This window comes from Providencia sp. 2024EL-00732, assembly GCF_044006275.1.
In the GTDB taxonomy this organism is placed as follows: Bacteria; Pseudomonadota; Gammaproteobacteria; order Enterobacterales; family Enterobacteriaceae; genus Providencia; species Providencia huashanensis.
In genome coordinates, this window is sequence record NZ_JBIPDG010000009.1 from 1 (window position 1) to 115,343 (window position 115,343).

Genomic DNA, 115,343 nt, shown 5'->3' on the forward strand with positions numbered 1-115,343 from the left:
CGTTTATTTTCAACTTTTTCTTTCTCACCTCTGTTATCACAAGGCTTCGAGGTTTTCTTCGAGCCGGTTTATCGTGACAACGGATGCGCATTATAGGGAGCCCAGAAAATCTAGCAAGTGTTTTTTTGTTTTTTTATTTTGTTCGCGTTTTTTTTAGCCAAAACAGGCTTTATAAGTTAAATAAGGTCTGTATATTGACTATTTCAGCAGCAATTATTCATTTACTCGCGTAATATAAGTATCTAAGAAATGCGTATTGAGATGAATTATGGAATTAAGTAAGCAACAAACTGCCTCACAGAAGAACCGCTCTTATATTATTGCAGAGAATCTTGGACAGTTAATTTTAAGCAGTACCTATTTACCTGACTCCATTTTACCCAATGAATTAGATTTATCAGAACAATTCCAAGCAAGCAGAACAGCAATAAGAGAAGCAATAAAAATACTCGCGGCAAAAGGAATGGTATTAGCCCGCCCTAAAATTGGCACTCGTGTGATGCCTTCTTCAAATTGGAATTTTTTGGACCAAGACCTTTTAAAGTGGTGGTCGAATAGCGAAGAACAGTCCGTTGTTATTAAACATTTTAAAGTTGTTCGTCTCGCAATTGAGCCCCAAGCTTGTTATCTTGCTGCATTACATGCAACACAAGAACAAAAACAATCTTTACAACTTTTAGCGAGTGAAATGCAATTACTAGCAAAAGAATTTGATAGAGAACGATGGATAAAAATTGACTACCATTTTCATTTAACTATCTATAAAGCTTGCGCTAACCCTTTTTTGATCTCTTTTGCTAATCTGTTTCGCTCTATCTATCAGCGTTATTTTGATGTAATCACTGATAATGAAGTAATTGAAGTTGATACACATCAACAGCTCGCGAATGCAATTATTGAAGGCAAAAGTGCAGATGCCCTTAATTTTTGCTATAGCTTATTAACGAATACTCAGAAATAAAACTAACGAGATAACTCACCGATTTTGGAATTCAATTTTTTAGATAGGTAACTGATGTTCAAGACAGCCAAAAATATGTCTGGTCTTCCATGGATTGCGGCCATGGCCTTTTTCATGCAAGCACTTGATGCCACTATTTTGAATACGGCTTTACCTGATATTGCCAAGAGCCTTCATCACTCCCCCCTTGCTATGCAATCAGCAGTAGTCAGTTACACATTAACTGTTGCCTTATTGATCCCTGTAAGTGGGTGGTTTGCTGATAGATTTGGGACACGGCGTGTTTTTATTTTAGCAGTTTCATTATTTTCTTTAGGTTCTTTATTGTGTGCACTTTCACCCTCCCTAGATTTTTTAGTAACGTCAAGGGTTATTCAAGGGGTTGGTGGGGCAATGATGATGCCAGTTGCACGTTTAGCGCTAATTAGAGCTTATCCACGTAGTGAATTATTGCCAATATTAAACTTTGTCACAATACCGGGGTTAGTTGGGCCAATATTAGGGCCTCTGCTAGGTGGTATATTAGTGACCTACGCCACATGGCATTGGATATTTATTATTAATATTCCTATTGGCGTTTTAGGTATTTTTTATGCGTTAAAACATATGCCTGATTTTAAAATGCCGAAGCGAAAATTTGATACCCTCGGTTTCTTATTGTTTGGATTCGGTTTAGTAATGCTATCTGTCAGCCTCGATTTCTTTGGTGATAAATCGCTACCTACATCTATACCAGTATCTCTTGTTGCAATTGGGTTTCTTTTCCTATTTCTTTATATTTTCCATGCAAGGCGAATTAAGCACGCCATTATTCCTTTAAATTTATTTAAAACTCGCACTTTTTCTATTGGTATCAGTGGGAATGTTGCAACTCGACTAGGTACTGGCAGTATTCCATTTCTAATGCCATTAATGCTACAAGTTGGTTTTGGCTATGAAGCTGTTGTTGCTGGTATGATGATGGCACCATTAGCGATTGGTTCAATCACAGCAAAATCCGCTGTTACAAAAATACTCACTAAATATGGGTACCGTAATACATTATTTGTTATCACCATCATTATTGGATTAATGATTGCTCAATTTTCCTTGCAGTCACCAAGTATGTCGATTTATCTGTTAATAGTCCCTTTATTCATTTTAGGTATGGTAATGTCTGTACAATTTACCGCAATGAATACGATATGTTTGGCTGACCTAACAGATAATAATGCAAGTGCGGGGAACAGTATGTTAGCCGTGACTCAACAGCTATCGATAAGTTTCGGTATTGCAGTGAGCGCAGCAATATTGAACTTCTATGGTGGACAGCCTAACAGCAATACCGTCGATAATTTCCATTATACCTTTATTACTGTCGGTGCTATCACCTTAATATCCGCTTTTGTCTTTTTATTATTAAGTAAGACTGATGGGGATAACTTAATAAAAAATAAAGCAAAAAAGGCTAAAAATTAGCATTTCCTGACCGATTGACGCTCAATAAGTTCAGGTGTTAATACTAAAACACTGGCATCTGCTTCAGGGTTATCCATACGATAAATAAGTTGGTCAACAGCCTGTTTGCCTAGTTTATCTTTTGGTTGATGGATCGTCGTCAATGGTGGGATCATATAAGGTGAAAGGTCGATATCATCATAACCAATGATTGAAATATCATCAGGCACTTTGATTCCTTTTTGGAATATAGCCTGATAAGCCCCAACAGCCATGGCATCATTCCCTGCAAAAATAGCTTGTGGAGGCGTTGATAACTCAAGCAGTTTATTCATTGATTCAAAACCACCAGCAAATTCGAAGTCACTGAAAATAATATAATCTTCATTAACTTCAATTTTAGCCTGTTCCATCGCTTGAATAAAACCTTGATAACGAGCCCTTGCTGGAGACTTATCTTGAGGCCCCGCAATACAGGCTATTCGGGTAAAACCCGAATCAATAAGATAACGGGTAGCAATTTCCCCCCCAAGAAATGAGTTATCTTGAATCACATCTCCTACTGAATCAAATGGTGACCAATCCATCATAACGGTCGGAACGCTAGGGTAGCGAGTAAACACATCCTTCGATGGGCCTTGAACTTCTGTACACATAATTAATAGCCCATCAACACGTTTTTGTAATAACGTTTCTAAGCTATGGTTCATACGTTGAAGGTCACCTTCAGTATTACATAAGATCAAACTATAACCGCGCTCGTAGCAACTACGTTCAACACCACGTACTACTTCTGCATAAAATGGGTTATTACTTGTTGTTAGTAACATCCCTATTGTATTAGTGCGATTCATTTTTAAGCTTCTAGCTAATGCTGAAGGGGCATAGTTTAGCTCTTCTATCGCATTTTTGACGCGCAGAGTTATACTTTCGCTAACATAGCGATTTTGATTAATCACGTGAGAGACTGTGGATGTCGACACCCCCGCTAAACGTGCCACATCTTTCATTGTTGCCACAAGCTAATCCTGTTGAGTCAAAAATTGTTCAATTTCTTTACGCCAAGGTACCGATGGCTGCGCGCCAGGACGAGTTACAGCAATTGCTGCGGCAGCATGAGCAAAAATAATTGCGTCTTCATCTGCCTTACCTTCCAATAATGCAGTGACATAAGCCCCATTGAATGTATCACCTGCCGCAATAGTATCTACTGCTTTTACGTTAAATGCAGGAATTATTTTCCCTTGTGAGCCTTGTTCACTATACCAAACCCCTCGGGACCCTAGCGTTATCATCACTTTGCTGATCCCTTTTTCGTGCAATACCTGTGCAGCTGCTTGTGCTCCTTTATTATCATTAACAGCAATCCCTGTTAGATGCTCAGCTTCGGTTTCATTTGGTGTAATGATATCGACTAGTGTTAATAATGAATCTGGCAATGACTGGGCTGGTGCTGGATTTAAAATTACCTGTGTATTATTTTTATTGGCAATTTCAGCAGCCATTTGTACCGTATCAAGAGGTGACTCTAATTGCATTAAAACAGCATCAGCTTCGATAATTTTTTGTTGATAGCTAGCAAGCCTTTCTGTCGTCAATTGTGCATTTGCGCCTGCACTGATACCAATAATGTTTTCACCTTGTTGGTTCACATAAATCAATGCCACACCAGTAGTTTCATCTTGAATGGCATCAATACACTCAGTTTTAATATTATCCAAACTAAGCTGTTTTTTAATACTAGAACCAATGCCATCATCACCAACACAAGCAATAAAAGTTATGTCAGCACCGCTTCTACCCGCGGCGACAGCTTGATTTGCGCCTTTACCACCAAATGCAACTTGATAGTGATCACCCCTCACCGTTTCACCCGGCTGCGGAAATTGCTTAACATTTAATATATGATCAGCATTGATACTACCGAGAACCACTAGCTTTGCTGTAGCCATAACGTTTATTTCCTTTTTATTGTGACGTAATAACCCACAAACTAAATGAACCGCCGTTATAATAGTAAACGGCGGTTTTTATTTTTTATTGTTTTACCACTAATTCCAATTCAACTGGAACCGTAGATTCAACTTTTTCACCTTTTAAGACTTTATCCGCTATCTGTACTCCAACGATACCGATTTGGTCTGGGCGCTGTGCTATGGTTGCCCCTAATTTACCGCTTTCTACTGCTTTGATGCCATCATTAGTGCCATCAAACCCAACAACAAGAACATCAGAGTAACCAGCAGTTTGTAAAGCTCTTAAAGCACCTAGAGCCATTTCATCATTCTGAGCAAATACCGCTTGGACAGTAGGATGTGCCGTTAACAAGTTTTGCATGACGTTCAAGCCTTTTGTTCTATCAAAATCAGCAGGTTGGCTCGCCAGTAAATTAAATTTATGCTCTTTTGCTCCAGTATTAAAACCTTCACCACGCTCACGCGCTGCTGAAGTACCGGAAATCCCTTCTAATTGAATGACTTTTGCTTCATTACCCGCTTTTTTTGCGATATAGTCAGCCGCCATTTTCCCCCCCATGCGGTTATCTGATGCCACATGGCTGACAACTTCACCTTTATTTGCTGCTCTATCTAATGTAATCACAGGAATGTTAGCTTTGTTAGCCATTAAAATAGAATTCCCGACCGCGTCTGAATCAGTTGGATTGATTAACATAAGTTTTGTGCCACGCACAGTTAGATCTTGTACGTTTGCCAACTCTTTAGCTGGGTTATCTTGAGAATCTAAGACGATCAATTCATACCCCAGTTTATCAGCTTCTTTTTGTGCGCTGTCTTTCATCGTCACAAAGAATGGATTGTTAAGTGTAGAAATAACTAATGCAATGCTATCTTTCGCCATCGCATTAACACTGACCGTTGCACTCAGTGCAACCGCAGATAATAGTGTTGCTAATTTATTCATCTTCATAATAATTTTCCTGTAGGGTTATTTTTTATTATCAACAAGTACCGCAAGTAAGATGACGACAGCTTTTACAATCATCTGATAGTTTGACGAAATACCTAATAAGTTTAAGCCATTATTTAGAAAACCAAGGATCAAGGCACCAATCAAGGTTCCGACAATGCGGCCTTTACCACCAGCAAGGCTGGTACCACCAAGAACAACCGCAGCAATGGCATCCAATTCATATCCATTACCCGCCATTGGTTGTGCTGATGATAAACGCGCAACTTCGATTACACTCGCCAATGCAGCTAACAAGCCACATAAGGCATAAACGATAATTTTAATGCGGTCGACGTTAATACCAGATAGGCGAGTTGCTGATTCATTCCCCCCTAATGCATAGATATAACGACCTAGACGTGTGTGATGCAACATGTACCATGCAGCCGCAAAAACAATGATCATTAACCAAACAGGGGTCGGAATGCCAAATGGACGCCCAATACCAAACCAACCAAATAAATCTGCGTTATCACTAAACCCTGTATTAATAGGGCTTCCGTCGGTGTACACGCGAGTAACCCCACGTAGTAATAACATCATGACTAGAGTTGCAATAAAAGCTTGAACTTTACCTTTTGCGACAATAACACCGGTACATGCGCCAATTGCAGCCCCCAATGCTAATGCACCAGCAACAGCGACTAAAGCATTTACATCAGTACTCACCATAGAAGCTGCCACAGCCCCAGTTAATGCTAATAATGAGCCGACAGACAGGTCAATTCCTGAGGTTAAAATGACCAATGTCATTCCAACAGCCATAATGGCATTCACAGAGGTTTGTTGTAAGATATTGAAAAAGTTATTAACCGTAAAAAAATTAGGGCTTAATGTCGATACGATCGCAATTAAAATTAATAGTGCTATTAATGATTTTTGCTCCATCAGCCATGCTTTGCTGAACCAGCGTTTTGATGATGCGGTAGTTGAACTCATGCTGATAACTCCTGAACTGAGCCATAATGTTTACCCACTGCAGCAGCCATTAAGGCTTCCTGAGTTGCGTCTTTGGCGGAAAACTCCCCACTGATATGACCTTCATGCATAACCAAAATACGGTCACTCATTCCAATCACTTCTGGCATTTCTGAAGAAACTAAAATGATACTCAGTCCTTCTTTCTTAAATTGGTTAATTAATTGATAAATTTCTTTTTTGGCTCCAACATCAACCCCGCGAGTTGGTTCATCAAGGATCAGGACTTTAGGTCGCGTCATTAACCCCCGAGCAATTGCCACTTTTTGCTGATTACCACCAGAAAGGTTGCCAATAATTTGGTTCATTGATGGCGTTTTAATATTGAATAATCGAATGAAATCACTGACAGTTTGTTGTTCTTCTTTATGTTTTAAACTACCACCTACGCGGCTAAAATAACGTAGTGCCGTCAATGACATATTTTCTTTCACTGACATGCCAAGTACTAAACCATCACGTTTGCGGTCTTCAGAAATATAGACAATGCCGTTATTTAGGCCATCTTGAGGAGTTCTTAATGTGACTTCCTTACCTTCAAGAGTAATAGTCCCTGTTTTCTTCGCTGCCGCGCCATAAATAATTTTCATCAATTCCGTGCGACCTGCCCCCATCAACCCTGAAACCCCTAAAATTTCACCACTTTTTAGACTAAAACTGGCATTAGTGACTCCGGGACCGGATATATTTTGCAACTGTAAGCGCACACTACCAGTAGGAACATCAACTCTCGGATACTGATCTTCTAGTTTTCGTCCTACCATCATTTCAATTAGCTTTTCTTCTTCTAATTCGCTAACAGGTTTTTCACCTATAAATTGGCCGTCACGAAAAACAGTTACATCATCGCAAATTTCAAAAATTTCTTTTAGCCGATGAGAAATGTACACAATGCCACAGCCTTGCGCTTTTAAGTCTTCAATAACTCTAAATAAAGAAGCTGTTTCTGTATCAGTTAAAGCATCGGTTGGCTCATCCATGATGATAACTTGGGATTGATAACTTAGAACCTTAGCTATTTCGACCATTTGCTGCTCACCAATAGAGAGCTCAGCAATAGTTTGGTGGCTGTTATAATCAAGATTAAGACGTTGAAGAAGTTTGTCTGATTCACTAAACATCTTTTTCCAGTCGATTTTGCCAAATACATTAACAAATTCTCGACCAAGAAAAATATTCTCCGCGATAGTTAATTCAGGAATAAGATTTAGCTCTTGGTGAATAATACCAATGCCTGCTTCTTGGGAGTTTTTAGGGCCATTAAATTTTACTTCTTTGCCTAGATAGCGGATTTTACCTGCATCTTTGCTATAGATACCGGTTAGTACTTTCATCATGGTTGATTTGCCAGCCCCATTTTCCCCCACCAGCGCCATGACTTTTCCAGGATAGACATTTAATGTCGCCCCATTAAGGGCTTTTACCCCTGGAAATGATTTATCGATTCCGATAAGTTCTAATAAAGGTTGCATAATCACCTCAGAAAGTCACACCAGAACAAAGAATAATGTTAGCGAACGGTGAACATTCTCCGGTGCGGATCACCGCTTTACTGTCATGAGTCAGTTGTTTAAAACGTTCATGGCTGCAATAGATAATTTCAATCGTATTATTTTGAGTGACTTCTAGCTGTTGTAAGTGAGCTAAAATAGCATCTTCCATTTGTGGGTTATTGGTACTAATTTCCTCAGCTAGAATGGCTTTTTCGACTTGCATCTCTTGAGTAATAACACTTAAAACTGACATGAAATCGGGTAAGCCTTGAGTAATGGCTAAATCAATACGCTCAGTTCCTTGAGAAATAGGCAAACCAGCATCAGCAAGCGTTATTTGGTCCGTATGACCTAACTTGGCAATTACAGAGGTCACGTTGGCATTAAGTAAAACACCCTTTTTCATTTTTCACCGCCATTCTAGTAAGCGAAACGTTTCGCTCATGTAATCATAGTAAAGATGAGTCACAACTCAATATTGATGGTTAATATTTGTGATCAACATCGAAACGTTTCGTTAGCGTTAAAAAAATAAAAAATGATAACTAATTGAATAGCTTAAGCTGAATCGTTTCTATTGATTCATAAATAAACATAAAAAAAAACATTCAAAAACAATTAAAATTTGTTTACACGAATTTTTTGATGAAAAATGCCATTTAAATTCATTTTAAGCTCATTTTATGGTGACATATCAAATGTAATTTAAGATAGGTTAAATTATTTATCTTTAACCGTTGCGATAAGGAATAAAAAATGAATATGACATCATCAATAAAATCAGTTAATCCAGCAACAAATAAAGTAGAAAAGATTTATCAAGAAATGAGTGCGGAGGAAGTCGATACAATACTCAGCAAAGCAGATAACGCCTACCTGACTTGGAAAAAAAGCTCATTTACAGAGCGAGCAGTAATTTTACATAACATAGCAAAAACTATGCGAGATAAAAAAGAGCTTCTCGGAAAAATCTGTACAACAGAAATGGGAAAACTATTAAGTGAATCGATAAGCGAAGTCGAATTATGCGCAAATATTTTTGACTACTATGCGAATGAAGGAAGCCGTTTATTAGCGGATAAAGAAATTGATGTTAAACACGGAAAAGCCTTCTTAACTTATGAACCTATCGGAGTACTCCTGACTGTTCAACCATGGAATTTTCCATTTTATCAAATAACTCGAACAGCTGCTGCTAATCTAATGGCAGGGAATACCATTGTTTTAAAGCATGCTTCAAATATTCCCCAATGCGCTGAAATAATGGAAAAAATATTTATTGAAGCAGGCCTACCGGATGGCGTTTACAACAATTTATTCATTCCTGGCTCAAAAGTTTCAGCTCTTGTTTCAGATGAACGAGTCAAAGCCGTATCTTTAACAGGAAGTAAACCTGCTGGTTCCAATTTTGCCTCTGAAGCAAGCAAAGTAATAAAAAAATCAACACTTGAGCTAGGAGGGAGTGATGCTTTTATTGTGCTAGCTGATGCAGATATTGATAGTGCGGTTGCGACAGCGACTGCTGGCCGTCTATGGAATGCAGGGCAAGTTTGTGTTTCACCAAAACGTATTATTGTATTAGAAAACGTTGCGAAAGAATTTATCGCAAAAGCAAAAGCAATCTATGAAAAAATTATTGTGGGTGACCCAATGGACCCAGCTACGCAACTCGCCCCATTAAGTAGCGAAGGAGCAGTAAACGACGTTATTAATCAAGTTGAAGTGGCTGTAAAAGAGGGAGCAACACTGGTATTTGGCGGTAAGCGATTAGATCGTGAAGGGGCGTTTATGCAACCCACAATATTGACAGATATAAAACCGAATATGAAAGCTTATCATGAAGAAATATTCGGCCCAGTACTTTGTATTTATGCTGTAAAAAATATAGATGAAGCCATTCAATTAGCTAACGCGACTGAATTCGGTTTAGGTGGAACTGTCTTTGGTAAGAATGAAGCGGAAGCAATAAAAGTGGCTCGCCAAATAGTCACAGGGATGGTTTATATCAATCATACCACAGGAATTGCCCCTGAGCTCCCCTTCGGTGGAACTAAGCTTTCTGGTTATGGTCGAGAACAATCACTTGCGGGCATTCGTGAGTTTGTGAATGAAAAATTAATTCGAGTTACCACGCCAGATGCACCTTATTAATAATTATTAATCCTCAGCGCGGGCTCATAGTTTTATACTCATGAGCCCACCCAGTTCAAATCAGCTCTCTTTCGATTAAGATTTTCTCGCCTTAATACAGCTACACACGATTTAAATCAAATAACACAAAAGAAAAATGACAAATTTGATTGCACTGTTTATAAAAGGACGGATAACCTAATAATTAAGCGTAACTACAACATTATTGAATTTTGTTATTCAATGAAAGGAATATCGATGCAATTATCTGAACGGATAGCTCAACTTAGCAATTACCTTGAAAGCGGTTTATATGAACGCCAGCAGGCTATTCGTTTATGTTTATTAGCCACATTAAGTGGGGAAAGTGTTTTTCTCTTAGGCCCTCCTGGTATTGCAAAAAGCTTGATAGCGAGACGAATGAAATTTGCTTTTCGCCATGCAAATGCGTTTGAATACTTAATGACACGTTTTTCGACTCCCGAAGAAATATTTGGCCCACTATCAATACAGGCACTAAAAGATGAAGGGCGCTACCAACGGCTAACTAAAGGCTATTTACCTGATGCTGAAGTTGTCTTTCTTGATGAGATTTGGAAAGCCGGCCCTGCTATTTTAAATACTTTGCTAACGGCAGTAAATGAACGCAAGTTTCGTAATGGTGACGAAGAAAAACGTATTCCGATGCGGCTATTAGTTACCGCTTCTAATGAACTTCCTGATGCAGATAGTAGCCTAGAAGCACTATTTGACCGTATGTTAGTGCGTATTTGGTTAGATAAACTACAAGAAAAACAAAATTTCCGCGCACTTCTAACTGGAAAATCATCCTTAGATGAAGCACAAGTACCTGAACATTTAAAAATCAGTGATGAAGAATACCAACAGTGGCAACAAGAAATACCGAAAATTACGCTACCCGATCACTGTTTTGAGCTTATTTATCAACTACGTCAACAATTAGATGCAACAGATAAGCAAGTTTATGTTTCTGACAGGCGATGGAAAAAAGCGGTTTATCTACTGCAAGCAAGTGCATTTTTCAATGGTAGAAGTAGTGTATCCCCCCTTGATATTGTGCTACTAAAAGATTGCCTATGGCACGATATGCAATCCATGAACACCTTGCCTAAATTATTGCAATCTCTACTGCAAGAGGATGGCTGGCAACAACGTAAATTAATGCACGAAATAGAGCTAACTTACCAACAATGGATGTCATCAACCCAAGATCAAAACAACCAAGACGCATTTAAAGTAAATAAAAACAATGCAATGTTTGCTCGCAAAGCCTCATATGTACTCCCAGAGAATATTGCTGAAGGGCGTATTACGCTATTTTTACATCGCCCATTGCAGTTACATAATATGAAAGTCACCTTTGTGACAACGGATAAAAAATCCCTGATAAACTTTTTAAATAAAGGAACAACGTTATCAGCTCACCTCAACGGAATTGGTTTTGCCCAAGAATTGGCCGCAGAGATTAATAATTTAAACCAAATTCAATTATTAGATGTGAGTCACCAATCATCGACTTTATATCTACAGGATAAAACAGCAAGTAACATACCTACGATAAATAACCAAGAATGGTTAGATAAGTTGGATAAAATTCAAAATGATATCCAAACAGCTCGCTATCAATTTGAAAAACAGCAACCAAATTTATTTATCGAGCCCCATTGGATAGCAGATATAGAACAAAGCTTTATTAACGTATCCGAGAGACTCATCCAACTACGCAACCAAATCACGGGTAAAGTGGCTGAATAATTATGATGAGTTTAGCCACACTCGAAATGCTACTTTCGGTTAATGAAGGTCAATTAATTGAAGAGATCATTATTTCTCTTCTCGCTACCCCACAATTGGCCGTATTTTTCGAAAAACACCCACGTTTGAAAAAAGCCTTACTAAAAGATTTATCCAGTTGGAAAAAAGATCTCAAACAAAGGATGAAAGATGCACTCGTCCCTTTACAGCTTTCTGAAGAGTTTGAGTTGTATCGCCAGTCATTAGGAATTTCCACTGATGCTTTTTTTACCCAACTCCCTACTGTAATTGAAAAGCTTCATCAACTTGATTCCCCTTTTTATCGTGAAGCTTATCAGTTACAGAGTGGCAAAATAGAAAACCGTGGTGCAAGACAATCACTGTTTGTCCAAAGATGGCGTATTAGCTTAATTTTTCAAGTTACGACTCTTCATAAAGAACTGTTGGAGCAAGAAAAAGAACAGTTGCTGGCGGAATTACAGCGTCGGCTAGCGTTAAGTGGAAATTTAGAAGATATACTCGGTGAAAATGAGCGTGCAGCAGGCCGCTTATGGGATCTAAGCAAAGGGGCCAATATGACCTCAGCTTATAATGACCAATTGTTAAATCGTTATAGTGAGTTTTTACGCCAACAACCTGAACTGGAAAAAATAGCCCAATTGTTAGGACGCAGCCAAACAGCCCAAGCCATTCCAGATGATAGCGTCATACTTGAACCAATGACTATCATGGAAAAAGTCCCTGAAACTGTCCCCGAACAAGTTAATGGTTTAAATCAAAGCGATGATATTTTACGGTTATTACCCGCGGAATTAGCCATGTTAGGACTTGAAGATATAGAGTTTGAGTTTTATCGCAAATTGCTTGAAAAACAACTTTTGACTTATCGTTTACAAGGTGAGAGTTGGCAAGAAAGAAAAATACTTCGGCCAATCACACATCATCATAACGAAGAGCAACCAAGAGGACCATTCGTTGTATGTATCGATACCTCTGGTTCAATGGGGGGGTTAAATGAACGATGTGCCAAAGCCTTTTGCCTTGCCCTGATGAAAATTGCGCTGGCAGATAACCGGTCATGCCATGTCATGTTATTCTCCACTGAAATAGTGCACTACGATTTATTATCTGCCGATGGCTTAGATCAATGTATTCGTTTTTTACATCAGACCTTTAAAGGTGGGACCGATCTCGCCGCTTGTTTGCAAGAAACAGCAATAAAATTGGAGTCAAAACAGTGGGCTGATGCAGATGCAGTGGTAATTTCTGATTTTGTGGCTCAACGTTTGCCCGATGAATTAATTCAGAAGATTAAATCAATGCAGAAGATGGGGAAATACCGCTTCCATGCGGTATCCGTATCAAATTATGGGAAACCCAGCATCATGAAAATTTTTGACCATATTTGGCGCTTTGATACTGGGTTAAAAAGCAGGCTACTACGCCGCTTTAATCGCTAATTACAGCATACCTTCAACTGACTCTTGCATTTCTTCGCCCCACACGCCACATTGTACTTGGCCAATGTGTTGACGTTGCAGAAGCAACATCACTAAACGTGATTGACCAATGCCACCCCCAATAGTTTGCGGCATTTCACCTTTCACTAACGCTTGATGCCACTCTAATTCCATACGCTTTTCATCATTTGTCAGGCCTAATTGGTATGTCAAGCACTCAGGACTTACACGAATACCCATAGAGGACAGCTCAAAAGCATCTTGTAATACTGGGTTCCATACAATGATGTCACCGTTTAAACCACAAAAACCATCTTCATTTTTTGTCGTCCAGTCATCATAGTCTGGTGCACGTACATCATGTGATTCACCGCTCGATAACTTACCGCCGATACCAATCAAGAATACAGCACCCAGTTCTTTCGCGATAGCGCGCTCACGACCTTTAGCGTCTAAGTCAGGGTAACGCTGTAGTAACTCTTCACTGTGGATAAAGTGAATTTGGTCTGGCAGGAACGGTGCCAAACCAAATTCTTTACTTACGGCAGCTTCTGTTTCTTTTATTGCCTTATAGATTTTACCCACTGTCTGTTTCAGATAAGGAAGAGTACGCTCCTCATCTGCCATCACTTTTTCCCAATCCCACTGATCAACATAGACAGAGTGGATAGGGGTTAAGCGATCCTCGTCCGGACGCAACGCTTTCATATGTGTATATAAACCTTGGCCTTTACTAAAACCAAAACGACCGAGCGTTTTACGTTTCCATTTAGCCAATGAGTGAACGACTTCGAAGGTTGCACCTGGAATTGATTTCACTTTTACTTGAACGGCTTTTTCACTACCGGATAAGTTATCTTGTGTACCATCACCTAAACGGCTCAGGATTGGGCCTTGAACCTCAATTAAGCCTAATTCCTTTTCAAGTAAACGTGAGAAATATGATTTAACAAAACTAATTTGTTGCTGATGTTCGATGAATGACTTGTCCATAATTTTGTACCCATAATTTGATTGCTGTATTAGCTGATGTATAGATTAAGCAACAAAATGAGGTATAAATTCAATATACTTCATTAAAAAAAGCCATTGGCGTTTATTTTAATCAAAAAAAAGGGTATAAAAATGAATAATCGTTAAAATGGAGGTGAAATAATGCCTGAAAATTATCAAATCGATAATCTCGATCGTGACATACTTCACGAATTAATGGGAAATGCACGTACACCATATGCGGAATTAGCAAAAAAATTCTCTGTTAGCCCAGGTACAATTCATGTTCGCGTAGAGAAAATGAAGCAAGCTGGAATCATTCAAGGAACTCGTATCGATATCAGCCCAAAACGGTTAGGTTTTGATGTCTGCTGTTTTATTGGCATCATTTTAAAAAGTGCTAAAGATTACCCAACAGCACTAAAAAAACTGGATGCCTTAGAAGAAGTGGTTGAGGTTTATTACACAACTGGGCAATACAGCATTTTTATCAAAGTCATGTGCAAGTCAATTGATGCGTTACAAGACGTACTTATCAACAAAATTCAAACGATTGATGAAATACAATCCACCGAAACGTTGATCTCCTTACAGAACCCAATCTTGCGAACAATTAGCCCTTAGAAAAAAAAATTATATAACCACATTATCCACAGGTAGATCCCAGCTCATTCACAGCGTACAATAGCCAGCAATTATCGTGAAAGAGAATCACCATGACAAAAGTAACCTTAATAAGTGGCAGTACAATGGGCAGTGCGGAATATGTTGCAGAGCATATGGCTGAGATTTTGGACGAATTAGGTTATGAAACAGAAATTCAACATGGTCCTAGTCTTGATGACTTAACACTTGAAGGGTTATGGCTGGTGGTTAGCTCTACACATGGTGCAGGTGATTTACCAGAAAACATTCAGCCTTTATTTGAAAGCATACAAAAAGAATCCCCAGATCTAAGTAAAGTTAAATTTGGTGCAGTCGGGATCGGTAGTTCCGAGTATGACATTTTTTGTGGTGCGATCCACAAACTTGATTCGTTATTAAGCGAAAAAGGGGCAAAAAGGATCGGTGAATGTTTTGAAATTGATGTCCAGCAACACGAAATACCTGAAGATCCCGCGGGGGAATGGGTTAAAATTTGGGCAAACGAACTATGATTTGGTTATTAAACCAGCAGTCAGCTGTGGATAACTCAGGGAAGATCACGGTATTAACCGGTAGTTATCCATAGTATAAGTTTTAGGTCGACCACTGGCTGTGTATAAGTCACCTTTTTGATCCCAGCTTATACGCAATAGGATCACGGATCATTCACAGTATATGATCCTTTACACTTTTATGATCTTTAAAGTGAAAATCCACTTATCCACAGAAACGAGCGATCCTAATAATAGATCTAATAAAGAGATCTTTAAATAAAAAGATCTTAATACTATATAAGGGAGATACCTAAAACTTGGTGTCTTCCTAAAACTTGAGTAGAATCCTCTCCTCAAATGCACAGTCAGCATTTTCTAACGTTTAAGGTTCACACATGTTTTATCCAGAGCAATTTGACGTCATCGTAATTGGTGGTGGTCATGCCGGTACTGAAGCAGCAATGGCAGCTGCACGTATGGGGCGTCAAACCCTATTACTGACTCACAATATTGATACATTGGGCCAGATGTCTTGCAACCCAGCCATTGGTGGGATCGGTAAGGGACATCTGGTTAGAGAAATTGATGCCCTTGGTGGTTTAATGGCAACTGCAACTGACAAAGCTGGCATTCAATTTAGAACATTAAATGCCAGTAAAGGGCCGGCAGTACGTGCAACTCGTGCACAAGCAGACCGCGTTCTTTATCGACAAGCAGTTAGAACCGCTTTAGAAAATCAACCAAACTTAATGATTTTCCAACAACCTGTTGAAGACTTAATTGTTGAAAATAATCAAGTCACAGGCGCTGTTACCCGCATGGGCTTAAAATTTAAAGCAAAAGCAGTGGTATTAACGGTAGGGACTTTTCTTGATGGAAAAATTCATATAGGTTTAGAAAACTACAGTGGTGGTCGTGCTGGTGACCCCCCATCAGTTTCCCTTTCTCAACGTTTAAGGGAATTGCCATTACGAGTTAACCGCTTAAAAACGGGAACTCCACCACGTATTGATGCAAGAACCATCGATTTCACCCAGTTAGCACAACAACTAGGTGATAATCCTATGCCTGTTTTTTCATTCCTAGGCTCACAGGATCAACATCCACAACAGATGCCTTGTTACATCACTTACACCAATGAAAAAACCCATGATGTGATCAGAAATAACCTTGATCGTAGCCCAATGTACGCAGGGATCATCGAAGGTATAGGCCCGCGTTATTGCCCATCGATCGAAGATAAAGTGATGCGCTTTGCAGACAAAGACTCACATCAGATCTTCTTAGAACCCGAAGGCTTAACCAGTAACGAAATCTATCCAAATGGTATATCCACCAGCTTACCATTTGATGTCCAAATGCAAATAGTTCATTCCATGAAAGGAATGGAAAATGCAAGGATCATTCGCCCTGGTTATGCTATTGAGTATGATTTCTTTGACCCTAGAGATCTCAAACAAACTCTAGAAAGTAAATTTATTAATGGCCTGTTCTTTGCTGGTCAAATTAATGGCACAACAGGTTATGAAGAAGCTGGTGCTCAAGGGTTACTAGCAGGCCTTAATGCTGCACAATATGCCTTTGGGTTAGAAGGTTGGTTCCCTCGTCGTGACCAAGCCTATATAGGGGTTTTAGTCGATGACCTGTGTACTTTGGGGACTAAAGAACCTTACCGCATGTTCACTTCACGTGCAGAATACCGTTTGATGCTGCGTGAAGACAATGCAGATTTACGTTTAACTGAAAAAGGGCGTGAACTAGGGTTAGTTGATGACGTTCGCTGGGCTCATTTTAATAACAAAGTTGAATTGATTGAAAAAGAGCGTCAACGCTTAAAAGATATTTGGGTTCATCCAAAATCTGATAACCATGCAGAAATCGACGCAATTTTAACGGTACCAATATCAAAAGAAGCTAACGGGGAAGATTTACTACGTCGCCCTGAAATGACCTATAAAATGTTAACCTCACTTAACCTTTTTGCTCCAGGTATTGATGATCCTCAAGCTGCCGATCAGGTTGAAATACAGGTTAAATATGAAGGTTATATCGCTCGTCAAAAAGAAGAGATCGAAAGACAGCTACGGAATGAAAACACGATATTACCTATTGACCTTGATTACAAACAAGTCAAAGGGTTATCTAACGAAGTAATGGCTAAACTGAACGACCATAAACCAACATCCATAGGCCAAGCTTCACGTATTTCAGGTATTACCCCGGCTGCAATCTCTATTTTACTTGTTTGGCTTAAAAAACAAGGCATGTTACGCCGGAGCGCATAAAAATGGATTTATTATCAAAACTTAACCAATTGTTAGCAAAAGCGGATATCAACCTAACAGATAAACAAAAACAGCAATTAATTGGTTACGTTGAGTTATTAGTTAAATGGAACAAAGCTTATAATCTAACTTCTGTACGTGACCCGCAACAGATGCTGATTCGCCATATTATGGATAGCATAGTGGTGAACGGTCAACTCAACGGGACCACGTTTATCGATGTAGGAACAGGCCCTGGCTTACCAGGGGTTCCTTTAGCTATTGTTCGACCTGAGTCCCACTTTGTTTTATTAGACAGCTTAGGGAAGCGCATACGCTTTTTAAAACAGGTTCAACACGAACTTGGTTTGACGAATATCGAACCTATTCAATCTCGTGTTGAAGAATACCCAGTTGGGTCTGGTTTTGATGGGGTTATCAGTCGAGCTTTCGCGTCATTGGATGATATGTTGAGCTGGTGTCACCATTTACCCTCCCCGACAGGGCATTTTTATGCGCTCAAAGGTATGATCCATAATGACGAAATCACCTCATTACCTGAGCAGTTTAAGGTTGAATCAATCATTGAACTGGAAGTTCCTGAACTTGATGAACAACGCCATTTAGTTAAAATATCTATAAAATAAAGTTGCTTCTCGTCAAAAAAATTTATCATTTAGAGCGATAGCCGAAGGTTTAAAAAACTGACGGCTATTATTATTTTTAACGGGGTAGTTAACACTCGAATTTTACGTACTGTTTACACGGCAATAACGAATAAGTTTCCAAAACAGCGTTTTGAAAGTAAATATGGGGTTAATTGCCAATTTTTACTTAATCGATTTAGCTTGATAGTTAGTTAATATTGAAATATTTGCTTTATAGCGGCAGTTTTTTGTTCAAAAATTGAATTCTTTAATTATTTGATTTACAGATTAATTCTATTTTTTCTTACGAAGAAAATTGAATGAATAAATAAAGCGAATAATACGAAGTGTGATATTGATCACGTTTAACTGTAAGTATGTAGCAAATCATTAACTATTTATTAATTATTACTGCGACAATTCTGCGCTAACTCGAAAAAATTAAATATTTATTCACCTTTTCGCTACTTACTGATTGAATTCATTTCGCCTGCCCGTATAATTTGCTCGTTTTTGTCTCTTGACACATTTAAGCAAAGGCAGTTTTATACAACACTTAGCGTTTCTGAGGCTGAGAAGAGCTGGGAGTATCAAAAAAGTTATGTCTGTATCCCTTTATGACAACAAGCATGCTGCAAAGCAGTTGTCTGTTCAGTTTATAACTTTAGTGATCCTCAGTGGGGCTTTCTGTGCAAATAGTATAGAATGGGGGGCCTCTGCTCTTGCTGGTGGGTTAGCATGCTGGTTACCAAATATCGTATTTATGCTGCTAGCACAATTTCAGAAAGCAAAGGAAGAGGATGAACCTGTCCGCATTGCCTGGTTCTTAGCATTAGGAGCAGGGCTAAAGGTTGTTACAACTATCGTTGTTTTAGTTGTTGCTTTCGGTGTGTTCAAAGCGTCATTAACACCACTGGGTTTGACCTATTTAGCGGTGCTAATTGTTCAGATTGTTGCACCAGCCGTTTTTAAACGGTAAGTATTTTTAAACTACAAAAGGGTAAGAGGCATCATGTCTGCATCAGGAGAAGTGATGACTACAGAGGATTACATAGGCCACCATCTGAGAAACCTTCAGTTGGACCTGAGTACCTTTAAGTTGGTCGATCCCCACGCTAGTCCAACATTTTGGACGTTGAACATTGACTCGCTTTTTTTCTCAGTAGTTCTCGGGGCTTTGTTCCTGTGGCTATTTAGAAAAGTTGCAGCCAATGCGACTAGTGGCGTACCCGGTAAGTTACAGACTGCAATAGAACTGATCATTGGTTTCGTTGATAACTCAGTCCGTGATATGTATCACGGGAAGAGCAAAGTTATTGCTCCTTTAGCATTAACTGTGTTCGTCTGGGTATTCTTAATGAACCTGATGGATTTACTCCCAATTGATTTCCTTCCGTATATTGCTGAGCATTATCTCGGGTTACCTGCATTACGTGCAGTACCAACCGCTGATGTTAGTGTCACCTTATCGATGGCTATTGGTGTGTTTATCCTAATCCTCTTTTACAGTATTAAGATGAAAGGAATTGGCGGATTTACGAAAGAGCTCACTATGCAGCCTTTCAACCATCCTGTTTTTATTCCTGTTAACTTGATTCTTGAAGGGGTAAGCCTGCTGTCAAAACCTGTATCACTCGGTCTGCGACTGTTTGGTAACATGTATGCAGGTGAATTGATCTTTATTCTTATCGCGGCTCTGCTTCCGTGGTGGTCACAGTGGTTGTTAAGCCTACCTTGGGCTATCTTCCACATACTGATTATTACGCTACAAGCCTTTATTTTTATGGTTCTGACTGTTGTCTATCTGTCGATGGCATCTGAAGAGCACTAATTTAATTATCAATAATTGTATTAACTGAAACAAACTGGAGACTGTCATGGAAAACCTGAGTATGGATCTGCTGTACATGGCTGCCGCTGTGATGATGGGCTTAGCGGCGATCGGTGCTGCGATCGGTATCGGCATCCTAGGTGGTAAATTTTTAGAAGGTGCTGCTCGTCAGCCAGATTTAATTCCTCTGCTGCGTACACAGTTCTTTATCGTAATGGGTCTGGTCGATGCTATTCCGATGATTGCTGTTGGTCTGGGCTTGTATGTAATGTTCGCTGTTGCTTAATTAACGTTACGGAACACTTTAAGAACATTAATTCACTAATGAATAAGAGGTATTGTCTGTGAATCTAAATGCAACAATCCTCGGCCAGGCTATCGCGTTTGTCCTGTTTGTTTGGTTCTGTATGAAGTATGTATGGCCACCGATTATGGCGGCCATTGAAAAACGTCAAAAAGAAATTGCTGACGGTTTATCTTCCGCAGAACGTGCTAAAAAGAACCTGGAACTGGCGCAAACCGACGCAACCGACCGACTGAAAAAAGCGAAAGCTGAAGCACAAGTCATCATTGAGCAAGCGAATAAACAACGCACTCAAATGATTGATGAAGCAAAAGCAGAAGCAGAAGCAGAACGTGCAAAAATCGTCGCACAAGCGCAAGCTGAAATTGATGCTGAGCGTAAACGTGCACGTGAAGAGTTACGTAAACAGGTTGCGATGCTTGCTATCGCAGGTGCCGAGAAGATCATTGAACGTTCCGTGGATGAAGCTGCTAACAGCGACATCGTTGATAAACTAGTCGCTGAACTGTAAGGAGGGAGGGGCATGTCTGAAATTGCTACTGTAGCTCGCCCCTACGCCAAAGCAGCTTTTGACTTTGCTGTGGAAAACCAATCTGTTGAAAAATGGCAGAATATGCTGGGCTTCATCTCAATGGTGTCGCGTAATGAACAGGTTGGTGAGCTGCTTTCTGGTTCTATTGCACCAGAAACATTAGCTAAAACGTTTATCTCTGTTTGTGGAGATGAAATTGACGAGCATGTTCAAAACTTGATTCGTGTTATGGCAGATAATGGGCGTTTAACTACGCTACCAGAAGTATTAACGCAATTTATTCAATTACGTGATGCTCTGGAATCAACGATTGAAGTTGATGTACTTTCTGCAAACGAGTTGAGTGAACAGCAGTCAGCTAAAATTTCTGCAGCGATGGAAAAACGTCTGTCACGCAAAGTTAAGCTGAATTGCAAAATTGATAAGTCTGTTATTGCTGGAGTGATCATTCGTGCTGGAGACCTCGTCATTGACGGTAGTATCCGCGGTCGCTTAGAGCGTTTAACTGACGTCTTGCAGTCTTAAGGGGACTGGAGCATATGCAACTGAATTCCACCGAAATCAGCGAACTGATCAAACAGCGTATTGCTCAGTTCGATGTTGTGAGTGAAGCTCACAATGAAGGTACGATTGTATCCGTTAATGACGGTATCATTCGTATTCACGGTTTAGCCGAAGTCATGCAGGGTGAAATGATCGCGCTGCCAGGCAACCGTTACGCCATCGCATTGAACTTAGAGCGTGACTCTGTTGGTGCGGTTGTTATGGGTCCTTATGCCGACTTGGCAGAAGGCATGAAAGTAAAATGTACTGGTCGTATTCTTGAAGTTCCAGTAGGCCGTGGCCTACTTGGACGTGTCGTGAATACACTGGGTCAACCAATTGATGGTAAAGGCCCTGTTGAGAATGATGGCTTCTCTCCAATTGAAGTTATTGCTCCAGGTGTTATCGAACGTCAATCCGTTGATCAGCCTGTACAAACTGGTTATAAATCAGTCGATGCGATGATTCCAATCGGCCGTGGTCAGCGTGAGCTTATCATCGGTGACCGCCAGACAGGTAAAACTGCTCTAGCGATCGACGCAATCATTAACCAGCGTGATTCTGGCATCAAATGTGTTTATGTCGCTATCGGTCAGAAAGCATCTACAATTTCTAACGTAGTACGTAAACTCGAAGAACACGGCGCTCTGGAAAACACCATTGTTGTTGTTGCGACTGCATCTGAATCAGCAGCTCTGCAATACCTTTCCGCATACTCTGGATGCGCAATGGGTGAATACTTCCGTGACCGTGGTGAAGATGCACTGATCGTTTACGATGACCTGTCTAAACAGGCTGTCGCATACCGTCAAATTTCACTGTTGCTGCGTCGTCCACCAGGACGTGAAGCATACCCAGGTGATGTTTTCTATCTGCATTCACGTTTACTTGAGCGTGCAGCTCGTGTTAACGCTGAATACGTTGAAAACTTTACTAAAGGTGAAGTTAAAGGCAAAACAGGTTCATTGACGGCTCTGCCTATCATTGAAACTCAAGGCGGTGACGTTTCTGCATTCGTACCGACTAACGTAATTTCGATTACAGATGGTCAGATCTTCCTGGAATCTAACCTGTTTAACTCTGGTATTCGTCCAGCGGTTAACCCAGGTATTTCAGTATCTCGTGTTGGTGGTGCTGCTCAGACTAAAATTATCAAGAAATTGTCTGGTGGTATTCGTACAGCACTGGCTCAGTATCGTGAACTGGCAGCGTTTGCTCAGTTTGCTTCCGACCTTGATGATGCGACTCGTAAACAGTTAAGTCATGGTCAGAAAGTAACTGAATTGCTGAAACAGAAACAATATGCACCGATGTCAGTAGCAGAGCAGTCATTGTCTCTGTTTGCGGCAGAACGTGGATTCTTGGATGATGTTGAGTTAGCGAAAATTGGTGCATTCGAAACAGCATTAGTTTCATATGCACTGCGTGAGCATGCTGACCTTATGAATGAAATCGGCCAGGCTGGTAACTATAACGATGATATCGAAGGTAAGTTGAAAAAACTGCTCGAATCATTTAAAGCAACTCAGTCCTGGTAATACTATTCGGCCCGTGAGTTTTTATGGGCCGTCTGGTTAATAAGGAGAAGCAGTAATGGCCGGCGCAAAAGAGATACGTTCCAAGATTGCCAGCGTGCAAAACACGCAGAAGATCACTAAAGCGATGGAAATGGTCGCTGCGTCCAAAATGCGTAAATCGCAAGAACGCATGGCGGCTAGCCGTCCTTATGCGGAGACCATGCGCAGTGTTATTGGTCACCTAGCGTTAGGTAATCTGGAATATAAACATCCATATCTCGAAGAGCGTGAAGTTAAGCGCGTAGGGTATTTGGTTGTTTCAACAGACCGTGGTCTGTGTGGTGGTTTGAACATTAACCTGTTCAAAAAACTCCTTGCAGATATGAAATCATGGTCTGAGAAAAATGTTCAGGTTGATTTGGCTTTAATCGGCTCTAAAGCGGTTTCATTCTTTGGTTCTGTTGGCGGCAATGTCGTTACACAAGTAACCGGAATGGGGGATAACCCAACGCTTTCAGATTTGATTGGTCCAGTTAACTCTATGCTACAAGCCTATGATGAAGGGCGTTTGGATAAACTGTATGTGGTGACTAACAAGTTCATCAATACAATGTCTCAGGAGCCAACTATTCTTCAATTATTGCCATTGCCTGCAAGCAATGATGAAACATTGAAGAAGAAATCTTGGGATTATATATACGAACCCGATCCTAAGGCGTTGCTGGATACCCTGCTACGTCGTTATATCGAGTCGCAGGTTTATCAGGGCGTCGTTGAAAACCTGGCTAGTGAGCAGGCCGCACGAATGGTAGCGATGAAAGCCGCTACTGATAATGGTGGTAACCTGATCAAAGAGTTGCAGTTGGTTTACAACAAAGCTCGTCAGGCCAGCATTACTCAGGAGCTTACCGAAATTGTTTCGGGTGCTTCCGCGGTTTAACAGCTAGGTTTACGAATTACGTAGAGGATTCAAGATGGCTACTGGAAAGATTATCCAGGTAATCGGCGCCGTTGTGGACGTCGAGTTCCCTCAAGATAGCGTACCAAAAGTGTATGACGCTCTTGAGGTTATGAACGGTAAAGAAAAACTGGTGCTGGAAGTTCAGCAACAGTTAGGCGGTGGTGTTGTCCGTTGTATCGCAATGGGGACATCAGATGGCCTAAGCCGTGGTTTAAGTGTTGTTAACTTAGATCACCCAATCGAAGTACCAGTAGGTAAAGCAACTCTAGGACGTATCATGAACGTTCTGGGTGAGCCTATTGATATGAAAGGTGATATTGGCGAAGAAGAACGCTGGTCAATTCACCGTGCAGCACCTAGCTATGAAGAGTTATCAAACTCAACAGAACTACTGGAAACCGGTATCAAAGTAATGGACTTAATCTGTCCATTCGCGAAAGGTGGTAAAGTTGGTCTGTTTGGTGGTGCGGGTGTTGGTAAAACAGTAAACATGATGGAACTTATCCGTAACATCGCGATTGAGCACTCAGGTTACTCAGTATTCGCAGGTGTTGGTGAGCGTACTCGTGAAGGGAACGACTTCTATCATGAAATGACCGACTCTAACGTTTTGGATAAAGTATCACTGGTTTATGGCCAGATGAACGAGCCACCAGGAAACCGTCTGCGTGTTGCGCTGACTGGTCTGACTATGGCTGAAAAATTCCGTGACGAAGGTCGTGACGTACTGCTGTTCGTAGATAACATCTATCGTTATACACTGGCGGGTACTGAAGTATCAGCACTGTTAGGTCGTATGCCATCAGCGGTAGGTTATCAGCCAACGCTGGCGGAAGAGATGGGTGTTCTGCAAGAACGTATTACCTCAACTCAAACAGGTTCTATCACTTCCGTTCAAGCGGTTTACGTTCCTGCGGATGACTTGACTGACCCATCACCAGCAACCACCTTTGCTCACTTGGACGCAACGGTAGTACTGAGCCGTCAAATCGCATCTTTGGGTATCTACCCAGCGGTTGACCCTCTCGATTCTACTAGCCGTCAGCTAGACCCACTCGTAGTTGGTCAAGAGCACTATGATGTTGCGCGTGGCGTTCAGTCTATTCTGCAACGTTACCAAGAACTGAAAGATATTATCGCAATTCTGGGTATGGATGAGTTGTCTGAAGAAGACAAACTGGTTGTTGCTCGTGCTCGTAAGATCCAGCGCTTCCTGTCTCAACCATTCTTCGTTGCTGAAGTATTTACCGGTTCACCAGGTAAGTTCGTTTCCCTGAAAGACACTATCCGTGGTTTCAGTGGTATCCTGAACGGTGATTACGACCACCTGCCAGAACAAGCGTTCTATATGGTTGGTACCATTGAAGAAGCTGTGGAAAAAGCTAAAAAGCTTTAATCCAGCTGACAGGAGGTTGATATGGTAGCTGCAATGACATACCACCTGACTGTTGTTAGTGCTGAAAAACAAATGTTTGAAGGCCTAGTACAGAAAATTCAGGTGACAGGTAGTGAAGGTGAGCTGGGGATTTACCCGCAGCATACCCCGCTGCTGACTGCCATAAAACCGGGCATGGTACGTATTACCAAGCAGTTTGGTGAAGAAGAACTAATTTACCTCTCCGGCGGTATTTTAGAAGTACAGCCAAACGGTGTTATCGTACTCGCTGATACAGCGATCCGTGGTAAAGATTTAGACGAAGCTCGTGCAGTGGAATCTAAACGTAAAGCGGAAGAACACGTCCGTAAAGCACACGGTGATGTTGATTATGCTCAGGCATCGGCAGAACTTGCAAAAGCAATAGCCAAACTTCGAGTGATCGAATTGACTAAAAAGCTAATGTAATGATAGCAGTATAGAAAAAAGCCAGTTGGTTAACCCTAACTGGCTTTTTTATTTGAACGAAATATGTAGTAATTTATAAAGGAAATAGGTTTACTTTCATCCCTAAGTTGGAGTTTCAGGAAAAATGACTGTGCAAAGAAAAAGTGTCGTGATTTTAGCTGCCGGTAAAGGCACACGGATGTATTCAAATCTACCTAAAGTTTTGCATTTACTTGCGGGCAAACCGATGGTGCAGCATGTTATAGATACAGCAAAATCCATTGGTGCATCAGATATTCATCTGGTATACGGACATGGCGGTGATTTACTGAAGGAAAAACTGGGTGAGCAAAACCTAAATTGGGTATTGCAGGCCGAACAACTTGGAACGGGCCATGCGATGCAACAAGCTGCACCAAACTTCCAAGATGATGAAGACATTGTCATGTTATATGGTGATGTCCCATTGATTGCCAAAGATACCTTAGATCGCTTAATTGAAGTGAAACCTGAAGGTGGAATTGGTTTACTGACCGTTATCTTAGATAATCCAAGTGGTTATGGACGTATCATTCGTGAAAATAATGAAGTTGTCGGTATTATTGAACAGAAAGATGCGACTGAAGAGCAACGTAAGATCCAAGAAATCAATACTGGTATTATGGTTGCTAGTGGTAAAGATTTTAAACGTTGGTTGGCTCAGCTAAACAACGATAATGCACAAGGCGAATATTACATTACAGATGTCATCGCATTAGCGCATAAAGAAGGGAATAAAATTGCAACTGTTCATCCTAAACATTTAAGTGAAATGGAAGGCGTGAATAACCGTCTGCAATTGGCTGCGTTAGAAAGGGTTTATCAGAAAGAACAAGCTGAAAAACTGTTATTAGCGGGGGTGATGCTAATCGACCCTGCACGTTTTGACCTGCGCGGAACATTGACTCATGGTCGTGACATTATTATTGATACTAATGTGATCATTGAAGGCGATGTGACATTAGGCAATAACGTCCATATTCAATCTGGCTGTATTTTGAAAAACTGTGTAATTGGGGATAACTCTGTTATTAGTCCATATTCAGTAATAGAAAACTCTGATTTATCATCAGAATGCACGGTTGGCCCTTTTGCGCGTTTACGCCCAGGTGCTAAATTAGCGGCCAAAGCGCACGTAGGTAATTTCGTTGAAATGAAAAATGCGTCTTTAGGGTTAGGTTCTAAAGCTGGCCATTTGAGTTACCTCGGTGATGCACAAATTGGTGATAACGTGAATATTGGTGCTGGAACTATCACTTGTAACTATGATGGCGCTAATAAACATAAAACCATTATCGGTGATGATGTATTTGTAGGCTCTGATACCCAATTAGTCGCGCCAGTTTCAGTGGCAAAAGGTGCAACCATTGGTGCTGGTACGACAGTGACTCGTGATGTGAATGAAGATGAGCTTGTTGTTAGCCGTGTAAAGCAAATGCATATAAAAAACTGGCAACGTCCAGTTAAGAAAAAATAAGTAAATATTAAGGAGTGATAGCGATATCTCTCCTATGATAAAAACGCTAATAAATAGCAAAGATTAAAATAGCTACCTAAGGTAGCAATATAAAAATAAATATCCCCATTTTCTACAAGGCTGGGGAACAGTGAAAACTGTACAACAATTAGGTTACGACAAAATAAGGGTCTCTATAGAAAGAGCCTTTTGTCTAGGAATCAATAAAATATGTGTGGAATTGTAGGTGCTGTTGCACAACGTGATATCGCAGAAATTTTGTTAGAAGGTCTTCGTCGTCTTGAATATCGTGGTTACGACTCAGCTGGTATGGCTGTTGTTGATCACGAAGGTCATCTACAACGCTTACGTGAAGTGGGCAAGGTGCAAATGCTGGCGGAAGAAGCGGAAAAGAACCCTGTATCAGGTGGAACGGGGATTGCGCATACTCGTTGGGCGACTCATGGTATTCCAAGTGAACGTAATGCTCACCCGCATACGTCAGGTTATATTGCAGTTGTTCATAATGGTATTATTGAAAACTACTTAGAACTGAAAGAAGAACTGAAAAAACTCGGTTATGTCTTTAGTTCAGAGACTGACACTGAAGTGATTGCTCACCTTGTTCACCATGAACAACAAAAAGGTGGGTCACTGGTGGAAGTGGTTCAACGTGTTATACCACAATTACGCGGTGCTTACGGTACGGTAATTATGGATAGCCGTATTCCTGAATTATTAGTCGCCGCACGCTCTGGTAGCCCATTGGTTATTGGCTTAGGTGTGGGTGAAAACTTCTTAGCATCGGACCAATTAGCACTACTGCCTGTGACTCGTCGTTTTATTTACCTTGAAGAAGGTGATGTCGCGGAAGTTACTCGCCGTACTGTTCGTATTTTTGATAATAACGGTGCCCCTGTTGAACGCGAGCAAATCGAATCAAATGTTCAATATGATGCAGGTGATAAAGGCGTTTATCGTCATTACATGCAAAAAGAAATTTACGAACAGCCAATGGCAATTAAAAACACCCTTGAAGGGCGTTTTGACAAAGACAATGGCATCGATTTGAGCGAATTAGGCCCTAAAGCCGGTGATATTTTATCTCAAGTTGAGCATATTCAAATTGTTGCTTGTGGAACATCTTACAATGCAGGCATGGTTGCGCGCTATTGGTTTGAATCCTTAGCAGGTATTCCATGTGATGTGGAAATCGCTTCAGAGTATCGTTATCGCAATCCAGCACATCGTAAAAATAGTTTAATGATCACGTTGTCTCAGTCAGGTGAAACGGCGGATACATTAGCGGCATTGCGTTTATCTAAAGAATTAGGTTATCTGACTTCTTTAGCTGTTTGTAATGTTGCAGGCTCTTCATTGGTACGTGAATCAGAATTTGCGTTGATGACAAAAGCGGGTGCAGAAATTGGTGTGGCATCAACCAAGGCATTTACTACACAATTAACTGTTTTACTGATGTTAGTGGCGTATATGGGGCGTTTAAAAGGTGCAAACCCTGAGCTGGAAGAAAATATTTCCCATGCATTACATGCGCTCCCTTCCCGTATTGAAAGCATGTTGTCTCAAGATAAAGTCATCGAAGCATTAGCGGAAGATTTTTCTGATAAGCACCATGCATTATTCTTAGGTCGTGGTGATCAATTCCCTATAGCAGTTGAAGGGGCATTGAAATTGAAAGAAATTTCATATATTCATGCGGAAGCTTACGCTGCGGGTGAATTGAAACATGGTCCATTAGCGTTAATTGATGCAGATATGCCTGTCATTATTATTGCTCCTAATAATGAGTTACTTGAAAAGCTTAAATCAAATATTGAAGAAGTGCGTGCTCGCGGCGGTTTATTGTATGTGTTTGCTGATAAAGACGCGGGATTTGAAGCCAGTGAAAATATGAAAATCGTTTCTTTACCTCATGTTGAAGAACTGATTGCACCAATTTTTTATACTGTCCCATTACAATTACTGTCTTATCACGTCGCATTAATTAAAGGTACTGATGTAGATCAGCCTCGTAACTTAGCGAAATCTGTTACGGTTGAGTAATTAATAAATTGATTAATAAAGGGCTGTGGGCGGACAATAAAGTCTTAAACTGAACAAAATAGATCTAAACTATGACAATAAAGTCTTAAACTAGACAGAATAGTTGTAAACTGAAATCAGTCCAGTTATGCTGTGAAAAAGCATACTGGACTTTTGTTATGGCTAAAGCAAACTCTTCATTTTCTGAAGTGCAAATTGCCCGTCGTATTAAAGAGGGGCGTGGCCAAGGGCATGGTAAAGACTATATTCCATGGCTAACAGTACAAGAAGTTCCTTCTTCAGGTCGTTCCCACCGTATTTATTCTCATAAGACGGGACGAGTCCATCATTTGCTATCTGACTTAGAGCTTGCTGTTTTTCTCAGTCTTGAGTGGGAGAGCAGCGTGCTAGATATACGCGAGCAGTTCCCCTTATTACCTAGTGATACCAGGCAGATTGCAATAGATAGTGGTATTAAGCATCCTGTTATTCGTGGTGTAGATCAGGTTATGTCTACTGATTTTTTAGTGGACTGCAAAGATGGTCCTTTTGAGCAGTTTGCTATTCAAGTCAAACCTGCAGCAGCCTTACAAGACGAGCGTACCTTAGAAAAACTAGAACTAGAGCGTCGCTATTGGCAGCAAAAGCAAATTCCTTGGTTCATTTTTACTGATAAAGAAATAAATCCCGTAGTAAAAGAAAATATTGAATGGCTTTATTCAGTGAAAACAGAAGAAGTTTCTGCGGAGCTTTTAGCACAACTATCCCCATTGGCCCATATCCTGCAAGAAAAAGGAGATGAAAACATTATCAATGTCTGTAAGCAGGTTGATATTGCTTATGATTTGGAGTTAGGCAAAACATTGAGTGAGATACGAGCCTTAACCGCAAATGGTTTTATTAAGTTCAATATTTATAAGTCTTTCAGGGCAAATAAGTGTGCAGATCTCTGTATTAGCCAAGTAGTGAATATGGAGGAGTTGCGCTATGTGGCAAATTAATGAGGTTGTGCTATTTGATAATGATCCGTATCGCATTTTGGCTATAGAGGATGGCCAAGTTGTCTGGATGCAAATAAGCGCTGATAAAGGAGTTCCACAAGCTAGGGCTGAGTTGTTGCTAATGCAGTATTTAGATGAAGGCCGCTTAGTTAGAACTGATGACCCTTATGTACATCTTGATTTAGAAGAGCCGTCTGTAGATTCTGTCAGCTTCCAGAAGCGCGAGGAGGATTATCGAAAAATTCTTCCTATTATTAATAGTAAGGATCGTTTCGACCCTAAAGTCAGAAGCGAACTCGTTGAGCATGTGGTCCAAGAACATAAGGTTACTAAGGCTACAGTTTATAAGTTGTTACGCCGTTACTGGCAGCGTGGTCAAACGCCTAATGCATTAATTCCTGACTACAAAAACAGCGGTGCACCAGGGGAAAGACGTTCAGCGACAGGAACAGCAAAGATTGGCCGAGCCAGAGAATATGGTAAGGGTGAAGGAACCAAGGTAACGCCCGAGATTGAACGCCTTTTTAGGTTGACCATAGAAAAGCACCTGTTAAATCAAAAAGGTACAAAGACCACCGTTGCCTATAGACGATTTGTGGACTTGTTTGCTCAGTATTTTCCTCGCATTCCCCAAGAGGATTACCCAACACTACGTCAGTTTCGTTATTTTTATGATCGAGAATACCCTAAAGCTCAGCGCTTAAAGTCTAGAGTTAAAGCAGGGGTATATAAAAAAGACGTACGACCCTTAAGTAGTACAGCCACTTCTCAGGCGTTAGGCCCTGGGAGTCGTTATGAGATTGATGCCACGATTGCTGATATTTATTTAGTGGATCATCATGATCGCCAAAAAATCATAGGAAGACCAACGCTTTACATTGTGATTGATGTGTTTAGTCGGATGATCACGGGCTTTTATATCGGCTTTGAAAATCCGTCTTATGTGGTGGCGATGCAGGCTTTTGTAAATGCTTGCTCTGACAAAACGGCCATTTGTGCCCAGCATGATATTGAGATTAGTAGCTCAGACTGGCCGTGTGTAGGTTTGCCAGATGTGTTGCTAGCGGACCGTGGCGAATTAATGAGTCATCAGGTCGAAGCCTTAGTTTCTAGTTTTAATGTGCGAGTGGAAAGTGCTCCACCTAGACGTGGCGATGCTAAAGGCATAGTGGAAAGCACTTTTAGAACACTACAAGCCGAGTTTAAGTCCTTTGCACCTGGCATTGTAGAGGGCAGTCGGATCAAAAGCCATGGTGAAACAGACTATAGGTTAGATGCATCTCTGTCGGTATTTGAGTTCACACAAATTATTTTGCGTACGATCTTATTCAGAAATAACCATCTGGTGATGGATAAATACGATCGAGATGCTGATTTTCCTACAGATTTACCGTCTATTCCTGTCCAGCTATGGCAATGGGGTATGCAGCATCGTACAGGTAGTTTAAGGGCTGTGGAGCAAGAGCAGTTGCGAGTAGCGTTACTGCCTCGCCGAAAGGTCTCTATTTCTTCATTTGGCGTTAATTTGTGGGGTTTGTATTACTCGGGGTCAGAGATTCTGCGTGAGGGTTGGTTGCAGCGGAGCACTGATATAGCTAGACCTCAACATTTAGAAGCGGCTTATGACCCAGTGCTGGTTGATACGATTTATTTGTTTCCGCAAGTTGGCAGCCGTGTATTTTGGCGCTGTAATCTGACGGAACGTAGTCGGCAGTTTAAAGGTCTCTCATTTTGGGAGGTTTGGGATATACAAGCACAAGAAAAACACAATAAAGCCAATGCGAAGCAGGATGAGTTAACTAAACGCAGGGAGCTTGAGGCGTTTATTCAGCAAACCATTCAGAAAGCGAATAAGTTAACGCCCAGTACTACTGAGCCCAAATCAACACGCATTAAGCAGATTAAAACTAATAAAAAAGAAGCCGTGACCTCGGAGCGTAAAAAACGTGCGGAGCATTTGAAGCCAAGCTCTTCAGGTGATGAGGCTAAAGTTATTCCTTTCAACGCAGTGGAAGCGGATGATCAAGAAGATTACAGCCTACCCACATACGTGCCTGAATTATTTCAGGATCCACCAGAAAAGGATGAGTCATGAGTGCTACCCGGATTCAAGCAGTTTATCGTGATACGGGGGTAGAGGCTTATCGTGATAATCCTTTTATCGAGGCCTTACCACCATTACAAGAGTCAGTGAATAGTGCTGCATCACTGAAATCCTCTTTACAGCTTACTTCCTCTGACTTGCAAAAGTCCCGTGTTATCAGAGCTCATACCATTTGTCGTATTCCAGATGACTATTTTCAGCCATTAGGTACGCATTTGCTACTAAGTGAGCGTATTTCGGTCATGATTCGAGGTGGCTACGTAGGCAGAAATCCTAAAACAGGAGATTTACAAAAGCATTTACAAAATGGTTATGAGCGTGTTCAAACGGGAGAGTTGGAGACATTTCGCTTTGAGGAGGCACGATCTACGGCACAAAGCTTATTGTTAATTGGTTGTTCTGGTAGTGGGAAGACGACCTCTCTTCATCGTATTCTAGCCACGTATCCTCAGGTGATTTACCATCGTGAACTCAATGTAGAGCAGGTGGTGTATTTGAAAATAGACTGCTCGCATAATGGTTCGCTAAAAGAAATCTGCTTGAATTTTTTCAGAGCGTTGGATCGAGCCTTGGGCTCGAACTATGAGCGTCGTTATGGCTTAAAACGTCATGGTATAGAAACCATGTTGGCTTTGATGTCGCAAATAGCCAATGCACATGCTTTAGGGTTGTTGGTTATTGATGAAATTCAGCATTTAAGCCGCTCTCGTTCGGGTGGATCTCAAGAGATGCTGAACTTTTTTGTGACGATGGTGAATATTATTGGCGTACCAGTGATGTTGATTGGTACCCCTAAAGCACGAGAGATTTTTGAGGCTGATTTGCGGTCTGCACGTAGAGGGGCAGGGTTTGGAGCTATATTCTGGGATCCTATACAACAAACGCAACGTGGAAAGCCCAATCAAGAGTGGATCGCTTTTACGGATAATCTTTGGCAATTACAGCTTTTACAACGCAAAGATGCGCTGTTATCGGATGAGGTCCGTGATGTGTGGTATGAGCTAAGCCAAGGAGTGATGGACATTGTAGTAAAACTTTTTGTACTCGCTCAGCTCCGTGCGCTAGCTTTAGGCAATGAGCGTATTACCGCTGGTTTATTGCGGCAAGTGTATCAAGATGAGTTAAAGCCTGTGCACCCCATGCTAGAGGCATTACGCTCGGGTATCCCAGAACGCATTGCTCGTTATTCTGATCTAGTCGTTCCCGAGATTGATAAACGGTTAATCCAACTTCAGCTAGATATCGCAGCGATACAAGAACAAACACCAGAAGAAAAAGCCCTTCAAGAGTTAGATACCGAAGATCAGCGTCATTTATATCTGATGCTGAAAGAGGATTACGATTCAAGCCTGTTAATTCCCACTATTAAAAAAGCGTTTAGCCAGAATCCAACGATGACAAGACAAAAGTTACTGCCTCTTGTTTTGCAGTGGTTGATGGAAGGCGAAACGGTAGTGTCAGAACTAGAAAAGCCCTCCAAGAGTAAAAAGGTTTCGGCTATAAAGGTAGTCAAGCCCAGCGACTGGGATAGCTTGCCTGATACGGATTTACGTTATATCTATTCACAACGCCAACCTGAAAAAACCATGCATGAACGGTTAAAAGGGAAAGGGGTAATAGTGGATATGGCGAGCTTATTTAAACAAGCAGGTTAGCCATGAGAAACTTTCCTGTTCCGTACTCGAATGAGCTGATTTATAGCACTATTGCACGGGCAGGCGTTTATCAAGGGATTGTTAGTCCTAAGCAGCTGTTGGATGAGGTGTATGGCAACCGCAAGGTGGTCGCTACCTTAGGTCTGCCCTCGCATTTAGGTGTGATAGCAAGACATCTACATCAAACAGGACGTTACGCTGTTCAGCAGCTTATTTATGAGCATACCTTATTCCCTTTATATGCTCCGTTTGTAGGCAAGGAGCGCCGAGACGAAGCTATTCGGTTAATGGAGTACCAAGCGCAAGGTGCGGTGCATTTAATGCTAGGAGTCGCTGCTTCTAGAGTTAAGAGCGATAACCGCTTTAGATACTGCCCTGATTGCGTTGCTCTTCAGCTAAATAGGTATGGGGAAGCCTTTTGGCAACGAGATTGGTATTTGCCCGCTTTGCCATATTGTCCAAAACACGGTGCTTTAGTCTTCTTTGATAGAGCTGTAGATGATCACCGACATCAATTTTGGGCTTTGGGTCATACTGAGCTGCTTTCAGACTACCCCAAAGACTCCCTATCTCAATTAACAGCACTAGCTGCTTATATAGCCCCTCTGTTAGATGCTCCACGAGCGCAAGAGCTTTCCCCAAGCCTTGAGCAGTGGACGCTGTTTTATCAGCGCTTAGCGCAGGATCTAGGGCTAACCAAAAGCAAGCACATTCGTCATGACTTGGTGGCGGAGAGAGTGAGGCAGACTTTTAGTGATGAGGCACTAGAGAAACTGGATTTAAAGTTGGCAGAGAACAAGGACACGTGTTGGCTGAAAAGTATATTCCGTAAGCATAGAAAAGCCTTTAGTTATTTACAGCATAGTATTGTGTGGCAAGCCTTATTGCCAAAACTAACGGTTATAGAAGCGCTACAGCAGGCAAGTGCTCTTACTGAGCACTCTATAACGACAAGACCTGTTAGCCAGTCTGTGCAACCTAACTCTGAAGATTTATCTGTTAAGCATAAAGACTGGCAGCAACTAGTGCATAAATACCAAGGAATTAAGGCGGCAAGACAGTCTTTAGAGGGTGGGGTGCTATACGCTTGGCTTTACCGACATGACAGGGATTGGCTAGTTCACTGGAATCAACAGCATCAACAAGAGCGTCTGGCACCCGCCCCTAGAGTTGATTGGAACCAAAGAGATCGAATTGCTGTACGACAACTATTAAGAATCATAAAGCGTCTAGATAGTAGCCTTGATCACCCAAGAGCGACATCGAGCTGGCTGTTAAAGCAAACTCCTAACGGAACCTCTCTTGCAAAAAATCTACAGAAACTGCCTTTGGTAGCGCTTTGCTTAAAGCGTTACTCAGAGAGTGTGGAAGATTATCAAATTAGACGGATTAGCCAAGCTTTTATTAAGCTTAAACAGGAAGATGTTGAGCTTAGGCGCTGGCGATTATTAAGAAGTGCAACGTTATCTAAAGAGCGGATAACTGAGGAAGCACAAAGATTCTTGGAAATGGTTTATGGGGAAGAGTGAGTGGTTAGGCTAGCTACATTTAATGACAATGTGCAGGTTGTACATATTGGTCATTTATTCCGTAACTCGGGTCATAAGGAGTGGCGTATTTTTGTTTGGTTTAATCCAATGCAAGAACGGAAATGGACTCGATTTACTCATTTGCCTTTATTAAGTCGAGCTAAGGTGGTTAACAGTACAACAAAGCAAATAAATAAGGCGGATCGTGTGATTGAGTTTGAAGCATCGGATCTTCAACGAGCCAAAATAATCGATTTTCCTAATCTCTCGTCCTTTGCTTCCGTACGCAACAAGGATGGAGCGCAGAGTTCATTTATTTACGAAGCTGAAACACCATATAGCAAGACTCGTTATCACATCCCACAGTTAGAGCTAGCTCGGTCATTATTTTTAATTAACTCCTATTTCTGTCGAAGCTGTTTGAGCAGTACCGCTTTACAGCAAGAGTTCGACGTTCAGTATGAGGTTGAGCGAGATCATTTAGAGATAAGGATCTTACCCAGTTCATCGTTTCCTAAAGGGGCGTTAGAGCAGTCGGCCGTAGTGCAGCTTTTGGTTTGGTTGTTTTCGGATCAAGATGTTATGGATTCGTATGAAAGTATTTTTAGGCACTATCAACAAAATAGAGAAATTAAGAACGGCGTTGAAAGCTGGTGCTTTAGCTTTGACCCTCCGCCCATGCAGGGTTGGAAATTACATGTAAAAGGACGTTCTTCTAACGAGGATAAGGATTATTTAGTTGAGGAAATAGTAGGTTTAGAAATCAACGCTATGCTTCCTAGCACAACAGCTATTAGCCATGCCTCTTTTCAGGAAAAGGAGGCAGGTGATGGTAGTACGCAGCACATAGCGGTTTCAACAGAGTCAGTTGTTGATGATGAGCATCTACAGTTGGACGATGAGGAAACAGCCAATATAGACACAGACACACGAGTCATAGAGGCTGAGCCGACATGGATAAGTTTTAGTAGACCTAGTCGAATTGAAAAATCTCGCAGGGCAAGAAAAAGTAGCCAAACTATTTTAGAAAAAGAAGAAGCAACAACAAGTGAAAATAGTAATTTGGTTAGTACTGATGAGCCACACTTAGGTGGTGTCCTAGCAGCGGCAGATGTGGGTGGGAAGCAGGATGCAACCAATTACAACTCTATTTTTGCTAATCGATTTGCTGCTTTTGATGAGCTACTTTCAATTCTAAAAACTAAATTTGCATGTCGGGTGCTTTTTGAAGAAACCTTGGTTTTGCCAAAAGTTGGGCGTAGCCGATTACATCTGTGTAAAGATGGCTCACCAAGAGTGATTAAAGCCGTTGGGGTGCAACGTAATGGCAGTGAATTTGTATTGCTAGAGGTGGATGCATCGGATGGGGTGAAAATGCTTTCTACCAAAGTGTTGAGTGGCGTTGATAGCGAAACATGGCGGAATGATTTTGAAAAGATACGGCGTGGAGTGGTGAAGAGCTCATTGAATTGGCCAAATAGTTTGTTTGATCAATTATATGGACAAGACGGGCATAGAGGGGTGAATCATCCAAAGGGGTTGGGGGAGCTGCAAGTATCGAGAGAGGATATGGAAGGGTGGGCTGAGAGAGTGGTTAGAGAGCAATTTACGCATTAAAGGAATGACTGAAAGAGCCTGTAAACCCTTTTGTGTAAGTGCTTTTGCCGGTCAGTTAAAGGTGGCCATTTAAACGGTCACCAAATTCGATCATAAAACGGTTCATGGCCGGCTTCCAGTTGCGGATCGGCATCGTCCATTTCTTGGTCGCCGCCTGGATAGCCAGGTACACCACCTTCATCGCTGATTCGTCCGTAGGGAACACCTTGAGTTCATATTAATGGAATTTTCTACAAATAGCCTCCGTGGTTTTGAGGGGGGATTACAGACGATCCATAGTAGTAATCCAATGAGTTCTTGAGCGCGGCGACATGTTTGGACGCCTTGGCAAAAATTAGAGCCTGCTTGAAGTGCAGGCGAGCACGTGCTTGGACGATTGATCCATTCGCGGTCAAAAACTCAATCTTGGATGACAGCGTGTCAGGAAATCCAATATCGAAGTCCCGCCCCGTGTCAAAGTAGGGCATTTCATGATCAAAGGACGAAGCTTCCCAGGCCACTTCCCTAATATTCCAGCCGCTAGAAACAAGATTTCGTACGACTTCATCAACTTTTTTGCTTTCCAACTTGTCACAAAGTGCATAGGCAAGAGCTTTGGCGGCAGACACGTGCGTTTCCTCTTAAACATAGGTCGAACGGATACCCGAGGCAAAGCGGAGCATTAGTCCCAAAGCATCTCCGGTAGATCCGGAGGCTCCATACTGAAGGCATGGCATCTTGGGCATTGATATTTGAAACTTCTCTCTAGATAGCAGGGATTTCTTGGCCTTGCCTCATGCTGATAGCTTGTAAATATCACACGATCCTTAGCCCCACAAAGTGAGCATACTCCGTAGCTTTCATTTATAGAAATCGTCGTTAGATTGTCGCAGCATGTGCACGTTCCGACTATTTGCTCAGGAAGCATCGCCATACCTTGGCCTAGGTAAAGAAGATCAGACTCGTAGCCACATCGGTGGCAACTGAGCTTGTACGCAATGCCCATCTGGTTGTCTCACCTGAATCGTAACGTCAGAGCTATTCATCCATCCATTCGGCATCAATGTATGCCACTAAGCCGACCAGCTGACCGTTTGGACTGAAGTATGTTGCCTGCACCCCACTTGACATCTCATCAATACCACCGCACTGCGCTAGGCGCCGGTCCCACTTGCCCACAGAAGCGTCAGGATCGGCTGAGTTCCCCAAGACCCTTGTGAGCCATGCCTCCTTTAACTCAACCTCTCGAATGATTGCGTCGGCCAGCTCCTCCGCGTTATCTAGTTCGACATAGTCTGGAATTCGGACGTACGTTCTGAACACAGCTGGATACTTACTTGGGCGATTGTCATACATGACATCAACAATGTACCCGTTTGTGTAACCGTCTCTTGGAGGTTCGTATGACACTAGTGGTTCCCCTCAGCTTGCGACTAGATGTTGAGGCCTAACATTTTATTAGAGAGCAGGCTAGTTGCTTAGATACATGATCTTCAGGCCGTTATCTGTCAGGGCAAGCGAAAATTGGCCATTTATGACGACCAATGCCCCGCAGAAGCTCCCATCTTTGCCGCCATAGACGCCGCGCCCCCCTTTTGGGGTGTAGAACATCCTTTTGCCAGATGTGGAAAAGAAGTTCGTTGTCCCATTGTTGGCAATGACGTAGTAGCCGGCGAAAGTGCGAGACCCATTTGCGCTATATATAAGCCTACGATTTCCGTTGCGACTATTGTCGTAATTGGATGAACTATTATCGTAGTTGCTCTCAGAGTTGTCGTAATTTGATGGACTATTGTCGTAATTGCTTATGGAGTTGTCGTAGTTGCTTGGAGAAATGTCGTAGTTGGATGGGGAGTAGTCATAGGGAAGACGAGCTTCATCCACTAAAACAATTGGCAGGTCAGCAAGTGCCTGCCCCGATGCCATCGCAAGTACGAGGCTTAGAACCACCTTCAACAGATCGCGCATAGTCTTCCCCAGCTCTCTAACGCTTGAGTTAAGCCGCGCCGCGAAGCGGCGTCGGCTTGAACGAATTGTTAGACATTATTTGCCGACTACCTTGGTGATCTCGCCTTTCACGTAGTGAACAAATTCTTCCAACTGATCTGCGCGCGAGGCCAAGCGATCTTCTTGTCCAAGATAAGCCTGCCTAGCTTCAAGTATGACGGGCTGATACTGGGCCGGCAGGCGCTCCATTGCCCAGTCGGCAGCGACATCCTTCGGCGCGATTTTGCCGGTTACTGCGCTGTACCAAATGCGGGACAACGTAAGCACTACATTTCGCTCATCGCCAGCCCAGTCGGGCGGCGAGTTCCATAGCGTTAAGGTTTCATTTAGCGCCTCAAATAGATCCTGTTCAGGAACCGGATCAAAGAGTTCCTCCGCCGCTGGACCTACCAAGGCAACGCTATGTTCTCTTGCTTTTGTCAGCAAGATAGCCAGATCAATGTCGATCGTGGCTGGCTCGAAGATACCTGCAAGAATGTCATTGCGCTGCCATTCTCCAAATTGCAGTTCGCGCTTAGCTGGATAACGCCACGGAATGATGTCGTCGTGCACAACAATGGTGACTTCTACAGCGCGGAGAATCTCGCTCTCTCCAGGGGAAGCCGAAGTTTCCAAAAGGTCGTTGATCAAAGCTCGCCGCGTTGTTTCATCAAGCCTTACGGTCACCGTAACCAGCAAATCAATATCACTGTGTGGCTTCAGGCCGCCATCCACTGCGGAGCCGTACAAATGTACGGCCAGCAACGTCGGTTCGAGATGGCGCTCGATGACGCCAACTACCTCTGATAGTTGAGTCGATACTTCGGCGATCACCGCTTCCCTCATGATGTTTAACTCCTGAATTAAGCCGCGCCGCGAAGCGGTGTCGGCTTGAATGAATTGTTAGGCGTCATCCTGTGCTCCCGAGAACCAGTACCAGTACATCGCTGTTTCGTTCGAGACTTGAGGTCTAGTTTTATACGTGAACAGGTCAATGCCGCCGAGAGTAAAGCCACATTTTGCGTACAAATTGCAGGCAGGTACATTGTTCGTTTGTGTCTCTAATCGTATGCCAAGGAGCTGTCTGCTTAGTGCCCACTTTTTCGCAAATTCGATGAGACTGTGCGCGACTCCTTTGCCTCGGTGCGTGTGCGACACAACAATGTGTTCGATAGAGGCTAGATCGTTCCATGTTGAGTTGAGTTCAATCTTCCCGACAAGCTCTTGGTCGATGAATGCGCCATAGCAAGCAGAGTCTTCATCAGAGTCATCATCCGAGATGTAATCCTTCCGGTAGGGGCTCACACTTCTGGTAGATAGTTCAAAGCCTTGGTCGGATAGGTGCACATCGAACACTTCACGAACAATGAAATGGTTCTCAGCATCCAATGTTTCCGCCACCTGCTCAGGGATCACCGAAATCTTCATATGACGCCTAACGCCAGCAGCAAGCGCGCCGTTTTTTTGGCGTCGCCTTGACTGCTTTTGTTAGAAATTTAGTTGCTTGGCTGCAATGTCTTTTTACTTTCTTTAAGTCCTTTAACAGCCTGCTCCCAGGTACGCTTCAAGTGTGTCGCGTCTCCGGTTTCGCTATGACCTGAAACAACCAGCTTTGCTTTACCATATTTTTCCATCAATATTTTGGCGGACTCTGGCCAAGCCTCTAAATTTGCGTCACCCAAATTACCAAGGCCGTGAGGCTTAACAAAGCAACCGCCAAATAATATTTCCTTTTCAGGCAGCCAAACTACTACGTTGTCTTGAGTGTGGCCAGGGCCAGGATAAAACACTTCTATTTTATCTTTCGCCAGCCAATAACTAACCCCGTCAAATGAGTTTTTGGCTTGAACCTTACCGTCTTTTTTCAGAAGTTCATTCGTTAATTCAGACGCATACGTGGGGATAGACTGAGAGTTAAGCCACTCTATTCCCCCCGTACTGTCGCTATGGAAATGTGAGGAAACAGTGCCTTTTATTTTATAGCCGCGCTCCACAAACCAATTGACTAACTTTTCAGTATCTTTAGCAGTAAATGGAGTATCAATCAGATAGGCGTCAGCGCCTATGAGAACCACCAAACCGTGTTTAGTAACAACACCCCAACCTTTAACTTCTTCATACGATGTATGAACATAAACACCTTCTTCAAGCTTTTCAACTCTCAAATTAGGCAAAGTCTCACCTGCGACAGTAATACTACAAAAGACAAAGACACATAAAACAAATAATTTTTTCATATTTACCCTTTTCTAACATTTTATTAGTAAGCATGCTCGTTTTGTCACCCGCTGATGCTTACCGTTAATTAATATAATCACTTGTATTAAATAGACTTTCTTTAAAAATACAAGACACTCTGTTATTACAAATCGTGCATGCCGTCTATCCTGCTTGCACGATGCACATTATCTCACCCAAAGAACTCATAACATTTTAATTTATTTAGCATTAAATTAAAACTCTACCGGTAAACAAGCATCTCTAGGCGTAAAAAACAGGCACTTTTTTAAATCCCAGCTAGAATAGGCTGTATAGGCAGACAGTTGCAAGACAAGGAGCGTTTTATGTCTAACAGTCCATTTTTAAATTCTATACGCACGGATATGCGACAAAAAGGTTATGCGCTGAAAACTGAAAAAACTTACCTGCACTGGATTAAGCGTTTTATTCTGTTTCACAAAAAACGTCATCCTCAGACCATGGGCAGTGAAGAGGTCAGGCTGTTTTTATCCAGCTTAGCAAACAGCAGACATGTAGCCATAAACACGCAGAAAATCGCTTTAAATGCCCTAGCTTTTTTGTACAACAGGTTTTTACAACAGCCGTTGGGCGATATTGATTATATCCCTGCAAGCAAGCCTAGACGGCTACCCTCTGTTATCTCTGCAAATGAAGTGCAACGCATTTTGCAGGTTATGGATACTCGCAACCAAGTTATTTTTACGCTGCTGTATGGTGCAGGTTTGCGCATTAATGAATGCTTGCGTTTGCGGGTTAAAGATTTTGATTTTGATAATGGCTGCATCACTGTGCATGACGGTAAGGGTGGGAAAAGCAGAAACAGCCTACTGCCCACGCGCCTAATCCCAGCAATAAAATAACTCATTGAGCAAGCGCGGCTTATTCAGCAAGACGACAACTTACAAGGCGTAGGGCCATCGCTGCCTTTTGCTTTAGATCACAAATACCCTTCTGCTTATCGACAAGCGGCGTGGATGTTTGTCTTTCCCTCCAGCACGCTCTGCAACCACCCGTATAACGGCAAATTATGCCGCCATCATCTGCATGACTCCGTTGCGCGAAAGGCATTGAAGGCAGCCGTACAAAAAGCAGGCATCGTTAGCAAGCGTGTCACTTGTCATACATTTCGTCACTCGTTTGCTACGCATCTATTACAAGCGGGGCGTGATATTCGCACTGTGCAAGAACTCTTAGGGCATAACGATGTTAAGACCACGCAAATCTATACGCATGTGTTGGGTCAGCATTTTGCCGGCACCACCAGTCCTGCGGATGGACTGATGCTACTTATCAATCAGTAAAAGTAGATAAATATCTTTATGTAGCCCTGAGTAGCCCCTGATACTTTTTATGGTGAAAAAGATAAACAATCATAGAGGGGATAAATATGAGCCAGTTCTACCATTGTTCAGATAAGTTTAAGCAAGATACTGTCAATCACAGTGACCATTCATGGTCATTACACTTCCTCCAGTTGCCAGACAATGCCTAACATAAAAACGCAAAAGCCCAAAAGTCAGAGCTTAGGTGTTCTAGGCGTTTTCTAAGCGCTGAAGAAATACGTCTTACCGTAGATTGCGTGCGTTTCTGAAGCACATTTTCCTTATACATGGCTTTATCCCAGGCAGCTTCATCAAGCTCTTGGAGTAACAAGCCAGTAATAATGCGACACTCTCGGGTTTGTAGCGAGCCGCTGGTGAGATCGGAGTTATAGCGGAAAGGGGTCATTTGTAATTATTTGTGGGTGGAGGATAGTTAACTTATTATTGTAGTTGGAAGAGGCTGCTTTCCAAACATTAGCACCTCGTAATGCTTGTTACTGTATATTAATTTATGCTCTTAGCGCATGTTAATGGGCTATTACAATGCATAATGTCCACATCAAGATAACTGTGGCTTAACACCTGTACAAGCGAAAAAAATCAATCACCTGTCCGGAAATACGGGATCACTGTAAAGTGTTGGTGAGGCAGTCTAGGAGGGGGATTTAATTTGGGATACTGATGAAAGGATTATGATCAGTTGGATATAGGATCGTACTAAGCTGAGCGGCAGGTTAGCTAGATTAGTTAACCAGATAAGTGAAATCTAGTTCCAAACTATTTTGTCATTTTTAATTTTCGTATTAGCTTACGACGCTACACCCAGTTCCCATCTATTTTGTCACTCTTCCCTAAATAATCCTTAAAAACTCCATTTCCACCCCTCCCAGTTCCCAACTATTTTGTCCGCCCACAAGGGCTCATTATTTAACCGTAATGAGCCTTTTTTTTCAAATTTAAGCAATCTTGAACATATTTGTGTTGATTGTATTCGTATAGAAAATGAAAAAGAAAGGCAAGAAAAAGTTGAATATATTGATAACCTTTTCTTTATAAAAAAAGAAAATGCGTTAAGTATCAATGATCTTTCTTTTGAAAATAGTGTTTTTTTACTTGCACTTATACGGTGTTGTGCTGATGAAAACCTAATGTATTTAGATAGCCTTGATAATCGGAGGTATGAAAAATTAACACCGAATTATAATTTTGATCTGTTAATTATAGAACAGCTTTATACCGCTGGTTTAGTCACTCATTTTCCTGCATCAGGGTCATTTTCCTTGTAAGAAAAATGACCCTGTGTTGTGGAATAGTATCGTTAGTAAGGATGTTATTTCACTTTCCTTTCAATTTTGGTAAAAGATCTTCTATTTCAGAATAATAAAAAGGCTTTTTATTATTCGTTTTAAGTGGGTTTATAGTAAATATATCCTTATAAATTTCATGTATTGTTAGGGTTCCTAATGAGGGATATTTTTTTAACCCAGTAGCTTGTGCTACAAAGTCGACATCAATAACATATTTTTTTCCATTATTATCTATTTTAACATTTCCTTCAGAACCATAATCAAATAAAATACGCCCTTTCTCTTTTACAAAGTCAAATGCATTTTTTCCAGTTATAGACTTACCATCGACATATTTGGTAATTAGTACTTGTTTACCATTTTTTAATGTGATTCCTCGAGAAAAATCATTATCCCTATTTATTTCATTTAATACATTTGAACAGCGAGAGTACTCGGTGTTTTTATTACTTTTCTGTATATTGTCATCATTGGGTATTTTGATAACAAAGTTACCTATCCTATAGGCGGCTCCATATACCCCTTTTCCGATGAGATCGCCGGAACATAGGACTATAGTATGATCATTATTCCCTGTTGGAATGAATGTTTTTCGGTGGTTTTTAATTAAATTAATATATTGTGAGGGTAGTATTTTATTTTGTGATTGAGTGTAAATTACATTTTTCTCCCTAATTATTTCAGAAAATAAATCTATATTATCTATACTTTCTATGTTTTTTTTATCGCTTTTTATTTTGTTTGATATAATTTCTTTTTTATAATTTAGTTCTATGTTTTTGTTTGCTATATTTACTATCTTGTTTTTTAGTGTGACCTTGTTGGAAATGTTATATATTTTATTTGGGTTATGTTTATAATCAACATTGATAATAATTGGTCTCATAATAATCTCCATTTAAATATGTTGTATAATGATATTAAAATTAAGAGATTATTTATTTTAAAAAAGGATGTTATGAGTCGTTTTTCAATAAGTTAATCATATCACTAAATATAGATTGCCATTCATTATCATCGATTTCCATTAATCCCATATAGCGCAGCATAAAAGCGCCTTCAGTTGCTAGAAAAATAATTCTTGCCTGTTTGCCTTTTTCTGTGGATGTATTCAGGTTTTCAATACGTTCACGATACCAAATACGTGTACTTTTAAGGTATTCCGGAGTTTGTAATAATGACGCCATTAAGGCCGCACCTTTGGCCATTGAGACTTTATCGTGCTCATGGGTTGCTTGTAGATGGGCTAAAATTTTCCTTTCTGGGCTATTATCTTGCTCAATAACTCGGTTGAATACTTCATCATAGGATCGGCCCCAACGTTCAAACATCGCATCGATAAGGGCCTCTTTATTGCCAAAGCAGTACTGAACTCCACCTTTAGAGATCCCCATTGCTTTTGCAACAGCATCAATAGTCAGGGCTGCGGCCCCTTGTGTAATGACGATTTCTTCAGCGGTATCCAGTACCTTATCGCGATCAATCGTTCGTTGACGTCCCATTTAGAAAAACCTCTTTTCAATACATACGTATGGATTTATATTATAGCACGATCATCAATAAAGCGTGATCAACTAAACTCATTGAGAGAATTTTATGTTAGCCGATTATAAACGCTGGATAGTACTTCTGTTAGTATCAAGTGTATTATTTCTTATAGTTATTGATGTTACTGTGCTTTATACCGCACTGCCCAAGTTGACTCATGATTTAGGTGCGACCGCATCTGAAAAACTATGGATTATGAATGCTTACCCATTAGTGGTTGCAGGTTTATTGCCTGCTGCGGGAATGTTAAGCGATAAAGTGGGTCATAAGCAGATGTTTTTATTGGGGCTACCATTATTTGGCATAGCGTCATTATGTGCGGCTTTTTCGCCAACGGCGATGAGTTTAATTTTATCTCGAGGCTTCCTCGCGGTTGGTGCTGCTGTAAGTATGCCAGCGACATTAGCGATTGTTAGGAATGTTTTTTTGAACCCAAAAGAAAGGGCGCTCGCAATCGGTATTTGGTCTGCTGTGGCATCAGGTGGTGCCGCTATTGGCCCTTTAATTGGCGGTATCTTACTTAACCATTTTTGGTGGGGTTCTGTTTTTTTAATTAATGTTCCTGTTGTGTTATTAGTTTTACCATTTGCTTATTGTTTGGTTCCTAAATGCGGTGGAAATAACAACAAAAAAATCGATGTACTGGGGGCTATTTTAGTTTTGATCGGGCTTATCAGTTCTATTTATACATTAAAAGAAATAGGTAAAGCTTATACAGATTGGACTGCTGTAATGGCTTCTGGGGTTATTGGTGTGGTCTTTTTGGCGGTCTTTAGGCATCGGCAAATCACATCGGAATCGCCAATGATTGATTTTGCCTTATTGAGAAATCCTAAATTTAGTGCTGGTATCTTGATGGCAATTATATCCCTTGTGGTTATTGTTGGGGTCGAACTGCTGCTTAGTCAGCGGTTACAGTTGGTACTAGGTTATACGCCATTTGACGCGGCGCTTTATATCATGCCTATTCCTATTGCCTCGTTGATCTCAGCCCCTTTAGCAGGGGTGTATTTGCATAAGTTAGGTGAAACAAAATTAGCTGTTTTAGGGTTTACATGTACCTTAATTGGTGTTGTTGGTTTAGCGTGGGTATTTAAAACATCAACAGGTTTATTATTACTTTCATTCTTATTTTTGATTGGCTTTGGGCTAGGGGCTATTTTTACTACGGCTTCTACAACGGTAATGTTAAGTGCATCCGAAGAAAAAGCAGGTATGGCAGCTTCTCTTGAAGAGGTTGCTTATGAAATTGGTAGTGTACTTGGCGTGACTTTTATGGGGGGGTTGATGAGTGCTGTTTATACGTTAAAGCTATCCCTTCCAGATGATTTAGCGGTCAGTAATAAGGTCTATGATAGCATTGATGAAGCGTTGCTGGTTTCTGAAAAGCTACCATTAGACAGTGCTAACAGATTAATTAATCAGGCTAATATTGCTTTTGATCATGCCTTTTTAGTGGTCATGATAGCGACGATTGTTGTCTTGCTTGTTAGCATATTGGCTCTACCGTACTTTATGCGTACTAAAAAACACTGAATTGATTAATTAAAAATGGGAGCTAGGTTGCTCCCATTTTAGTTGGATTTAATTATTTCACTTTACGGATCATGATGATAGCCATCAACGGGCTAAGGGAAAATAACGCAAATAGCCAGATAGATGCCTGTTGTGCCCCCAACATTCCGCCGGGGCTGATTAGCCCACTATTGTTAACAACGACACCAACAAGAGCTGCTGATAAGGCCGTGGCATATAGCTGAATAGTAATTATTGAAGAAGATGCAAGGTTTTCTTCCCCTTTTGGCGCATTATTAAATACACGTAGAACGAGGTGAGGCCAACAAATGCCAATACCTAGCCCAACGCCTGCCATAGCAATTAAGTAAATAATAAATAAAGGTAAAGATTCGGTCAGTTTCTGGTTATGCGTCAATACTGCTAGAACAATCAGAGATATAAATATGATGACCGGCCCGACTCTTATAATCTGAATGACTACCTTACCTGTTTTATTTGCACTAAATAGTGCCCCTATTGTCCAGCCAGCAGCCATGATCGCAGTTAAGTACCCTGCATATAATGGTGAAAAGTGATGAATGGTTTGAAGAAAATAAGGTACATAAATTTCTGTTGTCATGCCACCAACAAGTAAGCACATAGTTAAAAAAATCACACCAAGCTGATTTTTTAACGAATAGGAGCCGGTTGGTAATAAACGTTTTCCGTTTTTCCCATCTAACAACACAATAATAATAAGTGTGGCGAGGCCAATGAATAAGCCAATCAGGTTTACTAGTAATTTTTCCGATAAGCTACCAATTGAAATAGCAAGAACTGAGATAACAAGTAATGATATTGCTAAGAAAGGAATTTTAGCCGTTTGAGGTGGCTGGTTTTGCCTTTTTGGTAGTTGTCCGATGACAATTAAGGATAAAAAAACGGCTACAGGGAGTAGGGCCCAAAATGCCCAGCGCCAATGACCACCCTCTGCAAAAATACCACCAATGGCTGGGCCACATAAGGTCGCTATTCCCCACATACCAGAAACGACGCCCATCGCCCGTGACCATAAATTTTCTGTGAAAACAATTCGGATCAAAGCATAACTTAGTGCGAATAAAATCCCCCCACCAAGCCCTTGTAGCGCTCTCCCTCCAAGTAATATCAACATAGATGGGGAAGCCGCACACCAGATAGACCCAAGGGAAAATAATATTAATGCTATTAAATAGGCAAATTTAGGCCCAAAGCTATCTAAAATTTTGCTGGAAAGCGCTGAACCGACAATTGAAGTTGCCACAAACAACGTGGTATTCCATGCATAATATTCAAGACCACCAATATCGTTAACCACACTGGGTAATATGGTTGTTACGATATAAATATTAATAGCGTGTAAGGCAACGCCTCCAGTGAGCGCTATTGTGAGTAATGCATTGGAACCACTGAGTAAATCAGCCCATTTACCCTGTGCTGTTGTTGGTGTTTTATTGCTCATAGAGAGACCCGCTAGACGGAATAGTCAGAAAAGAGGTATTATCCAAGTAATGTATTGGATAATAGAGTCGTATAATGATTAAAGCAAGTAATTACTTTGATAATTTAAATCTCACTCAAGCCGTAGATAAAGTCCTTTTTTGTATTAAAACGAAAGGGCCAATATCTACAGCAGTAATCGCTAAAGATTTAAATCTGACGGGGGAGGCTGCACGGCAACACCTTCAAAAGTTAGTTACTTTAGGGTTAGTGGAAGGTGCTCAGTGTATGTCACAAACCGGAGCGGGAAGGCCTCGGCAAAATTGGGTTCTCACTGAATTAGGGCACCAGCGTTTTCCTGATACCCATGCGCAATTAGCTTTGCAATTAATTGATTCTGTTCGTACTATTTTTGGTGATGAGGGTTTAGAGCGCCTGATAAGCCAAAGAGAAGAGGAAAGCCGAGATAAATATTTTGCACGTTGTAAAGGTTTGGCATTGCCGGAACGTTTAGCAGCATTAGCAGAAGTCCGGAGCGAGGAAGGCTATATGGCGAAAGTTGAGCAAGATAATGACAGTTGGTTATTTATTGAAAATCATTGCCCAATTTGTGCTGCCGCGACGGTTTGCCAAAACTTTTGCCGTTCGGAATTAACTTTATTTAGCGAGGTAGTCGGTGACGAGGGGAGTGTTGTGCGTGAGCAATACTTGCTAAATGGTGCGGCACGTTGTGTATATCGAGTCACAGTTAAAAACTAAATACCAAGAAGTCTTGGTATTTAGTTATCAAAATAAGCTTATTGATAAACAGTGAGTGTTTCCGTTGATTCTATATGTGGCGCCAGTTCTTGTTTATCTAACCATAATGGTTTTTTACCGAACTGGTTGTACAGTGAAAGCTGGTCTTGGTAATGGGGTGAGCGTTTGCCTTGGGGTGAAATAAAACCACTTTGACCAGGAGCAACAACATCCCACGCTTGAACACCATTTTCAGTAAATACCACAAGGTCATTTTCTGTACCTCTATTATGGTATTCATTTTGATGGAAATTTTCTTTTGCTAGAGCCTGTGGAACCCCAAAGAAATTATTTTCACGGAAAGTTAATGCAGTAGCATTGGTTTGCCAGTTTGCAGGGTCGTCGCCGTATTTATCTTTCATTTTTTGGTAGGTGGTATCCAGTGCTTTTCGGATGATAGTATTCTTGGATTGACCTGAAAAAATATCCACTGTTTGAGGAATAGCGGAGTCATTACCCAGTAGTGATTCATAAAGTAACTTGGCACCCGTGCTAATATTTAATGACCCTGTAGGCCCTTCTTGTGTGGTTTCATAGCCACTTGCAAGATACCATTTATCAAATGGGGCTGGGATCGTTTGGCCTAATGTAGCTTTGAGCATTTCTTTTAACCAAATATCAAGGATGGCTGAACCTGGGTGAATATAGTGTTTACCATCACTGGATAATTGGTTTATACCATCCCATTGTTTGAGTATTGAGACTAATTTGGCTGCGTTATCACTAGCTGGTAAGGCTTCAGTAGCTTGGCTTAAATAAGGCATAAATAAACGCCGGTTGAGGTCAACACGGCTAGTCTGTTGTAAAATACTCCACATATCATCTGATGTTAATTTATCATAAGAATCTATGAGGTTATCTATCTCTGTCACTCTATCCGCACTGCCCCAGAGAAAAGCAAAAAGGTCGCTCGCAGGGTAATTTTTTGCGGGGGAATTATTCCAGTTAGCGATATAACCTGATTTAGGGTTATACACTTTAGGGTTGTTTTCGAAGGGTTGCATACCTTTCCAATCCCAATCACCTGTTCCTGGAACAGGTAAACGCGGATCATGGTTAGCTTGGCGATCTGGGTAATGACCGGTGTGAACATAGCCGATGTTTCCGTCTTTATCGGCGTAGTACCAGTTAATTGTGAGGGCTTGGTCCTTTGCTTGGTTTAGCCATTGCTGCCAATTTTGTGCTTGCCCTTGTTTAACCCATGCCATTAATGATGATACTTCTTTCCCATCCCACGCGCGAGATTTACTGTAAGCGGTGTGAGTAGAGTCGTCGCGCTTAATAATATTGCCATGAACTGTACGGTAAACAGCAAAGGTAACCGGTTTTTCGCCTTTTACGTTGATTGTTTCTTGGCGTGTTAGCATTTTTTTCCATTGGCCTTGATGTAAATAATTATTGGGGTTTTCAGGTGAAACTTCTTCAGCAAAGATATCAACACCATCGCCAAACCCTGCCGTTGACCCCCAAGAAATATGGCCATTATGACCGAATAAAATAGCTGGGTAGGCAAAAGGAGTATTTCCAACAATGTTAAACCCTGCACCATGCAAACCAATACCATAGGTATATGCGGGGTTAAACCAACCGAACTGAGGGCCGTTGAGTAAAATAGCGTTTGCGCCAGAAGCTTTATTTTTCCCCACTAACCAAATATTGCTGGTGGTGGGGTAGCCCGCAATCCCATTAGCTCCACCTTGTTCGTACTGTTGGGAAATTAACGCATTGTTTTGTTTAGGGGAAAGAGCAATAAGTTTACCTGAGTTATTTTTAGCGGGTCGATCAAACATGGGAGCCGTTAAACGGTAATCATTAATTTGATTCAATTGTGTTGTTATTTTGTTATTTTTTGAATCTGAATAGGTAAATTCTTGCGGTGAGATGGTTGTTGGTGCATTGGGGTTATTAAGCCAATTAATTTGGTCAAAGACTTTTACTCCCATTTGTTCACCATACTTATCTTTCAGTGCAGTAAGTAATGCAAGGTTATCAATTTCACTGTTCATATCAGAAAAACGATTTGCCATTGTACCAACCATGATCATGGCAACATCAAAGCTATCCCATTGTGAAGGTAAAAAACCATAATCGATAAACTGCTTAGGCATTAATTCATTTGGTTTTTCATTAACTTGTTTTATCCATGCATTCATTCCATCAGCATAACCTTTTAGAATATCTTTCTGTTCTGTCGGTAAATGAGTTATTTGTTGATGAATAGAATCTGGCCAATAGTTAGTTCTAATATCTTTGTCAAAAGCGATGTAATCTTTACCTAACACTTCTGAAACCGTGCCCTGTGTGCTGCGTTTCGCCATTTCCATTTGGAACAGCCTGTCTTGTGCGACAGCATAACCATACCCATAAAAAAGGCTATAAGTATCATCGGCATAAATATGAGGAACACCATAGCTGTCTCGTTCAATTTTCACTTGTGTAGTGTGTGCGGCAAGTGAGGTGAATGACAAGGTGGTTAACCCGAAAACCATTGCGATAGGTATGACTTTTTTTTTCATCGGTTGTGTCTCCATTGTCGTTATTGTTTTTTGAGACTAGCATTATTACATTGTTAATTATTGGTTAATTTTAAGTTAATTATTAATATGTGAATCAAGCTCACAAAAAGGGATACATAAAATGGGAAAAAATATAAAAAATGAGTCAAATGGTGGGGTTATTTGAGCGAAGATCAACGCGTTTTTTTGTCGTAACGATTAGCCAACCATGCGTAGGTAATACCAGCTAGGGCACCAGCAATATGGGATTCAGTAGAAATATACAGGTTAATGGGGAGCAAGCCGCTAGCCATCGTACCAAAATAAAATAACACGAATAATGCAATGGCAATATCAACCCATTTTCGCCGTAAAAAGCCTTGGGCAATGAGTAAGCCCCATAGACCAAAAACCCAGCCACTAGCACCGATATGGATAGCATTACGGCCTAGTAACCAAACAGCTAAACCACCAACACTGATAATAAACAATGATGCCAGTAGATAAGCTTTAACTGTGCGATGAAGTAGCAAGGCACTTAAAATGATAAATGGCGGTAAATTGCTGAATAGATGCCCCCAACTACCGTGGATAAAGGGGGCAAAAAAAATGCCTAGTAACCCGGTCATGGTTCGAGGGACAACCCCAAAGGGGGTTAACCCACCCGCTGTTAGACTATTAATTAACTGAACAATAATAAAAATTGCTACCAGAAAAATTAATAGCCTAATACGCGGGTAACCTTGCAAAAAGTTCATCAGGAGTTACCAAGGGCTTGGACGCTTTCTACTAATGAAGCTAGCTGGCCCACGACCCGATCACCAATATCGGCATTATCGCCACCAAGTGCTTTATTACGCATGAAGTCTTTCTTAATTTGCTGCCAGCGTTTAGCATCTTTCTGAGAAAGAGTGCCACGTATTTCAGCCAGTTTAAGTAAGTTTTCTTCTGCACCAGTGGTTAAAAGTTGAGCTTCCCCAAGGTAGTGGTCATCAAGTAACCTTTCTAGCTCATCGTCATTCATAACTGAAGAAACCTTTTCACTCAATTTATTCATGTTTCGATAGCTACCTTGTAGACGGAAAGCCGGCTCTGTACGGTATTTATCTGATTGGGCTGCACTTGCGATATACTGTTGGTTCACCTTCAATACAATATCTCGTAACTTAATCATTTTTTTGATTACTGAAGTAATTTCATTTATTTCAGCATCAGAATATGGGTAGCTGAGTGAGTTAGTTGAGATTGATTTCCCCATAGCTTTGTCGACAAATAAGTAGAGGTCATTAAGGTCCCGTAACGCTAGAGGGGCTAATACAGGGTTAGATGTGAGGCTATTTTCGATATAACTCAATGCAAAAGCATCATCCATCCCACCTAATACTTCCCCGAGGTTATAGATATCAGCACGGTTTGCTAGCATATCTGGAATACGGAACACTTCTCCTGACTCGGTATAAGGGTTACCGGCCATGACGACACAGAATTTTTTGCCTCGCATATCATAAGTTTTAGTTTTTCCTTTCCAAACCCCTTCAATGCGCCTTGTTCCATCACATAAGGAAATAAATTTCTGTAAAAACTCAGGGTGTGTATGTTGTATATCATCGACATATAGCATCACATTATTCCCCATTTCGAGGGCTAAATTCAGCTTTTCAAGTTCTTGCCTTGCCGTGGCATTAGGTGCTTGTTCGGGGTCAAGGGAAAGCACATCATGCCCAAGAGCAGGGCCATTAACTTTCATAAAAATTAACCCTAAGCGATCTGCCGCGTATTCCATTAAGGTAGTTTTACCATAACCTGGTGGGGATATCATTAATAGTAGCCCCATTAGGTCGGTGCGTTTCCCTTCCCCAAGAGCCCCTATTTGTTTCGCCATATTGTCACCAATAATTGGCAAATAAACATCATTTATCAATTTATTACGAACAAATGAACTCAGTGGTTTGGCTTTGAACTCATGAAGTTTTAAGCGACTACGTTCTGTGGCAATAATGCGTTGTCGTAATGCTTGATACTGGCGAAATTCAGGAATAAAACGTTTCCTTTGCCCACGCATACGACCAAAGTAATTATCTAAACTTAAGGATAAAGTCTGGTTTTCAATCGTTGGATGCTCACCTAGCAAACCGCTAACTTTAAAGTAAAGGTCAGCTTCACTATAACGGGCAGAGGCGACTTTATCTAATATGATAATCGCGATTGCACCTGGTATATAAGGTTCTAGATGAGAAAATTCAGGTACAGAACATAGCCCTTGTAGCCAGTTTTGAATTAATGACCAGCGTTGAGCATAGCGAGTACCTAGGTTTTGTTGTGAACGATTGAAATCGAGCCACATATGCGCGTCTTCCAATCGGCTTTGTAATGCGAGCACTAATTCCCTAGCATATTTACTATAAACCAATTCTATGGGTGTTCTCGCTAAGGCAAAACTTAGATATTCAGCAGCCTGAGTCTGTACATACCCTTGGCATTGAATTGGGTTATCTTGTAAAAATAAGCTGATACCAGCTTCAATTTCGGCTTGTAGGTCAAGTAGGGCATTATCATTATGGAATAATTGGTGAATATTCATTGCCGTTCTTGCGCGTTCCGGCCATTGAGCAGGGTAATCTTCGTTTTGTACTTGTTCCCAATAGATTGCAGCAATGGCACGGGCTGTTGGGTTATAACGTAGAAGGTCTGCATTTTCACCGATTGGCAGTAATTTTTTCAGTAGTGCAACGGCATCATGGTCATGAATACCTTTTTCATAGCCTTCTTTGTAACGTGGGCTAGCAAAATCACGGACAATTTTCTCAAGTTTTTCTGGGGAAGTTAACGCACTTTTTAGAAGACTAAAATCCAGCCCGTCTTGGCGCTTGGTTGCCGCATAAATAATAGAATAAGCAAGGTATTCTGAACGATAAACGGTATCAGACTCAGATTCTAGTGATGCACTCCAATAAGGTCGTAACTGTGATAACTCTGCATTCTCAATAGGTTCTTGGAAATCAGTCCCTGTTAGATAAACCCACAGTTGATCATTCTTAGGTAAAATCGTTAGGTCTAGTTCTTGGGTATTCACACTAAAACGGTGACGACCCAATTTAATGATATTGCCGCCATCTTCAAAAATATCTGTTTTATCCCTTAGGACGCGGATAGCTTGGTCGCGAGAGGCTTTTAAACGAGCATCGATATCATCTGCCTTAACGTTATCGTTAATTTCCCTTAGTTTTTCAATAATTTCGCGAGTTTTTAATGCGAGGGGATCAGATGCGAAGAAAGCGTTAAGTTCATCTTGAGATTGTAAACGGACGGTTCTACGTTGCAAGCTATCGAGTAGGCGATCTGCTGCGGTTAATAAGTTTTGAGCACGACGTTGGCGGTCGTCAATTAGAACTTGTTTATGGGACTCAAAGGTTTCGAGTAATTCTTCACGTTTAGCAAGAATATCATCGAGAAATTCATCATGGCTACTAAACTGGCTTTCCAGTTCTTCTAATTGAACCAGTAATCTTGATAGCTGATCATCACAACTTTCAGGGTCAGAGGCAAGGGAAAGTGCATTGGTGATCCCTTGGCTAAACAAGCGAAATTGAGCCCCAAATTGCGCGACAGTTTCCACGCTACTTTGAGATTTTCGTTTTTGTTGTAAGCGAGCACGAGACTGGTTTAATTGTGCATATATTTGTGAGATAGCATCAATAATACTTGTTTGTTGAGTGACATCGTTAAAAGACAATGATGCCATTAAATTGGATAACATATCTAAATCAGCAGACATTTTTTCCATGTCATTCATGGGGACGTCTAACTGAGCACTGTTTTGTGATTTTTCTATTTGTTCTTCAAAAATAGCAAGCTGTGATTTAAAAGGTAGTAATGCTTTATCGCTTGCAAGGAACGCTGCGGTTGCTTGTGAAACAGATTGCTGAGCTTCAATTATTTCATTTTCCATTTCGCTGAGTTGTTCTAAATCCATATAGCGAAATTCACGTAATGAAATTAAATGCCCTCGATGTGCATTGAGAGAATTTAAGCCATCAACAAACTGTTGAATATCAGTCCAACCATCAGGCAGTGTCAAAGAAAGTAGTGATTTTTGACGACTGACCGCCTCATTCATTGATTTTGCGGATTGTTGCCTAATACTCTCAACTTTTTCATACTCATCAAGAACTAATTCACTAGTCTGAGTAATCTCTTTCAGTAATTTACCAATACTTAGGCACTGTTCATCGCTGAGCCAATAATAGAGATCTAATAAATTTTTGGGTTGTTGGCTAAGTTGTTCATAGCGCGCAATAGAAACTTGGTTACCTTCTATCTCTTTTGCAACATGCAAAATTTCTGAAATACCCCTTACTAAATCAGCATTTCCTATACGCCCAAAAAAACCACTCCGTGTTGGTTGCTGATCTGCAAACTCTTCTGAGTAAAAAGGTGTTTGCCAAACCTGCATAGGATGCACTCGGGTGGCTTCCTCCCCTTCACCTTCAAACAGTACCATTTTGCCATCTTCAAACATGGCGTAACCATGCCCAATAAGCGGAACGGATAATGTACGTTCGATTAAATTATAGTTAAATAGGGCAAGGCGACCTTGGTTTGGGGAATAGAAAACATATAAGACATCTTCACCATTTGGAGAACGACGTAAACGACGAAAACGCATTCCCTCCATGGGCTGATCAAAGGTTTTGTAATCGCCATTTTGTAAATAGTAGCCACCAGGGAAAATAATGCCGTGATCTTCAGGTAGCTGAACACAAGCTTGCCCAATGGCATCGATGCGTTGTACTGATTGGGATAATGTGTTGTAAACCAGATAACGCCAGCTTTCTTCTCGGTAAGGCAGAACCTTTAATATAATTAAGCTGCCTGTTTGAGCGTATTCAATTTGTGCGTCATCAAGAGACTGGTTTTTATCCAGAACAGCTTCCCGATAAATCCCTAAACCATCTTCAGTATTATTTTCACACTTAATTGTTAAGTCGCCACCGATAGTTTCAATAAATACAGTATCAAGAATATTTAGATGAGGGTAACGACCATTAACCGTGTTTTCGCGTGTGGTTTTATGCCATTCAAAGTCATACGCGGGAGGAAGAGCTATGTCCCGCTCACCTCGATTATCTATATATTCGATACGGCGTTTATCACTTGATATAGACCAACGGAAAACACGGACATCAGTGATGCGGTCACCAATTTGGAAACTGGCGAGAAGTTTCCCATCCCTTTCAACAAGCTGAAGGAGTTGGGTATTTTTATAGTAAGTGTACAGTTCAGTAAAATCTTGAACAAAGCGATTATCGCTTAAAAAGGTTTCTTCGTAAGGGACGGCTTCAACATCAAATTCGTCCTCACCTTCGACGAGTCGATATAATGAAAAAACATCTTCAAGGTGAGTTTCTTTTTTAAGCCCGAGGAAAACGTTATAACCAAATAAAAGCCATTCACCAACACGAACAATGTCCCTTGCTTGGCAATTATTTTCAGTACGAATACGAATGCGGCCAATAATATCCATTTGGCTTTGGCCAAATTCTTCTAGCCGTTTTTCATTCAGTAACGAAGCTTTTTGATGAAGTTGCTGACCTTGCTCGGTTAGGCGCTTACGCAATATTTCATACGCCCCCCCTTCTGCGACAGCGCTATCGAGTATTTCTTGTTCGCGATCCGTATCCTGAATATCTGACATGGTGCAGCAAATTCCCTTAACTAAGACAATAAAAATGAAAAGCGATTAGGGGTAGAATTACCCCTATATGTGCTGATTACTTAAAGTTGGTCATCTGTCGGTGGAATAGGTTTTGCAGTGACTGTTTTTGCCAGTTGCCCTGCCCCTTTCGCTGCCATAAAGCCATTGATTAGGTCTTGAACTTCAGGGTTTTTTAGTAAAGCGGCAATATCAACTTTCTTATCTTCTTTGCTGCGATTAATTAGTTTTTCAACATTCTCTTTAGCGAAGCTGCTTTTATCCATAAAACCATCAACAGCTTTGCCTAAGCTAAGTGCTTTTGAGAAAGTATTAAAGAAGCTGCCATCACCACCTACAATTTCGATATTGGTTTTGCTCAGTGCAGCAGCCAATACATCGGCTTGTTCACGAGCAATTTCTTTATTCGCATCAATAGAGGCCATGGCTTGTTCAAATTCTTTCTCAAGACGCATACGGAACTCTTCATGAGAACGAGCAGTATCGCTGAGGTGATCCATTGATTTAAATTTATCTGTTAAACCATCAGCTTCGGCTTTCAGGCGTTGGCGGATAACTTCTGCTTGTGCTGAACCTAATTGGCCTTCACCGCGAGCTTGTGCTGCCAGTTTTTCTTCAAGGACTTTGGCATCGGCTAAGCCTAATTTTTCTTTAGCGTTAGCTTGTTGTTCTTCACCACGAGCTTGAGCTGCTAATTTTTCTTCAAGAATTTTTGCTTCAGCAAACCCTTGTTGTTGCTCAGCTTTTGCTTTAGCTTCCATAACTTGGGCTTCAGTTAAGCCTTTTTCTTTCAAGCCACGTGCTTCGGCTAGCAGTTTCTCAGCCGTGATATTAGCAAGTACTAAACCTTCTTTTTCTTCGGCTTCCGCAGTTGCTTGGCGAACACGAGCTTCTGCTAAACCTAATGCGGCATGCTCAGCTTCAATACCTTCAGCTAAACGTTTTTTCGATTCAGCTTGTTTTGCTGATGCTTCTAATTCAGCTTGTGCCATCGTACTGATTTCTTCTGCACGGTGTTTAGCGCTAGCTTCATCTGCGGCAGCTTTTTTCACTTGGCGGACTAAAGACTCTTCCGCTTCTGCTTCGGCATTAATGACAGTGACTTTTTTCATACGCTCAGCTTCAGAAACTTCGCGAACTTCTTTAATGCGTTCCTCTTCTTGTGCAACCGTTTTTTCCACTGCTACACGCTCACGGATTACATTAGAGATATTCTTACGTTCTTCTTCCAGCGCTTTTTCTTTTTCAATACGTTGTAATTCAACTTCTCGTTCACGAGCAACGACTTCAAGTTCACGAGCACGGCTAACGCGTTCTTCTTCAATAGCAACAGCGCGAGTGCGGTTCTGTTGAGCCACTTCGACTTCACGCATGCGGTTTTCTTCGCGAATTTCAATTTCTTGCTGAGTTTGGATACGCGCTTGTTCTGATTTTAAACGTTCTTCTTCTTGAACACGTAAAGTTTCAGCCTGTTCACGCGCTCGGATATTATCGATTTCACGTTTTTGACGGGCTTCTGCATCAGCTTGTTGACGCTCAAGTGCTAAGCTAGCTTCACGCGTTTCCACATTTTTCTTTTGAATCGCCAGTTCTTGGTCTCGTTCTTTCTGGTTGGTTTCTATATTGTGAATAGCCGTAATTTCAGTAATTTTACGAATACCTTCGGAGTCAAAAATATTATTTGGGTCGAGGGCTGATTTTGGTGTCTGTTCTAGGTAGTCGATAGCGACATCTTCCAGAGCGTAACCGTTGAGGTCTTTACCTATTACATCCACAATGCGGTCACGGAAATCTTGTCTATTTTCAAATAATGTTGCTAAATCTAATTGTTTACCGACAGTTTTTAATGCTTCTGAGAATTTAGCACTAAATAAGGTGCTGACGGCTTGGTGGTCTGATGCGCGGTCAACCCCGATAGCTTTAGCCACTTTCAGTACATCTTCAGTAGTTTCATTTACGCGCAAGTAGAATGCAACCGTGATATCTGCGCGTAGGTTATCATGACAAATAAGGCCATCTTTACCGCGACGGTCAACTTCCAGAGTCAGCAATGAAATACGCATGAACTCTTTTTTGTAGATAACGGGATAAACTAATGCCCCAGTAAAATGTACTTTTGGTTGAGACGACATATCGTTGACAATCAAAGCAGTACCTTGTGGGACTTTGATATAGAAGGCTTTGAATAACCCAAAAAACCCTAAAATAACTAGGATTATCCCTCCGACAATGGTTAAAAAGGGCATTAATGCAGCCAAATCCATATTTTTTCTCCATAGGTTCTGACGATGTCGTCATTTCGATGATTCAAGCAAGTATTATTTTATATAACAACCAATAGCTTTAGTTGCGGAATTCTTTTTCAGTGACAACTTGGTAACTGTGTGAGTCTGCGTCATAGCTAATAATAACAACGCGATCACCCCGTTTTATACCTTCTGTAAATGGCGCTCGTATTTGCAAAATTAGCCCGGCACCACCATCTTCGAGTATGGCTTCACCGTTTTTTTCATTGACGGTACCTGAGCGGACTGTGGCATATTTCCCGATAAGTTGGTGTACTGTTTTGGGTTTATTGAGGCTAATAAGTTTATTCCGTACAGGTTTTAAGCAAAGGGCGGTTAAGTGAAGTGAGATAAATATAGTGATAACAAATACAGCAAAACCAACAAGATAACGCAATAGACTTAAATCAATAAAGCGAATAAAACCATAAACACTAAAGTAGGTGATCACCCAACCAAACAGTGTAAATAATGTCAGAATAATGGTGACAGGGACCCCTGCTAACCCAAGTTTTGTTAACCACCCAGCAAAACCTGTTGCGTCAATACCGCTATCAAATTCAGTATCAACATTGAATAAATCAATATCTAACAGACCAAAAGCAGCGCATAACCAGTAAAACAACACAATAATTAGTAAGCCGCTAAAGATAACTGTTGGAAACATCAAGCTGTTATGGAAAAACAAACTCATAGGATTTTCTCTTTATTCTAAGTATGTATACATAGTATGCAAAAACAGGAACAGCTTGTTTAATTTATCACCATTAAAAAATATAACGTAATAATATATTTTTTAATTAATTACAGTATCAGACTAGTCTATAAGCACTTTTAATTTTTGAGTTTCGTACAATACTGGATTGATATCCAGTGTGATCCTCTGAAGTTATTCCTAAAGTACTTTTTATAATAAGAAGCTACTGACAGAGCATGATTTTATCATTAATAGCTAAGTTGATGATAATCATTCTCAACCAAAGAGGTGGTATTTAAAGGATAAAATGGGGAAAATAGAAATGATTAAAGTGATAAATTTGCGCTTCATTGGCTAAAAGCTTAATGAAGCGCAAAAAAGTACAAAGTTAGTCAATTAAGTTTAGGAATGCTGCCCCTCGAGCCCCACCAGAGTCACCATAACGTGCTTTTTCAATCGCAGGTAATGTTGCGATGCCATAAAGATATTGTGGTAGGACTTCAGGTAGTCGTTGATAGATTTCTTCAAATTGTGAGAGCCCCCCACCAATAACGACTAAATCAGGGTCGAAAACGGTGACGATTTGCCCCATAAACATTGCAAGCAATGATATATAACGGTCGACATGCTGTTTTGCTTGGATATCACCTTGTTTATATTGTTCAATGATTTCGATTGCTGAATGTTTTCTACCAGTAAACGAAGCATAGATACGTTCAAAGCCGGGGCCAGATAAATAAGTTTCAAAGCAAGCGGTTTGCCCACAACCGCAAATGATTTCAGGGACTGTATCACCCAAAAGCTTAGCGCCGCGAACGCTTAAATTCATGTGGCCAATTTCTCCGGCAATCCCATTTTTTCCAGGTAGCACTTTGCCGTTTATGACGAAACCACCACCAACCCCTGTTCCTAGAATTAAGCCTAAGACGGTTGGATAACGTTTGAATTCAGGGTCCCAAGCTTCTGATAAAGCAAAACAATTAGCATCATTTTCCACTTTGACTGGGCGCTGTAAAATATTAGCCAAGTCATGAATTAAAGGTTTATATTGCGCAGTTGGGACGTTTGTTGTGAATACAGTGCCTTCAGCATGGTTGACGATACCTGGCACACCAACTCCTATTTTGCCTAGACAGTTAAATTTTTCATCGGCTTCTTGTGTGAGTGTGAGAAACGCGTTTAACAGTGATTGGTAGTCGTTTTTAGGCGTAGGAACACGTTTTTGCCAGACTTGATTTAACTCTTTGTCAAAGACAGCAAGTTCAATTTTTGTTCCGCCCATGTCAAAGCCGTAATACATTTTCACCTTCCCCTAATGGTTTATTTATTAAAAAGCTAATGTATCTCTTTGATAAATAATAAATGATAGTGCGTAATAGGTTAATTATACAAAAGATCACTAGAGGATAAATTATTGTTTTAGATTTTATTTTTCTTTAGGTGTTTTTAGGTTGATTTGCATTGAACAATAACAGATTAAAGAGGCCAGTGTGTAACGACTCGCCTCTCGGTGAGGGTTAATCAGTTGTTGTAGGAGCTACAGGAGATTTAAAATTTTTTGCAATAAATTCATTGAGTTTAAGTGCCACAATGGCATGAACTTCTTGTGTTGGATGGACATTATCATTAAATAGATAAGGTGGGGCCGTATCTAGTTGTTCTTTTCCACCAATATAACCGTTAGCAAATGGTAGGTTTGTTTCATAGTTAAGGATTTTGGCTTGCTGATAAATCTCTGTCATCGTTTTATCAATATCAAAAAAGACGATATTAGTACTATGCAGAGCATTTAATTTTTTTATGCTATTTTCCAATGCTTGATTATGCATAAGAGTTAGCATTTTCATTTTATTTTCATATTCCATCGGTTTTTCGTTCTTAAAGGGGGTTTTACTAGGGTCAGGTATCCCCATTATTAAGATATTCTGTGCACCATGCTTTATCATTTTATTGATTGCTTTGAGCTGACTGGAAATGACTTTATAGGTATTTGTTTTATTGAATGTCATGTAATCATTAGAGCCAATAGAGATAATAGCAAGGTCTGACTTATTGAATTTAATACCTTGTATTTGCCTTTTTATATTGGAAATAAATCTAAATTTAGGGTTTTTTTGGTTGTAAGTTGCGCAGACAGCGCCCCCTTCGGCCTTATTGATAACTTCAACAGGTCGATATGTATTATTTGAATTTTTGTCTTTGTAGCTCATCACTGTTGGTGAAGTTAGGAAGTCTACCCATGTGAAGCCGTTAGTAAAGCGTCCTTTATAGTATTGTGGTGCAGAAGGTAGTAGCCCTAGTGTCTTTTTCAGCATTCTTCCTTCTGAATCTGACAGGCTGTCTCCAACCACAATAACTCTTTCAAAATTATTAATTTTATCTTTTGGCTGGCTATACATACTAACAGCTAATGAAAATAGTTCTTTAGACTGTGAAGAGTCAGTCTCATCGGTATTAATACTATTAGTTGATGGGTTAGACACATTAAAAATAGGTACGCCTCCTAACTGAAAACGGGAATTAAATAACATTTTGATTTTACGAGTGAATGAGGAAGAGGTATTTTCAGGTCGACAATTATTTACTTGATCAGTATGACGAGGGAAAGTGCGTATTGTTTCTATAGGCATTGTTTTTTACCCAAATAATTAATTAAGTACTTATAAAGTTATCAGGTAATTTTTTATTCAAATATCAAATAGTGATAACAGATTTTTGGTTTTTCTAGTATTTATTCTCTTATAAAGTGTTTTAATTCAGTTTGTTATGTTTATTTTGTTGTTTGTGAAATAGTGTTGGTCCATAAAATAGTTGCGTCGTTATTTTAAATAATATATTGTTATATTATAACATAACATTCAGGTGGCTATTATGAAACAGGGGATACATCCACAGTACCGTACAGTGGTTTTCCATGACACAAGTGTTGATGCTTATTTTAAAGTGGGCTCGACGATAAAAACGGCAAAAACGATTGAATTTGAAGGGGAGATTTTCCCTTATGTCACCCTTGATGTGTCTTCTCAATCGCACCCATTCTATACCGGCAAACAAAAAGTGATTTCTCAAGAAGGGAAAACAGCACAATTCCAAAAACGTTTCGGGCGTTTTTTACAAACAGAGGGGAAATAAACGTGAAAGTGTTGAGTTCGTTAAAAACGGCAAAAACGCGTCATCCAGATTGCCAAGTTGTTCGCCGTCGTGGTCGTGTGTATGTGATATGCAAAACAAACCCACGTTTTAAAGCTGTACAAGGCTAACTCCTTGTTAATTTTTTCTGGTGTTTCTTGCTTTTGCCATGGCAATTCATGCTCCTTGCCATGGCATTTTTTATGCATTTACAAAATTGAGAATGCTATTTTTAATTTGTTCTCTTAGCCATAATGTTTTGGAATTATACGAGTTGCGTTTATGCCATAACACTAAAAAGGGGATTTCGAGTTGCTGGTAAAGAATGTCATCAATGGGGAGTGGTAGACAGACGAGATCAAGTTTGAAGTTATTCACATAATGTTGGCAGTATCCGGGAGTACAGGTAATGAGATTGTGTTCAGGTCGTGATGCCATCAGCAGTGATTGTTCAAATGTTGAAAATGAAAGGCTAATTTGGCGATTAAGCCCCATTGTAGACAATAAGTCATCTAGGGCCCATGGAATACGATTACCAAATTCAGTGCTAATATGAGGGTATTTTAGGAAATTGGCTAAACTCCATTCTTCTTTTAGAATGGGGTGATCTCGGCGAATAAAGGCCAGAGGTCGGTCAGTAAACAACACGTCGAAATTAAGGATATTTGGTAAGTGGTTTATTGACTCTTTTGAGCTGTGAAAACTTTCCCTACCTACTAACCCAATATCGGCATCACCTGCCACTAATGCCGCAAGTGAATTATAGTCCCAATCCCGCATAATGACGTCTGATTCAGGATATTGATTGAGGATATTCAAGGATAAATCATGGAGCATGATCAGATTTAATGGAGCTTCCATCATTAAACGGAATGTCATTCCCCGTGGTTTTTCAGTATCACGGATTTCAGTGATATAGCTGGATAAATTCAAAAACTCAGGAAGTGATTTTTCTATATGATACATCAATGGTGTAGGAAGAAGCCCTTGCGGGCTGCGAATAAATAGCGGGTCATCAAACCATTGGCGTAGTTTAGACAATGATTTACTGACAGAAGATGGCGTGATAGCAAGGCGTTGAGCTACGAGGCTAACACTCCGCTCTTCCATTAAATATTGCAAAATAACCAGTAAATTTAAGTCTAAACGATGCAATTGTTTATTCACATGCTATTACCTTTTCATTGACTTGTGTGGCGGGAACTCTGAGCAAGATTATGCCCATAGTACCTGCTGCTAATAGGATAATTAGCAACATACTGATTGATGGTATGCCAATTGCCCCCATTAGCCAAATATACAAAGAGGCGAAGCTGAGTTGCGAAATGGCTAAAATGGAGCTTGCAATACCGGCTTTTCTGGCAAATGGGGATAGCGCTTGGCTCATAATAATCCCAAATTGCATTGAAAAACCCATTCCGCTACAAGCAAAAACAATAAATAGCAAAATCAGGTTGTTAAACGTAAAGAGATACACAGATAAAACAACGGCATTGAATAAAAATAACCCAAGGGCAGTATTGAGCAGCGATTGGCTATTAAATGTTGATAGCAATTTTGGCATTAAGAACGAAGTCCCCATACTCACCATTGCTAGAACGGTCATAGCTGTGGAATATTGACCCGTGGTAAAACCTAGATTACCCATCAGGATAATCGGTGCGACATTCACATAGGTCAGGATCACCGCCATTCCAAAGCAAGAAATAATCAAACGAGTGACAAAGAATAAATTGAAGATTTTTTCTGTGGTGTCTGGCGATGATGTGGTGTGTTTGGTTTCTTGGCGAGCCGCAGGTTTAGTTTCTTTTATCGACACTAAGCAGAAAACCATACTCAGTACCGCATAAGCAGCCATAAAGTAAAACATCATTGACCAATGGTAGACCAGTAAAATGGCAAACCCAATGACAGGGGCAAGTACGGGAGCGATACAAGTCACGCCATTCATTGCCGCTAAGACTTTAGTCCGCCTTTGTGGACTAAGTACATCTCGTAAAATAGCGAAAGTCACCACATAACAGAAACCAGCGCCGATGCCTTGTAGGAAGCGAGCCATCAAAAATAGGTCAATCGATGTCGAGTTTCCTGCCATGACAGAGGAAATGGCAAATATTGCCGTCCCCACTAAGACCACGGGTTTACGGCCAACATGGTCGGCGAACCATCCCCCAATGAGCATTGTGGATGCCATGCCTGCAAGGTAAATAGAAAATGCGACATGAAGTTGGCTTTCACTAGCGCTTAAGTCAGCGGCTATATAAGGAATACCCGTTAAGTGAAGGTCGACACCAAGGGGATAGATAAGGACTATCCAAAAGCTAAAAAGAACATATTTGGTCATGAGATAAGCTGTACTGTGAGAGGGATTATTCTAATTTTAAGCTGAGTGAATGATATAACGAATGGATTAATTAGAAAACAGCATTTTCCAAAATGGAAATAAGATATTCATGTGTTTTAGGAGGAGTATTAGCTTTATTACTAATCTTCTTACTATTAGTGATGAAATTCACTTGCACACTGATGCATATTTTGTCAGGTTTAATATATCCGAAAAATTTCTAGCTCCAGCTTTCATGAGCCTCTTATAAATGACAAAAATGCGGTATTGCTTCTTATTAAGTTGGAACAGGAAATTTTTTGGTAAAACTTTAAACAAACAGGGTGAATAAAAATGAAAAATGTAGGGTTTGTTGGTTGGCGCGGTATGGTCGGTTCAGTATTGATGCAGAGAATGGTAGAAGAACGTGATTTTGATGCGATCCGCCCTGTATTTTTTACGACGTCACAACAAGGTGCAGAAGCACCAACTTATGGTGGTCATCGAAGTGTTTTACAAGATGCCTTTGATATCGATGCATTGAAAGCGCTAGATGTTATTATTAGCTGCCAAGGTGGTGATTATACTAATGATGTCTATCCGAAGCTCAGAGCCGCAGGCTGGGATGGCTACTGGATTGACGCAGCATCTTCATTACGTATGAATGATGATGCGATTATCATTCTTGACCCAGTGAATAACCAACACATTCAAGATGGTTTGAATAAAGGTATTAAGACCTTTGTTGGTGGTAACTGTACAGTTAGTTTGATGTTGATGTCTTTAGGTGGTTTGTTCACGAATAATTTAGTGGAATGGGCGTCAGTTGCAACTTATCAAGCCGCATCAGGTGCAGGTGCACGTAATATGCGTGAGCTACTGGCACAAATGGGGTCTTTGCACACACAAGTGGTCAAAGAACTGCAAGACCCAGCCTCTGCTATTTTAGATATTGAGAAGAAAGTCACTGATTTTACACGCAGTGGCGCGATGCCAACAGATGCGTTTGGTGTCCCACTAGCAGGAAGCTTAATCCCATGGATTGATAAAGCGCTAGAAAATGGCCAAAGCCGTGAAGAGTGGAAAGGCCAAGCGGAATCTAACAAAATATTGGCAACAGGTAAAAATATTATCCCTGTTGATGGTTTGTGTGTTCGTATTGGCGCACTTCGTTGCCATAGCCAAGCCTTTACATTGAAATTGAAAAAAGATGTGCCGTTAAAAGAGGTTGAACAATTACTGGCTTCTCATAATGAGTGGGTAAAAGTCGTTCCAAATGATAGAGAAATCACAATGCGTGAACTGACACCTGCTGCAGTGACTGGTACATTAAGTACGCCAGTTGGCCGCTTACGCAAATTGAATATGGGGCCTGAGTATTTATCAGCCTTTACTGTTGGTGACCAATTACTGTGGGGAGCCGCTGAGCCTCTTCGCCGTATGTTAAGGATTTTATTATAATTCCTTAATGAATGTCGGTGGGTTATATAGGCCTGCATATAAAAATATGTTGGCTTTACCCAAGGGGATATTCTTGTTGTACACGAATAATGGCGTCTTGATATGACGCCATTATGTATTTTGGTGATGAATAACCTTTAATTCAATATACTTCACTGGATAGAAAATACGGTTTTTTTAGGTATTGAAACATCATTAGGGGGAAGTATATTCACGTTTCCTCAAGCAGTTTTATATTATGACCCACTGTATTATTGGCAATACTAGGACGAACAGTATTGGCGACTTCCATGATGCCACTATTTTTCTTTAGATAATGCCAAATATTTTTAGCTTTTATTGAGGGTCTTTTGTTTCCGATGGTAATTGATTAACCGGTAATATGTTACGGTTGCCATCAATCACCTGAATGTTGTTATTGGGTTGATAGCATTCACGCATGGGAGATAAACAAGCTTGTGATGCATGCTGTTGTATTCCTAACCAGTCACTAATTAACCAATAATTATTAGCAGTTGAATAGGGTTGACCCAAAGCTCGTGGGTTTAATGCCGGTTTTGGTATGGTTTGGCTGTACCAGATTAATAAGGGTATCTCATAAGCTTCTTTTCTTGGGTTATTTACGCCATGGTGGTAGTGAATATTGTTATCACTGTCTAATCGTTGTAATGCATGGTCTGAAAAGTACATCAACGAAGCGGGCTTCCCGTCTAGCTGTTGGAGTAAGTTTTCGATAAATTTATCGGTATAAGCGATAGAGCTGTCATAACAATTATCATCTTCTTGTTCACTGAATTTTTTTAACTCTTTTTCTGGAAAACGGTTACACGCAGGTTCATGGCTCCCATAAGTATGTAGGATGATCAGTTTTTTCTTGTCTGTTGGGTCGTTAATCGCATCATTAAAATGGCCTTGAATTTCCTCATCATAACCCACGAATTCATTCCATTTTTTCTTTTGAGCCATGTTAGCTATCGCAGAGATGACACTGGTTCGTTTATTGGTTTTTCCTTGGTTACTTATCCAATAGGTTTTAAAACCCGCATGATTGGCTAATGAAATAATATTGTCAGCATAGTGTGATTTATCCTGCATTTGGTCAAAGCGAATATTAGACAGTGAGATTGGCACTGACAATATGGTGACCGGAGCAGGAGAATAAGCTTGTTGGAATACCAAAAGCTGTGACTGACGATTATCTAGATTAGGGGTTGTATCATATTGATAGCCATATAAACCCATATGGTCACGACGTAGGGATTCGCCAATGACGAGAACATAGATTTGTGCTTCAGTATCTTTTTTCTCATAGTCAAATGAAACGATTTGGGATGAGATTTTTTTTATGCCGCGGTTTTCATACAAGTTTTTGACGAGAGCAGCTGCATTGTAAAATGGCGTGTTGAGCAAATATTTTTCAGTTATTAACAATGAGCTATCTGGTTTATTGAGTAATGACGCGTAATAAGCAGGGATTGCTAAGAGGTAACCACATAACATCGCGATACTAATCATTGTCGTACGGCGGTTTATATATTTAGTACATTTATGGATGCTTAATAAATACACTGAAAAAACAAACAAATAAAAGATCACATAACCAATATTGTAGGAGAGCATCCCCACCGTTTCGCTACTATTGGTATTAATAAAGGTTTCGGCAATTGAAGAGGAAAACCGAATATCGTGTTTTTTGTAAAAGAAAAATGAGACTGAAAGATTTAACGCCCAAAGCAATGAGACGAAAACCGTGAATATTTTTCCGATAAGGGACCGATATACGCCAGCACACAGAAGCATAATGAGTGTGCCAGAAATGATAATCGCAGTGTCTGCCATCACATTCGCATCACCACTGAAAAAAACAGGGATGGATGAGAGCAACAAAAAATAAATAGGGATAATCAGTTGTCGTATCATTGTTTTCTTATTACGTATTTTGCTTTTACCTTGAGTGTGTTGGGTTATTGAACATATGGATTTAACCATTAACATCTAATTAACTTAGGGGATTAACCGTTTATAGCACATAAAAAGATAAGATAATCAAAATAGTGGCGTAAAAAACTGTAAAATCTCGTGAGGTTAAGTCATGAGCTTTTCCCTACCAAGAAAATGGCAGCGAAGAAACTTTGTTAAAAGAGAGAGCAATTTGGATCTCAATATCACTGTGATGGTCGCTTTTAGATAAAGACTTACCATAATCAGCTAATAAATTAATGAGTTATTGCTTATTTTAAAATAAGAGGGCTGCTGAATGTCATGTTCAGTGAGCAAATAAGTAGGGGAAATAAAGAAAAAAATAACCCCACACTTTCGAGTGGAGTTATTTAATATTAATCAGTAAATATAATAATTAAATATCAATATTTGCTGCTTTTAGCGCATTCTCTTCAATAAATGCACGACGAGGTTCAACAGCATCACCCATCAATGTAGTAAAGAGTAAATCTGTTGCGATAGCATCTTTTACGGTTACGCGCATCATACGGCGAGTTTCAGGGTTCATGGTGGTTTCCCAAAGCTGTTCTGGGTTCATTTCACCAAGACCTTTATAACGCTGTACATACAGACCACGACGCGATTCACGAGATAGCCAAGCGAGAGCTTCTTCAAAGTTATCAATATTCTGACGACGCTCACCACGTTGGATATACGCCCCTTCTTCAATTAAGCCACTGATTAAGTCGCCTAAATGAGTGATACGGCGATACTCGCTACCGTGAACAAAATCGAAGTCGAGGTTGTAATCAGTATCAACACCGTGAGTGCGAATACGGATTGTTGGCTCAAATAATTGGCGCTCACGATTTTCTTTAATTATGTAGCTATATGTGCTGCCGAATTGCTCGTTGTCTTCTAAGCGCTTAACTAATGTTTGAGCCCATTCTTCAACTTTTGCGTTTTCTTTTAAGTCTTCCTCAGTCAGCGTAGACTGATAAACTAAGCTGTTGAGTAAGGCTTGTGGGTATAAGCGCTCAAGGCGACGAATAATACGGTGAGCCGCATTATATTCGACAACCAGCTTTTCTAATTCTTCACCTTTCATTGCTGGAGCGTCGGCACTGAGATGTAACTCTGCACCATCAAGGGCGATAGAAATAAGATAATCGTCCATCGCATCGTCATCTTTTATGTATTGCTCTTGTTTGCCACGTTTTACTTTATACAGTGGCGGCTGAGCGATAAAGATATGACCACGTTCAACAATTTCAGGCATTTGACGATAGAAGAAGGTTAATAGCAGTGTACGAATGTGTGAACCATCGACGTCCGCATCCGTCATGATAATAATGCTATGATAACGCAGTTTGTCTGGGTTGTACTCATCACGTCCGATGCCACAACCTAATGCTGTGATAAGAGTGGCAACTTCTTGTGAAGAAAGCATTTTATCGAAACGCGCTTTTTCAACATTAAGAATTTTACCTTTTAGTGGCAAAATAGCTTGGTTTTTACGGTTACGGCCTTGTTTTGCTGAGCCGCCCGCAGAGTCCCCTTCCACTAAGTAGAGTTCAGATAATGCTGGGTCACGTTCTTGGCAGTCTGCTAATTTACCCGGTAGGCCGGCTAAGTCTAACGCACCTTTACGGCGTGTCATTTCACGTGCTTTACGTGCGGCTTCACGAGCACGAGCGGCATCGATAATTTTACCGACAACAATTTTAGCGTCATTCGGGTTTTCCAGTAAATACTCAACCAACCGCTCGTTCATGATAGTTTCAACGGCAGTTTTTACCTCAGAAGAAACTAGTTTTTCTTTGGTTTGTGATGAGAATTTAGGGTCTGGAACTTTCACGGAAATAACAGCAATTAGGCCTTCACGCGCATCATCACCTGTAGCGTTGACTTTGCTTTTCTTCTGATAGCCTTCTTTTTCCATGTAGTTATTTAATGTGCGGGTCATCGCTGCACGGAAACCAGCTAAGTGAGTACCACCATCACGTTGTGGGATGTTATTGGTGTAGCAGTACACGTTTTCTTGGAAGCCATCATTCCATTGCATTGAAACTTCAACACCAATACCGTCTTTTTCTGTAGAGAAATAAAATACTGACGGATGAATTGGCGTTTTATTGCGACTTAAATATTCAACAAAGGCTTTGATACCACCTTCGTAATGGAAATGGTCTTCTTTCCCATCACGTTTATCAATAAGCCTGATTGATACCCCAGAGTTTAAGAATGATAGCTCACGAAGACGTTTAGCTAAAATATCATACTCGAATTCTGTGACACCTTTAAAGGTATCCATACTTGGCCAAAAACGTACGAGAGTACCTGTTATGTCTGTTTCCCCAACAACAGTCAGAGGACCTTGTGGTTCACCGTGTTTATAAATTTGCTCATGAACTTTACCGTCACGACGAATGACCAGTTCAAGTTTTTCAGATAAGGCGTTAACAACAGAAACCCCAACTCCGTGTAAACCACCGGAGACTTTATAGGAGTTGTCATCAAATTTCCCCCCTGCGTGCAGGACAGTCATGATAACTTCTGCAGCAGAGACACCTTCTTCTTCGTGTATACCTGTTGGTATCCCACGTCCATCATCCTGTACGGAGATAGAGTTATCGGCATGGATAGTGATCACGATATCGTCACAGAAGCCTGCGAGGGCTTCGTCGATAGCGTTGTCGACAACCTCGAAAACCATGTGATGAAGACCTGTTCCATCGTCTGTATCACCGATATACATGCCCGGGCGCTTACGCACCGCATCCAGTCCTTTTAATACCTTGATACTTGAGGAGTCATATGTATTCGACATCAACGTTTCCTGCTCTTTCTATTCCTGAGGTTGAACTTCTATTTTGCCATGTTCTACACTAAACATCTTACTGTTTGCGTCTATCATATCATTAACTTGTTCAGCTGTAATGGCACTGACAAACACTTGTGCTTGCGTAGCTTTGAGACGTGTCGCTAACAATTGGCGGCGACCCGCATCAAGCTCGGAGGCAAAATCATCCAGCAGATACAGGCACCTTTGCCCGCTCTGACGAGTGAAAAACTCACCCTGCGCTAACCTTAATGCACACATTAATAGCTTTAGTTGGCCCCGAGAAAGCATATCTTCTACAGGGGTACCATTTGCACGAATACGCAAATCTGCTTTATGTGGCCCTGAAGCGGTATAGGTTAGTGCTCTATCACGCTCAAATTGGCGCTCTAATTGTTCTGAATAATCAATTTCTTTATCCCAACCGCGCTGAAAGGATACCGAGAGTGAAAATTCGGGTAAAAACTGCTGACAGGTTTGCTCTATATTTTCGGCAATACCTGCGATGTAGTCATGACGCCATTGGCTAATTTGCTCTGAAATTGGCGCCAGTTGTTTATCCCAGTGACGTATTTGTTCGTAACGGGTAACTTGGCGTAAAGCCGCATTTCGCTGCTTTAATAACCGTTTTAAATCAGACCATACTGAAAAAAACAACGGATCATTGTGAAAACAGCCCCAATCAATGAAGGCTCGACGATATTTCGGGCCGCCATTGAGTAGTGTAAAACCTTCTGGGGTAATTAATTGCATCGGCAACAGTTTTGCAAGCTCTGCAATTTTATGGCCGTCGGTGCCGTCTATGCGAACTTTACTGTCACCCTCGCGATTTTTGCTTAACCCCAATGAAAGGTCATTACGATTTTTATCTAGATGGCTAAGTTTACCATGAAGAATAAATTGTTCTTGCTCATGACGAATAACACGATTCGCTTGAATGCTGCGAAATGCGCGGCCATGACCTAAGGTGTACACTGCTTCCAGTATACTAGTTTTGCCACTCCCGTTTGGGCCAATTAAAAAATTGAACCCATTAGCAAGGGCGAGATCCGCATTTTCAATATTTCGAAAATCGCGGATTAATAAACGCGAAAGGATCATAAATACCGATTATAAACGCATTGGCATGACAACATATACCGCCGCTTTGCTTTCAGCGTCTTCAATTTGCACACTGGAAACTGCATCGGTTAATAATAGCTGCACGTTTTCACTTTTCAGTGCATTTAAGACATCTAAGATGTAGCTGACGTTAAAACCAATTTCCATCTCAGTCCCCTGATAGCTAACATCAACAATTTCTTCAGCTTCTTCTTGCTCAGGGTTATTTGCTGTGATGCGTAATTGGTTTTCACTAAAATATAAGCGTACTCCGCGGAATTTTTCATTGGATAAAATCGCCGCACGGGAAAATGCCTGTTTTAGTAAGTCACAACGAGCTTCTAATGTTTTATTTGGGTTTTTCGGTAACACACGGCGATAATCAGGGAAGCGACCATCAACCAATTTAGAGGTAAAAATAAAATCCCCTACGTGGGCGCGTATGTTATTGCTACCGATTTGCAGTTGTAATGGTGAATCGCCACCATCTAACAAGCGCATTAACTCAATCACCCCTTTACGAGGAACAATTACCGAATGAGAAGGTAAAGATTGACCGATGTCCATCGCACAAACTGCTAGCCTGTGCCCATCGGTTGAAACGGTTCTCAGCATTGAGTCTTCAGTTTCAAATAGCATTCCGTTGAGATAATAACGCACATCTTGGTGTGCCATGGAAAACTGAGTTGCTTCAATTAAACGTTTCAGTATTGACTGAGGAAGAGAAAATTCAACTTCACTTTGCCAATCATCTAGGTTTGGAAAGTCTGCTGCTGGCAAAGTAGATAATGAAAAGCGGCTACGACCAGAACGGACGAGCAGTCTATCATCATTGAGTTCTACTAGAATTTCAGAACCTTCAGGTAAACCACGCCAGATATCAAAAAACTTGCGTGCAGGCACCGTTGTTGCACCAACTTCATGTTCCTGCGTTAGAGGAACGTTGGCCATCATCTCCATTTCAAGGTCGGTTCCAGTGAGTTGGAGGGTGCCTTCTTTTACCTGTAATAAAAGGTTACCTAAAATAGGCAGAGTTGGACGCCCACCTAAAGGACCACTAACCTGTTGTAACGGTTTTAATAACTGCTCGCGTTCTATAATAAATTTCATAGCAATTAAGATGATAATGTTCTGATTAAATTAGAAAAATCTTCTTTGATGTCATGGCTCTCTTCCCGTAACTGTTCAATTTTACGACAAGCGTGTAATACCGTGGTATGGTCACGGCCGCCAAAGGCATCCCCGATTTCAGGTAAACTATGGTTGGTCAGCTCTTTTGCCAAGGCCATTGCCATCTGACGCGGACGAGCGACAGAACGAGAACGGCGTTTCGACAGTAAATCTGCCACTTTAATTTTATAATATTCAGCAACAGTTTTTTGAATATTATCAATAGTTACCAGTTTTTCTTGTAGTGCTAATAGGTCACGTAATGCTTCGCGTACAAAATCGATAGTAATTGCGCGACCTGTAAAGTTTGCGTTGGCGATCACACGATTTAATGCGCCTTCTAACTCACGAACATTAGAGCGAAGCCGTTTTGCGATGAAAAAAGCCACTTCACCTGGCAGTTGGATTTCATTTTCATCTGCTTTTTTCATTAATATCGCGACACGGGTTTCGAGTTCTGGTGGTTCGATTGCTACCGTTAAACCCCAACCAAAGCGTGACTTTAAGCGATCTTCAACCCCGTTAATCTCTTTTGGATAACGGTCGGATGTTAAAATAATTTGCTGATTGCCTTCAAGTAACGCGTTAAAAGTATGGAAAAACTCTTCTTGTGAACGCTCTTTGTTAGCAAAAAATTGAATATCATCAATAAGTAATGCATCTACAGAACGGTAATAACGTTTAAATTCTTCAATTGCGTTATTCTGTAGAGCTTTGACCATATCTTGAACAAAACGTTCAGAGTGCATATAAACCACGCGTGCGTTGGCTTTATGCTCCATAATACTATTGCCTACAGCATGTAATAAGTGAGTTTTACCTAAACCTGTTCCACCATAAAGGAATAGTGGATTATAGGCCCCACCCGGATTTTCAGCCACTTGCCTCGCGGCGGCACGAGCCAATTGGTTCGATTTACCTTCAACAAAGTTATCAAAAGTGTGCTTAGGGTTCACATTAGAACGGTAAGCGACTTCCGGTTGTACTTTGGCTGAGTTATCCCAACTTGGTTTAATCGGAGCTGACGGCGCGGCAAATGCAGGTACTTGGTTTGTTGTACGTGCTTGCGTTGCTGCCGGTGCGACGGCAATCGGTTTATTGCCCACTTCAAAGTGTAGAGCAGGCGCGTCAGTTCCACAAAAGTCATTCAATAATTCATTAATATTATTGATGTACTTGTCTCTAACCCAGTCGAGAACAAAACGATTTGGGGCATACAGTGCCAGTGTGTTGTCGTTTAATTCAGCTTGAAGGGGGCGTATCCACATACTGAATTCTGTGGCAGGTAGTTCATCCTGCAATCGGGCAAGACATTGCTGCCAAAGCGAAAGTGACACGTTGGACTCCCCTAAACAAGGTCAATGGAACAAGAATTACGGATTCAAACAAAGAATTTTCTCAGGATCACTTTTTATTAATGGCCCAAAGAGGTTTTAGATTAATTTTTACTTACCGCATATTGCTGATCAGTGGATCAGAAATAGACCCGAGATCATACCGCAAAATTAGCCAGAGATCTTCATTCTTTTACACAGTTTTTATGCTTTTTATCCACAGGTAAATGTGATAAGGCATCTCTTATGATAAAGAAACAGACAGGATGATCGTCATTACCCGCTATTTTTCCACATGGCTGGGGATAACTTTAGACGATTTCTCGAAAATATTCTGCTTGATCAAAAAATATTTTCAGATCACTTCAAGATCCTTGCGCTTTGGGGCGGAGTCCGTATAATCTTCCTCCCTGTGTACAGTACTGATGTGATTTTTACACAAAACTGAGGTAAACTTGCTGGGTACCGCTACTCTATTTTAACGCTGACGTTAAAGAGAGAGGGGTTAAAAGCAGGTGGTCAGCCAGTATGAAAGTAAAATAATCAGTTGGCTGTCACAACATATGTCGGCAAACCTGTCAGCCAGGCTATAAATAAAAGTGGTTTGATTGCGTCATTTCATTGACGTGACCCCCTATGTTTTATTACAATCCTGCCTCTTTCTATATTGTTGCGATAGAGGCACAGGTGTAAATCAGTTTTCACTGGTTGCCAACGCGTTTACTGAATCAGTAATAAATTTTAAAGTTAGGTAGAAATCGTTATGAAACGCACTTTTCAACCGTCCGTACTGAAGCGCAACCGTTCACACGGTTTCCGTGCTCGTATGGCTACAAAAAATGGTCGTCAAGTTCTGGCTCGCCGTCGTGCGAAAGGCCGCTCTAGTCTGACCGTTTCATCTAAGTAATAAAGCTAGCCCTCTATTCCAGTGGTTACGCTCGCTTTTACCCGGGAGTTACGTTTGTTAACTCCCAGGCATTTCGATAATGTCTTTAAGCAGCCGCAGAGGGCGAGTTCCCCAGAGATAACTATCCTTGGTCGCCTAAACGAGCTGGGGCATCCCCGCATCGGTCTTACCATCGCCAAAAAAAATGTTAAACGAGCTCATGAGCGAAATCGTATCAAACGGTTAGCCCGTGAATACTTTCGTTTGCATCAACATGAGTTGCCTTCAATGGATTTTGTGGTATTGGTAAGGAAAGGGGTCGCTAATCTCGACAATCAACAGATTACGGAATCGTTGGATAAGTTATGGCGTCGTCACCGTCGCTTGGCTCAAAATTCCTGATCATGCTGATCAGAGGCTACCAACTGGTGATTAGCCCGTTGTTAGGGCCTCGTTGTCGCTTCAATCCCACATGTTCAAATTACGGAATTGAGGCATTGCGCAGGTTTGGTATGCTAAAAGGGAGTTGGTTAACGGCGAAACGCATATTAAAATGCCACCCTTTACACGCTGGTGGAGATGATCCTGTCCCACCTAGAAAAACTGATGATAATAGAGAATTATAACGATGGATTCGCAACGCAATCTTCTACTCATCGCTTTGTTGTTCGTGTCGTTCTTAGTTTGGCAGGCCTGGGAGAGCGATAAAGTTGCTCAGGAAGTTAAAACTGTTCAAACTACGCAACAAGCGGATATGCCAAGCAGTGATGCTCAAGCCGTAACTGGCAGCGGGCAAGGTAAGCTCATCACAGTCAAAACAGATGTATTGGATATTCGTATCAATACTCGTGGTGGTGATATCGATGAGGCTGACCTGTTAGCCTATCCTGCGACCCTTCATTCGGAAGACCCTTTCCGTTTACTGGAAACTAACCCAGGCTTTGTCTACCAGGCACAAAGTGGTTTGATTGGCCTTCATGGCCCAGACAACCCCGCAAATAATAATGGCGAACGTCCACTGTACTCTACAGACTCTGCAACTTTCGTTTTAGAGAACGGTCAGGATGTGTTACGTGTTCCAATGACATTTACAGATAGCAACGGTGTTGTTTATCAGAAAACGTATATTGTGAAACGTGGCCAATACACTGTTGAAGTTGAATACAGTATTCAAAACCCGACAGCTCAACCTTTAAGTCTCGCTTTCTTCGGTCAGTTGAAACAAACTATCGAGTTACCAAAAGAGCGTGATACAGGTAGCAGTAATTTTGCTTTGCATACTTACCGTGGTGCAGCTTACTCTTCAGATGAAAACAACTATAAAAAATATAGCTTTGGTGACATCGAAGATAAAAGCCTTGATTTGACCACTAAAGGTGGCTGGGTCGCGATGTTGCAACAATATTTTGCAACCGCATGGATCCCTGCAAGTTCTGAAAAGAGCACCTTCTATACCATCGACCTTGATAAAAAATCTGCCATTATTGGTTATAAGAGTGAACCAATGACCATTGCTGCAAATGGTGCAGGTACTTATTCATCAACGTTATGGGTTGGTCCAGAAATTCAATCTGAAATGGCGGCAGTTGCTCCTCATTTAGATTTGACCGTAGATTACGGTTGGTTATGGTTTATCTCTCAGCCTCTGTTCAAACTGTTGAAATTTATTCACGGTTTCGTGGGTAACTGGGGTATTGCCATCATTGTTATTACCTTTATCGTCCGTGGTATTATGTACCCACTGACTAAAGCGCAATATACCTCAATGGCGAAAATGCGTTTACTGCAACCAAAATTGGCTGCGATGCGTGAGCGTATTGGTGATGACAAACAGCGTATGAGCCAAGAAATGATGGCGATGTATAAAGCAGAAAAAGTAAACCCACTGGGTGGATGTTTACCTCTGCTGATCCAAATGCCAATATTCCTTGCACTTTATTATATGTTGATGGGTTCTGTTGAACTGCGTCACGCCCCATTCTTTGGTTGGATCCAAGACTTGTCTGCGCAAGACCCGTATTACATCCTGCCAGTATTGATGGGTGTGACGATGTTTGTTATCCAGAAAATGTCACCGACCGCTGTGACTGACCCAATGCAGCAGAAGATCATGACGTACATGCCTGTCGTGTTTACTATTTTCTTCCTGTGGTTCCCATCAGGTCTGGTTCTGTATTATATCGTGAGTAACTTAGTCACTATTATCCAGCAACAAGTGATTTACCGTGGTCTGGAAAAACGTGGTCTACACAGTCGCGATAAAAAAGAGAAAAAATAATTTCGCTTCTCAGTAAATTGAGAATGGCTTCACAAAGCGAGATTCTATAGTAGTATTAAGGCGACCAATTATGGTCGCCTTAATTATTTTCAAAAAACAGTTTTCAAGTCAAAGACAGAGAAACCTCATGCAAATCAACGATACTATCGTCGCACAGGCAACACCTCCCGGTCGTGGTGGTGTCGGTATTTTACGTATATCTGGCCCAAAAGCTGCATTAGTGGCTGAAACCGTGTTGGGTAAACTCCCTAAGCCACGTTATGCGGATTATCTCCCTTTTCGTGATGTAGAAGGTTCTGTCCTTGACCAAGGTATTGCGCTTTACTTCCCTGGGCCAAATTCCTTTACAGGGGAAGATGTCCTTGAACTACAAGGACACGGTGGTCCGGTCATTCTTGATTTATTGCTAAGAAGAATACTCACTATTGATGGTATTCGTATAGCAAATCCGGGTGAGTTTTCTGAGCGTGCATTTTTGAATGATAAGCTTGATTTAGCCCAAGCTGAGGCGATTGCCGATTTAATCGATGCGAGTTCAGAGCAAGCGGCGCGTTCTGCAATGAACTCCTTACAGGGGGCTTTTTCTTCCCATATTCACCAATTAGTGGAAGCACTCACTCACTTGCGCATCTATGTGGAAGCAGCGATTGATTTTCCCGATGAAGAAATTGATTTTCTATCTGATGGTAAAATTGAAGCCAAGCTTAATGAAGTGGTTGCCGATTTAGAACAGGTTCGCTCCCAAGCTCGCCAAGGTAGTTTGTTGCGAGAAGGGATGAAAGTGGTGATTGCTGGGCGTCCAAACGCCGGTAAATCTAGCTTACTGAATGCGTTAGCAGGGCGAGAGGCAGCGATTGTCACGGATATAGCGGGTACAACCCGTGATGTGTTGCGTGAACATATACATATTGATGGAATGCCATTACATATCATTGATACAGCAGGCCTACGGGAAGCCAGTGATGAAGTTGAGCGTATAGGTATCGAGCGTGCATGGAAGGAGATTGAACAGGCTGACCATGTGCTGTTTATGGTGGATAGCACCACGACTGATGCCACTGAGCCACAAGAGATTTGGCCCGAATTTATGGCACGCCTACCCGATGAGCTACCCGTAACTGTGATCCGTAATAAAGCAGACATGACCGGGGAGCCGGTTGAGTTTATTGATAACACTCGTTACCCATTAATCCGTTTATCTGCTCGTGAAGAAAATGGTATTGATTTATTGCGGGATCATCTAAAAGAAGCGGTTGGCTTTAATAGTAATACAGAGGGTGGTTTCTTGGCACGTAGCCGCCATTTACAAGCATTGAATGCGGCCGCAGTTCACCTAGAACAGGGCTATAACCAGTTAGTGAATGCCCGCTCCGGTGAGCTTTTGGCTGAAGAGTTGCGTCTAGCCCAATTAGAACTCAGCGAAATCACGGGGGAGTTTACTTCTGATGATTTATTAGGCCGTATTTTCTCAAGTTTTTGTATTGGGAAGTAATACGATATCGTATTAACCTACACGGCGTTGTGTAGGTTTCCTTTCTTTTTTGTCGTCTTAATCCAATATTAAGCATTTAGTGTTTTTATTTTTCTAAAATGGTCGATTAAACCAACTAACAGATAAAAGCATGGATAAGTTATTGCAAGTTAACACTCAAAGTTACGCTCAACGCCCTGACTTAATAGAAGAGTGCGAGTTATTTCTTGATAAGTTATGGCCTCAGTTTATGAGCCAATCATCGGTATGTGATGAATATTGGAACAGGCTTGATGAAGAGCCCAATTCTTATTTTCAATTTATTGCCACTGTAAATGAGAACGAAGAGGAGCGGGTCATTGGTATTATTCGCTCTGTGCCTTTTTTATGGCCTTATGGTGATTTTAGCAAATTAGCGGAAATGGGCTGGGATGCGATTTTTAACTTCGCGATGGAAAATCAACAAGGCGGAGAGCCTTATATTTCGGCACTTTCTGTGACGGTTGACCCGCAATATCGTGGGTGTCAAATCCCTGCTTTATTGATTAATGCATTAAAACACGCAGCAAAAGAATATGCGGCAAAAGCGGTGATTGTGCCTGTTCGCCCAACATTAAAACATTGTTATCCATTACAGGATTTTGAGGCGTATTGCGGCTGGCAAAATGAGCGAGGAGAGCCTTTTGACCCGTGGTTCAGAACGCATTGGCGGTTGGGTGCCACGGTACTACAGCCCGTTCATCGTTCAATGGTCATTATAGGCTCAATTGCTGATTGGCAATCATGGACAGGTATGTATTTCCCGCAATCAGGGCAATATATTGTACCCAACGCTTTGGTGCCAGTTACTGTTGATATTCAGCGCCAACAAGTTGAATATATTGAGCCTAATTTGTGGATGCTGCACTCGCTTTAAGGCTCAGTATTGTGTCTATCTTTGAATGATACTTATCGATATATTTCTACACTCTATAGCGTGTTATTTATATTTTACCTGTTATAGCGTGTAAAATGATATTTACCGGTTATAGCAGGTAAATATCATTAGTGCCAAACAAGGTAGGTGTTAAAATGAAAGTGACCAATACCCGACAACTTAGTGCTTACATGAAAGATGTCAGAGAGACGAAAAAATTATCTCAAAGTAAAGTCGCAAGTAAAGTGGGTATTCGGCAAGATACCGTCTCCAGTTTTGAACTCTCTCCTGACTCTACCAAATTAGAAACCTTCTTTAAGATTTTATCTGCCCTAAATTTAGAACTCGATATTAAACCGCGAAATGAAAGTGGCTCATCAAACTCAAACTCTGGATGGAAGGAGGAGTGGTGATGGCGATTTTGCATGTATATATGAATGGTTATTGGGTAGGTGACTTTATTCGCTCAAGTACTGGGGCTCATCAGTTTAAATGATGTGCCCCATAGTTTTATTTTAAATGTAGGTGAAATAAAGGCGTTAGCGGTTGAACGTTTTGAGCGTAAATATTCTTCTGATTCCTCGTGGATTATGCGTTTACCACAAGAAGATTTTTGTCAAACATTGAATATTTCACCGGCAAGAAAATATCAAAATCATGGTGGACCGGGTATTTCTGAAATTATGAATTACTTATTAGGTTCAATAAATGCAGAGAAAGATAGATATCAGTTTATGAAGAGCCAGGTTTTGTTTTGGTTACTTGCAGCGACGGATGGCCATGCTAAAAATTTTTCATTATTTATTGAACCTGAAGGCCGTTATCAGTTAACACCTTTTTACGATATTTTGTCCATGTATCCTAGTTATGGGGGGAGGGGAATTAACCCTAGAGATGCCAAATTGGCTATGGGGCTGAAGGGAACAAGGGAGATGAAATACAATATAGAGCAAATTTTTCCAAGGCATTTTTTTGCAACGGCCAAGGAGGTTGGTTTTGACCGCACTGAAATGGAAAAAATCTTAATTGAGTTTGATGAGCAAATGGAAAGTGTTATTACAAAGGTTAGGGAACAGCTTCCAACCAATTTCCCTAAGCACATTGCAGACTCAATTTTATCAGGGTTACATCATAAAGCCGCACGATTAAAAAAAGGTTGGGATTAATCCTTTACCCGACTCGGATGGGTAAACACGGTGGCTTTCCCCTGACGGCAAAAACCGACTAAGGTTAAATTGGCTTTTTCCGCCACTTCGATAGCGAGTGCCGTGGCAGCAGAAACGGCAAATAAAATTTCTGCACCGCAACTGGCGGCTTTTTGTACCATTTCATAACTTGCGCGGCTAGAAACCAATACAGCACCTTGTTGCCATTGGTTACGATGCTTCATTCCGAGTAGTTTATCAAGTGCGACATGGCGACCGACATCTTCGCATCCTCCCACTAATAAACCTTCTGGTGATATCCATGCGGCGGCGTGGGTACAGCCCGTTAGGGCACCTATTTCTTGTACCTTTTTCAATTCATGTAGCGCGTTATCTAAGTAAGACAAGGAAAATGTTTGTGTAAAAGGTAGGGGAGCGATGGGTTTAAAAATTTCATCGAGTTGTTCGGTACCACAAATACCACAGCCTGTACGCCCTGCTAAATTACGGCGGCGTTCTTTTAGCTCCATAAATCGGCGGCTAGATAATTCAACCTGTACTTCAATTCCTCGGTTACAGCCTTCAACGATATCAATTCCACGTATTTCATCACCTGACTGTATTATCCCTTCTGAAAGTGCAAACCCGACGGCAAAATCCGCTAAATCTTTTGGCGTTGCCATCATAACAACATGTGATATGCCATTGAACACTAGAGCGACAGGATATTCTTCTGCAACATAATCATTAACGGGTGAGTTAAGGTTGCCTTTTTGTTGCACGCTTGTGTGATTTAAGCCAATCATTTTAGTTAATTTGGAGTCATTTGTAGTATTTGTTTCATACATTAGATGAATTCCTAGCATTAATGATACATAATATTAATTATGGGTAAAAAGAATTTACACCATTTGCCAGGCAATGTACCTGGATACGATAGGGAAGACGTTGAATAAGAACAGTTTACCTGATTATCGCGATTGGCGTTAGGTAAACATGAGCAATGTATAATGAGGAGATCCCCATGCAAGTCAGCAGAAGGCAGTTCTTTAAGATCTGCGCTGGCGGTATGGCAGGTACGACGGCAGCAGCATTAGGGTTTGCACCCGCCACTGCGTTAGCGTCAACGCGCCAGTATAAATTACTGCGTGCGAAGGAAACCAGAAATACCTGTACCTACTGTTCTGTCGGCTGTGGGCTGTTAATGTACAGCCTTGGTGATGGCGCGAAAAATGCGAAAGAAAGCATTTTCCATATTGAAGGGGACCCGGATCATCCGGTAAACCGTGGTGCACTTTGTCCTAAAGGTGCTGGACTTATCGATTTTATCCACAGTGAAAGCCGCCTTAAGTACCCTGAAGTGCGTGAGCCAGGGACAAATGAGTGGAAACGTATCACTTGGAATGAAGCCTTTGATCGTATCGCTAAGTTAATGAAAGAAGACCGCGATGCGAACTTTATTGAAAAAAATAAAGAGGGTGTCACTGTTAACCGTTGGCTAACCACCGGTATGCTATGTGCATCCGCAGGAAGCAATGAAAGCGGCTTTGTAACCCAAAAATTTACCCGCGCTCTCGGCATGCTTGCCGTAGATAACCAAGCGCGTGTCTGACACGGACCAACGGTAGCAAGTCTTGCTCCAACATTTGGTCGCGGTGCGATGACCAACCACTGGGTTGACATTAAAAATGCAAACCTAGTTGTCGTTATGGGTGGTAATGCGGCAGAAGCGCATCCAGTCGGTTTCCGCTGGGCGATGGAAGCTAAAATCCATAATAAAGCCAAACTAATCGTTATTGACCCTCGCTTTACCCGTACTGCGGCAGTGGCGGATTTTTACACGCCTATTCGCTCAGGTACTGATATTGCGTTCTTGTCTGGTGTTATCAAATACTTATTGGATAATGAAAAAATTCAGCGTGAATACGTGGAAGCGTATACCAACGCCAGTTTAGTTATTCGTGAAGATTATGGTTTTGATGACGGCCTGTTTACAGGTTATGACGAAGAAAAACGTCAATACGACAAAACCACGTGGAACTATGAGATGGATGAAAACGGCCTTGCGCTGCGCGATCCGACTCTGAAACACCCACGTTGTGTGCTAAATCTATTAAAAGAGCACGTCAGCCGTTATACACCTGAAGTGGTGAATAACATCTGTGGTACGCCAATTAAAGACTTCTTGCAAGTCTGTGAATACCTTGCAGAAACGAGTGCTAAAGATAAAACCGCTTCGTTCTTGTACGCATTAGGTTGGACACAACATACTGTTGGTGCCCAAAACATTCGTACTATGGCGATGATCCAGTTACTTCTGGGTAATATGGGGATGCTAGGCGGTGGTGTAAACGCACTGCGCGGGCACTCCAATATCCAAGGGTTAACTGACTTAGGCTTGCTATCTCAAAGCTTGCCGGGTTATTTGACCTTACCATCCGAAAAACAAACGACATTAGACAGTTATTTAACTGCCAATACACCGAAAGCGACGGTTGCAGGCCAAGTTAACTATTGGAGCAACTATCCGAAATTTTTCGTCAGTATGATGAAAACTTTTTATGGTGATAAAGCGCAGAAAGAAAATGACTGGGGCTTTGATTTATTACCGAAATGGGATCAAGGCTACGATGTGTTGCGTTATTTCGAAATGATGGATAAGGGGGAAGTTAACGGTTATATCTGCCAAGGCTTTAACCCGGTTGCTTCATTCCCGAATAAAAACAAAGTCATTAAATCACTTTCTAAGTTGAAGTATTTAATTACCGTTGACCCGCTGAATACGGAAACATCCAATTTCTGGCAAAACCACGGCGAAATGAACGATGTGAAACCGGAAGAAATCCAAACTACGGTATTCCGTCTACCTTCTTGTTGTTTTGCTGAAGAAAATGGCTCGATTGTTAACTCAGCTCGTTGGTTACAATGGCACTGGAAAGGTGCGGATGCTCCGGGCGAAGCCATTAGTGATGGTGAAATTCTTTCGGGGATTTTCCATCGCATGCGTCAGTTATATGCTGCCGAAGGTGGTGCTGTGCCAGAGCAGGTTCTGAGTATGACTTGGAACTACTTTGACCGTGATAATCCAACTCCGGAAGAAGTCGCTCAAGAAAACAATGGCTATGCTTTAGTTGACTTGAAAGATGCAGATGGCAACGTGATTGTTAAAAAAGGTGAATTACTTAGCTCCTTTGCTCAATTACGTGATGACGGTACGACATCAAGTGGTTGCTGGATCTTTACGGGTAGCTGGACACCAAAAGGTAACCAGATGGCTAACCGTGATAACTCTGACCCAACAGGTCTGGGTAACACATTAGGTTGGGCATGGGCATGGCCTTTGAACCGTCGCGTGATTTATAACCGCGCATCAGCTGACCCAATGGGTAAACCGTGGGACCCAAAACGTCAGATTCTTGAGTGGGATGGCAGCAAATGGACAGGAATGGATATTCCTGACTATAGCAATGCTGCTCCGGGTAGTGGTGTTGGTCCGTTTATCATGCAACCGGAAGGTATGGGGCGTTTATTCGCACTGGATAAAATGGCGGAAGGCCCATTCCCAGAGCATTATGAGCCTATCGAGACCCCGCTTGATACTAACCCATTGCATCCAAATGTGGTGTCTAACCCTGCGGCTCGTGTCTTTAAAGATGACTGGGCTCAAATGGGTAAAGCGACTGAATTCCCTTATGTGGGAACCACTTATCGCTTAACGGAACACTTCCACTATTGGACAAAACATGCGCTGTTAAATGCCATTATTCAGCCGCAACAATTCATCGAGATTGGTGAACGTTTAGCGAATGAAAAAGGTATCAAGCAAGGCGATACGGTAAAAGTTAGCTCTAAACGTGGTTACATCAAAGCGAAAGCAGTCGTTACCAAACGTATTCATACCCTGAAAGTGGCTGGAAAAGATATCGATACTATCGGTATTCCAATTCACTGGGGATTTGAAGGTTTGGCAGTGAAAGGCTTTATCGCTAATACGTTAACGCCGTTTGTGGGTGATGCGAATACTCAGACACCGGAATTTAAATCATTCCTTGTCAATGTGGAAAAGGTGTAAGGAGATAAATTATGTCAATGCAATCTCAGGACATTATTCGTCGTTCTGCCACCAATTCCCTGACTCCCGCACCTCAGGTGCGGGACTATAAGGAAGAGGTTGCAAAGCTTATCGACGTTACGACCTGTATCGGCTGCAAAGCTTGTCAGGTCGCATGTTCCGAATGGAATGATATCCGTGACAAAATAGGGACTAACGTTGGGGTATATGATAACCCAACAGATTTAACAGCTAAGTCATGGACAGTAATGCGTTTTTCTGAAGTCGAAGAAAACGATAAGTTTGAATGGCTGATCCGTAAAGATGGCTGTATGCACTGTGCTGACCCAGGGTGCTTAAAGGCATGTCCTTCAGAAGGTGCTATTGTTCAGTACAAAAACGGTATCGTTGATTTCCAATCAGAACATTGTATTGGTTGCGGTTACTGTATTGCGGGTTGCCCGTTTGATGTGCCACGTATCAACCCAGAAGATAACCGTGCATACAAATGTACGTTGTGTGTTGACCGTGTTGAAGTCGGTCAAGAGCCTGCGTGTGTGAAAACTTGTCCGACAGGGGCTATTCATTTCGGTAGCAAAGAAGACATGATTAACATGGCAGGTGAGCGTGTTGAAGAGCTGAAAACACGTGGTTATGCAAATGCAGGTTTATATGACCCTGAAGGTGTTGGCGGTACGCATGTTATGTACGTCTTACACCACGCAGATAAACCTCAGTTGTACCACGGGCTGCCGGAAAACCCGACAATCAGCCCAACCGTCACTTTCTGGAAAGGTATCTGGAAGCCGTTGGCAGCGGTTGGTTTTGCTGCAACATTTGCGGCGGCCATCTTCCACTATGTGGGTATTGGTCCGAACCGCGTCTCCAAAAAAGATGAAGAAGAGGCTTTAGAAGATTTGCATAATGCAATGTCATCTGACACTTCGAAATCAAAAGAAGGGGAGGATCAGAAATGATGCCAGATGATAACGATAAAATTATCCGCCATAAGCCGATTGAAAGGATCAATCACTGGGCGGTTGTGATTTGCTTTTTGTTCACCGCGATCAGTGGTCTAGGGTTCTTTTTCCCATCATTAAACTGGTTTATGAACATTTTAGGTACGCCACAACTGTCTCGAATTTTACATCCATTCGTGGGCACAGCGATGTTCTTGCTGTTCGTGTTTATGTTCTTCCGTTATTTCCACCATAACTTCATTAATAAAGAAGATATTAAGTGGGCTAAGAATATTGGTAAGGTACTGAAAAACGAAGAGGCAGGCGATGTAGGGCAATATAACCTCGGTCAAAAAGGGGTATATTGGGTAGTCACCATTTGCTTACTAGCATTGGTTATCACAGGTGTGATTATGTGGCGCCCTTATTTTGCGGATTATTTCCCTATTCCTGTTTATCGTGCAGCTATCTTAGTGCACTCACTTTCAGCTATCGCATTGATCATCATGATAGTGGTGCATGCATACGCTGCAATTTGGGTGAAAGGCTCTGTACGTGCGATGGTTGAAGGTTGGGTAACTCGTGGTTGGGCAAGAAAGCATCACCCACGCTGGTACCGTGAAATCATCGAAAAAGAAAAGCAGCAGCAAGAGAAAAACTAAGTATCTTGATAGTATTTTTAAAACCCACAAATTATATTTGTGGGTTTTTTTATATTATTTAATTATCATATTCAGATGGGTTTTATTTTAACTGTGTTTAATTATTTATTAAAAATATATTTTAATTTATCAATATTAGAATGTCGATATTAGATTTATTATCTTAATTTTATGCTTTATTTAATAAAGATGGTCATATTTAGAGTAACTAAATAATACATTTAGATGATGTTGATTTATTATTCAATAATAGAGCAATAGTGAAATTAATTACTATATTTAATATTATTTTAGCCTATTGATATTAAAAAATAATTAAAGCGGCGAATCACTGGACTTATACCATAATATTTAATACAAATAGTTAACGGTTGCGGAATATATTACCTCAACAAAATAAAACCCTCATATTTAAATATATTATTTTAATACAGTGAAATAAATATCATTCATTCCATTTACGATAGCTAAATAAAGAGGTAATGCATGGATCTTCCTTTACAAGGTATCAAAGTACTCGACTTCACCGGTGTACAGTCAGGGCCATCTTGTACCCAAATGTTAGCGTGGTTTGGGGCTGATGTTATAAAAATTGAACGCCCCGGCGTTGGTGATGTAACTCGTAATCAACTTAGAGATATTCCCGATGTTGATGCGCTTTATTTTACCATGCTCAATAGTAATAAACGTTCCGTTGAATTAAATACTAAAACGCCAGAAGGGAAAGAAGTTATGGAGCGGCTGATCAAACAAGCCGATGTCCTTGTTGAAAACTTCCATCCAGGTGCCATCGACCATATGGGTTTTACTTGGGAACATATTCAAGAATTAAATCCTCGTCTGATTTTCGGCTCCATTAAAGGTTTCGATGAAAACTCACCTTATGCCAATGTTAAAGCTTATGAAAATGTGGCTCAAGCCGCTGGTGGAGCAGCATCAACTACCGGTTTTTGGGATGGTCCTCCACTTGTCAGCGCCGCTGCATTAGGTGACAGTAATACAGGGATGCATTTATTAATCGGCTTATTGGCAGCACTGTTACATCGAGAGAAAACGGGTAAAGGGCAACGCGTGACGATGTCGATGCAAGATGCCGTACTCAACTTATGTCGTGTAAAACTACGCGATCAGCAGCGTTTAGAAAAAATCGGCTATTTAGAAGAATACCCTCAGTATCCAAATGGTAAATTTGGTGATGCCGTTCCCCGTGGCGGAAATGCAGGAGGCGGTGGGCAGCCCGGTTGGATCTTGAAATGTAAAGGCTGGGAAACAGACCCGAATGCTTATATCTATTTCACTATTCAGGAACAAGATTGGGAACAGACTTGCATTGCCATTGGTAAGCCGGAATGGGCGAGTGACCCAGCTTATAGTACCCCACAAGCTCGACAGCCACATATCTTTGATATCTTTGCTGAAATCGAAAAGTTCTTGGCAGATAAAGACAAACATGAAGCCGTTGAATACCTCAGTAAGTATGGGGTGCCATGTGCGCCAGTACTGAGCATGCGTGAAATTGCCAGAGACCAATCACTTCGTGATAGCGGAAGCGTTGTTGAAGTAGAACAACCTAAAAGAGGCACTTACTTAACTGTAGGCTGCCCAATGAAATTCTCTTCGTTCACACCAGATATAAAGAGTGCCCCATTGTTGGGTGAGCACACAGAAGAAGTACTGACTGAGCTAGGTTACAGTGCAGATGAAATTGCATCTATGCGAACCAATAAAGCTATCTAAATTGTAATTGGGGGAGAATACCTTCCCCATCATTCTGCTATCGATGAGGTGGACATGTCTGCTGACCAAAATCAAAATTTAACGGATGGTATGCATATTATTGTTGATGCACTGAAAAAGAATGGCATTGACACAATCTATGGCGTTGTTGGTATCCCTGTTACGGATATGGCGAGGCATGCTCAAGCCGAGGGAATACGTTATATTGGCTTTCGCCATGAACAGTCTGCGGGTAATGCGGCTGCCATTAGTGGTTTTATTACCCAAAAACCCGGTATTTGTTTGACGGTTTCTGCACCGGGCTTTTTAAATGGTATGGTGGCACTAGCCAATGCGACAACCAATGGCTTTCCGATGATCCAAATAAGTGGCTCAAGCGATAGGGCGATCATAGACCTGCAACAAGGGGACTATGAAGAGCTGGACCAGATGAATACTGCAAAGCCATTTGTCAAAGCTTCCTACCGAGTTAATAAACCAGAAGATTTAGGGATTGCTTTAGCAAGAGCCATACGAGCTTCGGTATCGGGTCGCCCTGGCGGTGTATATCTTGACCTTACCACTGAGGTGTTAGCGGCGGTGATGGATAAAGACGAAGCAGACAAAACGATTTTTAAGGTAGAAGACCCTGCACCAAGACAAATTCCATCACCTGATTCAGTGAATAAAGCGCTTAAGTTACTTGCATCAGCTAAGCGGCCATTAATTATTTTGGGTAAAGGCGCCGCATATGCACAAGCGGATGACAATATTCGTCAATTTATTGAAACGACGGGTATTCCTTATTTACCGATGTCAATGGCAAAAGGTTTGCTACCTGATACCCACCCACTGTCAGCGGCATCAGCTCGCTCATATGCCTTATCCAGTGCGGATGTTGTGGTGTTAATGGGCGCACGCCTTAATTGGTTGCTTGATCATGGAAAAGGTAAGCATTGGTCGCCAGACACTCAATTTATTCAATTGGATATTGAGCCATCTGAGATTGATAGTAACCGCCCAATAACCGCACCTGTTGTTGGTGATATTTACTCAAGTATTGAGTCTTTACTGGCTGGTCTTAAATCAATCCCTGTTAAATCCCCAACAGAATGGATTGCCAGTATTGATGAGCATAAGAAAATCAATGTCGAGAAAATGGCTGCTAAGTTAAATACTGACACTTCTCCGATGAACTATTTCAATGCATTACGTGCAATCCGTGATGTGCTGGTCGATCACCAAGATGTTTATGTCGTTAATGAAGGCGCTAACACGCTTGATAATGGACGAAATATTATTGATATGTACCAACCACGTAAGCGCTTAGATTGTGGAACATGGGGCGTTATGGGGGTGGGGATGGGTTACGCTGTTGGTGCGGCAGTAACCAGTGGTAAACCCGTGGTGGCTATTGAAGGTGACAGTGCATTCGGTTTTAGTGGTATGGAGATAGAAACTATTTGCCGTTATAAACTGCCAGTGACCATTCTAATTTTTAATAATGGCGGAATATACCGTGGCGATGGTGTGAATTTGCATGGTGATAGCGACCCTTCTCCAACGGTATTAATGGGAACTGCCCGTTACGACAAGATGATAGAGGCTTTTGGTGGTATCGGCTATAACGCAACGACACCAGCAGAAATACAACAGGCATTGAAAGCAGGGTTAACATCAGGTAACCCAACGTTAATTAATGTGGTGATAGACCCTGATGTGGGGACTGAAAGTGGCCATATAGGCAGCTTGAATCCTAAATCAGTAGTAAAAAATTAACCCAACATCAATTTAAAAAGTTGAAATTTCATAGCGCCACTTACTTGATATAAGTGGCGTAAGGTACTTTATCGTCAAAAAATAGGTGGGTCTTATGGCTGACTTTATGTTGAAGATTTTTATGAGTGACCTATTGCCTATCATTATTATTATGGTCCTTGGTTATGCGAGTGGTAAGCGTAATGTATTTACGGAAGACCAAGCAAAGGCATTCAATAAATTAGTTTTAAATTATGCATTACCCGCGGCATTATTTGTTTCAATTGCACGCGCTAATCGTGAAATGATATTTGCTGACACTAAACTGACCATTATTTCGTTTGTAACTTTATTAATTTGTTTCTTTTTCTCTTTCTTTAGTTGTAAATATATTTTTAAACATAGTCGTGGTGAAGCGGCGGTATGTGCATTGATTGCAGGTTCTCCGACCATCGGTTTTCTTGGGTTTGCAATACTCGACCCTATTTATGGTGCGACCGTTTCTACAGGTCTCGTTGTGGCAATTATCTCAATTATTGTTAATGCCATTACTATTCCTATTGGTCTATTTTTACTTAACCCATCTGATGCAGAAGGTAAGAAAGGGGGAGGAGGAATGGACGCTTTGGTCTCTGCTTTTAAAGAGCCAGTGGTATGGGCCCCGGTATTAGCAACGGTATTGGTTCTTATTGGTATTAAAATCCCCCCTATTTTAGACCCGACTTTTGAATTAATTGCTAAAGCGAATTCAGGTGTAGCGGTATTTGCCGCAGGCTTGACATTAGCAGCGAATAAATTCGAGTTTGATGGTGAAATTGTTTACAACACATTATTAAAACTCGTGTTAATGCCAGGCTTAATGTTACTTGCGGGAATGACGTTTAATATGGAATCTGAGCAATTGCAAATGATGGTATTAGCGGGGGCATTACCACCTGCGTTCTCAGGGATTATTATTGCAAGTCGCTTTAATATTTATACCCGTACTGGAACCGCATCACTGGCGGTAAGTGTACTTGGTTTTATTATTGCAGCACCCGTGTGGATCTATATCGCTCGAGTCGTCGCTTAGAAATGTCCGTTTGATAAAAGTCTCGACCATGGTGGGATTGGCATCATGGTCTTTCGGCAAAAAGAGGTAAATGATGACAGCTACAAAGCCTTTAGATGGAATACGTGTTCTAGATTTTACAGGGGTTCAGTCTGGGCCATCTTGTACCCAAATGTTAGCGTGGTTTGGGGCTGATGTGATAAAGATAGAACGACCAAGAGTTGGAGATGTAACTCGTCATCAATTGCGTGATATTCCTGATGTGGATGCATTATATTTTACCATGCTTAATAGTAATAAGCGTTCTTTAGAGCTGGATACTAAAACCCCAGAGGGTAAAGAAGTCATGGAAAAGCTGATACGCCAAGCGGACGTGTTAGTTGAAAATTTCCATCCGGGGGCGATTGACCATATGGGATTCACATGGGAGTACATTCAACAATTAAATCCTCGTTTAATTTTTGGTTCCATCAAAGGGTTTAATCAAAACTCGCCTTACGCAGATGTGAAAGCGTACGAAAATGTTGCCCAATCAGCAGGAGGTGCAGCCTCAACAACAGGGTTCCCTGATGGCCCACCCGTTGTAAGTGCAGCAGCCCTTGGGGACAGTAATACGGGAATGCATTTACTGATTGGCTTGTTAACCGCATTGTTACACCGCGAAAAAACCGGTAAAGGTCAACGCGTGACGATGTCAATGCAAGATGCCGTGCTGAATTTATGCCGTGTAAAATTACGTGACCAACAGCGCTTAGAAAAAATAGGTTATTTAGAAGAGTATCCGCAATATCCAAATGGAAAGTTTGGTGATGCGGTTCCCCGAGGCGGAAATTCCAGCGGGGGAGGTCAGCCCGGCACCATGCTTAAATGTAAGGGCAGTGATACTGATCCTAATGCTTATATTTACTTTATTAATCAGGATCATAACTGGGAAAACACCTGTGATGCGATTGGTCGACCGGAATGGAAAACCGACCCTAATTTCGCAACGACCGAAGCTCGGGTAAGCCATATTCAGGATGTATGGGATGCGATTGAAGATATTGCGAAAGACAAAGATAAACATGAAATAACCGATTATTTCGATAAGTTTGGCGTGCCTTGTTCCGCAGTGCTGAGTATGAAAGAGATTATGGAAGATAAATCTTTGCGTGGTAGTGGTTCTATTGTTGAAGTTAAGCAACCCATACGGGGTTCTTATTTAACGGTAGGGTGCCCAGTGAAGTTTTCTAGTTTTATTCCAGAAATTAAGAGTGCTCCATTACTGGGAGAACATAATCACGAAATATTGAAAGAGCTTGGTTATAGCGATGAACAAATTATTGAGATGAAAAATAAAAGTGTTATTTAATTAATAATACTTTAAACACCCAATAATTGGTGAGCTTAAATAGATAGTCAATATTAAATTGTTATATTTGGATATTAATATATTCAAATATAACAATAATGCACAGAATTTGAATGGCTTAATTCGCTTTTTAAACCCATAAATTATTTTTCTATTCTATCCACGATTAATTATTCATTAATAGTGGGGGCTTTTTACTACTCTATTCGTTGAATAAGGATTGTCATATGCGTATTTCTGAAATTAAAAAAAGTAGTAAGGTTGCTGCCGTTGATTTTGTTCCTGCATGGGGTGATTTAAATGGGAATATTCAACGCCTAGTTGCAGCTGCAGAGAAAGTTGCTGCTCAGGGTGTCGACTATGCCGTTTTTCCTGAAACAGCGGTTAGCGGTTATTTATTTTCGGACACGGCTGAGTTAGCACCTTATTTAGATACTATTCCGGGTAAAACGACGGCGGCAATTTTACCTGTCCTCGCACAGACTGGCATGTATATGAGCGTTGGTATTGCTGAGCGAGATAGTGAAACAGGTTTAGCTTATAATTCAGCGGTCCTAATGGGGCCTGAAGGTATCATTGGTAAATATCGAAAAATAGGGTTGAACTCCCAAGACCAAAAAGTATTTGCTCCGGGTAATACTGGTGTGAAAACGTTTGATACCCCGATAGGCCGCATCGCATTATTAATTTGTTATGACGATACCTATTGGCAATATGTTCGTTTAGCGGCACTTGAAGGGGCTCAAATTATTGGTTGGCATTCAGTTTCGGACCGTATGATGCCTGATGCAACAGCGGCAGAAATGCTAGGTGACCACTCAACAGTGGCCCATGTTCAACATATGAGTGCACTGAATGGCGTATGGGTAGTTTGTGCGACACGCAGCGGTATTGAAACGAATCCAATTACCAAGGGACAGCTGTATTATAATGGGGGGTCGAGTGTGTGGTCCCCGTCCGGTCATAAGGTGGCGCAGTCCCCGGTGTTAAGCCCTTTAGAATTGGAACCCGGGTTGAATGGCATATATAGCGCAATGATTGATTTAGATGAAGCCGATAAACAGCGTAATACTTTGCTTGCTAAGCGTCGTCCTGACTTATATTCCCCAACACTTGCATTTCATCGTAGCCCTACGGATATCAATGCAACTTCGACGATAGTGCAAACCACTTTTATTGCAGCCCAGTGGGAAAAATCAGTCTCTAAGTTAGACTCCATTCAGGTGGGTGAGAATGAACTCTTAGTTTTACCTGAGCTTTCGGCACTTCCTTATACGATGACCCGAATATTATTTTGTCCCATGCCGAAACACGAGGGGGGGTATTTGAACAAACCCTTTGCAAAGCAGCTTATGAAGGGAAAGGGTATATTGTAGGTAGTTACCCTGAAATTGATACCGATAAACTGTACCACACGGTGGTGCTAGCGGGCCCAGCGGGGGATATACTCGCCCGTTATCGAGTGACACACCTTAATGAGCGTGATAGTGGCTGGGCAATGGCAGGCCATGCAGTCAGTGTCACGGCAACTCCTATTGGGCGCATTGCTTTGGCTGCGGCACATGAATTAGAAGTCCCAGAACTCGCGGGGTTATATAGTGCATTACGCGCTGATATTTTGGCGGCGCCAGCGGGCATACCGAGTGATTTGAAAGTTGAAATTGATAGCCATCTTTATTCTGTGGAAAACCCACCGACTGGGCGAGCGGATTTTATCCCTTATGCTATCGCAACATTAAACCAACTATGGGTGATATGTGGAGGCCGCAATGAACGAGATTCAACGTCGGCCGCCATATACGGGCCTGAACCCGTCGTACTGACGCCAACATTAACAGCACAGAGAGGGGCTGAAGATGTTAGATTACAAACACAGGTTCCTGCTCCTTTTACTTGGATTAATCAAGAGCGTTTAATTAGTGGGCAGCAAGCCATTTGGTTTACGCCGCTAACTCGGTAGTTATTTTTGTTTTCCTGTTGTAATTCATTTGGTTACAACAGGAATGCTAAGTTATTAATATGAAAAATATTACTCATTAGCAATTAAAAGCCGGCAAAGGAGAGTTAAAACACTTCACTTTTTTGGTGTTGTTGCCTTGTTGGTTTTAATTGCGAGTATTTCTAGTGAAGTTTTTAATCACGGTTTATTTTGAATTTCAATTCTGAATTTGCATTTATTTTACAGTTGGTTTTTTTATTTTTATTTTTATTTAGCTCTAAAAATAAAAAACGGTTTATTAAGAAATACTCAATTATTGTTCCGCCCTCTATTCATTATTTTGGTTATTTTGGATTATGTATCGACCAAATTGGCAAAAAAACAAATTTATTTAAGACGATTTTTACGGTGCATATCACTTCGATTATGAGTCGGCCGAGCTGCTCAAAAATAGAGAGTTCAATACAGGGAAATAAAATATGACAACCTCTTCACCACAAGTGCCGTTTATGCAATTACCCACTATTGCATTTTTATTAGCGATTGCCTCAGGGATGTTGGATGGCTATGCCTTTTTCACAACGAAATCATTTGCGACGTTTCAGTCGGGCAATATCATCATGCTAGGTTATCAATTTGCTGAAAACGGTCTGGCTGCGGTGACGCCTTATGTTATTTCTATTTTCTCATTTGGTGCGGGAGCTATGTTACTGGCATTGATCCGTTATCGCTATAATACCGATGAGAAAACATGGACATTCACTTTACTGTCACTTGAAATAGCCCTTTTATTGCTGCTGATCGCGTATATTTTTTTATTCAATATCCAATCTAAGGGGTTTCATGCCGTTTGGGCTTTGTCTTTTATTGCAGGTATGCAGGGTAATGCATTCCACAAAATTAATGGCATGTTATACGGGAATATTGCAGTCACCTTAAATGTACAGCTAGGTTTTAGTTCTTTAGCAGAGTCTATCGCATTTAAAGGTAAAGCCAGAAAAAACGCATTGTATAAAAGTTATTGTTATTTTCTGACGCTCTTGGGTTTTGCTGGTGGGGCATTTCTCATGGTATTACTCGCTGATTATGCAAGGGAATATGCATTGTTTGCTACATTAATCCCGTTATGTTTGATATTTTTCTCTGGTCGCCAGTTTTCGAAAGAAAATAAACAGCTACCAATAGATTCGGATTGATGTGGGTGAAAGAGGCGGGGGAAGTCCCGCCTACTAAAATGTTATTATAAGTCGTGCTGGTGGTTGAGAGCTTCAACAGTTTTCTTGGCACCGTTATCACGTAGTGAAAGGTAGAATGCAGTCACCTTTTCAGTAAATAACGAATTATTAACCAGTTCTTCGGTAAACAAACTGTTAAGAGAAAGTAGTGTGCGAACACGGCTTTCATCATCAGTACTGTTTGCAACGAGCTCTGCCAACTTTACAGCCTGTGGGTCGCTGACTTGAATTTCTACGTCATGATCATCTTTTCCGCTGACATAACGCATCCATCCCGCAACAGCTAAGGCTAAATAATCAAATGATTGGCCGTTTTTCAGATGAATTTGGATAGAATCGAGTAAACGTTGAGATAATTTCAATGTTCCATCCATAGCGATTTGCCAAGTACGATGTTTCAACCCCGTATTTTTAAAACGTTCAATCAGGGCATTAGCATAGGCGGGTAAATCCACATTTTTGATGGATAACGTTGGTGCTTGCTCATTGACCATCAGGTGATAAGCTGCTTTTTCATAAGCACTATCCTGCATGCATTCATTAATATATTGGTAACCAGCCAAATAACCTAAATAAGCAAGGAATGAGTGGCTACCATTTAACATGCGCAGCTTCATTTCTTCAAATGGAACGACATCTGTGACTAACTGAGCGCCCGCTTTTTCCCACTCAGGGCGACCCGCGACAAAATTGTCTTCAATCACCCACTGGCGAAATGGCTCACAGGCAATGGCGACTTTGTCAACGACAGGGCCTAGTTGGGATTGAATTTTTTCTGCGGTGTCTGGTGTCATGGCAGGCACAATTCTATCCACCATGGTGGATGGAAAGGTGACATTGGCTTCAATCCAATTGGCCAATGCAATATCCTGTTTTGCAGCCATCGCTAAAATGACATTTTTCGTAATATGGCCATTTTCAGGCATATTGTCACAGGACATGACTGTAAATGGTGCAATACCCAGTGCCTTGCGGCGTTTTAAGGCTTCAACAATCAGACCCGGCAGTGATTTAGGGGTGTTTGGTGAGGCTAAATCATGCGCAATAGCGGGGTTCGCAAAATCAATCGAGCTTGTCGCGGGCACATAACAATAACCTTTTTCAGTAACCGTCATGGAAACGATGGCAATATTAGGGTCTAACATGCGATTGATAACGGCATCAATTCCGTGAATGGTTGGGTGTAATGCTTCTCTTACCACACCGACAGTACGGGTTTGCCAATTATCGCCTTGCATTTCAACTACGTTATAAAGGCAGTCTTGAGCGAGTAAATCTTCAATTTGTTGTTCCCCACCGACTAAATTGACCTCACAAAAACCCCAATCACTCTGCTGCTCCGTAGCTAAAATATCCGCAAAGATGGCTTGGTGGGCGCGATGGAACGCGCCGAAACCTAAGTGAAGCATTTTTACCTTTACCTGCTCCCTATCATAGCTTGGTACTTTGATTGTGGCGGGTAATTGGTTTAGGTTATTGGTTGACAGTTGCATATTTCACTTTACCTTTTTGTTGTTCAGCCTCTTCAACCGCATCCAACGTGCTGGTTAAATCACGATCTTTCACTTCAGGCATGATAATGGCACTGATTAATGAAATGGCAGAGTAAATGATGATCATGATTGCAATTGGCCACCAGCTTCCTGTGATGCTACAGAAAATGCCTGCTAGAACTGGGCCTAAGCCAGAGGCAATTAAGCCACCAATTTCTTTGGCTACAGCCATACCAGTAAAACGGTTACGTGAGTTGAACATTTCAGCCATCGTAATATTTTCTAAGGCAAATAATCCGAGTACTGAACAGTTATGAACGATAATAATACAGATGGTAATTAAGCTAACGCTGTTCGCGCCATCGACGATGACAGATAACATCGGATAGGCGAGCAACATGGCAGATAAGCTAAGAATAATATAAGGAATACGACGACCAAATTTATCTGATATCAGACCAATTACAGGAATAGTTAGGAAACCGACAACGGAGCTGATCATGATCGCATCAGTTGGAATACTCTTATCAAACAATAGGCTTTGAACTAAATATCCTGCTAAGAAAGTTTGAATTAACCCAGAGTTACCTGCTTGGCCGAAACGAATGCCAGTCGCTAACCAAAATGCTTTAGATTTAAACATGGCAAAGAAACTTTCTTTCGGTGGTGCTTGTACTGCGACTTTGGCTTCTTGTTCTTCCGTATTTTGCACTTTCTCAAATACAGGGCTTTCTTTCAGATTCAGTCGTAACCATACTGCAAACAGCATTACCACGAAGCTTGCCAAGAAAGGTACACGCCAGCCCCAAGCCAGTAAGTCTGACTTATCTAACCAGAAGAACATAACAGCCCAAATTGCAGTTGCGCTTAATGTGCCACAGTTTGTTCCCAGACCCACTAATGAGGCCACAATACCACGACGGCCTTTTGGTGCATATTCTGCCAGCATGGTGCCTGCACCCGAAATTTCAGCGCCTGCCCCTAAACCTTGAATAATTCGCAAGAGAACTAATAACAGCGGTGCGAGGATACCTACCTGTGCGTAGGTTGGTAATACCCCGATTAATGTAGTACACACCCCCATCATGGTGATGGTGATAAAGAGTACTTTTTTACGGCCGATTCGGTCGCCCATTTGACCAAAGAAAATCGCACCAACAATACGTGCGACATATCCGGCACCGTAAGTTCCCATAGCAAGAATTAATGCCATTGAAGCGGATTGTTCAGGGAAAAATATTTCATGGAAAACAAGTGCTGCGCCTAACGAGTAAAGCTGGAAATCCATAAACTCCAGAGCGGTTCCTAGCCAGCCTGAAACTGCAGCTTTGGTCAGATCGCCAGAGCTGCGTTCCACTTTCCCTGATGGGTCAATTGACTGAGTATTCATATTATTATCCTATTAATCACGTAGAGTAGTATCCAAAATCGGATTTAGTTTTTTTAATTAAATTAAAAGGTTAAAAGAATTTTACAGCAGGTCTTCTGGTCTTTTTCAAAGGTTAATATTGCCTCTTGCGCTTCAGTGAATGGGAACTGATGGGTTAAGATTTTTGTTGGGTCAATTTTTTTAGATTCTATCCAGCTAATTACTTCTTGGAATTTTTTGGCATTCAGACGCGAAGAAAATAATGAAATCTCTTTGCTGGTAATACTTTGCTGTGTAACGGCACTTGCTTCACTTGAAAAGCCCATAATAGAAACTCTTGCCGCGGGGGAAGCAATCAAGATGGCTTCTTGTAAGATAGCGGGATGGCAAGCTGCATCAAGTACTAACGTTGGGCGGAGCCCCAGTGCTTTGAGTTGTTCTGGCAGTGGGCTTTGTGAATTATCAATGATAATATCAGCACCACAATCTTTTGCTCTTGTTAAACGTTCAGTCACGCGGTCAACCACAATTAAGGTTTTGACCTGATAAACTCCTTTAAGAACCTGTGCGCAGGTTAACCCAATCGTACCCGCACCATAGACTAATGCGACATCATCTTGAGTTGGGTGAACATGCGAAGTCACGTTGGCGGCAATAGAGTATGGTTCAACGGTAACGGCACATTCATCGCTGATTGAATCGGGAATGGTATAAGCGTTTGCCGCAGGGACATTAACATATTCAGTGAACCCGCCATCAGTATGAACGCCTAATACTTCTAGTGTCTCGCAAACATTTGGTTTACCAATTGAACATGGGTAGCAATGACCACAACTGAGAACAGGGTCGATAGAGACTCGTTCACCAATGCGTTTACTGTCTACGCTGGAACCGACTTTTTCAATGACACCGAAAAATTCATGGCCAATCACGCGTGGATATTTTGCAAATGGGTTATGGCCACGGTAGATATGGCTGTCAGAACCACAAATACCGGCTAAGCGAACTTTTATTTGTACTTGATTTTCAGTTGGCTCAGGAACTGAACGCTCTTCAATCAATAATGTATTAGGTTCTTTAATTACTACCGATTTTACAGCTTTCATATTTGACTCCGAATAAAATAAAAATTACCAGTTCCACAACGTGCCGTCTTCGAGACGAGCAACTGGAAGATAAGCTGGGTTGTACGGGTATTTCGCTGCCAGTTTTTCATCAAAATCGATACCTAAACCGGGCTTATCACTTGGGTGCATATAACCATCATTGAACGTCCAGTTGGTCGTAAATACGGATAACATTTCTTCGGAGTAGCCCATAAACTCTTGAACGCCGAAATTTGGTACCCATAGATCAAAGTGTAAGGCGGCAGCATGGCAAATTGGGGATAGGTCAGATGGACCATGAGAACCTGTTCTGACTTGGTAAAGAGAAGCGAAATCAGCAATCCGGCGCATACCCGTGATCCCTCCAGCATGCGTGATTGTGGTGCGGATATAATCGATGAGTTGCTCTTCAATCAATTGTTTACAATCCCAAATGCTATTAAAAACTTCACCTACAGCGATTGGGGTGACGGTATGTTGACGAATTAATCTAAAACAAGATTGGTTTTCCGCTGGTGTTGGGTCTTCCATCCAAAATAATCGATAATCTTCAATACTTTTACCGAAGCGAGCTGCTTCAATAGGGGTCAAGCGATGGTGCATATCGTGTAAAAGGTGTTCATTGAAACCATATTTGTCGCGTACGGCTTCAAACAGTTTGGGCATAAAATCGAGGTATTTTTCGGTTGACCAAAATTGCTCTTCAGGGTGATGGCCTTTTGTGGCAGGTTCATAAGCAAGGTTTTTTCCTTTGCTCTGCCCATAGGTGGTTGCCATTCCTGGTATGCCGCACTGCACACGGATCGCTTTAAAACCTTTTTCTTTATATTTCGCGTAGTTATCTAGTGTTTCGGCAATATCGGTGCCTGTTGTGTGGCAATAAACCATCACCCCTTCACGAGAAGCTCCACCGAGTAATTGATAAACTGGAAGGTTGGCAATTTTGCCTTTAATATCCCACAGTGCCATATCAATCGCAGAAATGGCGGACATCGTAACTGGGCCTCTGCGCCAATAGGCTCCCTTATAGAAGAATTGATAAATATCTTCGATTTTATGTGGGTCACGGCCTATCAACTGAGGACAGAGGTGATCTTGAAGATAGGATGCCACTGAGAGTTCTCTCCCGTTAAGGGTGGCATCACCGAGTCCATATATGCCTTCATCAGTAGTAATTTTTAATGTGACAAAATTACGACCGGGGCTACATACAAAGACTTCTGCTTTTATGATTTTCATTTTGGCCTAAATCCCTATTACTTGTTAACCAACTGATCAACCAAATTACCCCTTTACACTCAAACTGGTTTATTTATTGGTTAACCAAATCTTCTTTTTTTCACTCTATCAATCGATAAATTAAAAAACAATGACTAAAAAGACGACAATAAGTGAATCTGATCACAAATTGGTTAACTAATTTTGCAGAAATAGTGGATAAATTGGTTGACCATTGTGGTGAGGGACGATAATCTACAATGGAAGAACTAAATTTAATTCGACAACGCGTTGTACATATATATGAAAACTCAATACCGCTCGTACCAATACCTAGGTCAGCAGTTAAAAGAGCTCATTGCATCTGGTGAATATCCGATAGGAAGTCGTTTAATGCCAGAGCGTGAGATCGCTAAAAAATATGATGTTAGTCGCTCATTGGTACGTGAAGCACTCATCATGTTGGAAATTGAAAAATTGGTTTCTATCAAGAAAGGTTCTGGTGTTTATGTCATCAATCACCCAGACCTATTAATTGATGAAGTCAAAAGCTTAGACCATGGCCCTTTTGAAATACTGCAAGCGCGCCAAGTGATTGAAAGTGCGATAGCAGCATGTGCTGCTTTATCAGCAACAAAAGCCGATATTCAAGAGATCCGCGCATTATTAGAAGATGAGCGAATCAAAGTCGCAAATAATGAAAGTGACGATGCTAATGATCATAAGTTCCACGTGTTAATTGCTCGCGCAAGCAAGAATGACATGATGGCGAAGATTATTGATGATATCTGGGCTGTGCGGTTACAAAGCCCTATGTGGGATAAGCTACATGAGCATATCGACAATACGACTTACCGGAAGAAGTGGTTGATTGATCATGAAAATATTTTAAATGCACTACAAAAACGTGATCCTGAATTGGCTAAAAAAGAGATGTGGCAGCATTTAGAAAATGTCAAAAATACACTAATGCAGCTTTCTGATTTTGATGACCCCAATTTTGATGGTTACTTATTTGAAACAATTCCTTATCAGACTATTTTTGAATAATCGCAGGAGAAGTACTCATGGAGCATACGTGGCGTTGGTACGGTCCTAATGACCCTGTTTCTTTAAGTGATGCTAGGCAAGCAGAGGTGACGGGAATCGTCTCTGCGCTCCATCATATTCCTAACGGTGAAGTTTGGAGTGTTGAGGAGATTTTAAAGCGTAAATCTATCATTGAAGATGCTGGGTTAGTTTGGTCTGTCGTGGAAAGTATTCCTATTCACGAAGATATTAAAACTCAACAAGGTAATTTTGATTTCTATATTCAAAATTACCAGCAAAGTATCCGTAATTTAGCATCCTGTGGTATTAAGACCATTTGCTATAATTTTATGCCAATTCTAGATTGGACGCGTACTGACCTTGCTTATACGCTACCTGATGGCTCCAAAGCGTTACGGTTCGACAATATTGCCTTTGCTGCGTTTGAAATTCATATTTTAAAACGTAAAAATGCGGCGGCGAGTTATTCAGAACAAGAAGTTAAAGAAGCGGCTGAGTATTATGCCAATATGTCATCTGATGATATCGAAAACCTGATTAAAACCATCATTGCAGGGTTACCGGGCGCAGAAGAAGGTTATACATTAGACCAATTCCGTGAGCGCTTGGCGCTGTATAATAATATTGATGAAAATCAGTTACGTGAGAACTTACGTTATTTCTTGCAGAAAATCGTTCCTGTGTGTGAAGAAGAAAATGTGGTTTTAGCTATTCACCCTGATGACCCTCCACGCCCAATTTTAGGCCTACCACGTATTGTTTCTACCATTGAAGATATGCGGTTTATTAAGCAAAGCTGCGATAGCATTCATAATGGGTTTACTATGTGCACAGGTTCTTATGGTGTGCGAGCCGATAACGACCTAGTAAAAATGATTAATGAATTTGGTGATCGTATTCATTTCACACATTTACGTTCAACGGTGAGAGAAAACAACCCAAATACTTTCCATGAAGGAAATCATATTGCAGGCGATGTCGATATGTTTGAAGTGGTCAAAGCCATTTTAGCGGTTGAACAAAAACGCCATGCTGCGGGGCTTGCACCAATTCCAATGAGACCAGATCATGGTCACCAAATTTTGGATGATTTGAAGAAAGTGACTAACCCGGGTTATTCCGCCATAGGGCGTCTAAAAGGTCTAGCGGAGGTTAGAGGTTTAGAGCTCGCAATTAAACGTATGTATTACCCTGAGTTACTGAAAATCTAAAGACTAACTGGTTATTAATGATATTTGCTTTTTATTTGGTATTTTGATTGTACCAAAGGGGCTGTTATACCTCTAAGGAAGCAAAATTGTTATTTTATTAATACGCGACCGAATAGTATTTGGTCGCGTATTTATTGACCATAAGTGCTTTTTATATTTATCTTTATCTAAAAGATACAATAGATATTAATTATATTTATGTTTTTATTTCGTTCTGATTGAACAACAGCAATAAAAAAACATCTTGAAATAAGGACAAAATACCAATTTCTGTTGCAAATAGAAGGCTGTTTACATCATAAGCTTGCAGTTATAATCACTCCAAACCACAACTCCAGAATTTTTATCCTAGAGATAACAATTTATTTATATCAAATAAAACAACCATCATCCTGATTTACATTTACCTTGATCTACTACGGGGTTATATCATAGATAATTCGAGGGCCAGAGTAGCCTCAACGCTACTTTTGTTTTATCCTGAGTATTAGAGCACCGCTTTCGCGGATATAAAATATGATGAGCAAAGACGCTTCGGGAAAATGGTCAGCCATTTCTCGGGGATTGTCGTTATAAAAAAATAGAAAAGAGAGAACGCAATGGGTATTCGTATCGTTCCTAAAGAAGAGTTAGGGCAAGAAAGATTGAAAGAAAAAGGAATTGGTTTTATTCCTCCGGTTCTATTTCCTAACCTAAAAAGTTTATATCAACGCCGTGCTGAGCGGTTGAAAGAACTCGGTATTGGCGAGCATCCCTTTGCAGATTATCTGAATTTTGCAGCTGAAGTTGCTACTGCGCAACATAATGCACAACATGATAATCCATTAGACGTGGATATGGCGCCTATTCTTGAGCGTTCAATTAATACAAACAACTCCCCCTTAGATGCAAAAACCTTCCCACGTACAACACATTGGCACAAATTATTGACCGCTATTATCGCTGAGTTAATGCCAATTGTCCCTGAATCAGTTCGCCCAGCATTAGAAAACTTAGATAAAGCATCCGAAACTGAATTAGAGGCAATGGCGACCGCGTTATTAAATGAGGAGTTTGAGAAAGTCCCTGCGGAAAAATCCATGTTTATTTGGGCTGCTCTATCTGTGTATTGGGCGCAAATGGCTGCAAATATCCCCGGTAAAGCGCGCGCGGAACATGGTGACCACCGTCATTTCTGCCCAGTATGCAATAGCATGCCTGTATCAAGCATTGTACAAATTGGGACTTCGCAGGGGCTGCGTTATTTACACTGTAATTTATGTGAAACCGAATGGCACATGGTGCGTGTGAAATGCAGCAATTGTGAGCAAACAGGCCAACTGAATTATTGGTCACTGGATGACGAAAACGCAGCCATTAAAGCGGAAAGTTGTGGTGATTGTGGAAGTTATCTGAAGATCCTTTACCAAGAGAAAGAAGCTAAAGTCGAAGCAGTTGCTGATGATTTAGCATCAATTATTTTGGATGCACGTATGGAAGAAGAAGGTTTTGCACGTAGCAGTATTAACCCGTTCTTATTCCCTGGTGAAAAATAAGCGGTAACAAACAGAGAATCGTAACTATGGCTGAATCAAATTCTGTTTTATATCGCCAACTTCCTGCAATCGATAAATTATTGCAGCTTGATGAAGTACAAGTATTGGTCGAGCAATCAGGATTGCATTGGGTAACAGCATGCTTACGTGAAATGCAAGAACAAGCCCGAACTTGTATTTCACAGTTTGGAAAATTACCTGCTTGGCACGATGACTGGCTAAAAGAACTATCCGTCCGCCACCAAACATTAGGGCAAAGTGCGTTAAAAAGCGTCTTTAATCTAACGGGGACGGTACTGCATACCAATTTAGGTCGAGCAGTAATGCCAACCTCGGCGATTAATGCAGTTAGCCAAGTGATGAATTCGCCAGTTACATTAGAATATTCTCTTGATGGCGCCATGCGTGGTCACAGAGACCGCGCGATTGCGGATTTACTCTGTGAATTAACAGGGGCAGAGGATGCATGCATTGTTAATAATAACGCAGCGGCAGTTTTGTTATTATTGGCAACAGTCGCGAATGGTCAGCAAGTCATTGTTTCTCGTGGTGAACTCGTCGAGATTGGCGGGGCTTTTCGCGTACCAGATGTGATGGCACAGGCCGGTTGCCAACTGGTTGAGGTGGGCACAACAAACCGTACTCACTTACGTGATTATGAAAATGCAATTAATGAGCAAACTGCATTGTTAATGAAGGTGCATACCAGTAACTATAGCATCGAAGGGTTTACTGCTGAGGTAGAGGGAGATGAATTAGCGGAACTGGGCAAAAAATACCAGTTACCGACGGCGATTGACTTAGGTAGTGGCTCCATGATTGATATGACAACCTTGGGGTTACCCGCTGAGCCAATGCCTCAAACCTATCTTGCTCAAGGTGTTGATTTAGTTTCTATTTCCGGTGATAAGCTTCTTGGTGGGCCACAAGCAGGGATTATCTTAGGGAAGAAAAAATGGATTGAGGCAATCCAAAAGCACCCGTTAAAACGCGCACTGCGCGTTGATAAAATGGTGTTAGCTGCGCTTGAAGCTACCCTAAAACTCTATTTAACCCCTGAAAAACTAGTTACTGAGTTACCGACCTTGCGATGGCTAACCCGTGAGCCAGAAGTGATCCAAAGGAGCGCGGAAAATATCTTAGTAGCACTGCAAGCTTTTTACGGTGACAAGTTTATTGTGGAAGTTGAGTCTTGCTTATCGCAAATAGGAAGCGGCTCGCTACCTATTGACCGGTTACCGAGTTTTGCGGTGACTTTTGCACCATTAGATGGAAAAGGCAGTACGCTGGAACAACTTGCCTCCCAATGGCGGCGGCTACCTCAACCCGTTATTGGTCGTATGAAAGAAGGCAAGCTGTGGCTTGACCTGCGTTGTCTTGATGATGAACATGCTTTATTACAGGTTTTACTTTCATGATTTTTGCGACAGCTGGCCATGTTGACCATGGTAAAACATCATTAATTCAATTGATTACAGGTATAAATACATCTCACCTTCCCGAAGAAAAAAAACGTGGGATGACGATTGACCTCGGTTATGCCTATTGGCCGCAACAGGATGGTAGTGCAATCGGCTTTATTGATGTGCCAGGGCATGAAAAATTCTTAGCGAACATGCTAGCTGGGGTTGGCGGCATTAACCATGCTCTACTGGTTGTGGCATGTGATGATGGTGTAATGGCTCAAACACTTGAGCATCTATCCATTTTAAGGCTCGCTGGCTGCCAAGATATTACGTTAATCCTTACCAAGGCTGACCGAGTTGACCATTCACGTATTGAACAAGTGATACAACAAGCTAAATCAGAGCTAGCACGGCAAGGTTGGCCTGACGCTAAATTATTTATCACCTCTAGCGAAGATGGGCGTGGTGTTGAATCACTACGTTTATATCTACAACAGTTACATCAACTCAATGGCGCTCATGAAAATTTGCAGCGCCGTTTTCGTTTAGCCATTGACCGAGTTTTCCATGTAAAAGGGGCTGGGATTGTGGTGACGGGAACTGCGTTAGCAGGGAAAATACAAGTCGGGGACTCACTATGGGTTACTGGTGCAGATAAACCGGTTAGAGTCAGAGGGGTCCATCGGCAAAATCAATCCTCAGACTGTGCGCAAGCGGGTGACCGTGTGGCATTGAACCTATCCGGTGATATCGCGAAAGAAGACATCACTCGAGGTGATTGGCTGTTGTCTCAGCAACCGGCCTTTATTGCAAACCGTGTGATTGTTGAGCTGGAATGTGACGCATTAATTAAGCATTGGCAACCTGTGCATCTTTATCATGGAGCAAGTCACATTACCGGACGCGTATCTTTATTAGTGGAGCAAGGAGAAACCCCCATTCTTGCCGAGTTAATTTTAGATACTCCATTATGGTTAGTGGATAATGACCGGCTGATTATCCGTGATATAAGTGCTCGCCAGACATTAGGCGGGGCACGTGTGATCCGCTTAGTCTCCCCGCGTCGTGGCAAAAGGCTTCCCGAGTTTTTAGATTGGTTATCAAAGCTGTGTAAAGAGCACGATGAGCTTGCGCATTTTAAGTTACAACTTCCTCAGGGGGAGCTTAATTTACAGGAATACAGCTGGGCGCGGCAATTAACCCATGAAGCGGTAGAAAGCTTATTGGTGCAAACAGATGCAGAGCGTGTCGGTAACAATGTACTGTCAGCATTTAAAGCCCAAGTGGCTAAAGAGCGTTTAGTACAGACCCTTGAGAAATTTAACCAAGTCCATAGTGACCAAATCGGGGTTGGGAAAGCCCGATTAAAACGCATGGCGCTCCCTTCTATGAGTGAAGCGCTAGTGTTTAAGCTGATTAATGACCTTATTGATGAAAAGGTCATTAAGCAAACGCGCGGTTGGTTACATATGCCTCAGCATGGGTTGGTTTTCGACGCTGAGCAACAATTAATTTGGCAGCAGATTTACCCGTTATTTTCTCGTAATGAGGCTTGGTGGGTACGTGATCTCGCATTAGAAAGTGGCTATGAAGAAGAGACAATGCGGCGCGTACTTAAAAAAGCCGCACAAATGGGGTTAGTTATCGCGATTGTGCGTGACCGTTATTACAGCAATGAGCAAATTAGCTATTTTGCTGCGAAGATCCATCGTTATTGCTTAGAAAATGAAGTGATTTTTGCGGCGGATTTTCGTAATCAATTGGGCATTGGTCGAAAACTTGCGATTCAAATTCTTGAGTTTTTTGATAAAAGCGGTTTTACTCGTCGTAAAGGCGATGGGCACTATTTGCGTGATAAAGGGATTTTCGTTGAATAAACTGAGTGTTTTATTCCGTTATAGTAGTGCTTCATAGCAAACCTTCAATATTAACCTTGTGGTAAAACCGATGAAGAAAAAGTTATTTGCAGGCTTTTATCTGGCATTAATTTTTATTGGCTCACTTTTTTTAGTGTTTGAAAAAGGGAGTGTGATTTATCCTGCGCTGATTTCAATCAGTGTATATGCTGCCTTATTTGGTGTTTTAATGGTGCTTACAGCTCGCTGGTTATTTTCAGTGGTTATTACCAGTACCTTGTTTATTATCATTAAATTTTTAAACCAGTTAAAAGTTCATTACTACAAAGAACAACTTTTCTTCACCGATATTAACATCATGACCGATACCTCCAATATGGGCACCTTGGGCCATTATTGGTTAGCGGGTGTTGCCTTGGTCGCCTTGGTTATTTTGCTAGTGGTTAATGGTGTTATCAGTTGGCGCCTAGTGTCATCATCTAAATCATTAACTTCACGTATTGTTGGGCTGATCTTAGTTGTTGCGGGTTATTTTGGGGCGAGTTTTACAAGCGACCATTATTATGATCGGTGGTCTCAAACTTTACCTAAGGGCCGTGGGACAGTCACAAATATTATCATGTCTGCAAAAAACTCGAGTTATCAATCACCACAATTTGCAGGTTCTGCGGATTATTTCATCGAGAAAGCGGCAACGGTAACGTTAGAAAATACAACGCCTTCAGAAAAGCCAGATATTGTTTTATTACTTCAAGAATCAACGGTTAACCCAAATATTTATGATTTACCTGCTGGGACAAAACTTCCTGAATTATTCATGTTCCAGCAAGATGAGGGTGTTGCTGCATCTAGCCAAATGCGGGTTCAGACTTTTGGCGGTGGTACTTGGTTATCAGAGTTCTCAGCGCTCACAGGTTTAAATAGTGATGATTTTGGTGCACAAAAAAGCGGTGTTTTTTATTTTATTGTCGATAACTTAAAAAATAGTCTATTCAAAGAAATGAAAGCCAATGGCTATTACACAGTTGTCTTAACACCGTTTAATAAAGGGGCTTACCATTCAGGCCATGCTTATGAAACCCTCGGTGTCGATAGAATTATCCAGCCACAAGAACTCGGTTATCCAGGTAAATTACAAGATAATCTATGGACAATCAGCACGGAAGATATGCTGAAATATGTCAAAGAAATTTTAGCAAAAGAAACGGACAAACCTGTTTTTATTTTCTCTTTAACAATGTATGAGCATGGGCCTTATAAAGAGAGCCACAGTGATGATTACGGGATAAAAGACAAAATTAAACAGGCAGATGCTGCCGGTGAATTTAGCCACTATATGGAGAAAATTATTGCCTCAGATGCATCAATCCGTGACTTTGCTAGCTTTATTGAAAAGCGAGACCGCCCACTAATGTTCTTGTATTTTGGTGATCACCAGCCGGGTATTAGTTTAAATCAATATAATTCCCCTCTGTCGTCACCAGCTTACCTGACTCAATTTACGTTACGTGATAATTTGAAATCAGGGACACACATTGAAATAGGCCCATTAACCGATATTTCCTTCTTAGGGGGTATCCTATTGGAGCGCGCAAATTTAAAGGTTTCGCCATTCTATGAGGCTAATATTAAGATGCGCCATCTTTGTGAGGGTAAATTGAATGATTGCGAAGACCAGAAGCTACTAGATAGCTATCGTAATTATATTTACCGCACTTTAAAATCCGCAGATAAAGTAGATAACAACTAAATATCAGTAAGTTGTGGCAGGTATCTAACCATACCTGCCACTGATTTTATCTTTATATCGTCTACCTTTCTTCCTATCTAACCTTAACGTTTCTTTAAAAGGAAAATTTTTTATTTATTATTCGGTTAGCGATAAAACCATTTTTGACTTTTTGTGTCTTATATTCAGGTCAGTTTATTTAAATGACCAAAACGCTCAATTAGAGCTTGGAAATGGTTTAATGCTAGAAGATGGTGAATATGAAATACTTGGTCACGGGAAGTGCAGGCTTTATTGGTTTTAGGCTATGTCAGCGTTTATTAGAAAGTGGGCATGAGGTCGTCGGTATTGATAACCTTAATGCTTACTATGATCAGGGCCTTAAACAATCCCGCTTACATTTATTAGAACAATTTCCGCTATTTCGTTTTCTTCACCTTGACCTAACCGATCGCGAAACCATCAGGGTATTGTGTACCCAAGAGCAATTCGATAGGGTTATTCACCTTGCGGCACAAGCGGGGGTTCGTTATTCGTTGGAAAACCCATTTGCTTATGCAGATAGCAATTTAACGGGTCACCTAGCTATTTTAGAAGGTTGCCGCCAAGCTAAAGTAAAACACCTTGTGTATGCTTCTTCTAGTTCCGTGTATGGCGTGACAGATAAGGCCCCATTTACTACCGATATGCCAACCGATCACCCAATCTCATTGTATGCAGCAACGAAGAAAGCCAATGAATTGATGGCGCACTCCTATTCACATCTATACCAGTTGCCTACAACAGGGCTGCGCTTCTTTACCGTTTATGGCCCTTGGGGCCGGCCAGATATGGCCTTATTTAAATTTACTAAAGCTATTTTGGCGGGGGAGCCCATTGATGTCTATAATAACGGCAATCTCAGCCGTGATTTCACTTTTGTTGATGATATTGTCGAAGGTGTGATCCGTATTTCGGATATAATTCCACAAGCAGACCCGCACAATAACGGTGCCTCACCGGCAGAAAGTAGTGCGCCATACCGTATTTATAATATTGGTAATGGGCAGCCCGTTAAATTGATTGAGTTTATTTCAGCGTTGGAAAAAGCGCTCGGTAAAGAGGCCATTAAAAACTTCTTACCTATGCAAGCAGGGGACGTCTACACAACTTGGGCAGACACTGAAGACCTATTTAATGTGACAGGTTATCGTCCACAAGTGTCTATTGAGCAGGGTGTTCAGGCCTTTGTTGATTGGTATCGTTCTTATTACCATCAATAAAATAATACATCCGTAGCAGAAATTGAGAGGCAAGTTTGAAAATAGCAATCGCAGGGACCGGCTACGTCGGCCTATCTAACGCCATGTTACTGTCACAAAATCACGAAGTGGTTGCAGTCGATATCATCCCTGAAAAAGTGGCAATGCTAAACAATCATCAATCACCGATTGTTGACGCTGAAATTGAGCAATTCTTAACGGAGAAAACGCTCAATTTCCGTGCCACAGAAGATAAAAACGAAGCCTATACGGGCGCGCAGTATGTGATAGTGGCGACGCCAACAGACTACGACCCAAAAACCAATTACTTCAATACTCAATCGGTTGAATCTGTTATTCATGACGTGAATAACATTAACCCCGCAGCGACGATTATTGTGAAATCCACCATTCCTGTGGGCTTTACTGAGCGTTTACGTGAAGAGTTTGGTTACACCAACGTGATTTTCTCCCCTGAATTTTTACGTGAAGGCCGTGCTCTGTGGGATAACTTACACCCTTCCCGCATTGTGGTCGGGGAGCGTTCTGAGCGTGCAAAGGTTTTTGCTGATTTACTGCTAGAAGGTGCAATTAAAAAAGACGTTCCGGTGTTATTTACCGATGGAACCGAAGCCGAAGCCATTAAACTGTTTGCCAATACCTATTTGGCGATGCGAGTGGCGTACTTTAATGAACTCGACACTTATGCAGAAAGCCGTGGTTTAAATGCACGCCAAATCATTGAAGGTGTCTCTTTAGACCCACGTATTGGTAGCCATTATAACAACCCATCATTCGGTTACGGCGGTTATTGTTTGCCGAAAGATACCAAACAGCTACTGGCTAATTACGATGACGTGCCAAATAACTTGATTAACGCCATTGTCGAATCCAACCGTACCCGTAAAGACTTTATTTCTGATGCCATTATTGCTAAAGCACCACACAAAGTGGGGGTTTATCGCTTAGTGATGAAAGCGGGCTCTGATAACTTCCGTGCTTCAGCGGTACAAGGTGTGATGAAACGCATCAAAGCCAAGGGCATTGAAGTGGTGGTGTATGAACCTGTTTTAAATGAACCTGAGTTTTTCCGTTCAAAAGTGGTCAATGACTTAGCGGAATTTAAGGCTCAATGCGACATTATTTTAGCCAACCGTATGGTGCCTGAGCTGGAAGATGTAGCGAGTAAAGTCTATACCCGTGACTTGTTTGGTAACGACTAAGCTTATCAACCTGAAATAGATTGGTCATCGAATTGGCCAATCTATGCGTCAAGTCCCCGTATTGTCGCTAAAACCCTATCTATTTTGTGCTAAATGCCACAATTACTCATTTTATTCGCTGATTTTGCAAGAATCGCTAAGAAATGCCTTTTCCCCTTTGCTAGCATCAGCTGATCTACTTAAATAAACTGGCTTTTTGTCATGCAAAAAATAATAAAAAAACAAATGGATAGTTTTGTGACTTATCAAAAAGAGGGAACAATCGATTTTTGGCAGGTTATTAATGATTTTATTCAAGGGAAAATTGATGGCAAAAATTTAGGTAGTGGCAATATCGATAGAAGTGTTGCACGTATTAATATTGATGGTCGGAATTTTATTATTAAGTGTGAAAAAGAGCGTGATAAACGCCTTGAAAAGAGAATAATGCGCATTATCTCTGGGCCTTTTTATTCAACCTTATTAAAACGCTTAGTTGTCGCTCAAAATAAAGGCTGTACTGTTACAAATGATATTTACTTTGTGGCTGAAAAAATAAAATGCCGTGAATCAATCGAAACGTGGATTATTGCTGAGTATGTAGAAGGGACAGTACTCTCTGAGCTTGACGATATCACGCCTTACTATGAGGAGATGAAATCGGTCATTCATCAGTTACATCAATACGGGTTATCTTCTAATGATGTCCATACGGGGAATTTTGTTTTAACGGACAATGGATTGAAAGTCATTGATTTATCAGATTATGGTAATTTGTCTATTTGCAAAGCTAATGACTTAATTGCTTTACAACGTTTTTACGGTATCGAACCTGATCACAAAAACCTTATCTATCGATTTATTCGTTTCAGGGATAACTTTCGCCATTGGTCGAGAAAACTTAGAGGAAAGAAAACGCGGTTATAACTTAGCGACTTTATTTTCTTTATCAATAAGTGATTAATTTAGCTGGTAAATGGCATCTAAAAATTCAGGGATAAAACTGCCTGTACCGTGGCACCGTTGTGTCGCTGTTTCTCCTGCTTGTTTCATTAATGCGCATGCTGTTGCAACATGCTGTAAACGGTCGCCAGTTAAGGTACAAAATGCGCCAACAACAGCAGAAAGCGCACACCCAGTGCCAACCACTCGAGTCATTAATGGATGACCCCCTATGACGGCAATCGTTCGCGCCCCATCGGTGATGTAGTCAACTTCGCCGCTAATTGCCACGATTGTAGCCGTTTTTCGCGCTAATAACTGAGCTGCCGGTAGAGCATCACTCGTGGTATTCAGGGAATCAACCCCCCTCCCACCAAGGCTTTCACCGGCTAATGCCATGATTTCGGATGCATTGCCACGAATAGCGGCGGGTTTTAGTGTGAGTAGCTCTTGACAAAATTGTGTCCGAAAACTCAGCGCCCCCACGGCAACAGGGTCTAACACCCACGGCTTATTGGCAGCATTAGCACTCTGTACCGCTAAACGCATAGCATGCTGCCGCGGTGCAGTTAGCGTGCCTACATTGATTAATAACCCACTGGCTATGGCAGCAAATTGCTCCGCTTCTTCGGGCTCAATGACCATGGCGGGGGAACAACCCAAGGCAAGAAGTACATTGGCTGTAAAGGTTTGAACGACATCATTGGTCATGCAGTG

95 protein-coding genes and 3 pseudogenes (1 of these 98 running past the window's edge) are annotated in these 115,343 nt (G+C 41.3%); 60 read left to right on the forward strand and 38 right to left on the reverse strand.

The features are described 5' to 3' along the window. Positions 1 to 268 precede the first annotated feature (268 nt). Both ACHB7C_RS14120 and mdtD read left to right on the forward strand, forming a co-directional pair. Complete coding sequence (locus ACHB7C_RS14120; RefSeq protein WP_042846819.1) at positions 269 to 961, forward strand: FadR/GntR family transcriptional regulator; 693 nt, start codon at positions 269 to 271, stop codon at positions 959 to 961. Positions 962 to 1,015: 54 nt separating this feature from the next. After that, a complete protein-coding gene (gene mdtD, locus ACHB7C_RS14125; protein WP_042846818.1) occupies positions 1,016 to 2,419 on the forward strand; it encodes a multidrug transporter subunit MdtD in 1,404 nt (467 codons plus the stop codon). On the opposite strand, the gene rbsR is transcribed toward mdtD, so the two are convergent. The 6 genes from rbsR to rbsD all read right to left on the reverse strand — a co-directional run bounded on the left by rbsR (position 2,416) and on the right by rbsD (position 8,245). Then, the gene (gene rbsR, locus ACHB7C_RS14130; protein WP_164975540.1) at positions 2,416 to 3,417 is read right to left on the reverse strand and encodes a ribose operon transcriptional repressor RbsR; all 1,002 of its coding nucleotides are present in this window, start codon (positions 3,415 to 3,417) and stop codon (positions 2,416 to 2,418) included. The two genes, mdtD and rbsR, sit on opposite strands and share 4 nt — an antisense overlap. 3 nt (positions 3,418 to 3,420) lie before the next feature. Next, complete coding sequence (gene rbsK / locus ACHB7C_RS14135; protein WP_042846817.1) at positions 3,421 to 4,350, reverse strand: ribokinase; 930 nt, start codon at positions 4,348 to 4,350, stop codon at positions 3,421 to 3,423. An 85-nt stretch (positions 4,351 to 4,435) separates the two neighbouring features. Then, on the reverse strand, positions 4,436 to 5,326 hold the full coding sequence (gene rbsB / locus ACHB7C_RS14140; protein WP_395347640.1) for a ribose ABC transporter substrate-binding protein RbsB: 891 nt from the start codon (positions 5,324 to 5,326) through the stop codon (positions 4,436 to 4,438). Positions 5,327 to 5,344: 18 nt separating this feature from the next. Then, positions 5,345 to 6,307: a ribose ABC transporter permease gene (rbsC, locus tag ACHB7C_RS14145; protein ID WP_042846815.1), complete on the reverse strand. Its 963-nt coding sequence runs from the start codon at positions 6,305 to 6,307 to the stop codon at positions 5,345 to 5,347. Next, positions 6,304 to 7,818, reverse strand: coding sequence for a ribose ABC transporter ATP-binding protein RbsA (gene rbsA / locus ACHB7C_RS14150; RefSeq protein ID WP_166686698.1), 1,515 nt, complete (start codon positions 7,816 to 7,818; stop codon positions 6,304 to 6,306). Before rbsA ends, rbsC begins: the two co-directional genes overlap by 4 nt. Before the next feature lie 7 nt (positions 7,819 to 7,825). Beyond that, a complete protein-coding gene (rbsD, locus tag ACHB7C_RS14155) occupies positions 7,826 to 8,245 on the reverse strand; it encodes a D-ribose pyranase (RefSeq protein ID WP_042846813.1) in 420 nt (139 codons plus the stop codon). Positions 8,246 to 8,595: 350 nt separating this feature from the next. Here rbsD and ACHB7C_RS14160 point away from each other — a divergent pair, with 350 nt between their 5' ends. The 3 genes from ACHB7C_RS14160 (at position 8,596) to viaA (ending at position 13,205) form a co-directional block, all read left to right on the forward strand. After that, positions 8,596 to 9,990 (forward strand): NAD-dependent succinate-semialdehyde dehydrogenase, encoded by a 1,395-nt coding sequence (locus ACHB7C_RS14160; RefSeq protein ID WP_048605632.1) that lies wholly within the window; start codon positions 8,596 to 8,598, stop codon positions 9,988 to 9,990. A 237-nt stretch (positions 9,991 to 10,227) separates the two neighbouring features. Next, the gene (ravA, locus tag ACHB7C_RS14165; RefSeq protein ID WP_071547557.1) at positions 10,228 to 11,745 is read left to right on the forward strand and encodes an ATPase RavA; all 1,518 of its coding nucleotides are present in this window, start codon (positions 10,228 to 10,230) and stop codon (positions 11,743 to 11,745) included. Positions 11,746 to 11,747: 2 nt separating this feature from the next. After that, positions 11,748 to 13,205, forward strand: coding sequence for an ATPase RavA stimulator ViaA (gene viaA / locus ACHB7C_RS14170; RefSeq protein ID WP_129467265.1), 1,458 nt, complete (start codon positions 11,748 to 11,750; stop codon positions 13,203 to 13,205). Here the strand turns inward: viaA and asnA are convergent, their stop codons facing one another. Then, positions 13,206 to 14,198, reverse strand: coding sequence for an aspartate--ammonia ligase (gene asnA, locus ACHB7C_RS14175; protein ID WP_042846809.1), 993 nt, complete (start codon positions 14,196 to 14,198; stop codon positions 13,206 to 13,208). Positions 14,199 to 14,360: 162 nt separating this feature from the next. Here asnA and asnC point away from each other — a divergent pair, with 162 nt between their 5' ends. The 20 genes from asnC (at position 14,361) to ACHB7C_RS14275 (ending at position 37,202) form a co-directional block, all read left to right on the forward strand. Further along, complete coding sequence (gene asnC / locus ACHB7C_RS14180; RefSeq protein ID WP_042846808.1) at positions 14,361 to 14,822, forward strand: transcriptional regulator AsnC; 462 nt, start codon at positions 14,361 to 14,363, stop codon at positions 14,820 to 14,822. 92 nt (positions 14,823 to 14,914) lie between these two features. Then, positions 14,915 to 15,355, forward strand: coding sequence for an FMN-binding protein MioC (gene mioC, locus ACHB7C_RS14185; RefSeq protein WP_042846807.1), 441 nt, complete (start codon positions 14,915 to 14,917; stop codon positions 15,353 to 15,355). 377 nt (positions 15,356 to 15,732) lie between these two features. Further along, positions 15,733 to 17,622: a tRNA uridine-5-carboxymethylaminomethyl(34) synthesis enzyme MnmG gene (mnmG, locus tag ACHB7C_RS14190; RefSeq protein ID WP_042846806.1), complete on the forward strand. Its 1,890-nt coding sequence runs from the start codon at positions 15,733 to 15,735 to the stop codon at positions 17,620 to 17,622. Positions 17,623 to 17,624: 2 nt separating this feature from the next. Next, positions 17,625 to 18,248: a 16S rRNA (guanine(527)-N(7))-methyltransferase RsmG gene (rsmG, locus tag ACHB7C_RS14195; protein WP_042846805.1), complete on the forward strand. Its 624-nt coding sequence runs from the start codon at positions 17,625 to 17,627 to the stop codon at positions 18,246 to 18,248. A gap of 601 nt (positions 18,249 to 18,849) precedes the next feature. Beyond that, positions 18,850 to 19,227 (forward strand): F0F1 ATP synthase subunit I, encoded by a 378-nt coding sequence (atpI, locus tag ACHB7C_RS14200; RefSeq protein WP_042846804.1) that lies wholly within the window; start codon positions 18,850 to 18,852, stop codon positions 19,225 to 19,227. 33 nt (positions 19,228 to 19,260) lie between these two features. Continuing rightward, positions 19,261 to 20,079 (forward strand): F0F1 ATP synthase subunit A, encoded by an 819-nt coding sequence (atpB, locus tag ACHB7C_RS14205; RefSeq protein WP_048605636.1) that lies wholly within the window; start codon positions 19,261 to 19,263, stop codon positions 20,077 to 20,079. 46 nt (positions 20,080 to 20,125) lie between these two features. Beyond that, positions 20,126 to 20,365: a F0F1 ATP synthase subunit C gene (gene atpE / locus ACHB7C_RS14210; protein ID WP_004093904.1), complete on the forward strand. Its 240-nt coding sequence runs from the start codon at positions 20,126 to 20,128 to the stop codon at positions 20,363 to 20,365. A gap of 58 nt (positions 20,366 to 20,423) precedes the next feature. Further along, positions 20,424 to 20,894 (forward strand): F0F1 ATP synthase subunit B, encoded by a 471-nt coding sequence (gene atpF, locus ACHB7C_RS14215; protein WP_042846802.1) that lies wholly within the window; start codon positions 20,424 to 20,426, stop codon positions 20,892 to 20,894. A 12-nt stretch (positions 20,895 to 20,906) separates the two neighbouring features. Continuing rightward, the gene (atpH, locus tag ACHB7C_RS14220; protein ID WP_042846801.1) at positions 20,907 to 21,440 is read left to right on the forward strand and encodes a F0F1 ATP synthase subunit delta; all 534 of its coding nucleotides are present in this window, start codon (positions 20,907 to 20,909) and stop codon (positions 21,438 to 21,440) included. Between the two features lie 14 nt (positions 21,441 to 21,454). Next, a complete protein-coding gene (atpA, locus tag ACHB7C_RS14225; RefSeq protein ID WP_042846800.1) occupies positions 21,455 to 22,996 on the forward strand; it encodes a F0F1 ATP synthase subunit alpha in 1,542 nt (513 codons plus the stop codon). 55 nt (positions 22,997 to 23,051) lie between these two features. Next, on the forward strand, positions 23,052 to 23,915 hold the full coding sequence (gene atpG, locus ACHB7C_RS14230) for a F0F1 ATP synthase subunit gamma (protein WP_042846799.1): 864 nt from the start codon (positions 23,052 to 23,054) through the stop codon (positions 23,913 to 23,915). A gap of 34 nt (positions 23,916 to 23,949) precedes the next feature. Then, positions 23,950 to 25,332 carry a F0F1 ATP synthase subunit beta gene (atpD, locus tag ACHB7C_RS14235; RefSeq protein WP_042846798.1) on the forward strand — a complete coding sequence of 461 codons (1,383 nt, stop codon included), beginning with the start codon at positions 23,950 to 23,952 and terminating at the stop codon, positions 25,330 to 25,332. Positions 25,333 to 25,353: 21 nt separating this feature from the next. Further along, on the forward strand, positions 25,354 to 25,779 hold the full coding sequence (locus ACHB7C_RS14240; RefSeq protein ID WP_042846797.1) for a F0F1 ATP synthase subunit epsilon: 426 nt from the start codon (positions 25,354 to 25,356) through the stop codon (positions 25,777 to 25,779). Between the two features lie 124 nt (positions 25,780 to 25,903). Continuing rightward, positions 25,904 to 27,274, forward strand: a complete 1,371-nt coding sequence (gene glmU / locus ACHB7C_RS14245; protein WP_042846796.1) for a bifunctional UDP-N-acetylglucosamine diphosphorylase/glucosamine-1-phosphate N-acetyltransferase GlmU — start codon at positions 25,904 to 25,906, stop codon at positions 27,272 to 27,274. 210 nt (positions 27,275 to 27,484) lie between these two features. After that, entirely contained in the window at positions 27,485 to 29,317 is a 1,833-nt protein-coding gene (glmS, locus tag ACHB7C_RS14250) for a glutamine--fructose-6-phosphate transaminase (isomerizing) (protein ID WP_042846795.1), read from the forward strand. A gap of 158 nt (positions 29,318 to 29,475) precedes the next feature. Continuing rightward, positions 29,476 to 30,297: a TnsA endonuclease N-terminal domain-containing protein gene (locus tag ACHB7C_RS14255; RefSeq protein ID WP_001029679.1), complete on the forward strand. Its 822-nt coding sequence runs from the start codon at positions 29,476 to 29,478 to the stop codon at positions 30,295 to 30,297. Next, positions 30,284 to 32,392: a DDE-type integrase/transposase/recombinase gene (locus tag ACHB7C_RS14260; RefSeq protein WP_000267723.1), complete on the forward strand. Its 2,109-nt coding sequence runs from the start codon at positions 30,284 to 30,286 to the stop codon at positions 32,390 to 32,392. The genes ACHB7C_RS14255 and ACHB7C_RS14260 overlap by 14 nt, the downstream gene beginning before the upstream one ends. After that, the gene (locus ACHB7C_RS14265) at positions 32,389 to 34,056 is read left to right on the forward strand and encodes an AAA family ATPase (RefSeq protein WP_001276994.1); all 1,668 of its coding nucleotides are present in this window, start codon (positions 32,389 to 32,391) and stop codon (positions 34,054 to 34,056) included. The genes ACHB7C_RS14260 and ACHB7C_RS14265 overlap by 4 nt, the downstream gene beginning before the upstream one ends. A 2-nt stretch (positions 34,057 to 34,058) precedes the next feature. Further along, the gene (locus ACHB7C_RS14270) at positions 34,059 to 35,585 is read left to right on the forward strand and encodes a TnsD family Tn7-like transposition protein (RefSeq protein WP_001243518.1); all 1,527 of its coding nucleotides are present in this window, start codon (positions 34,059 to 34,061) and stop codon (positions 35,583 to 35,585) included. Beyond that, complete coding sequence (locus ACHB7C_RS14275) at positions 35,586 to 37,202, forward strand: Tn7-like element transposition protein TnsE (RefSeq protein ID WP_000251879.1); 1,617 nt, start codon at positions 35,586 to 35,588, stop codon at positions 37,200 to 37,202. Between the two features lie 55 nt (positions 37,203 to 37,257). On the opposite strand, the pseudogene ACHB7C_RS14280 reads toward ACHB7C_RS14275, so the two are convergent. From ACHB7C_RS14280 to ACHB7C_RS14310, 7 genes and pseudogenes are all read right to left on the reverse strand, one after another. After that, a pseudogene (locus ACHB7C_RS14280) lies at positions 37,258 to 37,410 on the reverse strand (IS256 family transposase); the annotation flags it as partial. Between the two features lie 22 nt (positions 37,411 to 37,432). Next, positions 37,433 to 37,810, reverse strand: a complete 378-nt coding sequence (locus ACHB7C_RS14285) for a hypothetical protein (RefSeq protein ID WP_001271300.1) — start codon at positions 37,808 to 37,810, stop codon at positions 37,433 to 37,435. 409 nt (positions 37,811 to 38,219) lie between these two features. After that, entirely contained in the window at positions 38,220 to 38,591 is a 372-nt protein-coding gene (locus ACHB7C_RS14290) for a hypothetical protein (protein ID WP_000119696.1), read from the reverse strand. 60 nt (positions 38,592 to 38,651) lie between these two features. Continuing rightward, the gene (locus ACHB7C_RS14295; RefSeq protein ID WP_001444089.1) at positions 38,652 to 39,149 is read right to left on the reverse strand and encodes a hypothetical protein; all 498 of its coding nucleotides are present in this window, start codon (positions 39,147 to 39,149) and stop codon (positions 38,652 to 38,654) included. Between the two features lie 28 nt (positions 39,150 to 39,177). Continuing rightward, positions 39,178 to 40,013 (reverse strand): annotated as a pseudogene (gene aadA1, locus ACHB7C_RS14300) (ANT(3'')-Ia family aminoglycoside nucleotidyltransferase AadA1). A gap of 57 nt (positions 40,014 to 40,070) precedes the next feature. Then, positions 40,071 to 40,595, reverse strand: a complete 525-nt coding sequence (gene sat2, locus ACHB7C_RS14305; protein WP_000704156.1) for a streptothricin N-acetyltransferase Sat2 — start codon at positions 40,593 to 40,595, stop codon at positions 40,071 to 40,073. Between the two features lie 68 nt (positions 40,596 to 40,663). Continuing rightward, positions 40,664 to 41,404 (reverse strand): subclass B1 metallo-beta-lactamase IMP-27, encoded by a 741-nt coding sequence (locus ACHB7C_RS14310; RefSeq protein WP_063860585.1) that lies wholly within the window; start codon positions 41,402 to 41,404, stop codon positions 40,664 to 40,666. Positions 41,405 to 41,731: 327 nt separating this feature from the next. Here ACHB7C_RS14310 and intI2 point away from each other — a divergent pair. Further along, positions 41,732 to 42,709: pseudogene (gene intI2 / locus ACHB7C_RS14315) on the forward strand (class 2 integron integrase IntI2). A gap of 187 nt (positions 42,710 to 42,896) precedes the next feature. On the opposite strand, the gene ACHB7C_RS14320 reads toward intI2, so the two are convergent. Next, the gene (locus ACHB7C_RS14320) at positions 42,897 to 43,136 is read right to left on the reverse strand and encodes a BrxA family protein (protein WP_001353740.1); all 240 of its coding nucleotides are present in this window, start codon (positions 43,134 to 43,136) and stop codon (positions 42,897 to 42,899) included. 496 nt (positions 43,137 to 43,632) lie between these two features. On the opposite strand from ACHB7C_RS14320, the gene ACHB7C_RS14325 reads away from it, so the two are divergent. Next, positions 43,633 to 44,016 carry a hypothetical protein gene (locus tag ACHB7C_RS14325; protein WP_395347676.1) on the forward strand — a complete coding sequence of 128 codons (384 nt, stop codon included), beginning with the start codon at positions 43,633 to 43,635 and terminating at the stop codon, positions 44,014 to 44,016. Between the two features lie 49 nt (positions 44,017 to 44,065). On the opposite strand, the gene ACHB7C_RS14330 is transcribed toward ACHB7C_RS14325, so the two are convergent. Together ACHB7C_RS14330 and ACHB7C_RS14335 are read right to left on the reverse strand one after the other, a co-directional pair. Beyond that, positions 44,066 to 44,923, reverse strand: coding sequence for a hypothetical protein (locus ACHB7C_RS14330; RefSeq protein ID WP_210855200.1), 858 nt, complete (start codon positions 44,921 to 44,923; stop codon positions 44,066 to 44,068). Positions 44,924 to 44,993: 70 nt separating this feature from the next. After that, a complete protein-coding gene (locus ACHB7C_RS14335; protein ID WP_129467263.1) occupies positions 44,994 to 45,539 on the reverse strand; it encodes a TetR/AcrR family transcriptional regulator in 546 nt (181 codons plus the stop codon). 94 nt (positions 45,540 to 45,633) lie between these two features. Between ACHB7C_RS14335 and ACHB7C_RS14340 the strand changes: the two genes are divergently transcribed. Next, positions 45,634 to 47,121, forward strand: coding sequence for an MFS transporter (locus ACHB7C_RS14340; RefSeq protein ID WP_042846794.1), 1,488 nt, complete (start codon positions 45,634 to 45,636; stop codon positions 47,119 to 47,121). A gap of 52 nt (positions 47,122 to 47,173) precedes the next feature. Here the strand turns inward: ACHB7C_RS14340 and ACHB7C_RS14345 are convergent, their stop codons facing one another. Then, the gene (locus ACHB7C_RS14345; RefSeq protein WP_129467262.1) at positions 47,174 to 48,583 is read right to left on the reverse strand and encodes an MFS transporter; all 1,410 of its coding nucleotides are present in this window, start codon (positions 48,581 to 48,583) and stop codon (positions 47,174 to 47,176) included. Positions 48,584 to 48,657: 74 nt separating this feature from the next. Between ACHB7C_RS14345 and ACHB7C_RS14350 the strand changes: the two genes are divergently transcribed. Further along, positions 48,658 to 49,320, forward strand: a complete 663-nt coding sequence (locus ACHB7C_RS14350; RefSeq protein WP_048605648.1) for a metalloregulator ArsR/SmtB family transcription factor — start codon at positions 48,658 to 48,660, stop codon at positions 49,318 to 49,320. A 38-nt stretch (positions 49,321 to 49,358) separates the two neighbouring features. On the opposite strand, the gene ACHB7C_RS14355 is transcribed toward ACHB7C_RS14350, so the two are convergent. From ACHB7C_RS14355 to ACHB7C_RS14385, 7 genes are all read right to left on the reverse strand, one after another. Further along, a complete protein-coding gene (locus ACHB7C_RS14355; RefSeq protein ID WP_349488891.1) occupies positions 49,359 to 51,848 on the reverse strand; it encodes a penicillin G acylase in 2,490 nt (829 codons plus the stop codon). A 200-nt stretch (positions 51,849 to 52,048) separates the two neighbouring features. Continuing rightward, positions 52,049 to 52,612, reverse strand: a complete 564-nt coding sequence (locus tag ACHB7C_RS14360) for a rhomboid family intramembrane serine protease (protein WP_166685551.1) — start codon at positions 52,610 to 52,612, stop codon at positions 52,049 to 52,051. Beyond that, positions 52,612 to 57,549 (reverse strand): DNA repair ATPase, encoded by a 4,938-nt coding sequence (locus ACHB7C_RS14365; protein ID WP_395347678.1) that lies wholly within the window; start codon positions 57,547 to 57,549, stop codon positions 52,612 to 52,614. The genes ACHB7C_RS14360 and ACHB7C_RS14365 overlap by 1 nt, the downstream gene beginning before the upstream one ends. An 80-nt stretch (positions 57,550 to 57,629) precedes the next feature. Continuing rightward, positions 57,630 to 59,831, reverse strand: a complete 2,202-nt coding sequence (locus ACHB7C_RS14370) for a flotillin family protein (protein ID WP_042846788.1) — start codon at positions 59,829 to 59,831, stop codon at positions 57,630 to 57,632. 79 nt (positions 59,832 to 59,910) lie between these two features. Beyond that, the gene (locus ACHB7C_RS14375) at positions 59,911 to 60,546 is read right to left on the reverse strand and encodes an OB-fold-containig protein (RefSeq protein WP_042846787.1); all 636 of its coding nucleotides are present in this window, start codon (positions 60,544 to 60,546) and stop codon (positions 59,911 to 59,913) included. Positions 60,547 to 60,937: 391 nt separating this feature from the next. Further along, entirely contained in the window at positions 60,938 to 61,849 is a 912-nt protein-coding gene (nagK, locus tag ACHB7C_RS14380) for an N-acetylglucosamine kinase (RefSeq protein ID WP_042846786.1), read from the reverse strand. 217 nt (positions 61,850 to 62,066) lie between these two features. Then, on the reverse strand, positions 62,067 to 63,179 hold the full coding sequence (locus ACHB7C_RS14385; protein WP_166686687.1) for an SGNH/GDSL hydrolase family protein: 1,113 nt from the start codon (positions 63,177 to 63,179) through the stop codon (positions 62,067 to 62,069). 241 nt (positions 63,180 to 63,420) lie between these two features. On the opposite strand from ACHB7C_RS14385, the gene ACHB7C_RS14390 reads away from it, so the two are divergent. Beyond that, entirely contained in the window at positions 63,421 to 63,681 is a 261-nt protein-coding gene (locus ACHB7C_RS14390) for a type B 50S ribosomal protein L31 (protein ID WP_071547547.1), read from the forward strand. Between the two features lie 2 nt (positions 63,682 to 63,683). Beyond that, on the forward strand, positions 63,684 to 63,809 hold the full coding sequence (ykgO, locus tag ACHB7C_RS14395) for a type B 50S ribosomal protein L36 (RefSeq protein ID WP_042846784.1): 126 nt from the start codon (positions 63,684 to 63,686) through the stop codon (positions 63,807 to 63,809). A gap of 70 nt (positions 63,810 to 63,879) precedes the next feature. Here the strand turns inward: ykgO and yidZ are convergent, their stop codons facing one another. Both yidZ and ACHB7C_RS14405 read right to left on the reverse strand, forming a co-directional pair. Then, complete coding sequence (gene yidZ / locus ACHB7C_RS14400; RefSeq protein ID WP_129467257.1) at positions 63,880 to 64,845, reverse strand: HTH-type transcriptional regulator YidZ; 966 nt, start codon at positions 64,843 to 64,845, stop codon at positions 63,880 to 63,882. Continuing rightward, entirely contained in the window at positions 64,838 to 66,022 is a 1,185-nt protein-coding gene (locus ACHB7C_RS14405; RefSeq protein WP_129467256.1) for an MdtL family multidrug efflux MFS transporter, read from the reverse strand. Before ACHB7C_RS14405 ends, yidZ begins: the two co-directional genes overlap by 8 nt. A 333-nt stretch (positions 66,023 to 66,355) precedes the next feature. On the opposite strand from ACHB7C_RS14405, the gene asd reads away from it, so the two are divergent. Further along, positions 66,356 to 67,462, forward strand: coding sequence for an aspartate-semialdehyde dehydrogenase (gene asd / locus ACHB7C_RS14410; protein ID WP_042846781.1), 1,107 nt, complete (start codon positions 66,356 to 66,358; stop codon positions 67,460 to 67,462). 336 nt (positions 67,463 to 67,798) lie between these two features. Here asd and ACHB7C_RS14415 read toward each other — a convergent pair whose 3' ends face one another. From ACHB7C_RS14415 to dnaA, 5 genes are all read right to left on the reverse strand, one after another. Continuing rightward, positions 67,799 to 69,382, reverse strand: a complete 1,584-nt coding sequence (locus ACHB7C_RS14415) for a phosphoethanolamine transferase (RefSeq protein WP_198861036.1) — start codon at positions 69,380 to 69,382, stop codon at positions 67,799 to 67,801. A 436-nt stretch (positions 69,383 to 69,818) separates the two neighbouring features. Beyond that, positions 69,819 to 72,233 carry a DNA topoisomerase (ATP-hydrolyzing) subunit B gene (gene gyrB / locus ACHB7C_RS14420; RefSeq protein ID WP_042846780.1) on the reverse strand — a complete coding sequence of 805 codons (2,415 nt, stop codon included), beginning with the start codon at positions 72,231 to 72,233 and terminating at the stop codon, positions 69,819 to 69,821. An 18-nt stretch (positions 72,234 to 72,251) separates the two neighbouring features. Then, entirely contained in the window at positions 72,252 to 73,346 is a 1,095-nt protein-coding gene (gene recF, locus ACHB7C_RS14425) for a DNA replication/repair protein RecF (RefSeq protein ID WP_042846779.1), read from the reverse strand. 9 nt (positions 73,347 to 73,355) lie between these two features. Beyond that, on the reverse strand, positions 73,356 to 74,456 hold the full coding sequence (dnaN, locus tag ACHB7C_RS14430) for a DNA polymerase III subunit beta (protein ID WP_042846778.1): 1,101 nt from the start codon (positions 74,454 to 74,456) through the stop codon (positions 73,356 to 73,358). A 5-nt stretch (positions 74,457 to 74,461) separates the two neighbouring features. Beyond that, entirely contained in the window at positions 74,462 to 75,853 is a 1,392-nt protein-coding gene (gene dnaA / locus ACHB7C_RS14435) for a chromosomal replication initiator protein DnaA (RefSeq protein ID WP_042846777.1), read from the reverse strand. Positions 75,854 to 76,365: 512 nt separating this feature from the next. Between dnaA and ACHB7C_RS14440 the strand changes: the two genes are divergently transcribed. The 9 genes from ACHB7C_RS14440 to ACHB7C_RS14480 all read left to right on the forward strand — a co-directional run bounded on the left by ACHB7C_RS14440 (position 76,366) and on the right by ACHB7C_RS14480 (position 82,567). Further along, positions 76,366 to 76,443: a hypothetical protein gene (locus tag ACHB7C_RS14440; RefSeq protein ID WP_367575689.1), complete on the forward strand. Its 78-nt coding sequence runs from the start codon at positions 76,366 to 76,368 to the stop codon at positions 76,441 to 76,443. A gap of 170 nt (positions 76,444 to 76,613) precedes the next feature. Continuing rightward, entirely contained in the window at positions 76,614 to 76,757 is a 144-nt protein-coding gene (gene rpmH / locus ACHB7C_RS14445) for a 50S ribosomal protein L34 (RefSeq protein WP_042846776.1), read from the forward strand. Between the two features lie 21 nt (positions 76,758 to 76,778). After that, positions 76,779 to 77,138 carry a ribonuclease P protein component gene (gene rnpA, locus ACHB7C_RS14450; RefSeq protein ID WP_072035181.1) on the forward strand — a complete coding sequence of 120 codons (360 nt, stop codon included), beginning with the start codon at positions 76,779 to 76,781 and terminating at the stop codon, positions 77,136 to 77,138. Further along, entirely contained in the window at positions 77,102 to 77,362 is a 261-nt protein-coding gene (yidD, locus tag ACHB7C_RS14455; protein ID WP_042846775.1) for a membrane protein insertion efficiency factor YidD, read from the forward strand. Before rnpA ends, yidD begins: the two co-directional genes overlap by 37 nt. A 2-nt stretch (positions 77,363 to 77,364) precedes the next feature. Continuing rightward, positions 77,365 to 79,014: a membrane protein insertase YidC gene (gene yidC / locus ACHB7C_RS14460; protein ID WP_042846774.1), complete on the forward strand. Its 1,650-nt coding sequence runs from the start codon at positions 77,365 to 77,367 to the stop codon at positions 79,012 to 79,014. A 127-nt stretch (positions 79,015 to 79,141) separates the two neighbouring features. After that, a complete protein-coding gene (mnmE, locus tag ACHB7C_RS14465) occupies positions 79,142 to 80,506 on the forward strand; it encodes a tRNA uridine-5-carboxymethylaminomethyl(34) synthesis GTPase MnmE (protein WP_166685546.1) in 1,365 nt (454 codons plus the stop codon). Between the two features lie 130 nt (positions 80,507 to 80,636). Continuing rightward, positions 80,637 to 81,401: a transferase gene (locus ACHB7C_RS14470; protein WP_349484013.1), complete on the forward strand. Its 765-nt coding sequence runs from the start codon at positions 80,637 to 80,639 to the stop codon at positions 81,399 to 81,401. 155 nt (positions 81,402 to 81,556) lie between these two features. Further along, positions 81,557 to 81,814, forward strand: a complete 258-nt coding sequence (locus ACHB7C_RS14475) for a helix-turn-helix domain-containing protein (protein WP_181468903.1) — start codon at positions 81,557 to 81,559, stop codon at positions 81,812 to 81,814. 39 nt (positions 81,815 to 81,853) lie between these two features. After that, complete coding sequence (locus ACHB7C_RS14480; RefSeq protein WP_225833099.1) at positions 81,854 to 82,567, forward strand: HipA domain-containing protein; 714 nt, start codon at positions 81,854 to 81,856, stop codon at positions 82,565 to 82,567. Here ACHB7C_RS14480 and fdhD read toward each other — a convergent pair. Then, positions 82,564 to 83,394: a formate dehydrogenase accessory sulfurtransferase FdhD gene (fdhD, locus tag ACHB7C_RS14485; protein ID WP_042846771.1), complete on the reverse strand. Its 831-nt coding sequence runs from the start codon at positions 83,392 to 83,394 to the stop codon at positions 82,564 to 82,566. The genes ACHB7C_RS14480 and fdhD overlap by 4 nt on opposite strands. A gap of 176 nt (positions 83,395 to 83,570) precedes the next feature. Here fdhD and fdnG point away from each other — a divergent pair, with 176 nt between their 5' ends. From fdnG to ACHB7C_RS14535, 10 genes are all read left to right on the forward strand, one after another. Beyond that, complete coding sequence (fdnG, locus tag ACHB7C_RS14490) at positions 83,571 to 86,618, forward strand: formate dehydrogenase-N subunit alpha (protein ID WP_080750904.1); 3,048 nt, start codon at positions 83,571 to 83,573, stop codon at positions 86,616 to 86,618. An 11-nt stretch (positions 86,619 to 86,629) separates the two neighbouring features. Then, positions 86,630 to 87,574 carry a formate dehydrogenase subunit beta gene (fdxH, locus tag ACHB7C_RS14495; protein WP_004906826.1) on the forward strand — a complete coding sequence of 315 codons (945 nt, stop codon included), beginning with the start codon at positions 86,630 to 86,632 and terminating at the stop codon, positions 87,572 to 87,574. Beyond that, complete coding sequence (gene fdoI, locus ACHB7C_RS14500; RefSeq protein ID WP_042846768.1) at positions 87,571 to 88,218, forward strand: formate dehydrogenase cytochrome b556 subunit; 648 nt, start codon at positions 87,571 to 87,573, stop codon at positions 88,216 to 88,218. The genes fdxH and fdoI overlap by 4 nt, the downstream gene beginning before the upstream one ends. 486 nt (positions 88,219 to 88,704) lie before the next feature. Then, positions 88,705 to 89,955, forward strand: coding sequence for a formyl-CoA transferase (gene frc, locus ACHB7C_RS14505; protein ID WP_042846767.1), 1,251 nt, complete (start codon positions 88,705 to 88,707; stop codon positions 89,953 to 89,955). Positions 89,956 to 90,009: 54 nt separating this feature from the next. Then, positions 90,010 to 91,713: an oxalyl-CoA decarboxylase gene (gene oxc, locus ACHB7C_RS14510; RefSeq protein WP_042846766.1), complete on the forward strand. Its 1,704-nt coding sequence runs from the start codon at positions 90,010 to 90,012 to the stop codon at positions 91,711 to 91,713. Between the two features lie 106 nt (positions 91,714 to 91,819). Further along, positions 91,820 to 92,764 carry a transporter YfdV gene (gene yfdV, locus ACHB7C_RS14515; RefSeq protein ID WP_094301242.1) on the forward strand — a complete coding sequence of 315 codons (945 nt, stop codon included), beginning with the start codon at positions 91,820 to 91,822 and terminating at the stop codon, positions 92,762 to 92,764. Positions 92,765 to 92,837: 73 nt separating this feature from the next. Continuing rightward, positions 92,838 to 94,094 (forward strand): formyl-CoA transferase, encoded by a 1,257-nt coding sequence (frc, locus tag ACHB7C_RS14520; protein ID WP_042846764.1) that lies wholly within the window; start codon positions 92,838 to 92,840, stop codon positions 94,092 to 94,094. Between the two features lie 227 nt (positions 94,095 to 94,321). After that, positions 94,322 to 95,470 carry a nitrilase-related carbon-nitrogen hydrolase gene (locus ACHB7C_RS14525; protein WP_395347690.1) on the forward strand — a complete coding sequence of 383 codons (1,149 nt, stop codon included), beginning with the start codon at positions 94,322 to 94,324 and terminating at the stop codon, positions 95,468 to 95,470. Continuing rightward, complete coding sequence (locus tag ACHB7C_RS14530; RefSeq protein WP_395347691.1) at positions 95,389 to 96,054, forward strand: carbon-nitrogen hydrolase family protein; 666 nt, start codon at positions 95,389 to 95,391, stop codon at positions 96,052 to 96,054. The genes ACHB7C_RS14525 and ACHB7C_RS14530 overlap by 82 nt, the downstream gene beginning before the upstream one ends. 458 nt (positions 96,055 to 96,512) lie before the next feature. Continuing rightward, a complete protein-coding gene (locus ACHB7C_RS14535) occupies positions 96,513 to 97,229 on the forward strand; it encodes a YoaK family protein (RefSeq protein ID WP_042846762.1) in 717 nt (238 codons plus the stop codon). 44 nt (positions 97,230 to 97,273) lie between these two features. On the opposite strand, the gene ACHB7C_RS14540 is transcribed toward ACHB7C_RS14535, so the two are convergent. The 4 genes from ACHB7C_RS14540 to manD form a co-directional block, all read right to left on the reverse strand. Further along, positions 97,274 to 98,761 carry a mannitol dehydrogenase family protein gene (locus tag ACHB7C_RS14540; protein ID WP_166686679.1) on the reverse strand — a complete coding sequence of 496 codons (1,488 nt, stop codon included), beginning with the start codon at positions 98,759 to 98,761 and terminating at the stop codon, positions 97,274 to 97,276. Beyond that, the gene (locus tag ACHB7C_RS14545; RefSeq protein WP_042846759.1) at positions 98,742 to 100,151 is read right to left on the reverse strand and encodes an MFS transporter; all 1,410 of its coding nucleotides are present in this window, start codon (positions 100,149 to 100,151) and stop codon (positions 98,742 to 98,744) included. The genes ACHB7C_RS14540 and ACHB7C_RS14545 overlap by 20 nt, the downstream gene beginning before the upstream one ends. 62 nt (positions 100,152 to 100,213) lie before the next feature. Continuing rightward, positions 100,214 to 101,236, reverse strand: coding sequence for a Zn-dependent oxidoreductase (locus tag ACHB7C_RS14550; RefSeq protein WP_395347694.1), 1,023 nt, complete (start codon positions 101,234 to 101,236; stop codon positions 100,214 to 100,216). Positions 101,237 to 101,260: 24 nt separating this feature from the next. Then, positions 101,261 to 102,475 (reverse strand): D-mannonate dehydratase ManD, encoded by a 1,215-nt coding sequence (manD, locus tag ACHB7C_RS14555; RefSeq protein ID WP_166686678.1) that lies wholly within the window; start codon positions 102,473 to 102,475, stop codon positions 101,261 to 101,263. Between the two features lie 282 nt (positions 102,476 to 102,757). Between manD and ACHB7C_RS14560 the strand changes: the two genes are divergently transcribed. From ACHB7C_RS14560 to ACHB7C_RS14600, 9 genes are all read left to right on the forward strand, one after another. Then, positions 102,758 to 103,504: an FCD domain-containing protein gene (locus ACHB7C_RS14560; protein ID WP_004906196.1), complete on the forward strand. Its 747-nt coding sequence runs from the start codon at positions 102,758 to 102,760 to the stop codon at positions 103,502 to 103,504. A 17-nt stretch (positions 103,505 to 103,521) separates the two neighbouring features. Next, positions 103,522 to 104,715, forward strand: coding sequence for a mannonate dehydratase (uxuA, locus tag ACHB7C_RS14565; protein ID WP_042846757.1), 1,194 nt, complete (start codon positions 103,522 to 103,524; stop codon positions 104,713 to 104,715). 599 nt (positions 104,716 to 105,314) lie between these two features. Beyond that, positions 105,315 to 106,250, forward strand: a complete 936-nt coding sequence (fdhE, locus tag ACHB7C_RS14570; RefSeq protein WP_048605675.1) for a formate dehydrogenase accessory protein FdhE — start codon at positions 105,315 to 105,317, stop codon at positions 106,248 to 106,250. Positions 106,251 to 106,276: 26 nt separating this feature from the next. Continuing rightward, on the forward strand, positions 106,277 to 107,668 hold the full coding sequence (gene selA / locus ACHB7C_RS14575; protein WP_042846755.1) for an L-seryl-tRNA(Sec) selenium transferase: 1,392 nt from the start codon (positions 106,277 to 106,279) through the stop codon (positions 107,666 to 107,668). Beyond that, positions 107,665 to 109,533: a selenocysteine-specific translation elongation factor gene (gene selB, locus ACHB7C_RS14580; protein ID WP_048605678.1), complete on the forward strand. Its 1,869-nt coding sequence runs from the start codon at positions 107,665 to 107,667 to the stop codon at positions 109,531 to 109,533. Before selA ends, selB begins: the two co-directional genes overlap by 4 nt. A 70-nt stretch (positions 109,534 to 109,603) precedes the next feature. Beyond that, entirely contained in the window at positions 109,604 to 111,262 is a 1,659-nt protein-coding gene (locus tag ACHB7C_RS14585) for an LTA synthase family protein (RefSeq protein WP_048605680.1), read from the forward strand. Between the two features lie 239 nt (positions 111,263 to 111,501). Then, a complete protein-coding gene (locus ACHB7C_RS14590) occupies positions 111,502 to 112,503 on the forward strand; it encodes an NAD-dependent epimerase (protein WP_042846752.1) in 1,002 nt (333 codons plus the stop codon). Between the two features lie 35 nt (positions 112,504 to 112,538). Next, the gene (locus tag ACHB7C_RS14595) at positions 112,539 to 113,705 is read left to right on the forward strand and encodes a nucleotide sugar dehydrogenase (RefSeq protein ID WP_048605682.1); all 1,167 of its coding nucleotides are present in this window, start codon (positions 112,539 to 112,541) and stop codon (positions 113,703 to 113,705) included. A 201-nt stretch (positions 113,706 to 113,906) separates the two neighbouring features. After that, on the forward strand, positions 113,907 to 114,611 hold the full coding sequence (locus tag ACHB7C_RS14600; protein ID WP_129467284.1) for a lipopolysaccharide core heptose(II) kinase RfaY: 705 nt from the start codon (positions 113,907 to 113,909) through the stop codon (positions 114,609 to 114,611). Positions 114,612 to 114,644: 33 nt separating this feature from the next. Here ACHB7C_RS14600 and thiM read toward each other — a convergent pair whose 3' ends face one another. Next, on the reverse strand, positions 114,645 to 115,343 hold the 3' portion of the coding sequence (gene thiM / locus ACHB7C_RS14605) for a hydroxyethylthiazole kinase (RefSeq protein ID WP_395347699.1). The gene runs 78 nt beyond the window's last position; the window shows 699 of its 777 coding nt (coding positions 79–777); the start codon falls outside the window, past its right edge — the gene reads right to left on this strand; it ends in the stop codon at positions 114,645 to 114,647.

Bases quoted from the DNA above. Each gene is read 5' to 3' on its own strand.
- ACHB7C_RS14120 (WP_042846819.1), top strand. From the start codon at position 269: ATGGAATTAAGTAAGCAACAAACTGCCTCACAGAAGAACCGCTCTTAT.
- mdtD (WP_042846818.1), top strand. From the start codon at position 1,016: ATGTTCAAGACAGCCAAAAATATGTCTGGTCTTCCATGGATTGCGGCC.
- rbsK (WP_042846817.1), bottom strand. From the start codon at position 4,350: ATGGCTACAGCAAAGCTAGTGGTTCTCGGTAGTATCAATGCTGATCAT.
- rbsB (WP_395347640.1), bottom strand. From the start codon at position 5,326: ATGAAGATGAATAAATTAGCAACACTATTATCTGCGGTTGCACTGAGT.
- rbsC (WP_042846815.1), bottom strand. From the start codon at position 6,307: ATGAGTTCAACTACCGCATCATCAAAACGCTGGTTCAGCAAAGCATGG.
- rbsA (WP_166686698.1), bottom strand. From the start codon at position 7,818: ATGCAACCTTTATTAGAACTTATCGGAATCGATAAATCATTTCCAGGG.
- rbsD (WP_042846813.1), bottom strand. From the start codon at position 8,245: ATGAAAAAGGGTGTTTTACTTAATGCCAACGTGACCTCTGTAATTGCC.
- ACHB7C_RS14160 (WP_048605632.1), top strand. From the start codon at position 8,596: ATGAATATGACATCATCAATAAAATCAGTTAATCCAGCAACAAATAAA.
- ravA (WP_071547557.1), top strand. From the start codon at position 10,228: ATGCAATTATCTGAACGGATAGCTCAACTTAGCAATTACCTTGAAAGC.
- viaA (WP_129467265.1), top strand. From the start codon at position 11,748: ATGATGAGTTTAGCCACACTCGAAATGCTACTTTCGGTTAATGAAGGT.
- asnA (WP_042846809.1), bottom strand. From the start codon at position 14,198: ATGGACAAGTCATTCATCGAACATCAGCAACAAATTAGTTTTGTTAAA.
- asnC (WP_042846808.1), top strand. From the start codon at position 14,361: ATGCCTGAAAATTATCAAATCGATAATCTCGATCGTGACATACTTCAC.
- mioC (WP_042846807.1), top strand. From the start codon at position 14,915: ATGACAAAAGTAACCTTAATAAGTGGCAGTACAATGGGCAGTGCGGAA.
- mnmG (WP_042846806.1), top strand. From the start codon at position 15,733: ATGTTTTATCCAGAGCAATTTGACGTCATCGTAATTGGTGGTGGTCAT.
- rsmG (WP_042846805.1), top strand. From the start codon at position 17,625: ATGGATTTATTATCAAAACTTAACCAATTGTTAGCAAAAGCGGATATC.
- atpI (WP_042846804.1), top strand. From the start codon at position 18,850: ATGTCTGTATCCCTTTATGACAACAAGCATGCTGCAAAGCAGTTGTCT.
- atpB (WP_048605636.1), top strand. From the start codon at position 19,261: ATGTCTGCATCAGGAGAAGTGATGACTACAGAGGATTACATAGGCCAC.
- atpE (WP_004093904.1), top strand. From the start codon at position 20,126: ATGGAAAACCTGAGTATGGATCTGCTGTACATGGCTGCCGCTGTGATG.
- atpH (WP_042846801.1), top strand. From the start codon at position 20,907: ATGTCTGAAATTGCTACTGTAGCTCGCCCCTACGCCAAAGCAGCTTTT.
- atpA (WP_042846800.1), top strand. From the start codon at position 21,455: ATGCAACTGAATTCCACCGAAATCAGCGAACTGATCAAACAGCGTATT.
- atpG (WP_042846799.1), top strand. From the start codon at position 23,052: ATGGCCGGCGCAAAAGAGATACGTTCCAAGATTGCCAGCGTGCAAAAC.
- atpD (WP_042846798.1), top strand. From the start codon at position 23,950: ATGGCTACTGGAAAGATTATCCAGGTAATCGGCGCCGTTGTGGACGTC.
- ACHB7C_RS14240 (WP_042846797.1), top strand. From the start codon at position 25,354: ATGGTAGCTGCAATGACATACCACCTGACTGTTGTTAGTGCTGAAAAA.
- glmU (WP_042846796.1), top strand. From the start codon at position 25,904: ATGACTGTGCAAAGAAAAAGTGTCGTGATTTTAGCTGCCGGTAAAGGC.
- glmS (WP_042846795.1), top strand. From the start codon at position 27,485: ATGTGTGGAATTGTAGGTGCTGTTGCACAACGTGATATCGCAGAAATT.
- ACHB7C_RS14255 (WP_001029679.1), top strand. From the start codon at position 29,476: ATGGCTAAAGCAAACTCTTCATTTTCTGAAGTGCAAATTGCCCGTCGT.
- ACHB7C_RS14260 (WP_000267723.1), top strand. From the start codon at position 30,284: ATGTGGCAAATTAATGAGGTTGTGCTATTTGATAATGATCCGTATCGC.
- ACHB7C_RS14265 (WP_001276994.1), top strand. From the start codon at position 32,389: ATGAGTGCTACCCGGATTCAAGCAGTTTATCGTGATACGGGGGTAGAG.
- ACHB7C_RS14270 (WP_001243518.1), top strand. From the start codon at position 34,059: ATGAGAAACTTTCCTGTTCCGTACTCGAATGAGCTGATTTATAGCACT.
- ACHB7C_RS14295 (WP_001444089.1), bottom strand. From the start codon at position 39,149: ATGCGCGATCTGTTGAAGGTGGTTCTAAGCCTCGTACTTGCGATGGCA.
- sat2 (WP_000704156.1), bottom strand. From the start codon at position 40,595: ATGAAGATTTCGGTGATCCCTGAGCAGGTGGCGGAAACATTGGATGCT.
- ACHB7C_RS14310 (WP_063860585.1), bottom strand. From the start codon at position 41,404: ATGAAAAAATTATTTGTTTTATGTGTCTTTGTCTTTTGTAGTATTACT.
- ACHB7C_RS14320 (WP_001353740.1), bottom strand. From the start codon at position 43,136: ATGACCCCTTTCCGCTATAACTCCGATCTCACCAGCGGCTCGCTACAA.
- ACHB7C_RS14330 (WP_210855200.1), bottom strand. From the start codon at position 44,923: ATGAGACCAATTATTATCAATGTTGATTATAAACATAACCCAAATAAA.
- ACHB7C_RS14335 (WP_129467263.1), bottom strand. From the start codon at position 45,539: ATGGGACGTCAACGAACGATTGATCGCGATAAGGTACTGGATACCGCT.
- ACHB7C_RS14340 (WP_042846794.1), top strand. From the start codon at position 45,634: ATGTTAGCCGATTATAAACGCTGGATAGTACTTCTGTTAGTATCAAGT.
- ACHB7C_RS14345 (WP_129467262.1), bottom strand. From the start codon at position 48,583: ATGAGCAATAAAACACCAACAACAGCACAGGGTAAATGGGCTGATTTA.
- ACHB7C_RS14350 (WP_048605648.1), top strand. From the start codon at position 48,658: ATGATTAAAGCAAGTAATTACTTTGATAATTTAAATCTCACTCAAGCC.
- ACHB7C_RS14355 (WP_349488891.1), bottom strand. From the start codon at position 51,848: ATGGTTTTCGGGTTAACCACCTTGTCATTCACCTCACTTGCCGCACAC.
- ACHB7C_RS14360 (WP_166685551.1), bottom strand. From the start codon at position 52,612: ATGAACTTTTTGCAAGGTTACCCGCGTATTAGGCTATTAATTTTTCTG.
- ACHB7C_RS14365 (WP_395347678.1), bottom strand. From the start codon at position 57,549: ATGTCAGATATTCAGGATACGGATCGCGAACAAGAAATACTCGATAGC.
- ACHB7C_RS14370 (WP_042846788.1), bottom strand. From the start codon at position 59,831: ATGGATTTGGCTGCATTAATGCCCTTTTTAACCATTGTCGGAGGGATA.
- ACHB7C_RS14375 (WP_042846787.1), bottom strand. From the start codon at position 60,546: ATGAGTTTGTTTTTCCATAACAGCTTGATGTTTCCAACAGTTATCTTT.
- nagK (WP_042846786.1), bottom strand. From the start codon at position 61,849: ATGTATTACGGCTTTGACATGGGCGGAACAAAAATTGAACTTGCTGTC.
- ACHB7C_RS14385 (WP_166686687.1), bottom strand. From the start codon at position 63,179: ATGCCTATAGAAACAATACGCACTTTCCCTCGTCATACTGATCAAGTA.
- ACHB7C_RS14390 (WP_071547547.1), top strand. From the start codon at position 63,421: ATGAAACAGGGGATACATCCACAGTACCGTACAGTGGTTTTCCATGAC.
- ACHB7C_RS14405 (WP_129467256.1), bottom strand. From the start codon at position 66,022: ATGACCAAATATGTTCTTTTTAGCTTTTGGATAGTCCTTATCTATCCC.
- asd (WP_042846781.1), top strand. From the start codon at position 66,356: ATGAAAAATGTAGGGTTTGTTGGTTGGCGCGGTATGGTCGGTTCAGTA.
- ACHB7C_RS14415 (WP_198861036.1), bottom strand. From the start codon at position 69,382: ATGATACGACAACTGATTATCCCTATTTATTTTTTGTTGCTCTCATCC.
- gyrB (WP_042846780.1), bottom strand. From the start codon at position 72,233: ATGTCGAATACATATGACTCCTCAAGTATCAAGGTATTAAAAGGACTG.
- recF (WP_042846779.1), bottom strand. From the start codon at position 73,346: ATGATCCTTTCGCGTTTATTAATCCGCGATTTTCGAAATATTGAAAAT.
- dnaN (WP_042846778.1), bottom strand. From the start codon at position 74,456: ATGAAATTTATTATAGAACGCGAGCAGTTATTAAAACCGTTACAACAG.
- rpmH (WP_042846776.1), top strand. From the start codon at position 76,614: ATGAAACGCACTTTTCAACCGTCCGTACTGAAGCGCAACCGTTCACAC.
- yidD (WP_042846775.1), top strand. From the start codon at position 77,102: ATGGCGTCGTCACCGTCGCTTGGCTCAAAATTCCTGATCATGCTGATC.
- yidC (WP_042846774.1), top strand. From the start codon at position 77,365: ATGGATTCGCAACGCAATCTTCTACTCATCGCTTTGTTGTTCGTGTCG.
- mnmE (WP_166685546.1), top strand. From the start codon at position 79,142: ATGCAAATCAACGATACTATCGTCGCACAGGCAACACCTCCCGGTCGT.
- ACHB7C_RS14470 (WP_349484013.1), top strand. From the start codon at position 80,637: ATGGATAAGTTATTGCAAGTTAACACTCAAAGTTACGCTCAACGCCCT.
- ACHB7C_RS14475 (WP_181468903.1), top strand. From the start codon at position 81,557: ATGAAAGTGACCAATACCCGACAACTTAGTGCTTACATGAAAGATGTC.
- fdhD (WP_042846771.1), bottom strand. From the start codon at position 83,394: ATGTATGAAACAAATACTACAAATGACTCCAAATTAACTAAAATGATT.
- fdxH (WP_004906826.1), top strand. From the start codon at position 86,630: ATGTCAATGCAATCTCAGGACATTATTCGTCGTTCTGCCACCAATTCC.
- fdoI (WP_042846768.1), top strand. From the start codon at position 87,571: ATGATGCCAGATGATAACGATAAAATTATCCGCCATAAGCCGATTGAA.
- frc (WP_042846767.1), top strand. From the start codon at position 88,705: ATGGATCTTCCTTTACAAGGTATCAAAGTACTCGACTTCACCGGTGTA.
- oxc (WP_042846766.1), top strand. From the start codon at position 90,010: ATGTCTGCTGACCAAAATCAAAATTTAACGGATGGTATGCATATTATT.
- yfdV (WP_094301242.1), top strand. From the start codon at position 91,820: ATGTTGAAGATTTTTATGAGTGACCTATTGCCTATCATTATTATTATG.
- frc (WP_042846764.1), top strand. From the start codon at position 92,838: ATGACAGCTACAAAGCCTTTAGATGGAATACGTGTTCTAGATTTTACA.
- ACHB7C_RS14525 (WP_395347690.1), top strand. From the start codon at position 94,322: ATGCGTATTTCTGAAATTAAAAAAAGTAGTAAGGTTGCTGCCGTTGAT.
- ACHB7C_RS14535 (WP_042846762.1), top strand. From the start codon at position 96,513: ATGACAACCTCTTCACCACAAGTGCCGTTTATGCAATTACCCACTATT.
- ACHB7C_RS14540 (WP_166686679.1), bottom strand. From the start codon at position 98,761: ATGCAACTGTCAACCAATAACCTAAACCAATTACCCGCCACAATCAAA.
- ACHB7C_RS14545 (WP_042846759.1), bottom strand. From the start codon at position 100,151: ATGAATACTCAGTCAATTGACCCATCAGGGAAAGTGGAACGCAGCTCT.
- ACHB7C_RS14550 (WP_395347694.1), bottom strand. From the start codon at position 101,236: ATGAAAGCTGTAAAATCGGTAGTAATTAAAGAACCTAATACATTATTG.
- manD (WP_166686678.1), bottom strand. From the start codon at position 102,475: ATGAAAATCATAAAAGCAGAAGTCTTTGTATGTAGCCCCGGTCGTAAT.
- ACHB7C_RS14560 (WP_004906196.1), top strand. From the start codon at position 102,758: ATGAAAACTCAATACCGCTCGTACCAATACCTAGGTCAGCAGTTAAAA.
- uxuA (WP_042846757.1), top strand. From the start codon at position 103,522: ATGGAGCATACGTGGCGTTGGTACGGTCCTAATGACCCTGTTTCTTTA.
- fdhE (WP_048605675.1), top strand. From the start codon at position 105,315: ATGGGTATTCGTATCGTTCCTAAAGAAGAGTTAGGGCAAGAAAGATTG.
- selA (WP_042846755.1), top strand. From the start codon at position 106,277: ATGGCTGAATCAAATTCTGTTTTATATCGCCAACTTCCTGCAATCGAT.
- selB (WP_048605678.1), top strand. From the start codon at position 107,665: ATGATTTTTGCGACAGCTGGCCATGTTGACCATGGTAAAACATCATTA.
- ACHB7C_RS14585 (WP_048605680.1), top strand. From the start codon at position 109,604: ATGAAGAAAAAGTTATTTGCAGGCTTTTATCTGGCATTAATTTTTATT.
- ACHB7C_RS14590 (WP_042846752.1), top strand. From the start codon at position 111,502: ATGAAATACTTGGTCACGGGAAGTGCAGGCTTTATTGGTTTTAGGCTA.
- ACHB7C_RS14600 (WP_129467284.1), top strand. From the start codon at position 113,907: ATGCAAAAAATAATAAAAAAACAAATGGATAGTTTTGTGACTTATCAA.